Source organism: Tardiphaga sp. 862_B3_N4_1 (assembly GCF_051811085.1).
GTDB classification, from domain to species: Bacteria; Pseudomonadota; Alphaproteobacteria; order Rhizobiales; family Xanthobacteraceae; genus Tardiphaga; species Tardiphaga robiniae.
The window spans coordinates 2,421,694-2,535,017 of the sequence record NZ_JBPWQB010000002.1 but is presented as its reverse complement, the minus strand read 5'-3'; the positions used below and the strand labels follow the sequence as shown (position 1 = coordinate 2,535,017).

At 62.4% G+C, this 113,324-nt stretch carries 109 protein-coding genes and 1 pseudogene (2 of these 110 only partly in view); 47 read left to right on the top strand and 63 right to left on the bottom strand.

Annotated elements, in window-relative coordinates:
* Positions 1–410: the 3' portion of a helix-turn-helix transcriptional regulator gene (locus AB8B02_RS29265; RefSeq protein ID WP_439065869.1), read on the top strand. The gene continues 631 nt to the left of window position 1, outside the view; only the last 410 of its 1,041 coding nucleotides appear in the window; its start codon lies off the left edge, out of view; it ends in the stop codon at positions 408–410.
* A 4-nt stretch (positions 411–414) separates the two neighbouring features.
* On the opposite strand, the gene AB8B02_RS29260 is transcribed toward AB8B02_RS29265, so the two are convergent.
* Genes AB8B02_RS29260 through AB8B02_RS29245 form a run of 4 tightly spaced genes read right to left on the bottom strand, consistent with a single transcriptional unit; the run spans position 415 to position 4,056 of the window.
* The gene (locus tag AB8B02_RS29260) at positions 415–1,311 is read right to left on the bottom strand and encodes an efflux RND transporter periplasmic adaptor subunit (protein ID WP_439065868.1); all 897 of its coding nucleotides are present in this window, start codon (positions 1,309–1,311) and stop codon (positions 415–417) included.
* Positions 1,308–1,517: a DUF1656 domain-containing protein gene (locus AB8B02_RS29255; RefSeq protein ID WP_068733131.1), complete on the bottom strand. Its 210-nt coding sequence runs from the start codon at positions 1,515–1,517 to the stop codon at positions 1,308–1,310. The genes AB8B02_RS29260 and AB8B02_RS29255 overlap by 4 nt, the downstream gene beginning before the upstream one ends.
* On the bottom strand, positions 1,514–3,580 hold the full coding sequence (locus AB8B02_RS29250; RefSeq protein WP_120288376.1) for an FUSC family protein: 2,067 nt from the start codon (positions 3,578–3,580) through the stop codon (positions 1,514–1,516). The genes AB8B02_RS29255 and AB8B02_RS29250 overlap by 4 nt, the downstream gene beginning before the upstream one ends.
* Entirely contained in the window at positions 3,577–4,056 is a 480-nt protein-coding gene (locus AB8B02_RS29245; protein WP_120288375.1) for a MarR family transcriptional regulator, read from the bottom strand. The genes AB8B02_RS29250 and AB8B02_RS29245 overlap by 4 nt, the downstream gene beginning before the upstream one ends.
* A gap of 307 nt (positions 4,057–4,363) precedes the next feature.
* Between AB8B02_RS29245 and AB8B02_RS29240 the strand changes: the two genes are divergently transcribed.
* Both AB8B02_RS29240 and AB8B02_RS29235 read left to right on the top strand, forming a co-directional pair.
* Positions 4,364–5,119: a hypothetical protein gene (locus AB8B02_RS29240; protein ID WP_089262507.1), complete on the top strand. Its 756-nt coding sequence runs from the start codon at positions 4,364–4,366 to the stop codon at positions 5,117–5,119.
* Between the two features lie 48 nt (positions 5,120–5,167).
* Entirely contained in the window at positions 5,168–5,836 is a 669-nt protein-coding gene (locus tag AB8B02_RS29235) for a hypothetical protein (protein ID WP_120288374.1), read from the top strand.
* A 7-nt stretch (positions 5,837–5,843) separates the two neighbouring features.
* Here AB8B02_RS29235 and AB8B02_RS29230 read toward each other — a convergent pair whose 3' ends face one another.
* From AB8B02_RS29230 to petA, 10 genes are all read right to left on the bottom strand, one after another.
* Positions 5,844–6,389, bottom strand: a complete 546-nt coding sequence (locus tag AB8B02_RS29230) for an adenine phosphoribosyltransferase (protein WP_068733118.1) — start codon at positions 6,387–6,389, stop codon at positions 5,844–5,846.
* 28 nt (positions 6,390–6,417) lie between these two features.
* Entirely contained in the window at positions 6,418–8,580 is a 2,163-nt protein-coding gene (locus AB8B02_RS29225) for an anthranilate synthase component I (RefSeq protein ID WP_439065867.1), read from the bottom strand.
* Positions 8,581–8,787: 207 nt separating this feature from the next.
* On the bottom strand, positions 8,788–9,267 hold the full coding sequence (locus AB8B02_RS29220) for a GNAT family N-acetyltransferase (protein ID WP_120288372.1): 480 nt from the start codon (positions 9,265–9,267) through the stop codon (positions 8,788–8,790).
* Between the two features lie 69 nt (positions 9,268–9,336).
* Positions 9,337–9,807: a GNAT family N-acetyltransferase gene (locus AB8B02_RS29215; protein ID WP_120288371.1), complete on the bottom strand. Its 471-nt coding sequence runs from the start codon at positions 9,805–9,807 to the stop codon at positions 9,337–9,339.
* 14 nt (positions 9,808–9,821) lie between these two features.
* On the bottom strand, positions 9,822–10,496 hold the full coding sequence (locus tag AB8B02_RS29210) for a dienelactone hydrolase family protein (RefSeq protein WP_093759598.1): 675 nt from the start codon (positions 10,494–10,496) through the stop codon (positions 9,822–9,824).
* Between the two features lie 49 nt (positions 10,497–10,545).
* A complete protein-coding gene (locus AB8B02_RS29205) occupies positions 10,546–11,823 on the bottom strand; it encodes an NAD(P)-binding domain-containing protein (RefSeq protein ID WP_120288370.1) in 1,278 nt (425 codons plus the stop codon).
* Positions 11,820–12,788 (bottom strand): SDR family oxidoreductase, encoded by a 969-nt coding sequence (locus tag AB8B02_RS29200; protein WP_120288369.1) that lies wholly within the window; start codon positions 12,786–12,788, stop codon positions 11,820–11,822. The genes AB8B02_RS29205 and AB8B02_RS29200 overlap by 4 nt, the downstream gene beginning before the upstream one ends.
* Entirely contained in the window at positions 12,785–13,714 is a 930-nt protein-coding gene (locus AB8B02_RS29195) for a bile acid:sodium symporter family protein (RefSeq protein ID WP_120288368.1), read from the bottom strand. The genes AB8B02_RS29200 and AB8B02_RS29195 overlap by 4 nt, the downstream gene beginning before the upstream one ends.
* 169 nt (positions 13,715–13,883) lie before the next feature.
* Positions 13,884–15,953, bottom strand: coding sequence for a cytochrome c1 (locus AB8B02_RS29190; protein WP_089262525.1), 2,070 nt, complete (start codon positions 15,951–15,953; stop codon positions 13,884–13,886).
* A 59-nt stretch (positions 15,954–16,012) separates the two neighbouring features.
* Complete coding sequence (gene petA / locus AB8B02_RS29185; RefSeq protein WP_068733107.1) at positions 16,013–16,540, bottom strand: ubiquinol-cytochrome c reductase iron-sulfur subunit; 528 nt, start codon at positions 16,538–16,540, stop codon at positions 16,013–16,015.
* 261 nt (positions 16,541–16,801) lie between these two features.
* On the opposite strand from petA, the gene AB8B02_RS29180 reads away from it, so the two are divergent.
* The 5 genes from AB8B02_RS29180 (at position 16,802) to AB8B02_RS29160 (ending at position 22,273) form a co-directional block, all read left to right on the top strand.
* The gene (locus tag AB8B02_RS29180; protein ID WP_210210675.1) at positions 16,802–16,990 is read left to right on the top strand and encodes a hypothetical protein; all 189 of its coding nucleotides are present in this window, start codon (positions 16,802–16,804) and stop codon (positions 16,988–16,990) included.
* 197 nt (positions 16,991–17,187) lie between these two features.
* Complete coding sequence (locus tag AB8B02_RS29175) at positions 17,188–19,386, top strand: TonB-dependent siderophore receptor (RefSeq protein WP_439065866.1); 2,199 nt, start codon at positions 17,188–17,190, stop codon at positions 19,384–19,386.
* 106 nt (positions 19,387–19,492) lie between these two features.
* Positions 19,493–20,782, top strand: coding sequence for a PepSY-associated TM helix domain-containing protein (locus tag AB8B02_RS29170; RefSeq protein WP_120288366.1), 1,290 nt, complete (start codon positions 19,493–19,495; stop codon positions 20,780–20,782).
* Positions 20,783–20,868: 86 nt separating this feature from the next.
* Entirely contained in the window at positions 20,869–21,318 is a 450-nt protein-coding gene (locus AB8B02_RS29165) for a tRNA (cytidine(34)-2'-O)-methyltransferase (protein ID WP_120288365.1), read from the top strand.
* Between the two features lie 169 nt (positions 21,319–21,487).
* On the top strand, positions 21,488–22,273 hold the full coding sequence (locus tag AB8B02_RS29160; RefSeq protein WP_147421600.1) for a hypothetical protein: 786 nt from the start codon (positions 21,488–21,490) through the stop codon (positions 22,271–22,273).
* A gap of 24 nt (positions 22,274–22,297) precedes the next feature.
* Here the strand turns inward: AB8B02_RS29160 and AB8B02_RS29155 are convergent, their stop codons facing one another.
* Positions 22,298–22,840, bottom strand: coding sequence for a hypothetical protein (locus AB8B02_RS29155; RefSeq protein ID WP_120288363.1), 543 nt, complete (start codon positions 22,838–22,840; stop codon positions 22,298–22,300).
* Positions 22,841–23,032: 192 nt separating this feature from the next.
* Here AB8B02_RS29155 and queE point away from each other — a divergent pair, with 192 nt between their 5' ends.
* The gene (gene queE, locus AB8B02_RS29150) at positions 23,033–23,665 is read left to right on the top strand and encodes a 7-carboxy-7-deazaguanine synthase (protein WP_120288362.1); all 633 of its coding nucleotides are present in this window, start codon (positions 23,033–23,035) and stop codon (positions 23,663–23,665) included.
* A 31-nt stretch (positions 23,666–23,696) separates the two neighbouring features.
* A complete protein-coding gene (locus AB8B02_RS29145; protein WP_120288361.1) occupies positions 23,697–24,056 on the top strand; it encodes a 6-carboxytetrahydropterin synthase in 360 nt (119 codons plus the stop codon).
* A gap of 86 nt (positions 24,057–24,142) precedes the next feature.
* Here AB8B02_RS29145 and AB8B02_RS29140 read toward each other — a convergent pair whose 3' ends face one another.
* Together AB8B02_RS29140 and AB8B02_RS29135 are read right to left on the bottom strand one after the other, a co-directional pair.
* Entirely contained in the window at positions 24,143–24,592 is a 450-nt protein-coding gene (locus AB8B02_RS29140; RefSeq protein WP_093759607.1) for a PaaI family thioesterase, read from the bottom strand.
* Positions 24,593–24,690: 98 nt separating this feature from the next.
* On the bottom strand, positions 24,691–25,170 hold the full coding sequence (locus AB8B02_RS29135; RefSeq protein WP_120288360.1) for a MarR family winged helix-turn-helix transcriptional regulator: 480 nt from the start codon (positions 25,168–25,170) through the stop codon (positions 24,691–24,693).
* A gap of 29 nt (positions 25,171–25,199) precedes the next feature.
* On the opposite strand from AB8B02_RS29135, the gene AB8B02_RS29130 reads away from it, so the two are divergent.
* The 3 genes from AB8B02_RS29130 (at position 25,200) to AB8B02_RS29120 (ending at position 26,736) form a co-directional block, all read left to right on the top strand.
* Positions 25,200–25,574, top strand: a complete 375-nt coding sequence (locus AB8B02_RS29130) for a nuclear transport factor 2 family protein (RefSeq protein WP_439065865.1) — start codon at positions 25,200–25,202, stop codon at positions 25,572–25,574.
* 105 nt (positions 25,575–25,679) lie between these two features.
* Positions 25,680–26,402, top strand: coding sequence for an aspartate/glutamate racemase family protein (locus AB8B02_RS29125; RefSeq protein ID WP_120289098.1), 723 nt, complete (start codon positions 25,680–25,682; stop codon positions 26,400–26,402).
* 82 nt (positions 26,403–26,484) lie between these two features.
* Entirely contained in the window at positions 26,485–26,736 is a 252-nt protein-coding gene (locus tag AB8B02_RS29120) for a YodC family protein (protein WP_120288359.1), read from the top strand.
* A 47-nt stretch (positions 26,737–26,783) separates the two neighbouring features.
* Here AB8B02_RS29120 and AB8B02_RS29115 read toward each other — a convergent pair whose 3' ends face one another.
* Genes AB8B02_RS29115 through AB8B02_RS29095 form a run of 5 tightly spaced genes read right to left on the bottom strand, consistent with a single transcriptional unit; the run spans position 26,784 to position 30,484 of the window.
* Entirely contained in the window at positions 26,784–27,647 is an 864-nt protein-coding gene (locus AB8B02_RS29115) for a serine hydrolase domain-containing protein (protein ID WP_120288358.1), read from the bottom strand.
* Positions 27,648–27,661: 14 nt separating this feature from the next.
* Positions 27,662–28,915 carry a CCA tRNA nucleotidyltransferase gene (locus tag AB8B02_RS29110; protein ID WP_439065864.1) on the bottom strand — a complete coding sequence of 418 codons (1,254 nt, stop codon included), beginning with the start codon at positions 28,913–28,915 and terminating at the stop codon, positions 27,662–27,664.
* Positions 28,912–29,175, bottom strand: coding sequence for a DUF6111 family protein (locus AB8B02_RS29105; RefSeq protein WP_120288356.1), 264 nt, complete (start codon positions 29,173–29,175; stop codon positions 28,912–28,914). Before AB8B02_RS29105 ends, AB8B02_RS29110 begins: the two co-directional genes overlap by 4 nt.
* Positions 29,172–29,837, bottom strand: a complete 666-nt coding sequence (locus tag AB8B02_RS29100; RefSeq protein ID WP_120288355.1) for a CoA pyrophosphatase — start codon at positions 29,835–29,837, stop codon at positions 29,172–29,174. Before AB8B02_RS29100 ends, AB8B02_RS29105 begins: the two co-directional genes overlap by 4 nt.
* A 35-nt stretch (positions 29,838–29,872) precedes the next feature.
* On the bottom strand, positions 29,873–30,484 hold the full coding sequence (locus AB8B02_RS29095; protein WP_120288354.1) for a DUF1285 domain-containing protein: 612 nt from the start codon (positions 30,482–30,484) through the stop codon (positions 29,873–29,875).
* A 261-nt stretch (positions 30,485–30,745) separates the two neighbouring features.
* Between AB8B02_RS29095 and AB8B02_RS29090 the strand changes: the two genes are divergently transcribed.
* Genes AB8B02_RS29090 through AB8B02_RS29075 form a run of 4 tightly spaced genes read left to right on the top strand, consistent with a single transcriptional unit; the run spans position 30,746 to position 37,577 of the window.
* Complete coding sequence (locus AB8B02_RS29090; RefSeq protein ID WP_089262552.1) at positions 30,746–31,750, top strand: AAA family ATPase; 1,005 nt, start codon at positions 30,746–30,748, stop codon at positions 31,748–31,750.
* Positions 31,750–32,691, top strand: a complete 942-nt coding sequence (locus tag AB8B02_RS29085) for a DUF58 domain-containing protein (protein ID WP_439065863.1) — start codon at positions 31,750–31,752, stop codon at positions 32,689–32,691. Before AB8B02_RS29090 ends, AB8B02_RS29085 begins: the two co-directional genes overlap by 1 nt.
* Complete coding sequence (locus AB8B02_RS29080) at positions 32,691–35,504, top strand: DUF4159 domain-containing protein (RefSeq protein WP_120289097.1); 2,814 nt, start codon at positions 32,691–32,693, stop codon at positions 35,502–35,504. Before AB8B02_RS29085 ends, AB8B02_RS29080 begins: the two co-directional genes overlap by 1 nt.
* A gap of 9 nt (positions 35,505–35,513) precedes the next feature.
* The gene (locus AB8B02_RS29075; RefSeq protein WP_120288352.1) at positions 35,514–37,577 is read left to right on the top strand and encodes a hypothetical protein; all 2,064 of its coding nucleotides are present in this window, start codon (positions 35,514–35,516) and stop codon (positions 37,575–37,577) included.
* A 21-nt stretch (positions 37,578–37,598) separates the two neighbouring features.
* On the opposite strand, the gene AB8B02_RS29070 is transcribed toward AB8B02_RS29075, so the two are convergent.
* Positions 37,599–38,585 (bottom strand): tripartite tricarboxylate transporter substrate binding protein, encoded by a 987-nt coding sequence (locus tag AB8B02_RS29070; RefSeq protein ID WP_120288351.1) that lies wholly within the window; start codon positions 38,583–38,585, stop codon positions 37,599–37,601.
* The gene (locus tag AB8B02_RS29065; protein ID WP_120288350.1) at positions 38,582–40,300 is read right to left on the bottom strand and encodes an FAD-dependent oxidoreductase; all 1,719 of its coding nucleotides are present in this window, start codon (positions 40,298–40,300) and stop codon (positions 38,582–38,584) included. Before AB8B02_RS29065 ends, AB8B02_RS29070 begins: the two co-directional genes overlap by 4 nt.
* A gap of 101 nt (positions 40,301–40,401) precedes the next feature.
* Here AB8B02_RS29065 and AB8B02_RS29060 point away from each other — a divergent pair, with 101 nt between their 5' ends.
* The 3 genes from AB8B02_RS29060 (at position 40,402) to AB8B02_RS29050 (ending at position 44,390) form a co-directional block, all read left to right on the top strand.
* Positions 40,402–41,328 carry a LysR family transcriptional regulator gene (locus AB8B02_RS29060; protein WP_120288349.1) on the top strand — a complete coding sequence of 309 codons (927 nt, stop codon included), beginning with the start codon at positions 40,402–40,404 and terminating at the stop codon, positions 41,326–41,328.
* Positions 41,329–41,532: 204 nt separating this feature from the next.
* Complete coding sequence (locus AB8B02_RS29055) at positions 41,533–41,910, top strand: DUF2946 domain-containing protein (protein WP_120288348.1); 378 nt, start codon at positions 41,533–41,535, stop codon at positions 41,908–41,910.
* A 125-nt stretch (positions 41,911–42,035) separates the two neighbouring features.
* Positions 42,036–44,390 carry a TonB-dependent receptor domain-containing protein gene (locus AB8B02_RS29050; protein WP_120288347.1) on the top strand — a complete coding sequence of 785 codons (2,355 nt, stop codon included), beginning with the start codon at positions 42,036–42,038 and terminating at the stop codon, positions 44,388–44,390.
* A gap of 144 nt (positions 44,391–44,534) precedes the next feature.
* Here AB8B02_RS29050 and AB8B02_RS29045 read toward each other — a convergent pair whose 3' ends face one another.
* Positions 44,535–45,047 (bottom strand): GNAT family N-acetyltransferase, encoded by a 513-nt coding sequence (locus AB8B02_RS29045; RefSeq protein WP_093759621.1) that lies wholly within the window; start codon positions 45,045–45,047, stop codon positions 44,535–44,537.
* Between the two features lie 57 nt (positions 45,048–45,104).
* Positions 45,105–45,593 (bottom strand): NUDIX domain-containing protein, encoded by a 489-nt coding sequence (locus AB8B02_RS29040; RefSeq protein WP_093760065.1) that lies wholly within the window; start codon positions 45,591–45,593, stop codon positions 45,105–45,107.
* 138 nt (positions 45,594–45,731) lie between these two features.
* On the opposite strand from AB8B02_RS29040, the gene AB8B02_RS29035 reads away from it, so the two are divergent.
* A complete protein-coding gene (locus tag AB8B02_RS29035) occupies positions 45,732–46,616 on the top strand; it encodes a metallophosphoesterase family protein (RefSeq protein ID WP_120288346.1) in 885 nt (294 codons plus the stop codon).
* A gap of 5 nt (positions 46,617–46,621) precedes the next feature.
* Here the strand turns inward: AB8B02_RS29035 and AB8B02_RS29030 are convergent, their stop codons facing one another.
* Positions 46,622–47,170 carry a hypothetical protein gene (locus AB8B02_RS29030; RefSeq protein ID WP_120288345.1) on the bottom strand — a complete coding sequence of 183 codons (549 nt, stop codon included), beginning with the start codon at positions 47,168–47,170 and terminating at the stop codon, positions 46,622–46,624.
* Positions 47,171–47,418: 248 nt separating this feature from the next.
* A complete protein-coding gene (locus AB8B02_RS29025) occupies positions 47,419–47,628 on the bottom strand; it encodes a DUF4170 domain-containing protein (protein ID WP_068733054.1) in 210 nt (69 codons plus the stop codon).
* Between the two features lie 211 nt (positions 47,629–47,839).
* Here AB8B02_RS29025 and AB8B02_RS29020 point away from each other — a divergent pair, with 211 nt between their 5' ends.
* From AB8B02_RS29020 to AB8B02_RS29000, 5 genes are all read left to right on the top strand, one after another.
* Positions 47,840–49,285 (top strand): XRE family transcriptional regulator, encoded by a 1,446-nt coding sequence (locus AB8B02_RS29020; RefSeq protein WP_120288344.1) that lies wholly within the window; start codon positions 47,840–47,842, stop codon positions 49,283–49,285.
* Positions 49,286–49,326: 41 nt separating this feature from the next.
* A complete protein-coding gene (locus tag AB8B02_RS29015; RefSeq protein WP_120288343.1) occupies positions 49,327–49,839 on the top strand; it encodes a GNAT family N-acetyltransferase in 513 nt (170 codons plus the stop codon).
* 116 nt (positions 49,840–49,955) lie between these two features.
* Entirely contained in the window at positions 49,956–51,185 is a 1,230-nt protein-coding gene (locus tag AB8B02_RS29010) for a lytic murein transglycosylase (protein ID WP_439065862.1), read from the top strand.
* Positions 51,186–51,352: 167 nt separating this feature from the next.
* Positions 51,353–51,856, top strand: a complete 504-nt coding sequence (locus AB8B02_RS29005) for a DUF1993 domain-containing protein (protein WP_120288342.1) — start codon at positions 51,353–51,355, stop codon at positions 51,854–51,856.
* Between the two features lie 180 nt (positions 51,857–52,036).
* Positions 52,037–53,137 carry an alkene reductase gene (locus AB8B02_RS29000; protein WP_439065861.1) on the top strand — a complete coding sequence of 367 codons (1,101 nt, stop codon included), beginning with the start codon at positions 52,037–52,039 and terminating at the stop codon, positions 53,135–53,137.
* A gap of 113 nt (positions 53,138–53,250) precedes the next feature.
* On the opposite strand, the gene AB8B02_RS28995 is transcribed toward AB8B02_RS29000, so the two are convergent.
* From AB8B02_RS28995 to AB8B02_RS28900, 20 genes are all read right to left on the bottom strand, one after another.
* A complete protein-coding gene (locus AB8B02_RS28995; RefSeq protein WP_439065860.1) occupies positions 53,251–55,041 on the bottom strand; it encodes an ABC transporter substrate-binding protein in 1,791 nt (596 codons plus the stop codon).
* A gap of 61 nt (positions 55,042–55,102) precedes the next feature.
* Positions 55,103–55,432: a DUF2160 domain-containing protein gene (locus AB8B02_RS28990; protein ID WP_439065859.1), complete on the bottom strand. Its 330-nt coding sequence runs from the start codon at positions 55,430–55,432 to the stop codon at positions 55,103–55,105.
* 9 nt (positions 55,433–55,441) lie between these two features.
* The gene (locus AB8B02_RS28985) at positions 55,442–56,248 is read right to left on the bottom strand and encodes a carbohydrate ABC transporter permease (protein ID WP_120288339.1); all 807 of its coding nucleotides are present in this window, start codon (positions 56,246–56,248) and stop codon (positions 55,442–55,444) included.
* The gene (locus tag AB8B02_RS28980) at positions 56,248–57,150 is read right to left on the bottom strand and encodes a carbohydrate ABC transporter permease (RefSeq protein ID WP_068733714.1); all 903 of its coding nucleotides are present in this window, start codon (positions 57,148–57,150) and stop codon (positions 56,248–56,250) included. The genes AB8B02_RS28985 and AB8B02_RS28980 overlap by 1 nt, the downstream gene beginning before the upstream one ends.
* Positions 57,150–58,235, bottom strand: a complete 1,086-nt coding sequence (locus tag AB8B02_RS28975; RefSeq protein ID WP_439065858.1) for an ABC transporter ATP-binding protein — start codon at positions 58,233–58,235, stop codon at positions 57,150–57,152. The genes AB8B02_RS28980 and AB8B02_RS28975 overlap by 1 nt, the downstream gene beginning before the upstream one ends.
* Before the next feature lies 1 nt (position 58,236).
* Positions 58,237–59,325 carry an ABC transporter ATP-binding protein gene (locus AB8B02_RS28970; protein ID WP_120288337.1) on the bottom strand — a complete coding sequence of 363 codons (1,089 nt, stop codon included), beginning with the start codon at positions 59,323–59,325 and terminating at the stop codon, positions 58,237–58,239.
* Positions 59,322–60,866: a glycerol-3-phosphate dehydrogenase gene (gene glpD, locus AB8B02_RS28965; RefSeq protein WP_439065857.1), complete on the bottom strand. Its 1,545-nt coding sequence runs from the start codon at positions 60,864–60,866 to the stop codon at positions 59,322–59,324. The genes AB8B02_RS28970 and glpD overlap by 4 nt, the downstream gene beginning before the upstream one ends.
* A gap of 139 nt (positions 60,867–61,005) precedes the next feature.
* Complete coding sequence (locus tag AB8B02_RS28960; RefSeq protein ID WP_231078170.1) at positions 61,006–61,824, bottom strand: DeoR/GlpR family DNA-binding transcription regulator; 819 nt, start codon at positions 61,822–61,824, stop codon at positions 61,006–61,008.
* Positions 61,825–61,939: 115 nt separating this feature from the next.
* The gene (locus AB8B02_RS28955; protein WP_093759633.1) at positions 61,940–62,134 is read right to left on the bottom strand and encodes a hypothetical protein; all 195 of its coding nucleotides are present in this window, start codon (positions 62,132–62,134) and stop codon (positions 61,940–61,942) included.
* A gap of 86 nt (positions 62,135–62,220) precedes the next feature.
* On the bottom strand, positions 62,221–62,652 hold the full coding sequence (locus AB8B02_RS28950) for an acyl-CoA thioesterase (RefSeq protein WP_120288335.1): 432 nt from the start codon (positions 62,650–62,652) through the stop codon (positions 62,221–62,223).
* A gap of 27 nt (positions 62,653–62,679) precedes the next feature.
* Positions 62,680–64,776 carry a 3-hydroxyacyl-CoA dehydrogenase NAD-binding domain-containing protein gene (locus tag AB8B02_RS28945; RefSeq protein ID WP_439065856.1) on the bottom strand — a complete coding sequence of 699 codons (2,097 nt, stop codon included), beginning with the start codon at positions 64,774–64,776 and terminating at the stop codon, positions 62,680–62,682.
* Positions 64,777–64,783: 7 nt separating this feature from the next.
* Positions 64,784–66,067 carry an acetyl-CoA C-acetyltransferase gene (locus AB8B02_RS28940; protein WP_120289093.1) on the bottom strand — a complete coding sequence of 428 codons (1,284 nt, stop codon included), beginning with the start codon at positions 66,065–66,067 and terminating at the stop codon, positions 64,784–64,786.
* Between the two features lie 13 nt (positions 66,068–66,080).
* On the bottom strand, positions 66,081–68,357 hold the full coding sequence (locus AB8B02_RS28935; protein ID WP_439065855.1) for an acyl-CoA dehydrogenase: 2,277 nt from the start codon (positions 68,355–68,357) through the stop codon (positions 66,081–66,083).
* Positions 68,358–68,593: 236 nt separating this feature from the next.
* Complete coding sequence (locus AB8B02_RS28930) at positions 68,594–69,217, bottom strand: flavin reductase family protein (protein ID WP_439062100.1); 624 nt, start codon at positions 69,215–69,217, stop codon at positions 68,594–68,596.
* Between the two features lie 36 nt (positions 69,218–69,253).
* On the bottom strand, positions 69,254–69,853 hold the full coding sequence (locus AB8B02_RS28925; RefSeq protein WP_093759638.1) for a TetR/AcrR family transcriptional regulator: 600 nt from the start codon (positions 69,851–69,853) through the stop codon (positions 69,254–69,256).
* A 19-nt stretch (positions 69,854–69,872) separates the two neighbouring features.
* A complete protein-coding gene (locus tag AB8B02_RS28920) occupies positions 69,873–73,013 on the bottom strand; it encodes an efflux RND transporter permease subunit (protein WP_439065854.1) in 3,141 nt (1,046 codons plus the stop codon).
* Positions 73,014–73,040: 27 nt separating this feature from the next.
* Positions 73,041–74,147: an efflux RND transporter periplasmic adaptor subunit gene (locus tag AB8B02_RS28915; protein WP_093759640.1), complete on the bottom strand. Its 1,107-nt coding sequence runs from the start codon at positions 74,145–74,147 to the stop codon at positions 73,041–73,043.
* A 112-nt stretch (positions 74,148–74,259) separates the two neighbouring features.
* On the bottom strand, positions 74,260–75,606 hold the full coding sequence (locus tag AB8B02_RS28910) for an MFS transporter (RefSeq protein WP_089262608.1): 1,347 nt from the start codon (positions 75,604–75,606) through the stop codon (positions 74,260–74,262).
* A 115-nt stretch (positions 75,607–75,721) separates the two neighbouring features.
* Complete coding sequence (locus AB8B02_RS28905) at positions 75,722–76,303, bottom strand: TetR family transcriptional regulator C-terminal domain-containing protein (RefSeq protein ID WP_439065853.1); 582 nt, start codon at positions 76,301–76,303, stop codon at positions 75,722–75,724.
* Positions 76,304–76,398: 95 nt separating this feature from the next.
* Positions 76,399–77,652, bottom strand: coding sequence for an Hsp70 family protein (locus tag AB8B02_RS28900; protein WP_439065852.1), 1,254 nt, complete (start codon positions 77,650–77,652; stop codon positions 76,399–76,401).
* 239 nt (positions 77,653–77,891) lie between these two features.
* On the opposite strand from AB8B02_RS28900, the gene AB8B02_RS28895 reads away from it, so the two are divergent.
* Positions 77,892–80,234, top strand: coding sequence for a Tex family protein (locus AB8B02_RS28895; RefSeq protein ID WP_439065851.1), 2,343 nt, complete (start codon positions 77,892–77,894; stop codon positions 80,232–80,234).
* A 221-nt stretch (positions 80,235–80,455) separates the two neighbouring features.
* On the opposite strand, the gene AB8B02_RS28890 is transcribed toward AB8B02_RS28895, so the two are convergent.
* Together AB8B02_RS28890 and AB8B02_RS28885 are read right to left on the bottom strand one after the other, a co-directional pair.
* Complete coding sequence (locus AB8B02_RS28890; RefSeq protein ID WP_439065850.1) at positions 80,456–81,631, bottom strand: amidase; 1,176 nt, start codon at positions 81,629–81,631, stop codon at positions 80,456–80,458.
* A gap of 32 nt (positions 81,632–81,663) precedes the next feature.
* Positions 81,664–82,899 (bottom strand): amidohydrolase family protein, encoded by a 1,236-nt coding sequence (locus AB8B02_RS28885; protein WP_439065849.1) that lies wholly within the window; start codon positions 82,897–82,899, stop codon positions 81,664–81,666.
* A 268-nt stretch (positions 82,900–83,167) separates the two neighbouring features.
* Here AB8B02_RS28885 and AB8B02_RS28880 point away from each other — a divergent pair, with 268 nt between their 5' ends.
* The 6 genes from AB8B02_RS28880 to AB8B02_RS28855 all read left to right on the top strand — a co-directional run bounded on the left by AB8B02_RS28880 (position 83,168) and on the right by AB8B02_RS28855 (position 88,156).
* Complete coding sequence (locus AB8B02_RS28880; RefSeq protein ID WP_120288325.1) at positions 83,168–83,599, top strand: nuclear transport factor 2 family protein; 432 nt, start codon at positions 83,168–83,170, stop codon at positions 83,597–83,599.
* A gap of 109 nt (positions 83,600–83,708) precedes the next feature.
* Positions 83,709–84,869 (top strand): ABC transporter substrate-binding protein, encoded by a 1,161-nt coding sequence (locus AB8B02_RS28875; protein ID WP_439065848.1) that lies wholly within the window; start codon positions 83,709–83,711, stop codon positions 84,867–84,869.
* Positions 84,870–84,875: 6 nt separating this feature from the next.
* On the top strand, positions 84,876–85,742 hold the full coding sequence (locus tag AB8B02_RS28870; RefSeq protein ID WP_439065847.1) for a branched-chain amino acid ABC transporter permease: 867 nt from the start codon (positions 84,876–84,878) through the stop codon (positions 85,740–85,742).
* Positions 85,739–86,677 (top strand): branched-chain amino acid ABC transporter permease, encoded by a 939-nt coding sequence (locus AB8B02_RS28865; protein WP_439065846.1) that lies wholly within the window; start codon positions 85,739–85,741, stop codon positions 86,675–86,677. The genes AB8B02_RS28870 and AB8B02_RS28865 overlap by 4 nt, the downstream gene beginning before the upstream one ends.
* Positions 86,674–87,453 carry an ABC transporter ATP-binding protein gene (locus AB8B02_RS28860; protein ID WP_439065845.1) on the top strand — a complete coding sequence of 260 codons (780 nt, stop codon included), beginning with the start codon at positions 86,674–86,676 and terminating at the stop codon, positions 87,451–87,453. The genes AB8B02_RS28865 and AB8B02_RS28860 overlap by 4 nt, the downstream gene beginning before the upstream one ends.
* Positions 87,446–88,156, top strand: a complete 711-nt coding sequence (locus AB8B02_RS28855; protein WP_439065844.1) for an ABC transporter ATP-binding protein — start codon at positions 87,446–87,448, stop codon at positions 88,154–88,156. The genes AB8B02_RS28860 and AB8B02_RS28855 overlap by 8 nt, the downstream gene beginning before the upstream one ends.
* Before the next feature lie 52 nt (positions 88,157–88,208).
* Here AB8B02_RS28855 and AB8B02_RS28850 read toward each other — a convergent pair whose 3' ends face one another.
* The 5 genes from AB8B02_RS28850 to AB8B02_RS28830 form a co-directional block, all read right to left on the bottom strand.
* Positions 88,209–89,171 carry a Bug family tripartite tricarboxylate transporter substrate binding protein gene (locus AB8B02_RS28850; RefSeq protein WP_439065843.1) on the bottom strand — a complete coding sequence of 321 codons (963 nt, stop codon included), beginning with the start codon at positions 89,169–89,171 and terminating at the stop codon, positions 88,209–88,211.
* A gap of 178 nt (positions 89,172–89,349) precedes the next feature.
* Entirely contained in the window at positions 89,350–90,315 is a 966-nt protein-coding gene (locus AB8B02_RS28845) for a Bug family tripartite tricarboxylate transporter substrate binding protein (protein WP_439065842.1), read from the bottom strand.
* 78 nt (positions 90,316–90,393) lie between these two features.
* Positions 90,394–91,743 (bottom strand): hemolysin family protein, encoded by a 1,350-nt coding sequence (locus AB8B02_RS28840; protein WP_231078190.1) that lies wholly within the window; start codon positions 91,741–91,743, stop codon positions 90,394–90,396.
* Positions 91,744–91,798: 55 nt separating this feature from the next.
* Positions 91,799–92,941: a 3-dehydroquinate synthase gene (gene aroB / locus AB8B02_RS28835; protein WP_439065841.1), complete on the bottom strand. Its 1,143-nt coding sequence runs from the start codon at positions 92,939–92,941 to the stop codon at positions 91,799–91,801.
* The gene (locus AB8B02_RS28830) at positions 92,938–93,579 is read right to left on the bottom strand and encodes a shikimate kinase (protein ID WP_439065961.1); all 642 of its coding nucleotides are present in this window, start codon (positions 93,577–93,579) and stop codon (positions 92,938–92,940) included. The genes aroB and AB8B02_RS28830 overlap by 4 nt, the downstream gene beginning before the upstream one ends.
* 176 nt (positions 93,580–93,755) lie before the next feature.
* Here AB8B02_RS28830 and AB8B02_RS28825 point away from each other — a divergent pair, with 176 nt between their 5' ends.
* Complete coding sequence (locus AB8B02_RS28825; protein ID WP_089262632.1) at positions 93,756–93,902, top strand: histidine kinase; 147 nt, start codon at positions 93,756–93,758, stop codon at positions 93,900–93,902.
* Here the strand turns inward: AB8B02_RS28825 and AB8B02_RS28820 are convergent.
* Entirely contained in the window at positions 93,892–94,470 is a 579-nt protein-coding gene (locus AB8B02_RS28820; RefSeq protein ID WP_439065840.1) for a TetR/AcrR family transcriptional regulator, read from the bottom strand. The two genes, AB8B02_RS28825 and AB8B02_RS28820, sit on opposite strands and share 11 nt — an antisense overlap.
* Before the next feature lie 100 nt (positions 94,471–94,570).
* Here AB8B02_RS28820 and AB8B02_RS28815 point away from each other — a divergent pair, with 100 nt between their 5' ends.
* The 3 genes from AB8B02_RS28815 (at position 94,571) to xerD (ending at position 97,091) form a co-directional block, all read left to right on the top strand.
* Positions 94,571–95,611: an SDR family oxidoreductase gene (locus tag AB8B02_RS28815; RefSeq protein WP_439065839.1), complete on the top strand. Its 1,041-nt coding sequence runs from the start codon at positions 94,571–94,573 to the stop codon at positions 95,609–95,611.
* A gap of 32 nt (positions 95,612–95,643) precedes the next feature.
* Positions 95,644–96,054, top strand: coding sequence for a nuclear transport factor 2 family protein (locus tag AB8B02_RS28810; protein WP_439065838.1), 411 nt, complete (start codon positions 95,644–95,646; stop codon positions 96,052–96,054).
* Positions 96,055–96,137: 83 nt separating this feature from the next.
* The gene (gene xerD / locus AB8B02_RS28805; protein ID WP_439065837.1) at positions 96,138–97,091 is read left to right on the top strand and encodes a site-specific tyrosine recombinase XerD; all 954 of its coding nucleotides are present in this window, start codon (positions 96,138–96,140) and stop codon (positions 97,089–97,091) included.
* A 3-nt stretch (positions 97,092–97,094) separates the two neighbouring features.
* On the opposite strand, the gene AB8B02_RS28800 is transcribed toward xerD, so the two are convergent.
* Positions 97,095–97,877: a class I SAM-dependent methyltransferase gene (locus AB8B02_RS28800; protein WP_439065836.1), complete on the bottom strand. Its 783-nt coding sequence runs from the start codon at positions 97,875–97,877 to the stop codon at positions 97,095–97,097.
* A gap of 222 nt (positions 97,878–98,099) precedes the next feature.
* Here AB8B02_RS28800 and AB8B02_RS28795 point away from each other — a divergent pair, with 222 nt between their 5' ends.
* From AB8B02_RS28795 to AB8B02_RS28785, 3 genes are all read left to right on the top strand, one after another.
* Entirely contained in the window at positions 98,100–98,405 is a 306-nt protein-coding gene (locus AB8B02_RS28795; RefSeq protein WP_439065835.1) for an MliC family protein, read from the top strand.
* Positions 98,406–98,489: 84 nt separating this feature from the next.
* Positions 98,490–99,257: a hydroxyacylglutathione hydrolase gene (gloB, locus tag AB8B02_RS28790; RefSeq protein ID WP_439065834.1), complete on the top strand. Its 768-nt coding sequence runs from the start codon at positions 98,490–98,492 to the stop codon at positions 99,255–99,257.
* On the top strand, positions 99,257–99,691 hold the full coding sequence (locus AB8B02_RS28785) for a cupin domain-containing protein (protein ID WP_439065833.1): 435 nt from the start codon (positions 99,257–99,259) through the stop codon (positions 99,689–99,691). The genes gloB and AB8B02_RS28785 overlap by 1 nt, the downstream gene beginning before the upstream one ends.
* Here AB8B02_RS28785 and AB8B02_RS28780 read toward each other — a convergent pair.
* The 3 genes and pseudogenes from AB8B02_RS28780 to AB8B02_RS28770 form a co-directional block, all read right to left on the bottom strand.
* Positions 99,688–99,921, bottom strand: a pseudogene (locus AB8B02_RS28780) (EamA family transporter); the annotation flags it as partial. The gene AB8B02_RS28785 and the pseudogene AB8B02_RS28780 overlap by 4 nt on opposite strands.
* Before the next feature lie 69 nt (positions 99,922–99,990).
* Positions 99,991–100,716: an acetoacetyl-CoA reductase gene (gene phbB / locus AB8B02_RS28775; RefSeq protein ID WP_175368635.1), complete on the bottom strand. Its 726-nt coding sequence runs from the start codon at positions 100,714–100,716 to the stop codon at positions 99,991–99,993.
* Positions 100,717–100,899: 183 nt separating this feature from the next.
* On the bottom strand, positions 100,900–102,078 hold the full coding sequence (locus tag AB8B02_RS28770; RefSeq protein WP_089262650.1) for an acetyl-CoA C-acetyltransferase: 1,179 nt from the start codon (positions 102,076–102,078) through the stop codon (positions 100,900–100,902).
* Positions 102,079–102,385: 307 nt separating this feature from the next.
* Here AB8B02_RS28770 and phaR point away from each other — a divergent pair, with 307 nt between their 5' ends.
* Positions 102,386–102,985: a polyhydroxyalkanoate synthesis repressor PhaR gene (phaR, locus tag AB8B02_RS28765; RefSeq protein ID WP_089262652.1), complete on the top strand. Its 600-nt coding sequence runs from the start codon at positions 102,386–102,388 to the stop codon at positions 102,983–102,985.
* An 88-nt stretch (positions 102,986–103,073) separates the two neighbouring features.
* Positions 103,074–103,595 carry a methylated-DNA--[protein]-cysteine S-methyltransferase gene (locus AB8B02_RS28760; protein WP_309947817.1) on the top strand — a complete coding sequence of 174 codons (522 nt, stop codon included), beginning with the start codon at positions 103,074–103,076 and terminating at the stop codon, positions 103,593–103,595.
* A gap of 206 nt (positions 103,596–103,801) precedes the next feature.
* Here AB8B02_RS28760 and AB8B02_RS28755 read toward each other — a convergent pair whose 3' ends face one another.
* Both AB8B02_RS28755 and AB8B02_RS28750 read right to left on the bottom strand, forming a co-directional pair.
* Complete coding sequence (locus AB8B02_RS28755; protein ID WP_439065832.1) at positions 103,802–104,884, bottom strand: hypothetical protein; 1,083 nt, start codon at positions 104,882–104,884, stop codon at positions 103,802–103,804.
* 120 nt (positions 104,885–105,004) lie between these two features.
* Entirely contained in the window at positions 105,005–107,800 is a 2,796-nt protein-coding gene (locus tag AB8B02_RS28750; protein ID WP_184513274.1) for a [protein-PII] uridylyltransferase, read from the bottom strand.
* Positions 107,801–108,071: 271 nt separating this feature from the next.
* Between AB8B02_RS28750 and AB8B02_RS28745 the strand changes: the two genes are divergently transcribed.
* From AB8B02_RS28745 to AB8B02_RS28725, 5 genes are all read left to right on the top strand, one after another.
* Entirely contained in the window at positions 108,072–109,043 is a 972-nt protein-coding gene (locus AB8B02_RS28745; protein WP_439065831.1) for an aliphatic sulfonate ABC transporter substrate-binding protein, read from the top strand.
* A 96-nt stretch (positions 109,044–109,139) separates the two neighbouring features.
* Positions 109,140–109,988 (top strand): ABC transporter permease, encoded by an 849-nt coding sequence (locus tag AB8B02_RS28740; protein ID WP_439065830.1) that lies wholly within the window; start codon positions 109,140–109,142, stop codon positions 109,986–109,988.
* Positions 109,988–110,767: an ABC transporter ATP-binding protein gene (locus tag AB8B02_RS28735; RefSeq protein ID WP_309947824.1), complete on the top strand. Its 780-nt coding sequence runs from the start codon at positions 109,988–109,990 to the stop codon at positions 110,765–110,767. Before AB8B02_RS28740 ends, AB8B02_RS28735 begins: the two co-directional genes overlap by 1 nt.
* A 57-nt stretch (positions 110,768–110,824) precedes the next feature.
* Positions 110,825–111,334 carry an OsmC family protein gene (locus AB8B02_RS28730; RefSeq protein WP_089262662.1) on the top strand — a complete coding sequence of 170 codons (510 nt, stop codon included), beginning with the start codon at positions 110,825–110,827 and terminating at the stop codon, positions 111,332–111,334.
* 62 nt (positions 111,335–111,396) lie between these two features.
* Entirely contained in the window at positions 111,397–112,194 is a 798-nt protein-coding gene (locus tag AB8B02_RS28725) for a hypothetical protein (protein WP_439065829.1), read from the top strand.
* A gap of 101 nt (positions 112,195–112,295) precedes the next feature.
* Here the strand turns inward: AB8B02_RS28725 and mutS are convergent, their stop codons facing one another.
* A protein-coding gene (mutS, locus tag AB8B02_RS28720; protein ID WP_439065960.1) for a DNA mismatch repair protein MutS crosses the window boundary here: on the bottom strand, positions 112,296–113,324 show its end. The gene runs 1,695 nt beyond the window's last position; only the last 1,029 of its 2,724 coding nucleotides appear in the window; its start codon lies off the right edge, out of view — the gene reads right to left on this strand; it ends in the stop codon at positions 112,296–112,298.

Here is a 113,324-nt window from a genome sequence, read left to right as displayed (position 1 = left end):
AAGCCGATGCGCCGGCGCGGCGTGGCGCATGGCGCCAGGATCGGCCGACTATCAGCCTGCTGTCGCTCAAGGCCGATATCGAGGCCAGCCTCAGCCAGCCGACGCTGTCACTGGAGCGGCTCGCGACCACCCATGGCGTCACCGCGCGTTATTTCCAGAAATTGTTCGAGACCGAAGGCCGGACGTTTTCGGACTACCTGCTGGAGCGCCGTCTGGAACGCGCCTTCCACATGCTGCGCGACGGCAACCGCGGAGATCGCGCCGTCAGCACCATCGCTTTCGAGGTCGGCTTCGGCGACCTCTCGTATTTCAACCGCACCTTCAAAAAGCGCTTCGGCGCCACGCCCCGCGAGATCCGTGCGCGATTTGAGACGATGCTGCTGGATACGATGCCGGATACGGACGCCTGAAGCGTCAGTTCACCTTCGCAATCGTCGTCCCGTTGCCCGGCAAAATCTCCACCGTCGCCGTGCGGCCCGCGACCAGCGTCGCACCTGCCGGAACAGCGTCGAGCGCGATGCGCACCGGCACGCGCTGGGCGAGACGGACCCAACTGAAGGTCGGGGTCACATTGGCGAGCAGGTTGCTACCCTCTGCGCGGTCGCGGTCCTCGATGCCGGCGGCAACGCTCTCCACATGGCCGGTGAGCTTGGCGGCATCACCCATCAAGTGAATGTGGACAGGATCGCCGACGTGGATCCGCGACAGCTTGGTCTCCTCGAAATAGCCGTCCACATGCAGGCTCGACGTATCAACCAATGCCATCACACCCTTGCCGGCGGTGACATAGGTCCCCGGGCGCAGGTCCATGTTGGAGATCACGCCCGAGACCGGCGCGTGAACCTCGCTGCGATCGAGATTGAGCTGCGCCACGGCCCGATCGGCAATGGCCTGATCCAGCGACGCCTTGGCCAGCAGCTGCGTTGCAAGCACCTGCTCCTGCTTCTGCTGCGAGACAGCAGCCGTTGTCAGCTCCTTGTACCGCTTGAGATCGAGTTCGGCCTGCTCCAGGCTGGCCCTGCGGCCGGCGACGACGGCCTCCGACTGCTGCAGCGCCAGCGCGAAACGTGCGCGGTCGATCCGCATGATGACATCGCCGCGGGCCACCTTCTGATTGTCCTTCACCAGAATCTCGGTAACGAAACCGGACACATCCGGCGCCACTGTCACCACGTCAGCACGGACGCGGCCGTCGCGGGTCCACGGCGCATCCATATAATAGACCCAGAGATAGCGCCCGACGGCGAGCGCGGCGACGACGGCCAGTGCGGTGACAGCGAAACGACGAACGAAACTCACAGCGTTTTTCATGACAGCAATCCGGAGGATAAATAGACCACGCCGCCCAGCAGGCAGACATACAGAGCGAGATCGAACAGCGCGCGATGCCAGACATAGCGATAGAGGCCAGAGCGCTCGATCAGCGGGCGCAGCAGCGCGCCGATGGCGTAAGTGATGACCAGCCACAGCATCAGCGATGGCAACAGCACACCGAACAGATCGATTTCATATCTCATGCCGCCACACTCCCGGCATGAAGGCCCGGTTCGGGCAAATAGGCAGGTGCCGTCGGGAACAGACCGCGACGAATGCCAACGAGCCCGATCAGCGCATCCTCGCGCCCTGCCCCGCGTTCGCCCATGGCTTCCGACAGCGCGTGATCGACTTTCGCCAGCAGTGGTTCCGGCATCGCACCGCCTTTGTAGTTGCGGAAGCTCGCGGCCAGTTCGTCTAGCATCGTGTCCATCGCATTGAGCGTCGGTGAAGACAGATGATGACGCGCCCGGCGCAGATCGACGATATTCAGCCCGACGCGCAATTCGCGCAGGTTGTCGACAGCACGCAGCGGCGAATCCTTCAGCGCCGTCAGCCGTGGCGCCAGAAGGCCGATGCGGTTCAGCATCAGCCCGGCAAAGGCCGCGCGGTCGCGGTTGCCGCGCTGTTCGGCAGCCTGCGCGATGGCGATCCAGCCGCGCCGCATCAGCCGCTTCACACTCCATTCGGAGCCGACTGAGCGGATCAACTGGATCGAGATGACCGACAGTTCAGTACCGACGAAGAAAGCCACGCTGGAATTGGCGAAACTTGCGAAGTCGGCATTGTAAGTCGTCTGCAACGCCATCAGCGTCGCGGTATTCGCCGCCAGCAGCATGCCGATGAAGAAGGTGGCGGGGCGTGCGATGAGATAGCCAAACAGCAGGAACGGCGGCGCCAGCACGGCGACCAGCACTTCGACATCGGTGATAGCCGGCAGGATCGCGAACAGATAGAGCGCGATGATCACCATCGCGGCCAGCGTCCATTTGGCAAAGCCGCGCAACCCCACCGCGGGATCATCCATGCTGGCGAAGAACGAGCAGCCGACAGCCGCCATGGTCGGTGCTGTCGCGCCATCGGTCCAGCCGGTGGCGATCCAGAACGCGCCGCAGACGAGGATGGTCACGAATACGCCTGCTGCGGACCATAGCGCCATGCCGTGATCGACATGCCGCACCGGGGCCACACCGGCTTCAGCCTGAAAGGCGAGTTTCGCGCCCGGCGGACGGCCGCCCTCGGCAATCGCCTGATTGAGGACCCGGCAATCCGCCGAAATATCGACAAGCTCGCGCATCCGCATCAGCAGACTGGCGATCATGATCTCGGTCCACGACGACGACGCGCTCAGCTTCGGCTGCTGCGCGGCGATCATGCTGCGCAGCCGCTCGGCGGGTTCGCGGTCGGTATCGTTGTCGGCGATCCAGGCGGAGACGTCGTCGATCAGCGCCATCAATTGCGGTGAGGTCGTCCGCGCGTCTTCGCCCAGCGCGTCGATACGATCGCCTATGGACGACAGCAATGGCAGAAATGTCAGCATGCGCGTGCGCAGGGCGCGCATCCAGCGTGAGGTCTCGCGTCCGCCGAGCCGATCATAGGCCAGATGATCGGCGAGCGTATCGATATCGACGGCATCGGCGGCGAGCTTGAGGCGCAGATCGCGCGTGGCCGGATCGGCGCTGCGGCCGGCCAGCACGTCTTGGGTCAGCTTGCGCGCACCGGCGAGCCAGCTATCGACCCGCGCTGCAACCGCGGGGCCGACGCTGCGCGGCAGCAGGATCGTGGATACCAGCGTCGCGCAGAGAATGCCGACGATGATCTCCTCGCTGCGCGCCACGGCGGTATCGAAGATCGCTGCGGGTTCGTTGACCGAGGGAAAGCTGATCAGCGCGCAGGTGTAGCCCGCCAGCATGAACATGTAGCCGCGGGGGGTCCGGTCCAGCAGCGACACATAGAGACAGAGACCGACCCACAGCGCGATGGCGAGGCTGAGCAGTTCCGGCGAATTGACGAGATTCGGGACCAGTACCACGCTGGCCGAAGCCCCGACCAGTGTGCCGATGACGCGAAACAGCGCTTTCGAACGCGTAGCGCCGGCCAGCGGCTGCGAGGCGATATAGACCGTGGCCAGCGCCCAGTAGGGCCGCGGCAGATCCATCGCAAAGCCGATCAGCAAAGCCATCATGCCGGCGATGAAGGTTTTGACGGAGAAGATGATGTCGGCGTGGCGGACGAGAAACGGCGGTTGGGCAGCAGCGGAGGTCATGGCAGCGCCTCCGCCTCCTCGGCGGCCTCATACAGGCGATTGGCCGATTGCTCGATCCGCCCGAGCACATCGAAAGCGACCGCGAGTTCATCGGGCGCGATGCCCTTCATCAGATCACTGCGCAGCCGCCGCATCACGCGCCTGATCTCTTCGGCCTTGGCTTCGCCCAGTGGCGTCAGATGCAGCACCTTGGCGCGGCGATCGGTCGGGTCCTCGCGGCGCTCGACGAGCCCTTCGGCGGCCAGCAGATCGATCAGCCGGACCACCGACGGGCCCTCAAGCCCCATTTCATCGGCGAGCACGCCCTGACGCACATTCTCCCGTCCGGGCCGCGACAGGATCAGCAGCGGATGGGCCGTGGCTTCGGACAGGCCATGCGCCGACAGGGTCTGGTCAGCCTTGCGGCGCCAGACCCGTGCCAGTCGCGCAACCAGCAGGCCCAGTTCGGCCTGGATATGCGCTTGGGAGTGGGGCATGGAAATTAGATAGGACCCTATCGATTAGGCTGCAATCTATTTTGTGCGTCGCATCAATCACGGTGTGGTGAGCGCCGCCGGGGACCCCGGCACCTGCAAGCCCGGTCGGGTAGCCGTAATGCGGGAAACAACGCCGGCAGCCAAATATTGAGAATTTCCCAATGATTTCCGTGGGCCATATCTTTCAGCGATTGAAATCCCCCTTGTTTCTGCCATGTTCGCGCCCAAAGCAGGCATCGGGTAGTGTTCTCCGGCGCGCGAATCTCCATCGCGCGGATGCTCCAGTTGAAAGCGGCAAAGGAATTCCATGGCGAAGCCAGCAGTGATTGTCGTCGGCGCGGACAAGGGTGGGGTCGGCAAGACCACGGTTTCGCGGACGGTTCTGGACTATTTCAGCGCCAACAACGTCCCGACGCGCGCTTTCGACACCGAAGCGCCGCGCGGCACGCTGAAGCGGTTCCATTCGGACATCACCGAAATCGTCGACATGACGACCACGTCCGACCAGATGAAGATCTTCGATACGCTCAACAGCGCATCCCCCTCAGTGACCGTGATCGACGTCCGCGCAGGCCTGCTGTCGCGGGCGCTGGCCGATCTGCGTGACATCGGCTTCCTCGATGCCGCCAAGTCCGGCCAGATTACCTTTGCCGTTTTCCATATACTCGGCCCGTCGATCGCCTCCCTGGACGAGATCGCCGAGACCGCCGGCTTCATGGACGGCGCCAAGTATTTCCTGGTGAAGAACTTCATCAACAACACCAGCTTCTTCGAATGGGACCAGGCGACCTACAACTCCTATTTCCACCGCATCAAGGGCGCCACCGAGATCACCATCCCGAAGCTGAACGAAATGGCCTATGAGCAGGTCGAAGTCTCCAGCGTGCCGTTCCTGAAATTCGTCGCCAACAAGGGACCGCATGACGAGACCGCGAATTATTCGTTCGTGCTGCGCGGCTATGTCCGGCACTGGCTGGCCAATGTCTGGAGCGAATTCGACCGCATCAAGCTGACCGACATCGTCCACGACAAGCCCGGCGCCCGCAGCCCCGGCGAGAAGTAAGTCCATTTAACGATTGGAGCGGCGTCGGATTCGCCTGATATTGCGCCGATGCGACGCACGCCCATTTATATCATCTGCTCGACGCGACCGATGGTCGGCAAGACCCTCGTCGCGCGCTTGTTGTGCGAATTCCTGAAGCTGCAGCGCGGCGACGTCACCGCCTTCGATGTCAGCCTGAAAGAACCGTCGCTGCTGGATTTCCTGCCGAAGCTGACCGAGACCGCCGATATCGGCGACACATTTGGCAAGATGTCGCTGATGGACCGGCTCATCATCAACGACGACGTCGCCAAGGTGATCGACCTCGGCTATTTCGCCTTCGACGAATTCTTCAAAATGACCGGCGAGATCGGTTTCGCCAAGGAAGCCGCACGCCGCGGCGTGGCGCCCATCGTGTTCTTCATGGGCGACAGCGACCGCGCCTCATTGCGCGGCTATGAGATGCTGCAGCAGCAATTCACCCGCAATTCGCTCTATGTGATCGACAACGAACACGTGCTGCGCGGCGAAATCCCGGTGGCGCTGGCGCAGGGCCGCATGCTGCGCATCGCGGCACTGCCGGTGTTCCTCAAGACCTATATCGACCGGCTGAATTTCTCCTTCACCGGCTATTTGCGCTCGGAGCAGGATTCATCCACCGAGCTGCATCAGTGGATCAGGAAGAATTATTTCAGCTTTCGGGAGATCGAGCTGGGGCTGCTGCTACAGGGGTCGTGACGGGCAATCAATGCCCGTCGAACGTCATCAACGTCCGCACCGGCACATTCATCGCCCGCAGCTTGGCCGCGCCGCCGAGATCCGGCAGGTCGATGATGAAACAGGCGGCCATCACCTCAGCACCGATCTGGCGCATCAATTTGACCGCACCTTCAGCCGTGCCGCCGGTGGCGATCAGATCATCCACCAGGATCACGCGCTCACCGGGCTTGATGGCGTCGGCATGCACTTCCATCTCGTCGATGCCGTATTCGAGAGAGTAAGCGATGCGCACGGTGGTGTGCGGGAGCTTGCCCTTCTTGCGGATTGGCACGAAACCGGCCGACAACTGATGCGCCACCGCGCCGCCGATGATGAAGCCGCGCGCTTCCATGCCGGCGACCTTGTCGATCTTCAGCCCCGCCCAGGGCTGCACCAGCTCATCCACCGCGCGGCGGAACGAGCGTGCATCACCCAGCAGTGTGGTGATGTCGCGAAACAGGATACCCGGCTTCGGATAATCCACAATGGTGCGGACGGAGGCTTTGAGATCGTGCGCGAGTTCGGGTGTCATCAGGGTCTTTCGATTCTTCAGATGGAGATCAGTTGGGGCGCTGCCCCAACCGAAATGCGTTTTCGACGATACGTAAGCCGACCTCGCCGTTAAGCGACATCAGCGATTCCGGATGAAACTGCACGCCGCCGACCGGCAGCGTCTTGTGTTCGATGGCCATGGCGACACCGTCCTCGGTCGAGGCCGTCACGGTGAGCACATCGGGCATGCTGTCCTGCTCGACAAACAGCGAGTGATAGCGGCCGATGACGATTTCATTGGGCAGACCGTTCATCAACTTTCCGCCGCGCACCTGCACGCGCGACGGCCGTCCATGCGCCGGCTGCGCGAGCTGGCCCAGCACGCCGCCGAAATATTCGCCGATTGCCTGCACGCCCAGGCAGACGCCGAACACCGGCAGTTTCTTGTCCAGCGCGGTATCGAGTGTCTTGCCTATGCCGAAATCGGCGGGACGTCCCGGCCCCGGCGACAGCACGAGGAGATCGAAACTCTCGCGGTTCAGGACTGTCTGTGCATGGACATGACGAACCACGCTGACGGTGGCGCCGACCTGACGGAAATAATCCGCCAGCATATGCACGAAACTGTCATCGTGATCGATCAGCAGCACCTTCTTGCCCGAACCGGTTGCATCCGGCGCGAAGGCCGACAGGCGCTTCGGCGGATCGCCACGCAGCGCTTGGAACAGGGCTGCGGCCTTGGTCTGGCATTCCTTCTCTTCGGCGACGGGATCTGAATCGAACAGCAGCGTCGCGCCGACGCGCACTTCGGCGAGGCCATCCTTCATGCGGATGGTACGGATGGTAATGCCGGTATTGATGCCGCCATCGAATGACACGGCACCAATCGCGCCGGCATACCAACGCCGCGACGAGCGCTCGTTATCCTCGACGAACTGCATCGCCCACAGTTTCGGCGCACCGGTCACCGTCACCGCCCAGGCATGGGTCAGGAACGCATCGAGCGCGTCAAAGCCCGGCCGCAGCATGCCTTCCACATGATCGACAGTATGGAACAGTTTTGAGTAGGTCTCGATCTGCCGACGCGCCAGCACCTTGATCGTGCCGGGCACGCAGACACGCGCCTTGTCGTTACGATCGACGTCGGTGCACATGTTGAGTTCGAACTCGTCTTTCTCCGAATTCAGCAACTGCCGGATCTGTTCGGCATCGCCGATGGCATCGACGCCACGCGCGATGGTGCCGGAGATCGGACAGGTCTCGACGCGGCGACCGTCGGAGCGCACGAACATCTCGGGCGAGGCAGCGACGAGAAATTCGCCGTCGCCGAGATTCATCAGTGCGCCGTAAGGCGACGGATTGATCACGCAGAGGCGCTGGAAAACCTCGGCCGGCGAGCGTTCGCAAGGTTCAGCAAATAATTGCCCGGGCACCGCCTCGAACAGGTCGCCGCGCGCGAAAGCGGCGCGGGCGTTCTCGACCGTCTTCTGATATTCGCCGGGGGCGTGATCGGCAAAGCCCTGGCGCGGCGCCTTGTTGTAGCCGCTGTCGGGCGTATCACGCGGCAGGCCTTCGGTCGTGCGATCCTTCCAGGTGAAATCATAGGACATCACCACGCCGCGGCCGGTGGCGCGGTCATAGGCCAGCAGCGTGTCGGGCAGATACAGCACGATGTCGCGCTGGTCGGCCTCGCGCGTGCGCTTCTGCTTCAGGTCTTCCATCTGGAACACGAGGTCATAGGCGAAGGCGCCATAGAGCCCGAGCATGGAATCGTCTGAGGAGAACAATTGCGCGACCATGTCGCGCACCAACGACATCACGCTGGCGCGGCGGGTGCGCTGGTCTTCCTCGACCGGCGCCTCGCCGCGGATGATGTGGCCCTTGAGCTTCGACATCGTCCGCCCGTCGAGCGCGATACAGGGATCCTGCAGCGTATCGGCGAGGAAGGCGATCAATACCTGGCCACGCTTGTTCAGCGCCGTCAGCGTGAAATCCGTCCCGGTGGTTTCCAGCAGCAACGGCGGATCGGAAAAACCGAGATCGAAGCTCTCATAGCGGCCGGGCACCGTGGTGCCCGACGACAACACCACACCGCGGCGCTGGTCGAGCCGGACGATCAGATCGTCCAGCGCGGTGCCGCCGGTGAAATAATCGACATGGCGCGCCACGGTGAGACCCGCTCGGGTCTTGTAGGCGCTGTCAGCGGGGAGCGAAAACACAGTCCTGTTCATGGTGTCCTCTTAGGAAACATGCCGGAGGGGGCGCCACACAGAACAAACAAGCAAAGGCCGTCGCACTGCGATGGCGGCCTTCGACGATTGAAAATAAGCAAATCGCACCGACCACCTCTTCAGGAGGTGCGCCACCAACGACGGCTGTTGCGGACAGGGGTGCTCATGGCCGGCAAATCACCATGGCCGGCCCGGAACGTCAAGGGACTAAACGGCCCCCGGCCGCTCCCGGACGAATACCGTCAGTTTGAGCGCCCCGACGCCGTCCTCGATCGGGGTCCAGCCGATGCTCTCGTACCAGGCCCGACGGGGCGGGGCAGCGCAGAGATAGACCCGGGCATGCCCCCGAGAGAAGGCCTCCAGGCAGGCCCGCTCGATCAGCGCCGGGGCGATGCCCTGTTTGCGGGCATCGGGCTCGGTCCAGACCGCCGCGACCCAGGGCGTATATTGCGGGCGCTCGTCGAGATCGGACACCAGCAGCGACGCCGTTCCGAGAAAGTCTGGCCCACGATGGGCCACCAGCGCGATCGGCAGGTCGGTCCCCTGCATGTTCTCGCGCAGTCGCTCGACGATATAGGCCTCGGGCACGCCATGGCGTTTCCACCACGCCTGCCAGATACGATCGGCGACGGTATCGAAGAAGTCGGGCTGCTGGCGCAAATCGGAAATGGTGAAGTCGGATGTCATCGGCCTCGACCTACAAGGTCAGGCCTGTCGCATCAAGCTGCCACGCGGCTATGCGTCACGTGTGTGGGATTAACCAGTGAGCCGCTTCAGCATCGGAAAGGATGACGTCGTGCCGAATTTTCCCTGCGGCACTCCGCAGTCTTCATAGCCGGCAGACCGATACAGGCGATGGGCTGTCTCGGTGCTGATCAGATGGCAGACATCGTTGCCATGGTCCCGTGCGGTCGCCTCAAGCTGTGCCAGCATCGCCTTGCTGACGCCCCGGAACCGGGCATCCGGCGAGATGTAGTTGCACGTAATCTCGCCATCGTGTCTGACGATGCCGACGGCGAGCACTGTTTCTTCCTCGACCGCGACGAGAACGAAATTGTCCGGATGGGCGATCCAGCCCTCCACTATTTTAGGAGTCTTGTTGGCGAGCCAACGTCTCAGGATCGCCGGATCGTCATGATGATCGGCGCCGCAGAGCTCGGCGATGGAGCGGCGCAAGACATCGCATATCTCGGCCGCTTCATCGGGGCGCGCTCTGCGGATCAGCATCCGATCATAGGACCTCAGCCCAGGTGCTTCTTGAAGAACGCGGTCGCGCGGCCCCAGGCGAGTTCGGCGGCTTCACGGTCATGTACGCTGACGCGCTGCTCGTTGACGAAAGCGTGGTCGGCGTCATAGCGGAAGAACTCGGCCGACTTGCCGGCAGCCTTCAGGCCGTTCTCGAACGCATCAACCACCGCAGGCGTGCACCAGTCGTCGCGATTGGCGAAGTGGCCCTGCAGCGGCACCTGCACATCGGCGGGCTTGGCGGCCTGCTCCGGCGGAATGCCATAGAACGCCACGGCGGCCTTGAGTTCGGGAATCTTGCACGAACCGATGATGGTCACCGCTCCGCCGAGGCAGAAACCGGTGAGACCGACTTTGGCACCGTTGCGCGACAGGTACTGCGCCGCGCCGCGCACGGTCTGCGTGGTGGCGTCCATGAAATCGAGCGAGTTCATCTCTTTGCCGGCCGCATCCGTGTCGTGATAGGGCACGACCACGCCGTTATAGAGATCAGGCGCCAGCGCATCGAAGCCGGCCAGCGCGAGACGATCGGCCAGGCCCTTGATCTGCTCTTGAAGACCCCACCATTCCTGGATGACGACGACGCCCGGCGCGTTGCCGGCCTGGGCATTGGCGAGATAGCCCTTGGCTTCCTTGCCGTCGGGGCGCTTGAAGCTGATCGATGTTCCCATGATGTCCTCCGCTGGAATGGTTCGGGGCAACTTATAGACCCCTCACGTGTCAACTCAACCGGGCCAGCGCGCGCTGCAGGTCTCGCTTGTAGGTCAGAAAATCGACAAACAGTCCGTGTTCGCCGCCGTCCCGCCGTGGCGGTTGCGCGAACCATTGCGTGATCTCCTGCCGCAGCGCTGCTGCCGCATCCGGCCGCGCGGCCTTGGCCGCGAGATAGGCTGCGATCACGCGGGCCTGCAATGCACGCCCTTCCCAACCCACGCCCGCGCCTTCCAGCAGCCCGGCCACATACAAGCCGTTATCCTCCGACGGAAACATGTTCATGAACAGCCTTGGCGCACCGATCGCGTCCTGCCAATCGAGTGCACGGAGATCGCCGAGGAACGGAAACGTGATCCGGTAGCCGGTCGCAAGCAACACCAGATCGACCTCGTCGCAGCGGCCATCGGCGAACACGACCGACTTGCCGTTGAATTCGCGGACCGGCTTGCGCAAGCCGACATCGCCCTGGCCGAGATGCTGCAGCACCAGTGAATTGACGATCGGCGTGCGGTCATAGAGGCGGTGCTGTGGCTTCGGCAGACCGAAGCGCTCCGGCGCGCCGACGATGAAGCGCAGGATCGGCTCGTGCAGCCTTGAGCGCAGGTTCTTCGGAATGATGAAGCGCTTCGGCTTGTGATTGCCTTCGTCCGCCGGCTTGCCGGCGAGAAACTTTGGCACGAAATGATTGCCGCTGCGCACGCTCCACAACACTTTATCCGCGCGATGGACCGCATCGACGACAATGTCGCAGCCGGTATTGCCCATGCCCACCACCAGCACGCGCTGGCCGGCGAAGATGTCCGCGGTTTTGTAATCCTTGGCATGCATCAGTGGGCCATCAAAGGTGCCTGACGTTTTGGGGATCAGGGGATCGCTGAGATGGCCATTGGCGATGATGACGCCGGCATAGTCTGCCGACGTGCCGTCGCTGAAAGCAGCGTGCCATCCACTTTCCTGCCGCGTCAGGCTGCGCAGGCCGGTGTTGAAGCGGATCAGCGGATAGAGATCGAAATGCCGGGCATAGCTCTGCAGATAATCCAGCACCTGACGATGGCCGGGATAGGCCGGCCAGTCCTCCGGCATCGGGAAATCCGCAAAGGCCGTGGTGCGCTTCGACGAGATCAGATGCGTCGAGGCATAGACCGCACTCGGCGCCGCGCCATACAGCCACTGCCCGCCAATATCGGCATTCTGCTCGACGGCTTCCACAGCATGGCCAGCGGCCTTCAGGCTCTGGATTGCGGCAAGACCTGCGGGACCGGCGCCGATGACGAGGAAAGTCATGACATCAGCTCCGGGCGTTCGTCGCGATAGCGTTCGAACACGGCGCGCGCATCAAGCTTGGGCGAATAACCGAATTCGGATTTGAGCCGGGTGTTGTCGAGCACCGGACGATACTGAATGAATTTGACATTCTGCGGCGTCAGTTTGGTCAGCCCGAGCGCATGGAGCAACCACAGCGCGCCCTTCATCACCGCGGGCGGAATTGGAATGAACGGCTTGCCATTTAGCTGCGCAATCTCGCGCAGGCTGAGCGTACCATCGCCGGCGAGATTATAGATGCCGCCGTTGCCAGTGTGCACGGCCTGCGCCAGTGCCGCCACCACATCGGAATCGGCGATCAGCGAGAACGGCGTTGCGGCGCCACTGAGGCCGGTGACAACAGGGCGCTCGAACAACGCAGTGATCTGGTTGTTCGTGGTCGGCCCCAGCACCGTGCAGGGGCGAAACACGGTCTGCCGCAATCGTGGATGATCGCTACGCCAGCGCGCCAGCATCTCCTCGACCTCACGCTTGTTGCGTGCATAAGGGAAATCCTCGTTACCGCGCAGCGGATCGGTCTCGCGCAACGGGACGGGATTGTCGGCGTGATAGCCATAGGCCGCGCCGCTCGAGGTGACGATGAGGTGGCCGACACCAGCCGCGAGACAGGCTTCCAGCACATTGCGCGTGCCCAGCACATCGATCTCATAGTCGCGCCGGTCGTCGCCTCCGACGGCAACGACCGAGGCGAGATGCACAACGGTGCGTGGCTTCACGCGGGCGATGACATCCTTCAAGGCGGGATCTCGGATGTCGCCATGCTCGTAGGCAATGCCGTCGAGACGCTGTTGCGGCGGCACCTCGCGCAGATCGAGCGCTGTCACCGGCCCGTCGCCACCGGCCGCGAGTGCGCGCAGCAAAGCGCTGCCGATGAAGCCTGCCGCGCCGGTGATCAGCACGCCGCTATTCGCCATCGCGTCGCTCATGCAGCACCTTCAATGCGTGCCGGATGCGGATCGCGCCGTTTCCACCAGGCCGCCAGCGCCCAGCCGGAGACGAGGTGCCAGACTCCCCAGCCAGCGGCGACCAGCGCAGCCCCGCCAAGGCCGTCGAATTGCGTGAGGATCAGCGCCAGCCCCAGGCCGGAATTATGCATGCTGACTTCAATGGTGAGCGCGCGGGTGTCGTAGTCGCTCAGCCGCAGGACTCTTGCGACGCTCCAACCAAGCGCGACGGCGATCGCGTTATGCAGCACGACGAAGGGCAGCACCGCCGTCGAGAATACCGCGATGTAGCGCCAGTTGGTGATCGTCGCGGCCAGAATAAATCCGATCAGGAACACGAAAGAGAGGATCTGCAGCGGCCGGCGCAGACGGTCGGCCAGCCCCGGCAGATGACGCACCGTGAGCAGACCGGCAACCATCGGCACGCCGAGCAGCAGCACGGTCGATCCGATAAACGAGACGGGATCGACGCTCACCTGGCGCAGCAGCGCCGCGGTTTGCGGATTGAGCCCGGCCCAGAACAGGATGTTCAGCGGCGTCGTGACGGACGCGAGCAAGCTGGAGATGCCAGTCATCGACACCGACAGCGCGGTGTTGCCGCGCGCCATATGGGTGATGAGATTGGAGATGTTCCCGCCAGGACAGGCCGCCACCACCATCATGCCAAGCGCGATGGAGGGCTGCGGCTTTAACACCATGGTGATCGCCCATGTGACCGCCGGCAGGAGGATCAGTTGCGCGGCGAGCCCCGCGAGCGGCGCCGCCGGACGTCGGAACACATCGACGAAATCGGCGACGCGAAGATCGAGCGCGACGCCATACATGATCAGCGCCAGCACGATGCCGAGCGCCATCTGACCACCCGGACTGATGTTCAACAGAATATCGTCGATCGCCGCGCCCGCCATCCATCCCCCCGATGAGCGTGGATATCCGTGACGCTCACCGAGCCCGCGTCTCCCGCCTTTGCGCAAAGCTTAATCAACGGTTCCCCGAGAATCCATGGTCCGGGCGCGCACAGGCTGAAAACGAAAAAGGGCCCCATCAGGGGCCCTTTTGAAAGAATGTTTGCGACGCTCAGTGAGCGTTCGCCCAGACCTTCTTCTTCGTGAAATACATCAGGAACGCGAAGATGATCAGGAACACCATCACCTGCAAGCCAATACGCTTGCGGGCCTCAAGATGCGGCTCCGCGGTCCACATCAGGAAGGTCGAAACGTCCTTGGCGTAGTTCTCGACCTTCTGCGGGGTGCCGTCGTCATAGGTCACCTGATCGTCGGAGATCGGCTTCGGCATCTTGATGGCGTGGCCGGGGAAGTACTTGTTGTAATACGCGCCCGGCGGCAGCGCGAAATCCTTCGGCGCCGGATCGACATAGCCCTGCAGCAGCGCGTCGATGTAGTTCGGGCCCTTCTCCTGGAACTGGGTGAAGAAGTCGAACACGAATTGCGGGAAGCCGCGGTCGTAGTTGCGGGCCTTGGCCATCAGCGACAGATCCGGCGGATAGGCACCGCCATTGGCTGCGCGCGCCGCGTTCTCGTTCGGGAACGGCTTGGGGAATGGATCCGCGAGACGACCGGGACGTTCGAACATATCGCCGGCGTCGTTCGGACCGTCCTGCACCTTGATCTCGGATGCCACTGCCAGCGCCTGAGCCGCAGAGAAGCCCGGGCCGCCCACGTCCGCGAGGTTGCGGAAGTGGATCAGGCTCATCGAGTGACAGGTCGAACAGACTTCCTTGTAGACCTTGTAGCCGCGCTGCAGGGCACCGCGGTCAAACTTGCCGAACGGGCCGGCAAACGACCAGCTCAGAGACGGCGGCGTCGGGCCGCCATGCTCGTCGGCAGCCTTGGCGCTCTGCGTGCCGCCGGCCATCAGACCACCGGCGAGAACCAGCGCGACGATCGCGGAGGCTGCCTTCTTGCCGTATTTGGCCAGCACATCGTCAGCGATCGAGTTCGGCACTGCGCGAGGCGTTTCGATACGGCTGAGGATCGGCAGCACGATCAGGAAGTAGGCGAAGTAGCAGAAGGTCAGGACACGGCCGGCGATGATGTAGATGCCTTCCGCGGGCTTGCCGCCGAGCCAGCCGAGCAGGACCGCCACCACGACGAACATCCAGAAGAACTGCTTGGCCAGCGGACGATACTTCGACGACTTGGTCTTGGCGGTATCGAGCCACGGCAGGAAGGCCAGCACGATGATCGCCGAGAACATCGCGATGACGCCGCCGAGCTTGCTCGGGATCGAACGCAGGATGGCGTAGAACGGCAGGTAGTACCATTCCGGCACGATGTGCGCGGGCGTCACACCGGGATTGGCCGGGATGTAGTTATCGGGATCGCCGAGATAGTTCGGGATGTAGAACACGAACCAAGCGTAGAAGATCATGAAGCAGACCATGCCGAAACCATCCTTGATGGTCGCGTAGGGCGTGAACGGCACGGTATCCTTCTCGGTCTTCGGCTCGACGCCGGCCGGATTGTTCTGACCGGCGACATGCAGCGCCCAGACGTGCAGCACGACGACGCCGGCGATCACGAAGGGCAGCAGGTAATGCAGCGAGAAGAAGCGGTTCAGCGTCGGATTGCCGACCGAATAGCCGCCCCACAGCAGGGTCACGATGCTCTCGCCCACATAGGGAATCGCCGAGAACAGGTTGGTGATGACGGTGGCGCCCCAGAAGCTCATCTGGCCCCACGGCAGCACGTAGCCCATGAAACCAGTCGCCATCATCAGAAGGTAGATGATCACGCCGAGGATCCAGAGGATTTCGCGAGGTGCCTTGTACGACCCGTAATACAGGCCACGCAGCATATGGATGTAGACGGCGATGAAGAACATCGATGCGCCGTTGGAGTGCAGATAACGCAACAGCCAGCCGTAATTCACATCGCGGACAATGCTCTCGACCGAATTGAACGCCATGTCCACATGCGGCGTGTAGTGCATCGCCAGGATCACGCCGGTGACGATCTGCACGCCGAGCATGAAGGACAGGATGCCGCCGAACGTCCACCAGTAATTCAGGTTACGCGGTGTCGGATAGGCAACGAAGGAGGAATGGACGAGGCCGATAATTGGCAGACGCTTTTCAATCCACTGCAAAGCGGGATTGGTCGGCTGGTAGGTCGATGGTCCGCTCATGATGCGATCCTGAGAAGAGAAAAACACTATCGGCGCGAGATCGGATGGGATCCGACAGCTCAGCCGATCTTGATCTTGGTGTCAGAGACGAAGGCGTAAGGCGGGATCGGCAGGTTGAGCGGCGCCGGACCCTGACGGATGCGGCCCGAAGTGTCGTAGACCGAACCGTGGCAGGGGCAGAAAAAGCCGTCGTAAGCGCCTTCGTGAGCAATCGGGATGCAGCCCAGATGGGTGCAGATGCCGATGACGACCAACCACTGGTCGTGGCCTTCCTTGACGCGAGCCTGATCGGTCTGCGGATCGGGCAGGCTCGACACCGGAACGGCGCGCGCCTCTTCGACCTGCTTCTTGGTCCGGTTCATGATGTAGATCGGCTTGCCGCGCCAGAACACCTTGATGTCCTGCCCCTCGGCGATGGGGGCCAGATCGACCTCGATCGGCGCACCCGCCGCGATGGTCGAAGCATCTGGATTCATTTGAGAAATCAGCGGCCAGACGGCGGCTGCGGCGCCCACTGCAGCCACTGCCCCAGTGGCCACGAACAAGAAATCACGGCGCGTGTGTTCCGCCGAAGACGTTGTCGTCACGATCCCAACCCTTTCTTATCTGCAGCCGGCTTAGACACTCCCGGTCACGTCTTTGCGTTGACCTGAAGCAAAAAACCGACGCCCGCGATTCTCCCCACGGCGGCAGAGGCCTACTAGTCCTTGCCTAACAGGCAGAACACGCAGTCCAGAATCGTTCTATTGGCACCCTTGGTGCGGCAGTGCAAGCCTACGATCGGCGAAGCAAGATGCGATGCACCACAGAATCAACGCCTTTCCGCGCGGCGGATAATTCGGCACGTCGTGACTATCGGAAACGGCCATCAGGCTTTTGGCGGGACAAGGGATCGCGATTCGCAGTCGATCGCGCTCCGCCGATTTTCCGGACACCTCTCGCGCGCCATGATTCGCGCGACGGTCAGGCAAAAACAGCAACAATTCATGATCGTGAATAATTCTGCGTCGTTTCAGCAACAAATCGCGCTCAAGTAGCGCGTTTGAAGACGTTCTAAATCCCTAATTCTGTTCTCATTCTTCGCCTGCGCTAAAGCGAAAGCATCCAAATTTTACCGGTAGAGCCGGCCTAACTGGGGCATCGCAGCGTCATGACAACATCCCACTTCATCGAATCGGCAACTCGGCTGCATACGCTTCGGGCTCTATGTCTTTGCGCCGTCAGCGGTCTCGCTTTGTCGATTCCGACAGGTGCTGCCGACGCTCAGTCTGCCCTGCCGCCAGTGACGGTGGATGCGCCGCAGCAGCGTACGCGTCCGGCGACGGCCAGGCCGACCCAGCGCGCATCGACCAGCCGCGCCGCCCGCACCAATCGCACGGCCCGTGCGCCGCAGGCGGCACCGGTGGCACCAGCCAATCCCAACGCCGGTGAGCGCGCCGGCGGCCCCGTGATCGGCTTCGTCGCCAATCGCAGCGGCTCCGCCACCAAGACCGACACCCCGATCATGGAAACTCCGCAATCGATCTCGGTGATCACCTCCGACCAGATCAAGACCCAGGACGCACAGACCCTCACTCAGGCGCTGCGCTACACCGCGGGCGCCAATGGCGACGTCAATGGCGGTTCCGATACCCGCAATGGCGGCATTCAGATCCGCGGCTTCGACATGACGCAGCAGGGGCTGTACCTTGATGGCCTGCGGCTGCCCAGCACGCCCTATATCCATTTCGACAGCCTCGATCCCTTCGGCGCGTCTCGTCTCGAAGTGCTGAAAGGGCCGTCTTCGGTGATGTATGGTGGCAGCGGGCCGGGCGGCATTCTCAACTATGTCAGCAAGCTTCCGACCGCCCGGCAGTTCGGCGAAATCTCGGTGTCAGGCGGCAGTTTCGACCGCTATCAGGGCGAGTTCGATTTTGGCGGTCCCGCCAACAAGGAAGGCACGGTGCTCTATCGCCTGACCGGCCTGGTCCGTGACGGCGGCACGCAGGTCGATGACGCCAGGGACAGCCGCGTCTTCATCGCGCCGGCCGTCACCTTCAAGCCGAACGAAGACACCACACTCACAGTACTGGCGAATTATCAGAAGGAGAAGAACGGCTGGGGTCTGCAGTTCCTGCCGGCATCCGGCACGATCTATCCGAATGCGGGCCGTATCATCCCTATCAACCGCAACACCGGCGAACCCGGCTTCAACAGATACGACAACGAGATCGCTTCGGTTGGCTACCTGTTCGCGCATAACATCAACGATAACCTGACCTTCCGGCAGAACCTGCGCTACTCGTGGATGCACAACGAATCCGACAGCATCAATGCCGGCGGTTACCTCGACGAAGCCGCCGGGCTGCTCTACCGCTACGGCGGATCATCGGCATCGACGATCAACTCCATCGCCGTCGACAACCAGCTGGAGGGCCACTTCACCACCGGCATCCTGAGCCACACCACGCTGTTCGGCATCGACTATCGAAACACGACATCGACCGACGTCAACACGAGCTACAGCGCCGATCCCCTCAACGTCTTCAACCCCGTCTACACCAACACCTGGACCAAGGGCGCGCTCTACGAAGACTATCGTGTGAAGCAATCGCAGGTTGGCATCTATGCCCAGGACCAGATCAGGCTCGGCCGGCTCTCGGTCCAGCTCGGCGGCCGGCAGGATTTCGCCAAGACGACCTACGACAACTACATGGACGGTTCATCGACCTCCACCGACGCCTCGGCCTTCACCGGTCGTGCGGGCGTGATCTACAATTTCGACAGCGGCGTGGCGCCCTATTACAGCTACTCGGAGTCGTTCCTGCCGGTGCTGAACATCGCCAATGGCAGCCTGCTGGCGCCGGAAACAGCGCATCAGCATGAGGTCGGCATCAAGTATCAGCCGGTCGGCGTCAATGCGATGATCACGCTTGCCGCCTTCGACCTGACCCGGCAAAATGTCGTTCGCTTTCTGCCTGTTGCACCGTTCACGGCGATCCAGACCGGCGAGGTCAATTCTCGCGGCATCGAAGTGGAGGCCACCGCCACCCTCGCCGCCGGCTTCAATGTCCGCGCCGCCTATTCCTACATCGACATCGAAGTCACCAAGGATCCGGTGAATGTTGGCAAGGCTCTGACCACCGTGCCGATGAATCGCTTGGGCATCTGGAGCGACTACACGATGCAAGGCGGCCTGTTCGAGGGCGTCCAGATCGGCGGCGGCATTCGCTACATCGGCGATAGCTGGGCCGACGATGCCAACACAAGCAAGGTGCCGGGAGCCACCGTGGTCGACGCGCTACTGGCCTATAATCAGAAGAACTACCGGCTCGCGCTCAACGTCACCAACATTGCGGACACCCGCTATGTTTCATCCTGCTACAGCCCCGTTTATGGTTGCTTCTACGGTGACTCGCGCAAAGTCGTCGCCAAGCTGACCTATCGCTGGTGAACATTAGAATCACCCTAAAGCGCGACAATACGCCACCGCCGGTCTCTCGACCGGCAGTGGCGACACTTGGTAGTAAACGCGACCACAACAACACGGGCGGAACGCCATGAGATCGATCTTCGGGCGCCTGCATCGCTGGGCTGGACTCCTCACCGCCGCCTTCCTGTTCTTCTCGGGCGTCACCGGCGCGGTTATCTCGTGGGATCACGAGCTTGACGATCTTCTCAACAGCAAGCTGAAGGACGTCACCACCGCGGGGCCCGCTAAACCATCGATCGAACTCGCGGGCCTGATCGAGCAGCGCGATCCGCGCGCGCGCGTGATCCACATGTACATGACGCCGGAAAAGAATGAGTCGCTCTCGTTCTTTGTTCTGCCGCGGATCGATCCCACGACAAGCAAGCGTTACACGCTTGATTACAATCAGATCTTCCTCGATCCCAACACCGGCGAAGAACTCGGCCGCCGCTATTGGGGCGCCGTCTGGCCCGTGACCCGCGAGAACTTCGTCTCGTTCCTCTACAAGCTGCACTACACGATGCATATCCCGGAATTCTGGGGCAGCGACCGCTGGGGCATGCGCATCCTCGGCGTCATCGCCATCATCTGGACCATCGATTGCTTCATCGGATTCTATCTGACACTGCCATCGCGCAAACGCGTCAAGGCGGGAGCCGCTCCCGCCGTCGCGCGCGAACTCGGCAAGGGGTTCTGGGCGCGCTGGAAGCCGGCCTGGATGATCAAGACCTCGGGCAGCGCCTACCGGATCAATTTCGACATCCACCGCGCCTTCAGCCTGTGGACCTGGGCCCTGCTGTTCATCATCGCGTTCACGGCGTTCTCGTTGAACCTGTATTTCGAAGTCTTTTCGCCGCTGATGAAGAAGTTCTCGGACTACACGCCGACGCCTTACGAGCAGCGGGAGTATCGTCACCTCGATAACCCGATCGAACCCAAGATGACCTGGGCCCAGATCCTCGAGCGCGCCACCGCCGACGGCAAGGCACGCGGCTGGACCACACCGATCGGCTCGCTGTTCTACGGCCCGGCACATGGTGTGTATCAGGTGTTCTTCTTCGAGCCGGGCGACGATCACGGCGCCGCCGGCGTCGGCCCGCCGTCGCTGTTTTACGACAGCGAGGACGGCCGTCCGCTCGGCGCCAAGCTGCCCTGGGTCGGCACCGCCGCCGACATCTTCGTGCAGATGCAGTTCCCGATGCATTCGGGACGAATCCTGGGTCTGCCCGGCCGCATCCTGATTTCGGCGATGGGCCTGGTCGTGGCGGCGCTCTCAGTCACCGGCGTGGTGATCTGGTGGCGCAAGCGCCGCGCGCGCGTGAAGGTACGCGCGACAACGGAAGCACGTTCGAATACGCGACTCGCGCCGGCGGAGTAGAGCCGCCGGCCTTGTCCGACTGCATGTCAGGCGCTATCGCCTGACATGGGTCGCGTCGATCAAGATGCGGCCGGAGAAAGTCCGCCGTGCGCATCGCCCTCTACCAGCCTGACATTCCGCAGAACACCGGCACCATCCTGCGGCTCTGTGCCTGTCTCGATGTCGAAGCTCATATTATCGAACCGGCGGGCTTTCCGACCTCCGACCGCCATTTCCGCCGCGCCGGCATGGACTATCTCGATCAGGTGTCGATCGTCCGGCACGATTCATGGCGGCATTTCGAGGACTGGCGGCGCGAGGCCGGCCATCGTCTCGCGCTGTTCACCACCAAGGGCGCCACGCCCTATCTCGAGCATCGCTATTCTGACGATGAGATTCTGCTGTTCGGCCGCGAGAGTGCCGGTGTGCCGGACGACGTCGCAGCGGCCGCCGATACACGGCTGGTGATTCCGATGCGCCAGGATCTGCGCTCGATCAATCTGGCGATGACGGTGGCCATGGCGCTCGGTGAAGCGCTCAGGCAGACGCGCGGCTAGAGCGCGATCCCGAGAAGCGGACGCCGGTTTTCGGACAGCATCGCGTTCATACAAAAAGAGGACTCTGAGGCACGTTCTTCGACAAACGTCATGATTTGTTAACGACGCGCGCAGCGACGTCTTTAAGACGGACGGGATACTGATACCGGTCATTATCGGGAGACCCTTGATGACTCGCACCCGTCCGTCAGTTCTCAACATGCTCGTATGGGCCTACTGGGATTTGTATCATGCCCTACGAACGGCTTGGCTTCCTGCACTGATCGCGACTGCGATCGTATCCATCGGCACTGTGGCGGCGCTGATTGGACCGTTGTTCCTGACACGAGATCCAATCGCACAAGCGCTTGCCCGACAAACGATAACGACCGGATTATGTTTCCTGCTGACGCCGTTCTTGCTGGCAATCCACCGACTTGTCGTGCTCGGCGAATTGACCCATCAATACGATTTCACACCGTCCGAACCGCGTTTCCAGTCATATTTCGGCTGGCTCGCTTTGGCTGTTTTCATCATGGGCGTGCCATCACTTCTGGAAGCCCTCACGACGCCAAGAGGTCCTGTTTATTATAGCGCTGGTCAATCATTCCCCGGCTCCAGTCGCTCGGTGGTCGTGACCATTATCCATCTCGCCGGCTTGGTCGCCGTCCAGTATTGCCTCGCACTTCTACCGGCGGTGGCTGTCGATGCCCCGGGAGCCACTTGGCAAAATGCAGTAAGCGACACACGCCGTCACATCTGGTTCGTGCTCATGGCAACGATCCTGCCGCTTATTCCAATCGGCTTGCTTGCTCTTGCGGTCGCATCGCTGGTGGGCTCGAGAAACCATGTGGGTATGGTTGTGAGTACGCTGTGGTTCGGCGCAATACTGGTTGTTGCGTTGACGCTCGTGGCCGTAGTCGCCTCGCGTCTCTACCAGCTCATAGGCGACCGACTGAACGTGCCGTTACGCTGAGAGTTGATGCCCGAGATCGGCTGACTACCGCCCGCTCGGCACACGCGTGGCGATGTAGTCCTTGCCCTTCGCCGTAAACGTCTCGCGAATGATGAAGCCGTCCGCCGGCGACATCGGGCCGATCGGCACTGGCCCCGTGGGCATGATCAGCGTGGCATTGCCGCCGACGAAGATCAGCAGGTGGCGACGTTCCGCCAGCAGCTTCTCCGACCAGGCGATCAGGCCGGAATGGATCGGCTCCTTCTGCCAGGCGAAAGGCGAGCCGGGATCGACCTGCCCATAGATGAAGCCGGTGGTCGGATAGACCGAAAACACGATCTTCGAATTTTCCGGCTTCCAGGATTCCGGCATCTCGTTGTCCTGGATCCAGACGCAATCGAAGGCGCGGCATTGCTGTGGCCGGCTGTCGTAGATCTTACAACCCTGCGCGATTGCGCAGTGCTTGCACCACTTGCCCGCCGGCTTGGCGAGGTCGTCGATGCGATAGACCTTGCAGCACATGGTGCAGGTCCCGCACGTACGTGTGGCGGCGGCAGAACTGCCGGATGTGACGAGCGACGGCTGCATGGTATCCAGGTGCGACAATTTGACGTGATGTCATCGACCTTTGGCGGCCCGCGCCGGACATCGCAATTGACATGTCGGTGATCGGCCGGGACATCCACCGGCCAGCCGTGCTAAGAGCCGCGGCTTACCCCATATGGAACCGAGATGTGGCCCGAGCCGGTTCGGGCATGCCGGTTTTAGAGAGCTAAGACAGTGAGTTATGCGGTCAAAGAAATCTTCCTGACACTGCAGGGCGAAGGCGCCCATGCCGGCCGCGCGTCCGTCTTCTGCCGGTTTTCGGGCTGCAATCTCTGGACCGGCCGGGAACAGGACCGCGCCGGGGCGACCTGCCAGTTCTGCGACACCGACTTCGTCGGTATGGACGGCACGCTGGGCGGCCGCTACCCGGACGCCGAGAAGCTCGCCGACATCATCGCCGCACAATGGGTGGGACCATCCGGCAACCGCTATGTGGTGCTGACTGGCGGCGAACCGCTGCTACAGGTGGATGCCGAACTGATCGACGCGCTGCATGCGCGCGGCTTCGAGATCGGCGTCGAGACCAACGGCACGGTCGCGCCGCCCGCAGGCATCGACTGGGTCTGCGTCAGCCCCAAGGCCGGTGCGGAACTGGTGGTGCACAGCGGACACGAATTGAAGCTGGTCTATCCGCAACCACAGGCGATGCCGGAGAAATTCGAAGGCCTCACCTTCGAGCGTTTCTCATTGCAGCCGATGGACGGGCCGGACGCCATCAGCAATACCGCTGACGCGGTGGATTACTGCCTGCGCCACCCGCAATGGCGGCTGAGCGTGCAGACACACAAGACACTTGGGATCCGCTAAGGACCCGGACTTCTAAGGACGACGACTTCCTATGTGGGAACTGACCAAATCGTTTCGCTTCGAGGCGGCGCATGCGCTGTCTCACACCACGCTCGGTGAAGTGAGCCAGGAAATCCATGGCCACTCCTTCCGCGCCGAAGTCACCATTCGCGGCGTGCCGGATCCCGTGACCGGCATGGTGATGGATCTCGGCTTGCTCGACCGCAGCCTCGACGAGCTGCGCAAGACGCTCGACCACAAGTTTCTCAACAAGATCGAAGCGATCGGCATTCCGACGCTGGAAAATCTCTCGCGCTTCATCTGGGACCGCGTCGCCGACAAGGCTCCGGTGGTCCGCGTCGGCGTGTTTCGCGACAGCTGCAATGAGAGCTGCGTGTATTTCGGGCCGTAGGGCTAGGGTCTTTATTGGAGCATGATCTCTCGACAAACGAATTCGTTTGTCGGCGAAAACCGGAATCCAGCTTTCGGGATCATGCTCTAGTCTTTCCCTGTGATCATGCAGGTCGCGGTCGCATGCGCGCAAAGCCTGCCATCCTTGTCGGTCAGCGTCCCCTCCGTCGCAGCCATCCTGCGCCCCATGTGAATGATACGGCCCTCGGCGCGGATCGGCCCTGACGCGGCCGTCATGGCACGGATATAGGTGACCTTGAGATCGAGCGTCGCGTAACCGGTTCCTGCTGGCAGCGAGGTCTGCACCGCCAGCGCGATGGCGCCATCTAACATCGTGGCTGCGTAACCGCCATGCACCGTTCCGAGCGGATTGTAGTGATCCTCGTTCGGCGAGCCGACCAGCACAACCTTGCCCTGCTCTGCGGACTCGCCCTTGATGCCGAGTGTGCGGCCGATGCCGCGCGCAAATCCGCCTGCGGCGAAGGCCTGCTGCACAAGCTTCAGGCCGCTGCTCGCGTCACCAATCTCAGTTGTCATGTTTGCCTCCGCCGTCCCGTGAACATCCTTGTTATGGGACCGGGATGGCAGAGCTTGCCTTTCAAGTCAATATTGTTGACCTTAAGACTTGAACTTGGCTAGTCGCGCGCCGCCTCCGCCATCACCGCCGACCATGCGGCCTGGCTGCCCGCCCCCGCCTTCTTGAAGGCGCGCGCCATGATCTTACGCTCATGACCGGATGCGATGCGCTCGACCGCGCGGCCGGCGGGCGTCAGTTCAAGAATCTTGAAACGATGCCGCGTCGGATCGCGCTTGACGGCCACATAGCCCTCATCGAGCAATTGCTTCATCGGGCGATGCAGCGCCTGTTTCGAAATCTGCAGGATCGCCAGTAGATCCGACATCGTGATGCCCTCGCCGCGCAGCACGGCATAGAGAATGCGATGGTGAACCCGAGACAGGCCGACCGTCGCCAGATACTCGTCAGCCGCACGCGTCATCCCGCGCCATCCGAAATACATCAGCGCCAGTGCATCATCGAGTGGATCGAGCTTCTTCAGGTCAATAACATTGACTTGATTGCGGGCGGTGTTAGGCTTCACAGAAGATGGGCTCATCGAAGGCTCACGACAGGGAGACAGGATGCATGTTGACGCGGCAGGACGCGATGGCATTCGCGCAGCAATGGGCTGCAAACTGGAACCGGCTTGCGATCGATACGATCGTTGATCATTTTGCTCCCGAAGGTGAGATACGCAGCCCGCTGGCAACGAAACTGGCGGGATCATCCACCATAAAGGGACGCGACGCCATTCGCACCTACTGGCACGCCGCCTATGGCGGGCTATCCGAGCCACATCTCACCTTGGAGAGCGCCGCCTGGGACGGCGCGTTACAGCGCCTGACGGTCTGGTGGAGCGCGCCGCTGCCCAGTGGACCGACCCGGGCGTGCGAGATGATGGATTTCGATGCCGATCACCAGATCGTCCGCAGCGAAGCCTATTATGGCGCCGGCAGCTAGGACGGCGGCGGGCGGCACGTCTCATGCGCCCGCATGCGTTTCGATGATCGCCGTGCATTTCCCGCACTGGCGCCTATAGTGGACGGACTCATCGAAAGCCTCCCTGTGCGCATTCTGTTGATCAATCCCAACACCACCGAGAGCGTCACCACGCTCGTAAAACGGCATGTCGAGGCCGTAGCCGGCGATGCCGCGACCTTTGTGCCGGCGACCGGCCGGTTCGGCGCCCGCTATATTTCGACGCGCGCCTCGGCGGCCATCGCAGGCCATGCGGCGCTCGACGCCTATGCTTCTCATGGCGCCGGCTGCGATGCGGTCTACCTCGCCTGCTTCGGCGACCCCGGCCTGCTGGCGCTGCGCGAAATTGCAGACGTTCCCGTGGTCGGCATGGCCGAAGCTTCCTGCATCGAGGCCTCCAGACGCGGGCGTTTCGCCATCGTCACCGGCGGCGCGCTGTGGGGGCCGATGCTCCGGGAATTCGTCGGGAGCATCGGCTTGGCCGACAAGCTCGCCAAGGTGCGCACCATCGCACCGACCGGCGGCGATATCGCGCGGAATCCCGATGCAGCACTGGCCGCGCTCGCCAGCGCTTGCACGGCCTGTGCCACGGACGACGGGGCCGAGGTCGTGATCCTTGGCGGCGCAGCACTCGCCGGCCTTGCGTCTCGCATCCAAGCTGACGTGCCGGTACCCGTCTTGTGTTCCGTCGAAACCGGCACGCGTGCCGTGATCGCCGCAGCAGCGAAAGGTCTCGACAGCAGCCCGCCGCCTGCGCTGGAGAGCGTCGGCCTCGGCGCGGAACTCGCAAAACTGCTTCAGCAAAAATAGCTGACAGAAACATCCCCGTGTTCGGCCTGTCATGACGCGGAGCTAGACTCAGTGCGCGCCAAACACATTTCGGGAGCCGACCATGGAATTGAAATCAGGCGATGTCGTCATGCTGAAGTCGGGCGGTTGCCCGCTGACCGTGGCCGACGTTGACGGCGACAACATCGAATGCATCTGGCTGGGCGAGGAAGGCGATCTGTTCCGCGAGACCCTTCCGCGTGCCGTGCTCGAACTCGCCCTCGTCATCCCGCATGACGACGAAGACGAGAGCGAAGAGGACGAGACTGAAGAACACGACGACGAAGAAGAAGAGCACAAGAGCAAGGTGGCCTGATCAGGCCGTCCGCCGCCGGGCGCAAATGTCCGGCGGCGGCTTGTTGCTCATCTTTGCAGACCGAGTTTGAACGCGTCCGCCTCGATATTGCCTGCAGCACCGTCGGTCGCGAAGACCGCAACGGTTGCTTGCGCATGTTCGGGACAATGATAGACGGCGATGCCACTGCCCGGACCTCCGCCGGTATGCCCGACGACGCGTAAATTACTGGTTGTCGTTCCAGCCATAACGCCAAGGCCGTAAGCCGCGTGTTGCCACGGACGTCCTGTACCGGGATCACCCACTGCGATTCCGTGGCACATCTCGTCGCGCAGCCCCACAGGCAGCAAGTCCGTCGTCATCAAGCGGTGCAACAGCATTGCGGCATCGCGCAATGTCCCGACCGCCAGCCCGTGATAGACCCAGCGCGGATCGTAAGACTGCGCATTGCCCATCCGGACATCGGCGAGATCGCTGCGTTGATTGGCGATGCGCGGCCCGACCACACCGAAGGGTTCGAGCAACCGGTGTCGTATCAAGGCATCGAGCCCCAGCCCGCTCACGCGTTCGAGATGTTCCCGGACCAGCAAATAGCCGACATTCGAATAGGCGAAATGGCCCGGCTCAATTCCGGCATGCAGAGCAGAAACTGAGTGCAGCAGCTGGTCCACCGGCCAGGCGTCTTCACCGGCAGCGACAGCCGCATGGTAGGCCGTAACAGAACCGTAGTCGGCCAGACCGGCGCGATGCTGCAACAACTGGCGGAGCGCAAAGGACTCGCCCGGCAACGCATCATCCAGAGCCAACTGTCCATCACGCACCATGGTCAGTGCCGCGGCGGCAATCAGCGTCTTGGTGAAACTCCACCACGGCACAACGACGTCGGCATCATCGCTGATATCGGCAGAACCGGGGCGAATGACGTGCTTCATGGTACCATCGAGACTTAGAGCTGATGGTCGTGCTTGAATCGCGCAATCGTCTGGTCGGCGATAACGGTCAACACATCGACCTCCATCGGAAAGTCCAGCGCCAGCCAGGCATCTTCCGCCAGCGCCAGCACATGGCCGAGCGCCGGGCCCTTGGCGATGCCGCGCGCCATGAAGTCGGCGGCCCTGAGCGGAAACACCGGCGGTGTCCATCGTTCCGGCAAGGTTAGGAGCGTTTTCCACGCCTCTACATCGGCATCGCGGCCGGCGCGGGCCCAGGCGAGCATCATGCGGTTGCGATAACGGGTTTCGCCCAAGCGATAGAGCCGCCGCCGGGCATGGGATTCATCCATGCCCTTCAGCCGCCACCAGCGATGGCCCATGGAATCCAAGGCCTTTGTTTCGTCATTGGACAGCCGCAGCTTTTGCGCAAGCCGCCGCGCATCCTCGGTGACGGCCACGCCGAGCGCGCCAAGCCGCAGAACCGCATCGGGTTTTTGCCCCAGAGCCTGCTCGATGGTGATCATTGCGGCGAACGGTCCCATGTAGGTGACGCCGCCCGCGATCCGCAGCATTAGGCCGGCATCGACCATCGCATCCACCGCCGCGAAGGCCCCATCGGCCACCAGCAGCTTGAGCAACTCCATCCTGATACGCTCGGCCGATATTCCCGCCAGTCCATCGCGGCCGCGAATGCTGGCGAGATAACCTTCGCGATCCGGTACCCCGGCGCCATAGGCGGCATGAATGCGGAAGAACCTGAGAATGCGCAGATAGTCTTCGGCGATGCGCCTATCGGGATCGCCGATGAAGCGCACCCGCCGGGCATCGAGATCGGAGAGGCCGCCGACATAATCGTGCACTACGCCGTCGATGGATGCGGAAAGACCGTTCATCGTGAAATCACGTCGTTCGGCATCGCGCTTCCAGTCGCGCCCGAATGCCACCTTGGCCTTGCGGCCAAAGGTCTCGACGTCTTCGCGCAATGTCGTGATCTCGAACGGTGCGCCATCGACCACCAGCGTCACCGTACCGTGCTCAATGCCCGTCGGTACGCTCTTGATATGGGCCGCCTTGGCGCGGCGGATCACTTCATCGGGCATGGCCGTCGTGGCGATATCGATTTCGCCCACTGGCAATTTCATCAGAGCGTTGCGCACAGCGCCGCCGACCGCGCGGGCTTCCTCGCCATTGCCATTGAGCAGCGCCAGCACCTGCCCGGACGGTCCTGACGTGAGCCACGGCGCGTCGGGCAGTTTGCGCACGCTCATCTTTCGACCCCGGGAACCAGCCTGCCGTTTTCGATATGCGCCGGGACATAGGTCGATCCCGGCGGCGCGCCGGAAAACTGCGCCAGCAGCACGAGGCTGACAATCACCAGCACGGCGGCAGCGATGGCGAGCCTGATCATCACCGGCATCGGCCATGACGATTTCAGTGTCACGCCATTCTTGGTCGCGATGAGGAAAATGGCATAAAGCGCGAACGGGATGAGGAAAATGCCGACTTCGGTCAGAACCGGACGGATCATGTGAGCACGATCCGTTCATACAGCACGCGCAGGATGCCTGCGGTAGCGCCCCAAATATAACGTTCGGCGAACGGCATCGCGTAATAGGACCGCTCCATGCCGCGGAATTCCTTGCTGTGCAACTGATGATTGGCGGGGTCCATCAGAAACGCCAGCGGCACCTCGAATGCGCTTTCGACTTCGTTCTCGTTGATCGTGAGACTGAAGCCCGGCTTCACCCGCGCCAGCGTCGGCAGGATGCGAAAGCCGAAGCCGGTTGCATAGAGATCGAGATAACCGATCGGCTCGACGAAGGAGCGATCGAGACCGATTTCCTCCTCGGCCTCGCGCAACGCGGCGTCCAGCGGCGAGACATCGGTCGGATCGATCTTGCCACCGGGAAACGAGATCTGTCCGGCATGATCGTTGAGATGCGCGGAGCGCTGGGTAAGCAGCACAGTTGGTTGTTCGTGTTCGACGATGCCGATCAGGACCGCGGCCGGGCGGATCGGCCGCTCCTGCGCCACGATCTGGATCATGCGGTCATTGCCGGCATCGCCGGTGACGGGAACGATGCTGGCGTCGGTGAGCCCCTCGGGCACATCAAAATTCAGGCGTGCCTTCGCCCGCTTGAAAAACTCAACTGAACCGATATCCGCGGCATCCGCGTCGGTCTTCAGCATCGGCTCATTCGCCCGGCTCACTTCAATCGGCTCACTTATGTAGCTTCCCTGACCTGCTCCGCATCGGCCATGGCGAAAAACGCGCCCGCGGAGGCGATGCCGAACATCGCAGTACCATCGACCATCCGCTCCTCGCCCATGTCAACCAGATCGTAATAGACCGCCCGCGTCACCTTGGCCCACAGGTCACTGCGGACATGCAGGTAGGGCGTCAGCCCGCCGTCTTCAGCCATCTCGAATCGCAGCCGGTGTATGCTGTCACACTCCACCCAATCGTCCACATTAGTGCGAAACTTCAACACCGTGCCGCGCGTGTCCTGCTCCTTGAGCATCTCGACGGCGAGAAATGGGGCATCGTCCACGGTGATGCCGACCTTCTCCACGGGGGTCACGAGAAAGTGCTTGCCGCCCTCACGCTTCAGGATCGTTGAGAACAACCGCACCAATGCGGGCCGGCCGATCGGCGTTCCCAAATAGAACCACGTACCATCGCCAGCGATTCGCATGTCGAGATCGCCGCAGAATGGCGGATTCCACAGATGCACCGGCGGCAGGCCCTTGCCGGCTTTACCGTTGGCCGCCGCATCCCTCGCCGCAGTGGTCAGGCCATCCAGCCCCTGATTTGCGATCTGCCCTTGCTTCGCCATTGTTTGCCCTGACTTTACCACTGCCATTTGGCACGTTTGGTGCAAGTCTTGAACCTCAAGTCTTGAAACGTGCGGTGTCACATTCAAACTCGCCACAACGTGATGCAGTTCATAGCCGCATCCCGATATTGTGGGGATAGTTTAATTCAACAAATACATGGCCTTCGCTTAAGTTTAGCATCAGGTCCATGGAATACTAAGATGGCGTGACGACAAATGCGGCGGCGTATTTCAGGCGCCGTTCACCCGAAGGAGCAATGGATGGCTGGCGCTGACAGTGTCGAGAAACTCGAAGACGTGATTGTCCGCTCCGCGGAACAGGTGGCTGGCCAGATGCGCGCCGCCAAGGAAGCGATCTCCACTGTCATCTTCGGCCAGGAACGCGTCGTCGAAAACACGCTGGTGACCATCCTGTCCGGCGGCCATGCGCTGCTGATCGGTGTTCCGGGCCTCGCCAAAACCAAGCTGGTGGAAACGCTGGGCGTCACGCTCGGCCTCGATGCCAAGCGCATCCAGTTCACCCCCGACCTGATGCCTTCAGACATTCTCGGCGCCGAAGTGCTGGACGAGAGCGTCGCCGGCAAGCGCTCGTTCCGCTTCATCTCGGGACCTGTCTTCGCACAGCTTCTGATGGCCGACGAAATCAACCGCGCCTCGCCGCGCACGCAATCCGCATTGCTGCAGGCGATGCAGGAACAGCACATCACCGTCGCCGGCGCCCGGCACGATCTGCCGAAGCCGTTCCATGTGCTGGCCACGCAGAATCCGCTGGAACAGGAAGGCACCTATCCGCTGCCGGAAGCGCAGCTCGATCGCTTCCTGATGGAGATCGACGTCGATTATCCGGATCGCGACGCTGAACGCCGCATCCTGTTCGAAACCACCGGCGCCGAAGAAACCATCGCCAAGGCTGCCGTGACCGCTGAAACGCTGATTACCGCGCAGCGCCTAATCCGCCGTCTGCCGGTCGGCGACAGCGTGGTCGAAGCGATTCTTACATTGGTGCGCTCGGCACGTCCGGGACCGGACGCAGGCGATGCCAGCAAGCTGATCGCCTGGGGCCCAGGTCCTCGCGCATCACAGTCGCTGATGCTGGCAGTGCGTGCCCGTGCATTGCTCGATGGCCGTCTCGCGCCGTCGATCGACGACGTGCTCTATCTCGCCGAACCGATCCTGAAGCATCGTATGGCGCTGACCTTCTCGGCGCGTGCCGAAGGCCGCACAGTCCCCGACGTCATCCGTCAGCTCAAGACGCGGATCGGTTAATGGCCGCAGCGCCGGATCACGCCACGCAGGAGATCATCGCAGTCCGCCGCGCCGATGGTGAAAGCCGTTCGCTTGCTGCGTCATTGCCGCGTCTGGTGCTGGAGGCCCGGCGCATTGCTGCGACCGTCATCCATGGCCTGCATGGCCGGCGCCGCGCGGGCCATGGCGAAAGTTTCTGGCAATATCGTCGCTTCGTCTCCGGCGAACCGTCGCAGAATGTCGACTGGCGCCGTTCGGCGCGCGACGATCATTTGTATGTCCGCGAGCAGGAATGGGAAGCCGCGCACACCGTTTGGCTGTGGCCCGACCGGTCGCTGTCGATGACCTTTACCTCCAAGGGCGCGCGCGACAGCAAGCTCGAACGCGCGCTGATCGTCACCTTCGCACTGGCTGAATTGCTGGTGGCCGGCGGTGAACGCGTCGGCGTGCCCGGCCTGATGAATCCGACTTCCAGCCGCAGCGTCATCGACAAGATGGCGCAGGCGATGCTGCACGACACGACGAACCGCGCCAGCCTGCCACCTTCGTTTGTGCCCTCAGCACTGGCCGAGATCGTGGTGCTCGGCGACTTCTGGTCGCCGATGCCGGAGATCAAGGAGATGCTGGCCGGTCTGTCGTCATCCGGCGCGCATGGCGCACTGGTGCAGGTCGTAGATCCCGCCGAAGAGAGTTTCCCCTATTCCGGCCGCGTCGAATTCGTCGAGCCCGAAAGCGGCAACGTGATCACCGCAGGCCGTGCACAGACCTGGGCCGAGGATTACGTCGCCCGCGTCGCCGCGCATCGCGAGGAAATCCGCGCCGAGACCGCCAAGCTCGGCTGGCTGTTCTCGACACACACCACCAGCCGCTCGGCGGCTGAGCTGCTGCTGTTCCTGCATGGCGGCATGATGGTCAGCAAATCTGCCGGCGGCGGCATGGTCAAGGCAGGACGTTTAGCATGATCCCTGGCTTTCCGCTCGCCTTCGCCCAACCGCTGCTGCTGCTCGGCCTGATCAGCCTTCCGGTGCTATGGTGGCTGCTGCGCGTGATGCCACCGCGTCCGCAGCGCATCGCGTTTCCGCCGACACGTCTGCTGTTCGATATCACGCCGAAGGAAGAAACCCCGTCGCGCTCGCCCTGGTGGCTGACGCTGCTGCGCCTGCTGGCTGCGGCGCTCATTATCTTCGCTGCCGCCGGTCCGATCTGGAATCCGCAGACCGGCACGGCCGGCAGCAATGCGCCGCTGACGATTTTGCTGGACGATGGCTGGAGCGCCGCGGCGAGCTGGGACGCTCGCGTCAAGGCGGCGGATGAGCTGATTGCCAATGCCGACAGCAATCGCCGCGGCGTGGCCCTTGTTCCGCTGTCGGAACCGAACCGCGACATCACAATGCTACCCGGCGGCACCGCCCGCGTCGCGCTGCGCCAGCTCTCGCCGAAGCCCTATGCCATCGACCGCGTCGATACGCTGCCGGCGCTGGAGCGCTTCCTGAAGGCCACCGGCGACAGCGAAATCGTCTGGCTCTCCGACGGAGTCGACACCGGCCGTGGCGTTGACTTCACGCAAGGCCTTGCGAAGACCATCGGCGACCGCACACTGACCATCTATGACGGCGGAGCCACGCCGGCCCATGCGCTGGTCGCAGCGGAAAATGCCGCGGCGAAGATGACCGTGAAGGTGCTGCGCGCCAATAGCGGCGGCCCTGACGGCGGCGTGGTGCGCGGTCTCGACCAGAAGGGATCGCCGGTCGGCGAGGCCAAGTTCCTGTTCACGCCGAACGACCGCGAGACCGAAGCGTCGTTCGACCTACCTGTCGAATTGCGCAACGACATCGCACGGCTTGAAATCACCGGCGAACGCTCCGCCGGCGCCGTGCAACTGCTGGACAAGCGCTGGCGCCGTCGCGCCATCGGCATCGTCTCGGGCGCCACCAACGATACCGCGCAGCCGCTGCTAGCCTCGACCTTCTATCTCACCCGCGCATTGGCGCCGTTCGCTGACGTCCGCCTCGGCGATCGCGGCGCGCCGCAGCAGGCGATCACGCAGTTCCTCGACCAGAAGCTCCCAATGATCGTGCTGGCCGATGTCGGCACCCTGTCGCCGGAAATCCGCGAGCGTCTGAATGCCTGGATCGATGCGGGCGGCGTGCTGGTACGTTTCGCCGGCCCACGCCTCGCGCAAGGCGACGACGATCTCGTCCCGGTGAAACTGCGCCGCGGCGACCGCAGCCTCGGCGGCAGCCTGACCTGGGAGAAGCCGCAACATCTGGCGTCCTTCGCCGCCGATGGTCCCTTCGCCGGTCTGCCTGTCCCGAAAGACATCACCGTGAACCGCCAGGTGCTCGCCGAGCCGAACGCTGCGCTGGCCTCGAAAAGCTGGGCCTCGCTGGTCGACGGCACGCCGCTGGTCACCGGCGAACGCCGCGGCAAGGGTCTTGTGACGCTATTCCATGTCAGCGCCGATATGCGCTGGTCCGATCTGCCATTGTCTGGCACCTTCGTCGAAATGCTGCGCAGGGTCGTCGATATCTCCGGTTATACGTCCACGCCCGGTGCAGGTGTCGCCGGCGAGACCGGCGCGGAAACGGTCGCGCCGCTGCGCACGCTCGATGGATTCGGTGCCTTCACCCCGCCGCCATCGACAGCCAAGCCGCTCGCCGCTGACTATCGCGACCGCGCCACGCTCGATCACCCGCCGGGCTTCTATGGCCCTGCCGATGGCCCGCTCGCGGTGAATGCACTGGCATCGGCCGATCGCATTGAGCCTATCGATTTCTCAGGCCTGAAGGCCAACCGCGCCAGCTACACCAATGCCGAACCGCGCGACCTTCGCGGCATCCTGCTCTCCACGGCGCTGGCGCTGTTTTTGGTGGACGCGATCATCGTCGCGCTGCTCGGCGGTGCCATCGCCGCGATGTTCCGCCGCCGTGCTGTGTCTACCGCACTCGCAGTTGCTCTCGCGCTGACGAGTGTGATCGGCGCGCCGACGCCGTCACGCGCCGATCCGGCCAGCGACGATTTCGCCGTCAAAGCCGTATCGCAGACACGTCTCGCTTACGTCGTCACTGGGAATGCCGATGTCGACTCCATCGTGAAGTCGGGCATGACCGGACTGACGCTGTTTCTCGCGCAGCGTACCGCGCTGGAAGCAGGTGAGCCGGTCGGCGTCGATCCTTCTCGCGATGAACTGTCATTCTTCCCGCTGATCTACTGGCCGATCATTCCCGGCGCGGCTAAGCCGCCGCAGGAAGCCATCAACCGCATCGACGCTTACATGAAGCAAGGTGGCACGGTGCTGTTCGACACCCGCGACGCCGTCGAAGCCCCGCCCGGACCGAACGGCGAGTCGCAGACGCCCGGCATGCTGACGCTACGCAATATCCTGTCCTCGCTCGATGTGCCCGAGCTCGAGCCGGTGCCGCGCGAACATGTGCTGACCAAGACCTTCTATCTTCTGCGCGACTTCCCCGGCCGCTTCAATTCCGGACCGACCTGGGTCGAAACGCTGCCGCGCGATGATGGCGATGACGCTGCCTCGCGTCCGGCTCGCGGCGGCGACGGCGTATCGCCGATCATCATCACCTCGAACGATCTTGCCGGCGCCTGGGCGATGCGCCCCGATGGCCAGCCGATGCTGCCACTGACGCCCGGCGAACCGCGGCAGCGCGAATTTGCGTTCCGCGCCGGTGTCAACATCGTGATGTACACGCTGACCGGCAACTACAAGGCCGATCAGGTGCACGCGCCGGCGCTCATCGAACGTCTCGGACAATAGGAGCGCGACATGCAATACGGCATCGCGTTTACGCCCCTCGTCCCGACCATCGTACTGTGGATCGGCCTCGCCGCCATCGTGGCGATATCAGCATTGCTATTGCTCGGCCGTGCACGCGGTGCTGCAGTGCGTGTGGCCGCATTGGCGCTGATCCTGCTGGCGCTGGCCAATCCCTCCTTCACGCGCGAGGAGCGCGAGCCGCTGTCCTCGGTCGCCGCCGTCGTCATCGACAAGAGCCCGAGCCAGAATTTCGGCGAGCGCACCAAGGAAACCGAGGAAGCACAGAAGCAGCTGGTCGACCGGCTGAAGCAGGTCAAGGGCCTCGAAGTCCGTGTCGTCGAAGCCGGACAGGCCGATGGCGAGACCGACGGCACCAAATTGTTCGGCGCGTTGTCCTCTGCTCTCTCCGATGTACCGACAGATCGTGTCGCCGGCGCCTTCCTGATCACCGATGGCCGCGTTCACGATATTCCGGCCAATGTCGCCGGCCTCGGCTTCAATGCGCCGGTCCATGCGCTGATCACCGGCCGCAAGGACGAACGCGATCGCCGCATCGCCATCACCGCTGCTCCCAGATTTGGCATCGTCGGCCAGTCGCAGCGCGTCACGTTCCGGCTCGACGATCAGGGCGTCACCGGCGAACGCGCCCGCGTCGCCATTCGCCGCGACGGCGATACGCTGAGCGAGCGCACGGTGCTGTCGGGCCAGACCGTGTCGGTCGATATCGACATCAAACATGCTGGCCCGAATATCGTCGAGATCGAAGCCTCGCCGCTCGATAACGAACTCACTCTGGTCAACAACCGCGCCGTGGTCGCCATCGATGGCGTGCGCGACAAACTCCGCGTGCTGCTGGTGTCGGGCGAGCCGCACTCCGGCGAACGCACCTGGCGCAACCTGCTGAAGTCCGATGCGTCGATCGATCTCGTCCACTTCACGATTTTGCGCCCGCCGGAGAAGCAAGACGGCACGCCGATCAACGAGCTGTCGCTGATTGCGTTTCCGACCCGCGAACTGTTCCAGCAGAAGATTCACGAATTCCAGCTGATCATCTTCGATCGCTATGCCCGCCAGGGCGTGCTGCCGATCGCCTATTTCGACAATATCGCGCGCTATGTCCGCGCCGGCGGTGCCGTGCTGGTGTCGGCTGGTCCCGACTATGCATCGAACACGTCGATCTGGCGCACACCGCTGGATTCGGTGCTGCCTGCCGAACCTGTCGGTGTCAGCGAGAAACCGTTCTATGCGCATCTCAGCGATATCGGCAAACGTCACCCGGTGACGCGCGGTCTCGAAGGCTCCAATTCCGAGCCGCCAAAATGGAGCCGTTTCTTCCGCACCGTCGAGACCCGCAACACCACCACGCCGCCTGTGATGACTGGCGCCGACGGCCAGCCGCTGCTGCTACTGTCGCGTTCTGGCGAGGGCCGCGTCGCGCTGCTGCTGTCGGATCACATCTGGCTATGGGCGCGCGGCTATGAAGGCGGCGGCCCGCATCTCGATCTGCTTCGTCGCACGTCGCACTGGCTGATGAAGCAGCCGGATCTCGACGAGGAAGCACTCAAGCTGCAGAGTCAGGGCAAGGACCTCGTCGTGGTCAGGCAGACCATGGGCGACGCCGTGCAGCCCGTGACGGTGACCTCACCATCAGGCAAGACCCGCGAACTGACGCTGTCAGCCGGCGAGCCCGGTCTGTGGCGCGCGACCACGCCGGCCGATGAACTCGGTCTGTGGCAGGCCACCGACGGCACGCTGAAGGCGCTGATCAATGTCGGCCCGATCAACCCGAAGGAATTCTCCGAGGTCACCTCGACCACCGAGATGCTGAAGCCGCTGGCGCAGGCCAGTGGTGGCGACGCCCGACGGATCAATGAAGGCTCGGGCATCGAGCTGCCGCGCATCGTGCCGGTGCGCTCCTCGACCGTATTCCGCGGCGACGGCTGGATGGGCGTGCATATGCGCGATGCCAGCGTGGTCCGCGGCGTTGGCGTGCTGCCGATGTTTGCCGGCCTGATCGGGCTGCTGCTGCTGCTCGGCGCGTTTGCCGCGACGTGGCTCCGGGAGAGCCGATAGTACGAACCAATGGCGGCCGGGTCATTGCGCCGCGAGGTTCATCTCCCGCGTGAGACGCCCCCATTTGGCGCTTTCTGAGCGGATATAGGCCGCGAAGGCTTCCGGCGTCATTGGTGCCGGCTGTGCACCGATCGTCCGCAGCTTCTCGATCACGTCCGGGTCTCCCAGAGCCTTGACGAAGGCGGCATTCAAGCGCGTCACGATGTCACCAGGTGTCGCGGCGGGAGCCACGAGGCCGAACCAGCCCGTCGATTCAAACCCGGCAACACCTTGCTCATCGAGTGTGGGCACTTCGGGAAGGAACGGCACGCGCTTGGCACTGGTGACGCCAAGTGGTTTCAGTCGTCCGGCACGGATCAATTCCAGCGAACTGGGGATGTCCAACACCGCAAGCGGGATATGCCCGGCAAGGACATCGGTCACCGCAGGCCCTGTGCCCCGATAGGGAACGAGCGTCAGTTTGATATTCGTTGTTTGGAGAAACAGCGCAGCCGTCATGTGCATCACGGTGCCGTTGCCGCCATATCCCACCGATAGTTGCCCGGGCTTTGCAACAGCAGTCGCAAGCGCCTCTTTGAGCGTGGCAAATGGGGCGTCAGGCGCTGCGACCAGCACAAACGGGATATCGGCGAGCAGCGTAATCGGCGCCAGATCCTTGATCGGATCGAAAGACGTCGCCGGGCTGATATGAGGGTTGATGGTCAATGCGCCTGCCGGCGCCACGCCTAAGGTGTAGCCGTCAGGCTTCGCCTGCGCCACCGCCTGCATACCGATATTGCCGCCCGCGCCGCCGCGATTTTCGATGATGAAGCCCTGCTTCAGGTCTGCAGCGATCACCGGCTCAAGCGCACGAATGAAGATGTCGGCGCTGCCGCCTGGCGGAAAGGTGACGACAATCTTGATGAGTTGGTCAGGATAGGCGGCCCACACGGGCGTCGTCGTACCGACCACGATCGAACTGGCGGCGCCTGCAAGCAACATCCTGCGGGTCGGAGCGAATACAGTCATGCGATTGCTCCCGAAACAGTATGCGAGGCTGAGTTTTGGTGCGCGGCTGCGCTCCGATGCGTAGACGCGGTTCTGCCCGTGATGAGATCAATCAACGCGTCGGGGTCCGGCGGAGGGAGGCGACCACGCCAGGCAATATGCTGATCCGGCCGCACCAGCAGCAATGCTTCAGCGGGTTGCCCTGCATCGACCTCCGCTATCGACAGATCGATCAGCGTCAGAGGAACTCCGTTGCGGCGCGCGGCCTCTCTCAACGCAGTCACATCGCAAGCCGGATCGTAGCGCAAAAGCGTATAGCCGGGCCCCATCGCGTCAAAGATCGAACGGCCATCGCTCAGCCAGACATGCGGCATCCTGGCGCCCGGCACCGTCGAGGGTTCAAAATCGCCCATCGTATAGGCCGGCGGCGCCTCGCCATCATAGGCGATGACCGGTGACTGATCATAGAAGTAACCGAAATTGAGCCCCGCGCAGCAGTATTGCTTCACGTTGAGATCATATGCGGCACGGCCGACCGCGGCACGCGCCGCCGCACCCGCTTCGCTGTCTTCCTCGATCACCGCAGGTACTGCGCCGCGCTGGCTGATGCTGGCAAGCGCATGCTCCATCGCGAACCGTGACACCTGATCGGTGATCGGCTGACGTTCGGCCGCATAGGCATCGAGCAGACCGGCATCCGCCCAGCCGTTGAGATGCGCTGCGAGCATCCAGCACAGCGAAACTGCATCAGCGATGCCGGCGTTCATTCCGTAGCCGGCGTAAGGCATCCACAGATGCGCAGCATCCCCGCAGATGAAGGCGCGGCGGTCGCGGAAGCGATCGGCGACAAGACGGCGCCCGACCCAGTCTTCCTTGCTGACGACCTCGTAATTGAAATCAGGCCCGACGCCCAAAATTGTACGGATGGACCAGTCGCGATCGACCGAGTCGAATTCCGGCTCGTCCGGCTTGAGGTGATTGTGGATCAGCCACCGGTCATGCCCGTCGATGGCAACGACAGTGCCGGTACGGCGCGGGTTGAGCGCCAGCACCATCCAGGCTGGTGTGTGGGGCTGCATCAGGGTCTTCAGATCCGGCGCATCAATGAGGGTCGATTGAACCCGCTGGATCACAGGCGTTCCGACAAATGACGCGCCGATCAGCTTGCGTGTCAATGAGCGGCCGCCGTCACATCCAATGAGAAAACGGGCACGGATGGTGAAGGATCGGTCCTCATCGAGCCCACGGGCCTTGACCAAGACGCCCGATATGTCCTGATCGAAATGCACCATCTCGGTGCGGGACAAAATCGTGATCCTGGGATTGGCGGCCGCGTTCGCAAACAGAACAGGCTCCAGATAGATCTGGTTGATGCGGTGCGGCGGTTCGGGTGTCGGCCACCACGTGTCAGGTCCATCCGTTGCGGTGTAGCGCGTGGTGCGCGACGGGATGACGATCCGGCTGAGTTCGATGCCCGTTGCGGTGGTGCGATACGAACAATCGTTGGGAAAGTCGGGCGGCAGACCAGCGTCGCGGATTTGGGTCACGATGCCAAGCCGGCGAAAAACCTCCATCGATCGGGCCGAAACGTGATTGCATTTGACATTGGGCGGCTCGCCGGCATGCCGCGTCTCGAGCACGATCACGCCTATCCCTCTGGATGCAAGGTCCAGAGCAGCGGTAAGGCCCACGGGCCCGGCGCCGACAATAACGACGGATGTCTCATAGTCTTGCATGGCAGGTTCCCTCGACCGCGTCTGCGCGCGTTACGTTGAAGCTAGCCGCAACTCTTGATAAGAGAAGTCGCTTTTCCGGTATTAATTGATAAGATTACCTGATGAATATCACCCTTCGCCAACTGGAAGCACTCGTCGCGGTCAGCCGCACAGGCTCGATGACGCGCGCAGCTCAAGAACTTCACATCACCCAGGCGGCGGTCAGCCTGCTGCTCCGCCAGCTTGAATTGCAGTTAGGCCTGCCAATGTTCGACCGCACAACACGGTCGTGTGTACCGACCGCAGCCGGACGCGACGCAGTCCGAGCCGCAGAGCGTATGTTGGGCGACGCGCTCAGCCTCACGCGTCAGATGCGCAGCCTGTCGGAAGCACGGAGCGGCACAGTCGTCTTCGTCGCATCGGCCGGTGCAGCCTCCGCGCTCATGCCGGCCGTGCTCGCGACATTCCGCACCGCTTATCCCGACGTTGATGTCATCATGCGCGATGTCGCATCCGATCAGCTCGTAAGCGCGCTGCTCGCGTCGGACGCCGAATTCGCCATCGGCAGCGTGGATGGCCCGGTGCCCGAGGTGACGTTGACGCCTCTGGTGAGAGGGCGTCTCAGCGCCATCGGCTGGCCGGGTTGCCCGATCGCAGCGATGCAAACGCTATCGTGGGATGAACTCGCGACACTGCCGACCATCGCGATGCGCCGCGACACGCTGATCCGAGCACAGATCGACCGACGGCTGGGGCGCGATGGCAAGGTGCTCATCCCGACCCACGAAGTGTCGCTCATCAACACGGCGCTTTCGATGACGGCGAAGGGCATCGGCTATGCGATCTTGCCCTCCTATATGATGCCGACCGAGCAGTACCCAGGTCTGATCGCTTTCCAGCTCGTGCGCCCGGCGATCACCCGGCAGTTGTCCTGGGTGCAACAGACCGGCCGCAGCCTATCGCCCGCGGCGCTGCAATTTCAGAAGACGACGGCGCGTGTGCTCGCCAGCGCGCACACGGCGGCCATCGCAAGGCGCGGGACGGCGTAACGCACAATTTGGGTGTCTTTCGTCGCCACTCTGGTTGCCCCATCGATGCGTCGCCGCGAGCGTTGCCGTAATCCCACAGCCTGCCCGGTTTCTATGTCCGGCGATGACTGGCCGTTGACACCCGGCCGCCTGGCGCGCGATGTTACATTATAACATCGGTACTGGCAGACCTCTCCGCCAGCCGATGCGGGGCGGCCTGTCGGCATGAAGTGGTTTCGCACGAATATCAGACATGGGGCAAAGCTGGCGCTGTTCGCGCTGGCGGTGCAGCTCGTTCTGTCATTCGGACACGTCCATGGCGGGACCGTTCACGCAGCCCCTCTCGACACTGCCTTGGCACTCTCGGCCAGCGACGTTACGCAAACACCGGCTGCTCCGGACACTGACCACCATCACCGCGCCGCGGATCCCTGCGCCATTTGCGCCGTCATGGCGATGGCCGGCACGGCGCTGTTCGCTGTGCCGCCGGTGCTGCTGTTGCCGCAGGCTGCCGTCCTGCTGCAGCGGATCACCGAAGCTGAATTCGACCATCTCGACGCCATCAGCGGCGCGTCGCAGCCGCGCGGCCCTCCTGTTTCCTGACACGACCTTTGACGATCGCTGCCGCGAATTCCTCGCGAACGGCGTAACCGAAGTCAGATTCGCATCACCGCGAGTCCCGGCTCAAGCGCACAAACCGCGCCGCCGGTGAAGTCAGGACAAAAACTATGTCGATTCAATTCAAGCGCGCCCTCCTGCTCGGCACATCTGCCGTGGTGGGACTGAGCTGCCTCCCGCAATCCGTGCTGGCGCAGACGCAGCTTCCCGCCGTGGAAGTCACCGCGCCAAGCCCGATCGTGCGCCGCAAGCCGGTGCCGTCACGCACCGCGCATACTCATGTCACGCGCCCCGCGCCGAACCGCAATGCCGCGCCGGTGCCCGTCGAGGCAGAGCCGGCCGTGCAGGCGCAGCAGGGCGAACTCCCGATCGTTACCGATCAGTTCGCCACCGTCACCGTGGTGCCGAATGACGAGATCCGCCGTTCCGGTGCCTCGACGCTCGGCGACCTGCTCGCCAACAAGCCTGGCATAACCGGCTCCGGCTACGCACCGGGCGCATCAAGCCGGCCGATCATCAGGGGTCTCGACGTCAATCGTGTCGGCATCGTCGAAAACGGCATTGGCAGCAACGGCGCATCCGACCTCGGCGAAGATCATTTCGTGCCGGTGGATCCGTTTGCCGCCAATCAGATCGAGGTGATCCGCGGCCCGGCGACGCTGCGTTATGGCTCGCAATCGATCGGCGGCGTGGTCAGCGCGTCCAACAATCGCATTCCCGATGCGCTGCCGAACTGCGCCGTGGCGGCGCCGTTCCAGAGCTACGGCATGCCGGTGAAGGCGCCGGCCGCCGGTCTCGCGGCGCCGGGCTGCATGAATGCCGAAGTCCGCACCTCGTTCAGTTCGGTGGATCGCGGTGTTGATGGCGGCATCCTGCTCGATGCCGGCGGCGGCAATGTCGCGGTTCATGCCGATGTCTATGGACGCAAGGCCGGCGACTACAATGTGCCGAGCTATCCCTATGCCGATCCCGGCCTTGCCTTCAATGGACGTCAGCCGAACTCGGCTAACCAGTCGGCCGGCGCATCGGTCGGCGGCTCCTACTTCTTCACCGGCGGCTATATCGGCGCGGCGATCACCCAGAACAACACGACCTATCGCATTCCGGGCGTTGAAGGCGCGCAGGTCGGCACCCGTATCGCCGGCCAGCAGACCAAGTTCACGGCCAAGGGCGAATATCGCCCGGACGCCGCGGCGGTCGAAGCGATCCGCTTCTGGGTCGGCGCGACCAACTACAAGCACAACGAGATCGGCCTTGCCGACGCCAGCGACCTCTTGTCCGATGGCGTGCGCCAGACCTTCACCAACAAGGAGCAGGAAGGCCGGCTCGAAGTGCAGATGATGCCCTTCAACGCACGTTTCGCCACGATCACGTCGGCCTTCGGCCTGCAGGTCAATCATCAGGAGCTGACGGCACCGAGCCCCGATGACATCGGCAGCCCGCTCAATGGTCTGTGGGATCCGAATAAGAACACAAGGATTGCCGGCTACAGCTTCAACGAGTTCAAATTCACCGAAACCACGAAGGCGCAGATCGCCGGCCGCATCGAGCATGTCGAACTGTCAGGCACGACGCCATCGTCGATCCCGAACGAGTTCGATCTCAATGCCGATCCTGGCGCGATCGGTCCGGCGGTCGGGCGTAACCTCACCTTCACGCCGAAGAGCGGCAGCATCGGCCTGATCCAGGACCTGCCCTGGTATGGGCTCTCCGCCAGCATCACCGCGCAATATACCGAGCGCGCACCGAAGCCCGCCGAACTGTTCTCGCGCGGCGGACATGATGCGACCGAGACCTTCGACATCGGCAATCCCAATCTCGGCATCGAGACGGCGAAGTCGGTCGAACTCGGCCTGCGCCGCGCCGCCGGTCCGTTCCGCTTCGAGCTCACCGGTTACTACACGCAATATAGCGGCTTCATCTATCGCCGCCTGACCGGCAACACCTGCGGAGACGGAGTCTGCCAGGCGGGGCTTGGCCTCGAACTGAACCAGGCGATCTATTCGCAGCGTGACGCCACCTTCCGCGGCGGCGAATTCCAGAGCCAGCTCGATGTTGCGCAGATCTATGGCGGCACATGGGGTATCGAGACCCAGGCCGACATCGTGCGCGCGACCTTCAGCGACGGCACCAATGTGCCGCGCATTCCGCCGGTGCGTGCCGGCGGCGGCCTGTTCTGGCGCGATGCCAACTGGTTCGCGCGCGTGAACTTGCTGCACGCTTTCGCGCAGAACGACATCGCTGAGATCGCGGAGACGCCGACATCGGGCTACAACCTGCTGAAAGCGGAAGTGAGCTACAAGACGCTGCTCGATCCGCGCATCTACGGCGCCAAGGAAATGACCCTCGGCGTGGTCGGCAACAATCTGTTGAACGAGACCATCCGCAACGCGGTGTCCTATAACAAGGACAATGTGCTGCAGCCCGGGCTGAACGTGCGGGCATTTGCTAGTGTGAAGTTCTGATTGGTACTCGTCGTTCCGGGGCGTGCATTCAGCGCGGCTGAATGCGCGAACCCGGAACCTCATGCGGTTCTATCACTTCGAGATTCCGGGTTCGCTCGCAGCTAACGCTGCGCGCGCCCCGGAATGACGGCTTGGATCAAAAAATTACTTCGCCGCGTCCCAATCCGGCCGAACGGCGCCGGCGAGACCCGTAGCGGCGCCCTCCACCAGCTCGAGCACAAGCAACCGGTTTTGATCGACCGGACCCGGCATGGTCACATTGCCCTTAGGGATCGCCTTGAAGCCGACCCGGCGGTAATAGGGCTCGTCGCCGACCAGCACGATGAGCTTGTGCCCCTTCTTGCGCGCATCGGCGATGGCGCGGTCCAGCAGCTTGCGGCCGACGCCGCGGCTGCGGAATGGCGGCTCGACGGTCAGCGGCCCGAGCAGCAGTGCCGGCGTATCACCCACACAGATCGGCAATTGCCGGACCGAGCCGACCAGCAGCGTGCCGATCCGTGCCGTGAAAGACAGGTCGAGCAGATGACCGACATGTTCACGCAGCCGGTAGGCTGATAGCACGTAACGGCCCGGGCCGAAGGTGCGGGCATGCAGCCGTTCGATGATCTGGGCGTCGTTGGCGGTTTCCGCCAGGATGGTCAGAGAAAGGTCATTCATGTCGGGAGGCGGGATAGCATTTGGCGGGCGCGCGGTCCATTGCCCGGGCGGACGGGATCAGACCCGCCAGGTAGCACTGATCGGCTTGCCGTCGAAGATCTCGGCCAGCCGCAGCCGGGTGCCCTCGGTGGTGTCGTGAGGCAGGGCATCGAGGGCGAAGAAACCGGTTTCGGCGATTTCGCGATTGGGCTCGGGCAACCAGTCCTGCCGGAACTGCCTGACCACATAGACCGCCACATGATCGCGGATCGAGACGTGACTGTTGAGAAAGACACCATGCAGAACCGGCTCTCCCGTGAGTTCGATGCGCCCCTCTTCCCGCAGCTCCATGTCTAGCGCCTCGCGAAAGGTCTGGCCGACTTCGACGCCGCCGCCGGGTAGATACCAGCCGGTGACATAAGTATGCCGGACTAGAAACACGCGATTGTCAGCGTCCAGCACCACGGCGCGGACGCCCAAGGTCATGCCGCGGGCGAAGCGGAAATACAGATGCACGAATTTGCGCAGGGTCGGCTCCAGCCGCTGCCGCAACGTCGGTGAGGTCATCGCGGCAAATTCCTGGCTGGCGACACGGTGGGTGCTTGCGTCATATGCCCCACCTTGCCAAAACATGCAGGGATTTCACAGGCATGAGGGCGCATTGAGCCGGCTTGTTCACATACGCGCAGGGGCAGATCGCTTCTCATGACCGCTTTCACCCTCGCCCATCTGTCCGATCCGCATGTTCCGCCGATGCCAGAGCCGCACTGGCGCGAGCTCCTGGGGCAGCGCGTGCTCGGCTATCTGAACTGGCGGCGTAACCGGCATCTGATCCACCGCCGCGATATGCTGGATGTCATCGTCAGCGACATGCAGGCGCAGCAGCCGGACCATATTGCCGTCACTGGCGATCTCGTGAATCTCGCCCTGGATGCCGAATTCCCGCGCGCGCGCCGCTGGATCGAAAGCGTCGGCACACCGGACAAGGTCTCGCTGGTACCCGGCAATCACGACGGCTATGTGCGCGGAGCACCCGAACGTTTCGCCGAGACTTTCGGCGACTATATGCGCAGTGACGGCACCCCCGATACGCGCTTTCCATTTCTGCGTATCCGCAGCCCGCTGGCTCTGATCGGCGTGTCGTCGAGTGTGCCAACCGCGCCGTTCATGGCGACGGGCTCGCTCGGCGACGCACAGCTTAGGGCGCTCAACATTATGCTTGGCGGCCTCGCCGACGCTCATCTGTTTCGCGTATTGCTGATTCATCATCCACTACGCTCAAAGCAGAAAATGAAGCGACTGACGGATTCCGAAGCGCTGCAAGCTGTGCTCAAGCGCCACGGCGTCGAACTGATCCTGCACGGCCACGACCACATTCATTCGACCATGTGGTTCGACGGCCCACAGCGGCGCATTCCCGCAATCGGCGTGCCATCGGCATCATCGGTTGCACACGGCCACAAGCCGGCAGCGGCCTACAATCTGTTCGCCATCGAACGCGACGGCGAACGCTGGCGCTGCGAGCAGACGGTGCGAGGGTTCGGGGGCAGCAATATGGTGCACGAGCTGACGCGGACGATGCTGGTGTAGCGTGACTAATGTCCGCGCACGGACACGAACAACGCGAGCGCAAATAGTCCCACGACGCCGACAATCACACCGAACACGAACGGCCAGAATCTGCTGCGCGGCTTCTTCACCGCCGTCGCTACCTCCGGCGCCGGCATTGTCACCAGCGCGTGCTCGCGCTCAATCATGCGGCGCGCGATATAGTCGGTGACCGCCTTTACGATGGTCGGAATGTCATGCGCCTCGCCCAGCACCACGCGGCCATGGCGGGTGTCCTGCACGAAGCGATACATGCGCTTGTCACGCCCCATGGCGACATGGGCGACCATGTCGATCCACAGCCGCGGCGTGTCGCCCTGGCTAATGCCCCGGTCGAACATCTCGATGCCAACAGGAATCTCGGCGAACAGCGGATCGAGCGCTTCATTGAGGATCTCCAGCCGCGCCACTTCGGCATCGCGCAACTCGACGACGACACCGGTGCGATCGGCCGCCTCGATGCGAGCCTGACGCAACGCGTCGCGCAGTCGCTGCGGCCTGACTTCCTCGACAGGCTTCGTCCCGTTACTCGCCACGCTGGACCCCTTTCTGGCTGCCTGAGCGCGCCATCCACCGGGCAGTAACCTATCAGTAACCACGAGTGCCGGAAAGGCCGTTTGTTTCCAGAGGCTTGGCCGCTAAACGCATCAACGGCCCCACCCGGTTTCCCGGATGAGGCCGCTGATATCCTTGGACGTCTTCTTATGGGCAAATCAGCGACAGGCTTGAGGCGAGCGGCGGCACTGGCGCCGCTCGGGTCTCAGCCTCAGGCGAACCGTCGGTCCTAAGCGACCTGGCGGCTCGGCTCTTCGACGATGGAGAAGCGGACGCCGGCGCGGTGGCGATTCTCTTCCGACACGGTCTTCCAGGCTTCTTCGGCCTGCTTGCGCGTCTTGAACGGGCCCTGCACCTGGGCCGAGCCTTCAACCAGCTTGTGGAAGTTCATCGAACCGAACTCGCCGCCGATGACCCAGAAATTGCTACCGTGTGACATGTCGTGCTCCTGTTCATTCCTTAAATCGACATTCGTGACATGCGATGCATTCACCGTGTGAACAGATAACGCCATGTCAGGCAAAACCACCAGATGCCTTGTGTTTGAATGGTGATGTGATGTAACATCACGACTTGTAATAAATGTCATTTTGTCGATTTTGTCACAATCAACGACCGAGTGGCGACTCGGGAACCAGGAATTGGCGCGGATGGCGGGCGAGTCTGGCAAGAAGCTGTTCGTGGGGCCGCGCTTCAGGCGGATCCGGCAGCAACAGGGCCTGTCCCAGACCCAGATGGCAGAGGGCCTCGGCATTTCGCCGAGCTACATCAATCTGATTGAGCGCAACCAGCGGCCGGTCACCGCGCAGTTGCTGCTGCGCCTCGCCGAGACCTATGACCTCGATCTCCGCGATCTCGCGACGGCGGATGAAGATCGCTTCTTCGCGGAGCTGAACGAGATCTTTTCCGATCCGCTGTTTCGCCAGATCGATTTGCCGAAACAGGAATTGCGCGACCTTGCCGAACTCTGTCCCGGCGTCACGCATGCGCTGCAGCGGCTCTACGCGGCCTATACCGAAGCGCGGCGCGGCGAGACCATGGTGGCGGCGCAGATGGCCGATCGGCACGAAGGCGCGCCATTCGAAGCCAATCCGATCGAGCGCGTGCGTGATTTGATCGAAGCCAACCGCAACTACTTCCCCGAACTCGAAGCGGCCGCCGAAAGCCTGCGCGACGAGATCAACGTGCCGTCGCAGGATCTGTTTGCGGCGCTGAGCACGCGACTGCGCGACAAATATTCGATCGTCACTCGCATCATGCCGGTGGATGTGATGCGCGAGACGCTCAGACGTTTCGACCGACATCGCCGGCAGCTGCTGATCTCGGAAATGGTCGATGCGCCCGGCCGCGCCTTTCAGGTCGCATTCCAAATCGGCCTCGTCGAGTGCTCATCGCATTTCGAGACCATCATCGGCCGCGCCGGGCCGCTCGACGACACCACACGGCGGCTCTATCGCATCACGCTGGCCAACTATTTCGCAGCCGCCGCGCTGATGCCCTATGCGGCGTTCCATGCCGCCGCGGAAGCGCTGAGCTACGACGTGCAGGTGCTCGGCCAGCGCTTCAATGTCGGCTTCGAGCAGATCTGCCATCGCCTGACAACGCTGCAGCGCCCGAACGCGCGCGGCGTGCCCTTTTTCATGCTGCGCGTCGACAATGCCGGCAACGTCTCGAAGCGGTTTTCATCCGGCACCTTCCCGTTTTCGAAATTCGGCGGCACCTGCCCGCTGTGGAACGTGCATTCGACCTTCGACACGCCGGACCGCCTGCTGAGCCAGGTGATAGAACTCCCCGACGGCAGCCGCTATTTCTCCATCGCACAGACGCTACGCCGGCCCGCAGCGCCGCATCCGCAGCCGCAACCGCGCTTCGCCATCGGCCTCGGCTGCGAGATCCGCCATGCCGGCAAGCTAGCCTATTCAGCAGGCCTCGATCTGGAGAAGACTGAAGGCACGCCGATCGGCGTCAATTGCCGCCTCTGCGAGCGCGAGAATTGCAGCCAGCGCGCCGAGCCGCCGATCACGCGCAGTCTGATCCTGGACGAGAATACGCGGCGGGTATCGTCATTTGCTTTCAGCAATGCGCGGGAACTATAATTGCAAGGTCTTCCCGATCGCCCCTAACTTTGAGGCCATTGATGACGTTGCTGGTCCGGGAAATGCTGCCGTCCGAAGCTCACGTCGTCAGCACTTATTTCCACAATGCCACGCCGGAATTCCTGGAAACGATGGGCGTCGATCCAACCAGGATGCCGCCGGCGCTGATCTGGCAAGAGCGTATCGGCCAACAATATGCACTCCCGCCGGAACGCCGCGCCGCCGTTGTCGCGCTGTGGCTAATGGATAATCAGCCCATCGGGTTTTCCAGTTGTGACAAGATTGTCTACGGCGAAAGCGCCACCATGCATCTTCACGTGCTGCACCCGGATAAACGGCAGAGCGGTATCGGCACTCAATGCGTCCGCCAGAGCGCCGCACTTTATTTCGATATGCTGAAGCTGAAATCGCTGTTCTGCGAGCCGAATGCCTTCAACATCGGGCCGAATCGAACCTTGCAAAAAGCCGGCTTCAAGTATGTGAAGACCCATATGACCGTACCCGGACCGTTGAATTTTCATCAGGCCGTGACACGGTGGGTCCTCGAGCGCTGATGCTTGTATGACATGTCATGGCCGGGCTTGACCCGGCCATCCATCTTGAATGTTAGTGTGGAAGAAAGATGGATGCCTGGATCAAGTCCGGGTACGACAGCGGAGAGGTCTGGTTCATGCTGCGAATGTCTGTGCGATTCACAATTCTCGTTGCAGCATCTGCCCTTATCTCCTTCACCTCCCCCGCCTCCGCGCAGCGCGCAGCGTCCTGTCATGGCGGCCAGAGCTTCGACCAATTCCTTGCCGGGCTGAAACAGCAGGCTGTCGCTAGCGGGGTATCGCAGCGCGCGATGGCGGAAGCGGCGCCCTATCTCGTCTACGATCAGGGCATCGTCAATCGCGACCGCGGGCAGCGGGTGTTCGGGCAGTTGTTCACGCAATTTGCCGGACGCATGGCGGCGGATTACCGGATGCAGAACGGGCAGCTCAAGATCAAGGCGAACGCCGCAGCCTTTGCGCGCGCCGAGAAGGAATATGGCGTGCCGCCGGCCGTCATCGCGGCGTTCTGGGCACTGGAGAGCGACTTCGGGGTGCAGATGGGCAATCTGCAGACGCTACGCTCGCTGGTGTCGCTGGCCTATGACTGCCGGCGCTCGAAGATGTTTCAGGACGAGACCATCGCCGCGCTGAAGATCATCGATCGCGGTGACCTGTCGCCGGCCGAGATGATCGGCTCATGGGCCGGCGAACTCGGCCAGACGCAGTTCCTGCCGACGCACTACTTCAACTATGCCGTCGACTACGACGGCGATGGCCATCGTAATTTGCTGCGCAGCCCCGCCGACGTGATCGGCTCGACGGCGCATTACATTTCCACGGGCCTTAAATGGCGGCGCGGCGAACCATGGCTGCAGGAGGTGCGCGTCACCGAGAACGTACCTTGGGATCAGGCCGATCTCACTATTCAACTGCCGCGCGCCAAATGGGCGTCATTCGGCGTCAGCTATCCCGATGGACGGCCGCTGCCGAATGACAGTATGCCGGCCTCGCTGCTGCTGCCGATGGGCCGGCACGGTCCCGCTTTCCTCGCTTACGCGAATTTCGCCGCCTATACCGAATGGAATAATTCGCTGATCTATTCGACCACCGCGGCCTATCTCGCCACCCGCATCAATGGCGCCTCCAAGATGCGGCAGCCCTCCGCCCCTGTCGCGCAGCTGTCACATCCCGAACTTCGCGAGCTGCAGCAACTGCTGGCGAAGCGCGGCTTCAATGTCGGCAAGATCGACGGCATCCTCGGCCAGCAGAGCCGCACGGCGGTCAAGGCCATGCAGGTCAAGTTCGGCCTGCCCGCGGACTCCTGGCCGACGGCTGAATTGCTCACAGCATTGAAATCCGGGGGATAAAGCGAAGCGAAGAATCGGTATCCCCTTATCGGGATAAGCCTCGAAATTTCTTCTCTTTTGTGAGGCCGGGCGGTTGAAATCAGCCAACCGCGCCCCAACTCCATGCAACAGCATCTTTCTCGACCTGCCGCGCTGTGCCTCGAAACGCATCACAAAAGAGCATCCTCATGCCGTTCTATGATTCCGTCGTGCCTGCCTATCTGCAGATGCTGGGCAGTCTGTCCGCTGGGCTGGAAAAGGCCGAAACCTATGCTGCCGCAAAGAAGATCGAGCCCGCCGTCCTGCTCGGCACGCGACTTTTCCCGGACATGCTGCCGCTGAGCCGGCAGGTCCAGCTCTCCTGCGATTTCGCCACCAAGGGCAGCGCGCGCCTGTCCGGCAGCGAAGTGCCGGCGGTGCCGGATACCGAAACGACCTTCGATGAATTGCAGCAGCGAATCGGCAGGACCGTCGATTACCTGAAGAACTACAAGCCCGCCCAATTCGACGGCGGCGAGACCCGGGAGATCACCTTCCCCACCGGCCCCGGCAAGACCACCACCATGTCCGGCCAGCAATTCCTCACCAGCTTCTCGCTACCGAGCTTCTATTTCCACATCACCACTGCCCACGGCATCCTGCGGATGTGCGGCATCGATGTCGGCAAGCGCGACTTCCTCGGCGCGCAGTAAGCCGCGCCATCACCGCAGGATATTCGGCTGCTGGCCGACCGATAGAGAGATCATGATCATTCAATCCGTCATCGCCACGATCGTTTTATCCTGAACCAACGACATGCAGCGCAGCGGTATTGCCAATGCGCTGCATGATGCCCAATTCGATTTCACCTTTCATCGACTGGATCATTCATCATGAGCACGTCCAAACTCTTCGAACCCTACAAGCTTGGTGCAAACACGCTGACCAATCGCACGGTGATGGCGCCGCTGACGCGCAATCGCGCATTGCCGGGCAACGTGCCGAACCCGCTGGCGATCGAATATTATAGCCAGCGTGCCAGCGCCGGCCTTTTGGTAACCGAAGGCACACCCGTCTCGCAGCAGGGCCAGGGCTATCAGGACGTCCCGGGCATCTACACCAAGGAGCAGATCGCTGGCTGGAAGAAGGTGACCGAGGCCGTGCATGCCAAAGGCGGTCACATCTATATGCAGATCTGGCACGTCGGCCGCATCTCGCATGTCAGCCTGCAGCCGAATGGCGGAGCGCCGGTGGCCCCTTCGGCGATCCGCGCCAACACCAAGACCTTCGTCAACAACACCTTCACCGACGTCTCGGAGCCCCGCGCGCTGGAGCTGGGTGAAATTCAAGGCGTCATTGATAGTTTCGCACGCGGCGCTGCCAATGCGGTCGAGGCCGGTTTCGACGGCGTAGAGATCCATGGCGCCAACGGTTATCTGCTTGAGCAATTCGCGCGTGACAGCACCAACAAGCGCACCGACGCCTATGGCGGTTCGCTCGAGAACCGCGCCAAACTGATGCTGGAAGTGGCCGCGGCAGTTGCCAAGGAAATCGGCGGCGACAGAACCGGTATCCGCATCTCGCCGGTGACGCCGGCCAACGATGCCGCCGCCGACAAGCAGGCCCAAAAGCTGTTCGACTACATCACCGACGGGCTCAGCGCCGAGAAGCTCGTCTATCTGCATGTCGTCGAAGGCGCGACCGGCGGTCCGCGCGACGTCGCACCGTTCGACTATGCCAGCCTGCGCAAGCGCTTCAAGGGTACATATATCGCCAATAACGGCTTCGATCTCGCGCTGGCCAACAAGGTGCTCGCGGCCGATGCCGCCGACCTGATCGCCTTCGGCAAGCCGTTCATCTCGAATCCGGATCTGGTCGAGCGCCTGAAGATCGGCGCACCACTCAACGATGCCGACAAGGCGACGTTCTATGGCGGCGGCGCGAAGGGCTACACGGATTACCCGGTGCTGGGCGCGAAGCAGGCAGCGGAGTAAGTACGCCGTCATTCCGGGGCGCACACGCATCTTTGCGGGCGCGAACCCGGAATGACAGCAAGAGAAAAGGCCGGGATCGCTCCCGGCCTTTTTTGTTGTTCAGAAAGTTCGCCTTAGTTCGACGCGCGCTTCTGCGGCGGGGTCGCAGGCCACGACTTGATCAGGGTGTCGTAGTCCACCGTCTCGCCCTTCGGCTTCTCGTTCGCCAGCTTGCGCTGGGGCGCGATGTTGCCGTCCTTGGCGGACTTCGCATACCAGAACTCGGCCGTTTCCTTCTTGTTCAGCTTCGGTCCGCATTCGCCCTGAACCTTGGATCGTTCAAGACGTTCGAGCACCGAATCCTGAGCTGCGGCCAGTGAGTCCATCGCCTGCTGCGGGGTCTTCGCACCGGACGACGCATCGCCGATGTTCTGCCACCACAACTGCGCCAGCTTCGGATAATCCGGGATGTTGTTGCCGGTCGGCGACCACTGCACGCGGGCCGGCGAGCGATAGAACTCGACCAGACCGCCGAGCTTCGGCGCACGTTCGGTGAACGACTTGTCCCAGATATCGCTCTCACGGATGAAGGTGAGACCGACATGGCTCTTCTTCAGCGACACCGTCTTCGAGGTGATGAACTGCAGATAGAGCCAGGCCGCCTTGCGGCGATCGGCCGGGGTCGACTTGAGCAGCGTGCCCGAACCGACGTCCTGATAGCCGAGCTTCATGCCTTCCTTCCAGTACGAGCCATGCGGCGACGGGGCCATGCGCCACTTCGGCGTACCGTCGGCATTCATGACCGCAAGACCCGGCTTCACCATGTCGGCGGTGAAGGCGGTGTACCAGAACATCTGCTGGGCGATATTGCCCTGCGCCGGCACCGGCCCCGACTCCGAGAAGGTCATGCCTTGCGCCTGCGGCGGGGCATACTTCTTCATCCAGTCGAGGTATTTCGCGATCGAGTAGACCGCTGCCGGACCGTTGGTATCGCCGCCGCGCTCGACGGAGGAGCCCACCGGACGGCAGCCTTCCATGCGGATGCCCCATTCATCGACGGGCAGACCGTTCGGAAGACCCCTGTCGCCGTTGCCGGCCATCGACAGCCAGGCGTCGGTGAAACGCCAGCCGAGCGACGGATCCTTCTTGCCGTAGTCCATGTGGCCATAGACCTTGACGCCGTTGATCTCCTTGATGTCGTTGGTGAAGAACTCGGCAATATCTTCATAGGCCGACCAGTTCACGGGCACGCCGAGATCGTAGCCATACTTGGCCTTGAACTTGGCCTTGTAGTCGGGATTGGTGAACCAGTCGTACCGGAACCAGTAAAGGTTGGCGAACTGCTGGTCGGGCAGTTGATACATCTTCTTGTCCGGCGCGGTGGTGAAGGACGTTCCAATGAAGTCCTTGACGTCGAGCGTCGGGCTGGTGACGTCCTTGCCTTCTGCGGTCATGTAGTCCGACAGCGCGATGGTCTGGCCGTAGCGGAAATGCGTGCCGATCAGGTCGGAGTCGTTGATCCAGCCGTCATAGACGTTCTTGCCGGACTGCATCTGGGTTTGCAGCTTCTCGACCACGTCGCCTTCCTGGATCAGGTCGTGCTTCAGCTTGATGCCGGTGATTTCGGAGAACGCCTTGGCCAGCGTGCGCGATTCGTATTCGTGCGTGGTGATGGTTTCGGAGACGATATTGATCTCCAAGCCTTTGAACGGCTGCGCGGCCTTCTCGTACCACTGCAGTTCTTTCAGCTGCTCTGCCTTCGACAGCGTCGATGGCTGGAATTCGCTGTCGATCCACTTCTGAATGGTGGCGTCGTCGGCCTTGGCCGGTGCGGCGAGCAACGCAGTCGCCGTGATCAACGCAGCAGCGCTGGTCATCATGATATGGCGCGTCGGGCGACGTGCCTGTGTCGTCAGGTGCCTCATAGCTTCCTCCCTCACTTCTGTTTCAGGCCCGGGTTCATCCCGGGACTGCAGTCCATGCCGGTCAGACGGTGCGAAAAATTGCCACCGCCGAGACCAGCGAAATCAATGTCGCGAACCACAGATTCGAGATTTCAACTCCCTCCTCGCCGATCGGCAGCGTCGCGATCGGGTCGGAACCGACGAAGCCGATCCACAACAGGTGGATGACGGCCGCCGCGATCAGCGACAGGAACAGCCGGTCGCCGCGCGTGGTGGGAATGCGCAGGATGCCGATGCGTTCGGCTTCGGGATAAGCGACTGCGAGCCAAGTCATGGTGCCCAGCGTGAGTGCCAGCAGGCCGAAGAAGATCGCCGTCGGCGACGTCCAGGCCATCCATGCGATGTTTTCCATGACGACCTCCTAGACCCGGCCAAGCGCGAAACCGCGCGCGATGTAATTGCGGACGAACCAGATGACGAGCGCGCCGGGGATGATGGTCAGCACACCGGCGGCGGCGAGCAGGCCCCAATCCATGCCGGAGGCGGATACAGTGCGCGTCATGACCGCCGAGATCGGCTTGGCATTCACCGAGGTCAGCGTGCGCGCAAGCAGCAATTCGACCCAGGAGAACATGAAGCAGAAGAAGGCAGCGACGCCGATGCCCGACGCGATCAGCGGCACGAGAATCTTTACGAAGAACTTCGGAAACGAGTAGCCATCAAGAAACGCCGTCTCGTCGATCTCGCGCGGCACGCCGGACACGAATCCTTCGAGAATCCACACCGCCAGCGGAACGTTGAACAGGCAATGCGCGAGCGCCACGGCCCACGGCGTATCGAACAGGCCGATCGCCGAATAGAGATTGAAGAATGGCAGTGCAAACACCGCAGGCGGCGCCATCCGGTTCGACAGCAGCCAGAAGAACAGGTGCTTGTCGCCGAGGAAACGATAGCGCGAGAACGCGTAAGCTGCCGGCAGCGCGAAAGAGATCGACAGGATGGTGTTAATGATGACGTATTTCAGCGAATTGATGTAACCGGAATACCAGCTCTCATCGGTGAAGATCCGCGTGTAATTCTCCAGCGTCGGCTGGTGCGGCCACAGCGTCATGGTCGAGACGATCTCGCCATTGGTCTTGAAGCTCATATTCACGAGCCAGTAGATCGGCAGCAGCAAGAACACCAAAAACAGTAACAGGATAATGCGACGCCCAGGGATCGTATGCATCAGACCGCTCCCTCGCGCTTGGTGTGATCGACGCCGGCATTGGTCATCACGGTGTAGAATATCCAGCACACGATCAGCACGATGATGTTGTAGACCAGCGACAGCGCCGCAGCCTTGCCGAGATCGAACTGGCCGAGCGCGATCTTGACAAGCTCAATGGAGACGAAGGTGGTCGAATTGCCGGGGCCGCCGCCGGTGACCACGAAGGGCTCGGTATAGATCATGAAACTATCCATGAAACGCAACAGCACGCCGATCAGCAACACACGGTTGAGCTTCGGCAACTGGATCGCGCGAAACACCGCCCAGCGCGACGCGCCGTCGATCTGTGCCGCCTGATAATAAGCATCGGGGATCGATTTCAGGCCTGCGTAACACAGCAGCGCGACGAGGCTGGTCCAGTGCCAGACATCCATCACGATGACGGTGGCCCAGGCATCAAACTCGTTCGACACGTAATTATAGTCGATACCCATGTGGTTGAGCGTGTAGCCGAGCAGGCCAATGTCGGGCCGCCCGAAGATCTGCCAGATGGTGCCGACCACGTTCCATGGAATCAAAAGCGGCAGCGCGAGGATCACGAGGCAGGCTGCGACGCGCCAGCCGTCACGCGGCATCGACAACGCGACCAGAATGCCGAGTGGCACTTCGATGGCGAGGATGATCGCGGAGAAAGCCAGATTGCGCAGCAGGGACGCGTAGAAGCGCCCGCCGAGATCGCTGGACGGATCAAGCAGCTCCTTGAACCAGCCGACGCCGTTCCAGAAGAATTGGTTGTTGCCGAAGGTGTCCTGCACCGAATAGTTCACGACCGTCATCAGCGGCAGCACCGCGGAGAACGCCACGATGAGAAACACCGGCAGGACGAGGAACCAGGCTTTTTGATTGACGGTTTTGTCCATCATGCAACCCCTTCGACAAGGCGGCTGTCGGCGTAAACGTGCACCCGGCTGGGATCGAACACCAGCCCGACATCGCTCCCCGCAACAGAAAATCCCTGAGGGACGCGCGCGGCGAACTTGACGCCGCCGATGCGGACGCGCGCGAAACTGATGCGACCAAGATCGTCGACCCGCTCGACCTGCGCCAACAGCAAGCCCGGTGCGGGCGTCGCAACATGGACGAATTCGGGGCGAACGCCGATTTCGATTGTCGCGCCCGCTGGCAACTTGTCGTAGCTGCGCTGCAGCGCGATCACGTGCCCGCCGATACGCGCCTCGCGGCCGCTGACTTCGGCCGGCACGATATTCATGCCGGGCGAGCCGATGAAATAGCCGACGAATGTATGTGCGGGCTTGTCGAACAATTCCTGCGGCGTGCCGGACTGTACGACACGGCCGTCATGCATCACCACCACCGTATCGGCAAAGGTCAACGCTTCGGTTTGGTCGTGAGTTACATAGATCATCGTCAGATCCAGCGCGCGGTGCAGCGCCTTCAGCTTCGACCGCAATTCCCATTTCAGGGCGGGATCGATCACCGTCAGTGGTTCGTCGAACAGCACGGCGGCGACATCGGAGCGCACCAGACCGCGGCCGAGCGAGATCTTCTGCTTGGCATCGGGCGTTAGCCGCGTCGCCTTGCGACCCAGATAGGGCGTGAGATCGAGGAGTTCGCCGATCTCGGCGACACGTGCATCGATCTGCGCCTTCGGCACGCCGCGATTCTTCAGCGGAAAAGCGAGATTCTCGCCGACCGTCATGGTGTCGTAGATGACCGGAAACTGGAACACCTGCGCGATGTTGCGTTTCTGCGTCGACAGCGGCGTGATATCCTTGCCGTCGAACAGGATCTGCCCGCGCGTCGGCGTCACGATGCCGGAGATCAAATTGAGCAGCGTGGTCTTGCCGCAACCGGATGGGCCGAGCAGCGCATAGGCGCCGCCTTGCCGCCAGGTCATGGAGATCGGCTTCAGCGCGAATGATTCCGGGTCGGCATCATTGCCGCTGTAGGACTGCGCGAGATCGACGAGATCGATGCGGGCCATGTTACGCTCCCTGCGTGCTGTTGGGAGCGGCAACCAGACGGTCGCGGCCATCGAAGACGAACAGATTGGCGGGATCGAGCACGGCGTCGAGCATGTGGCCGGGCAGGAATTCATGCACGCCCTGCAGCACCGCAACCCAGTTCGATGCGTCGCGTTTCAGATGGACGAAGCTTTCCGACCCGGTGATTTCGGTCACGGTCACTTCCGCCGGAAACGCATGCCGTCCGGCGAGACCACTGGCGACTTCGAGCTGATGCGCGCGGAAGCCAACGCGATAGCTGCCGTCGGCGAGGTTTGCGTAGAGCCCGCTGGCGGGCGCTGTCGCGCCACCGGCATAGTGCACATTTCCGTTCTTCTTCTCGATCACCACCAGGTTAAGTGGCGGATCGGAGAACACTTCGGCGGCCTTGAGAGTCTCGGGATGGCGATAGACTTTGGAAGTCTGGCCGACCTGCAAAACCTGGCCTTCCCACAAACACACGGTGCTGCCGCCCAACAAAAGCGCTTCGGAGGGCTCCGTCGTCGCATAGACGAAAATCGCACCGGAGGCCTCGAAAATCTTCGGCAGTTCGGTGCGCAATTCCTCGCGCAGCTTGTAGTCGAGATTGGCGAGCGGCTCGTCGAGCAGCACGAGATCGGCACCCTTGACCAGCGCGCGGGCAATCGCCGTGCGCTGCTGCTGGCCCCCGGAGAGCTGCAGCGGCGTGCGCTTCAGATAGGGCTCAAGCTTGAGCAAGGCCGCAGCTTCGTGCACGCGGGTTTCGATCTCGGCTTTCGGCTTGCCCTGCACGCGCAGCGGCGAGGCGATATTCTCATAGACCGACAGCGAGGGGTAATTGATGAACTGCTGATAGACCATTGCCACCGAACGCTTGCGGATATCGACGCCGGTGACGTCCTTGCTATCGACCAACACGCGGCCTTGCGTTGGCTTGTCGAGCCCGGCCAGCAGCCGCATGATCGAGGTCTTGCCGGCCAGCGTTGGCCCGAGCAGCACGTTCAGCGTGCCCCTTTCCAGCGTCAGCGAGACGTCACGGATCGTCGTGACTCCATCAACCATCTGCGAGACGTGATCCAGTGCGACGCTCATGATCGCGCTCCCGCTTCACGCATCGGATTGGCGGGCTGCGCGCGATTAGCCTGCAGCCATTGATCGAGAGCCGCGATCTCTTCCTTCGACAGGCGCAGACCGAGTTTGGAACGGCGCCACACGATATCCTCGGCACTGACGGCCCATTCATGCGCCATGAGATAGCGCACTTCGCGCTCGGTCAGCGTTGCCCCAAAGGCCTGACCGAGATCGGCCGGCGACTTCGCGGTGCCCAGCATCTTCGCGGCGCGCGTGCCATAGGCATGCGCCAGCCGGTTGGCATGGGCCGGCGTCAGGAACGGATAGTCGCGCAACAATTCGGCGATCAGCGCATCGACCGCAGAGACATCGAAATCACCGCCAGGCAGCGTGGCATGGGCCGTCCAGCCTTCCTTGGCCTTGGTGCCCTTCAGATACGGCGCAAGCTTCTGCAAGGCTTCTTCGGCGAGACGACGATAGGTCGTGATCTTGCCACCATAAATCGACAGCAGCGGCAGGCCGCCGGGCAGATCGAGCTCGAACACATAGTCGCGCGTCGCCGCCTTGGCCTCGTTGGCGCCGTCGTCATAGAGCGGGCGCACGCCGGAATAGGTCCACACCACGTCTTCGGCCAGCACGGGCCTGGCGAGATATTCGCTGACCGACTTGCAGAGATAATTGATCTCGTCGGCAGAGATTCTCACATCGGCGGGATCGCCGTCATAATCGATATCGGTGGTACCGATCAGGGTGAAATCGTCCTGATAGGGAATCGCAAATACGATACGACCATCGGCATTCTGGAAGATGTAGGCGCGGTCGTGGCTGTAAAGTTTCGGCACCACGATATGCGAGCCCTGCACGAGGCGGACTTTCGCCTTCGCATTGACGCCGGCACCGACCGCCAGAACATTCTCGACCCACGGACCACCGGCATTGACCAGCGTGCGCGCACTGATGGTCGAGCGGTCGCCCGTCGCCGTATCCTGCACCGTGACCTGCCACATCCCGTCAGCCTGCCTGATCTCGGTTGCGCGCGTGCGCGTGCGGATCTCAGCGCCCCGATCGGCGGCATCACGCGCGGTGAGCACGACAAGGCGCGCATCATCTACCGAGCAGTCGGAATATTCAAAGCCACGCTTGAACCGGCCGGGCGCCAGCGGCTTGCCGGTCTCGTCGCGGGTGAGATCGAGTGTGCGCGTCGGGGGCAGAAGTTTACGGCCGCCGATATGGTCGTAGAGGAACAAGCCCAAGCGCAGCAGCCAGGCGGGCCGCAGACCGGCGTGATGCGGCAGCACGAAACGCAAGGGGCGGATGATATGCGGCGCGATCTGCCAGAGAACTTCGCGTTCCAGCAACGCGTGGCGCACCAGTTTGAAATCGTAATATTCGAGGTAGCGCAACCCGCCATGGATCAGCTTGGTCGACCAGGACGAGGTGCCGCTGGCCAGATCGTTCATCTCGCAAAGGAACACGGAATTGCCGCGGCCGACGGCGTCGCGGGCGATGCCGCAGCCGTTCACACCACCACCAATGATTGCGAGGTCGTAGATCTGACCCACCCCGTCTCCCCTCCTGCGCCACTTGTCTGGCGCCTTCCTTCGGACGCGCCATCTTCGCTTTCAGCGATTTGGCTTTCGTTTTCGATTAAACCACAACCTAAAACGAAAGCAACTGGCGTTTTCGGGGTCTGAACAGGCTCTAAAGCGGGGTCGGCTCGGGTTCCAGGTCGTCCGCATCGTCGGCGGAGCCCGGCAGGGCGGCGATCACTTGAACGCCCCGGCTCCGGCAGATCTCCTGCAAGGAGGGCGGCAGCGGGACGTCGGTCACGAAGGTCTGTATCTGGCTGATATGGGCGATGCGCACGGCCGCCGAGCGCCGCAGCTTGGTCGAATCGCAGACCAGCATGACACTGCGGGCATTGGCGATGATCGCCTGCGCCGCCTGCACCTCGCGATAGTCGAAGTCGAGCAGCGCGCCCTCCTCGTCGATCGCGGAGGCACCGATGATGGCGTAATCGACCTTGAATTGGCCGATCAGCTTGATCGCCGTGGAGCCGATCACCGCACCATCCGAGCGACGCACGGTACCGCCGGCGACAATTACCTCGATATGCGGGTGACGATAGAGCATCATCGCCACATTGAGATTGTTGGTGATGACCAGCAGGTTTTCGTGATTGGTCAGGGCGCTCGCGACTTCTTCCGTGGTGGTCCCGATATTGATGAACAGCGACGAGCCATTGGGAATCTGCGCCGCGGCAGCAACACCAATCGCCTTCTTTTCCTCGGCGGCCACGAATCGCCGCGCTTCATAAGCGAGGTTTTCCACGCCCGACGCGACGATGGCGCCGCCGTGGATACGCGTCAGCAGGCGCTGGTCGCAGAGATCGTTGAGATCCTTGCGGATGGTCTGTGCGGACACCTCGAAGCGGCGCACCAGATCATCGACCATCACGCGGCCAAAGGCGCGCGCGTGATTCAGGATTTCGGATTGGCGATGGGTCAGGCCAGCAGTCACAAGGGCACCTCGGAACGAACGGTTCCATGGTGCGGGTGTTAGCGGCAATGGTCAACGCATCACCGGCGCAGGCGCCATGCGCGTCGCCGCTGCGATGTCGTAAGAGAGTCGCCCTCTAGGGCGTCACAGCTGCTTGGATACCCTGCGCGAATTGAAAGGCAGCGCGTTCAGCTTCGCGCGCATTGCGAAACAGTTGGCCTTCCATCGGGTTGAAACGGTGAGACGCGGCGAAGAACCTGTACCCACCGGGATCGCGAACCACGATGCCGGCAGCCTGCGATGAGACTTCGATGATGTAAGTGTCTGACATGGCGGCCCCCTACGCGATAGGCGATGCATATTCCGGGCCACTAACTGCAGAGGAGGTATTTCGTTCCCGCCGGTGTTTAGAATTGCTCAGGTCGAGATCGTCGCATCCGGTCGTTTGATCACCTGCGGGCGCCCCACCTCGTCAATGGACACAAAGGTGAAATTGCCGTCGGTCACCAGGATCGGGGCGTTTTCATTGCGGCGAAGCACCCAGGCCTCGATATGCACGGTAAGTGACGTGCGGCCCATCCGCACCAGTTCCGCATGCACGGACACGACATCACCGACATGAACGGCCTTGCGGAAGGTCATTGCCTCGATGGCGACGGTGACCGTGCGCGTCTTCGCCACCTTGGCGGCAAAGATGCCGCCGCCAAGATCCATCTGGCTGAGCAGCCAGCCGCCAAAGATATCGCCATTGGCATTGGTATCCGCCGGCATCGCCACCGTGCGGATGGTGAGATCGCCGGTCGGTTCCGCATCCAGCCCCGTCACTGGCTGCGTCGTTGATTCAGTCATGAGCAAAGCCTGCCGCAAATTGAGTCATCATTTAAAGGTTTCCCAGCCGGCATCCGGCGCAAAGCGATCGCCGAACCGGGCCGCCAGCGTGCGCAGCGTGGCGGTGATATTCTCGGTTCCACGCGTCCGCGCATAGTTCAGCGGGCCGCCGCGGAACGGCGCATAGCCGGTGCCGAAGATCATTGCGCCATCGACCACATCGGGGTTGTCAACGATGCCTTCGCGCAGACAGGCGACGCAGACATTGGACATCGGCAGCACTAGGCGATCGATCATCTCCTGCGTCGGACGGGCCGTTGCGACCGCGCTGGAGCTCTTCTCGGCCTTGCCGTCGCGCCACGTATAGAAGCCCTTGCCGGTCTTCTTGCCGAGCTCGCCCTTGTTGACCTTCTCGCGCAGCCAGGCCGGCGTCGGCGGCAGCAGGTCGCCAAACTTGGAGCGCAGCATGTCGCCTACGGCAAGGCAGATGTCGAGCCCGACCTGATCGGCCAGCTCGATCGGTCCCATCGGCATGCCGAACTGTTCGGCGGCGGCGTCGATGGTTTCCTTGTCGACTTTCTCCTCCATCAGCATCATCGCCTCGAGCATGTAGGGCGTGAGCGCGCGATTGACGAGGAAACCCGGCGAACTCTTCACCGGCAGCGGTAGGCGATCAATTGCGCCGACGAAAGCCGTGGCCTTCTTCAGCATATCCTGATCCACACCGTCATGGCTGACGACTTCGACCAGTTGCAGGCGGGACACCGGGTTGAAGAAGTGCAGGCCGAGCAGCCGCTCCGGCCGCGCCAGTGTGCTGCGCAGATCCTGCAGGGGAATGCTCGATGTATTGGTGGCGAGGATCGCATCCGGCTTCATGCGCGGCTCAATGCCGGCATAGACCTTCTGCTTCAGTTCGAGCTTCTCCGACACCGCCTCGATGATGAGGTCGGCATTGCGTACGCCCTCGCCGTCCATATCGGGGATCAGGCGATCCAGCGTATCACGCTGATCGGTGCGCTTGCGGATGATCTTGCTGTAGAGATCGGCGGCGCGCTTGATGGCGCCCGCGATAGGTTCAGGTTTCATGTCGGCGAGCGTGACACGGATGTCCTGATGCGCGCACCACGCCGCGATGTCGCCGCCCATGGCGCCGGCGCCGATGACATGGACATGCTTGATCGTGTTGCCGTCACCGGCGAGCTTCTTCATCTGCTCGCGCAAAAAGAAAACGCGGATCAGGTTCTGCGCCGTCGCCGTCACCATCAGCCGGGCGAAGGACGCCTTCTCGGCATTGAGCATCGCCGCACGGTCACCGCCATGCTTCTCCCACAGCTCGATCAACGCATAGGGCGCGGGATAATGTTCGCGCGGCGCAGCCTTCGAGGCTTCGGCGACCATGCGCGAGGCGAGAATGCCACGCACCGGCGAGAAGTTCATGATCGGGATCAGCGCACTCGGCTTGGCGCGCTTGAGCTTGCCGAACACCGCATCGCGCACGGCGTTACGGACATGGCGTTCCTCAGTCACCGCATCGACAAGGCCGATCGCTTTCGCCTTGCGTGCGTCGATGGTCTTGCCGGTCAGCATCAGCGGCATCGCCTGCATCGGGTTGACCAGATGCGTGAAGCGCGCTGTGCCGCCCAAACCTGGATGCAGGCCGAGCATGACTTCCGGAAAACCGAAGCGCGCACCATCGATGGCGATGCGCATCTGGCAAGCCAATGCCACTTCGAGGCCTCCGCCCAGGCAGAAACCGTGAATGACGGCCACCGTCGGGATCTTCAGCGCCTCGAAGCGATCGATCACCGCGTGAGCGCGGCTGATCTGCGTTTCCACTTCCAATGGGTCGCTGGCGCCGCGAAATTCATTGACGTCGGCGCCGGCAATGAAGCCGGACGTTTTGGCCGAACGAACCACGATGCCAGTCGGGCGCTGAGCTTCCAGCGCGTTCAGTACCTGATCGAATTCTTCCAGCACCACAGCTGACAGCGTATTGGCGCTCGCATCGGCGCGGTCAAACAACAGCCACGCGATGCCATCGGCATCGCGCGTCAGCTTGAAGTGGCGATAAGCGCCAGATGTGTCGGGAGCCGGCCCGAGTTCGAGCACGCGATCCCCAAGAACGTCCATGATCTTGCTGTCCATGACGCCCTCACACCGTCTCGATCAACATCGCGCCACCGAGGCCGCCGCCGATACATTCGGTAGCGATACCCCGCTTGGTGCCAAGCCGCTTCATCGCATTGACGAGATGCAGCACAATACGGTTGCCAGACGTGCCAACGGGATGGCCGAGGCTGATCGCACCACCATCGACATTGAGCCTGGCACGATCGATCTCGCCGGCGGCGCCATCGAGGCCGAGCACCTCGCGGCAAAATTTCTCGTCCTTCCACGCGGCGAGACAGCCGAGCACCTGCGTGGCGAAGGCTTCGTTGAGCTCCCAGGTCTCGATGTCCTGAATCGTCATGCTGTTGCGCTTCAACAGATCGTTCGACGACAACACCGGACCGAGCCCCATGATCGACGGATCGAGCGCAGACCACTGGCTGTCGACGATCACCGCCTTCGGCGTAAGACCATGTTTCACCACCGCTTCTTCGGACGCAAGGACCGTCCATGACGCACCATCGGTGATCTGCGAGGAATTGCCCGCGGTGACCTGCCCCCACGGACGTTCGAATACCGGCTTCAGTGTCGCGAGCTTGTCGACCGACGAATCCGCGCGGACGCCGTCATCGTGGTCGTAGAAATTGCCCTTACGGTCGAAGGCGGTCTCAACCTCGCCTTTCAGCCAGCCCTGTTCCTGCGCATGCGCAAGGCGCTTGTGGCTTTCGACGGCATAGGCATCGGCCTGCGCACGCGTGATGCCGAACAGATGCCCGACCTTCTCGGCGGTCTGGCCCATATTGAGGTCGGTGATCGGATCGGTGAGACCGCGCTCAAGGCCGATGATCGGCTTGAAATAAGCCGGCCGGGCCTTGGCGATCGCCGCCACCTTGCCGAGCACACCCTTGGCCATGGCAAGCCCGGCGAACCAGCGCACGCCGTTCTGCGGCCAGACCAGCGGCGCATGGCTGAGCGCTTCGGCGCCGCCAGCGAGGATCAGATCGGCATTGCCTTCGCGGATGTAGCGATAGCCGGTGTCGATCGACTGCATGCCGGAGCCACAATTGATCTGCACGGTGAAGGCCACCATCGCCTCGCCCATACCGAGCCGAAGTGCTGCGACGCGCGCCGGGTTCATCTCATCCGCGATGACATTGACGCAGCCGAGGATCACCTGATCGAAGGCATCGGGCGCAAATGGCTGCCGTGCCAGCAGCGGGCGGCCGCATTGAACGGCAAGATCGACAGGGGTGAACGGGCCGGGGCCGCTGCGCGCCTTCAGGAACGGCGTGCGGCTGCCGTCGACGATATAGACTGGTCTTGTCATGAAAGTCTTGCCATCAGCTTGCTGCCCGCTGCTCACCAAGTTCCTGGAAGAACTGGTGCACGTTATCGGACTTCTTATAGCCGGGCGACAGCTCTTCCGGCGCGAAGTGATCGACCTCGATCACCAGCTTGACGGCTTCCTGCGCAGCGGCGAGCTTTTCGCCCTCGGCCTGAGTGATGACGCCCTGCGTCACTGCATCCTTCCAGTTCTTGAGCTTCGCCGTCCGAATGCGCTTGGCAATATCGTCACTCGATGTCACCAGTTTGAACGCCTTCTCAAGCCGCGCGAGACCGCGGTCATCATCCACATGCGACAGATCCGGCGTCAGGCGATCGCGCGTCGCCGACGGCTCCAGGATCATCTGCGCGCAGCGATGCACCACGCGGTCCGAAGGCCCGAGCACCGATGCACCATATGGCTGCACGATGAATTTGAGGATGCCGGCGACAAAGCGGTTCGGCAGGTTGGCCAGAATCTCCGCAAAGCGGTTCTCGATGGTCTTGAAGCCGGACGCCATACACCATTCAAGCGCCGGCAGGTCGTCCTGCTGGCGGCCTTCGTCCTCCCAGCGCTTCAGCGCAGCCGAGAGCAGATAAAGCTCGGAGAGAATATCGCCGAACCGCGCCGACAGCATTTCCTTGCGCTTCAACGCTCCGCCCAGCGTCAGCAACGCCATGTCGGCGCACAATGCGAAGGCCGAGGAATAACGCGAGAGCTGGCGATAGAAATGTGTGGCATCGCCGGCATCCGGCGCAGGCGCGAATACGCCACCGGTCCAGCAGCGGCCCCAGGCGCGGAACAGCGTGGTGACGCTATGGCCGATATGTTTCCAGAACGCAGTGTCGAAGGCCTCTAAGCCCTTCGCCTTGTCGGGATCGCCGAGCGCATTCATTTCCTGCAGCAGATAAGGATGCGCGCGGATGGCGCCCTGCCCGAACACGATGAGATTGCGCGTCAGGATGTTGGCACCTTCCACCGTGATGCCGACCGGCACCGCGCGATAGAGATTGCCCATATAATTCTGCGGTCCGTCGATCACAGCCTTGCCGCCATGGATGTCCATGGCATCATCGATGGCCAGGCGCATACGCTCGGTGGCATGCAGCTTCATGATGCCGGAGATAACCGCGGGATGATGGCCTTGATTGAGCGCCGCCGAGGTCAGGCGCCGTGCGGCATCGAGCAGATAGGCCGTGCCGGCGATGCGGGCGAGCGGCTCCTCGATGCCTTCGAACTTGCTGATCGAAATGTTGAACTGTTCGCGGATGCGGGCATAGGCACCAGTGGTGCGCGCGGCATAGGCGGCACCGGCCGCAGACAGGGACGGCAATGAGATGCCACGGCCGGCGGCGAGCGCCGACATCAGCATCTTCCAACCCTGACCAAGCCGCTCCTGACCGCCGATGATGTAGTCGAGCGGGATGAAAACGTCGCGGCCCCAGTTCGGGCCGTTCTGGAACACCTGCATCGACGGTAGATGGCGCTGGCCGATCTCGACGCCCGGAAGATCATGCGGGATCAGCGCAACCGTGATGCCAAGCTCATCCTGAGAGCCCACGAGGTGATCGGGGTCATAGGCCTTGAAGGCGAGACCGATCAGCGTCGCGACCGGGCCGAGCGTGATGTAGCGCTTGTGCCAGTTGAGGCGCAGGCCCAGAACCTCCTGGCCTTCGAACGTGCCCTTGCAGATGATGCCGCTGTCGGTCATCGAGGCCGCGTCCGAGCCCGCTTCCGGGCTGGTGAGGCCGAAACAGGGAATGTCGCGTCCATCGGCAAGGCGCGGCAGCCAGCGCTGGCGCTGCGCGTCGGTGCCGAACTTCATCAGCAGTTCGCCGGGGCCGAGCGAGTTGGGCACCATCACGGTGACGGCGGCGACCACCGACCGCGACGAAATTTTGCGCACCACTTCCGAATGCGCATAAGGCGAGAAGCCGAGACCTCCGAATTCCTTCGGAATGATCATGCCGAAGAACTTTTCGCGCTTGATGAACTCCCAGACGTCCGGCGGCAGATCGCGCAATTCCCAATTGATCTTCCAGTCGTCGATCATCTCGCAGAGACGATCGACAGGTCCGGTCATGAAGGCCTGTTCTTCGTCGGTCAGTGTGGCCGGCTTGACGGCGAGCAGCTTGGCCCAGTCCGGATTGCCGGTGAACAGATCCACATCCCACCAGACGTCGCCGGCTTCCAGCGCCTCGCGCTCGGTATCCGACATTTTCGGTAGCACGCCCTTGGCCCAGCCAAAGATCGGCTTGGTGAGATAATCACGGCGCAAGCTGGACGAGCTCATGGAGGCTTCCTCTCAATCGAGACGACCAGCAGTCCGGGCGGACCACGGGCGCCAAAAGGCAGACGCTCTTAGCGGGACGGTGTCGGTGTCACCTTAGCTTTCGCATTGAAATTCAAGCGAAATTTGACAGCATCGAGCCATCATTAACGACAGGATACCGCAACGGTTCCCGAAAGGCGATTTCCCGCCGCGTGACCAGTGGTCGCGCGACCGAAATGCCGGAAGAATAGCCGGCCTCAGTCCGGCCGGTTCATCTCGAACATGGCGTCCTGCTTGATGTGGAAATAGTCGCCGCGGCGGCCGGCGCGCAGGATCGGGCCAGCCAATGCAGTCTGATAGACGCCGTCCACAATCAGGGTCTTGTCGATATGCACGGCGACGACCTCACCCATGGTGAGGAAGGCGTTGGCCGAGGCACCGTTCGCGCCCTTGAGTTCGATGATCTGGGTCACCTTGCATTCGAAAGCGACCCGGCTCTCGCCGACACGAGGTACGTTCACCAGCTTGCTCGGCACCGGCGTCAGGCCGGCGATCTCGAATTCATCGACTTCCGGGCCGACATGCGCCGCCGTGGCATTCATCTGCTTGGCCAGATCCATGGTGGCCAAATTCCAGACGAATTCCTTCGTCGCCTGCATGTTGCGGGCGGAGTCCTTGATCCCGATGCTGGAAAAGCCGATCAGCGGCGGCGTGTAGTTGAAGGCGTTGAAGAAGCTGTATGGCGCCAGATTAACGTGGCCATTGGCATCCCGGGAGGAGACCCACCCGATCGGACGCGGACCGATGATGGCATTGAAGGGATCGTGCTTGAGGCCGTGGCCGTTGACGGGCTCGTAAGAATGCAGATCGAATGCGGTCACGCGGAAGATCCCCTGAATTGACGTCAGAGAGATCGTCTAGCCCCGCGGGGCCAACCCGGCAAGAACGAAGTCGATCATCTGGTCCAGGGTCGGGCCAGGTTTCGTCGCACATTGCGCGATCATCTGCGGGTGAAAGAAGCGCATCATGGCGGTGCAGGCGCACATGGCTGCCAATTCGACGTCCGGAGCCTGAAACTCACCCTTGGCAGCACCGTCCGCGATGACACCGCCGATGGTAACGGTGATGCGCTCCATATGAGCAGTGCAGACATCCCAACTCTCTTCCATGGCGATGGCGACCATCTCATGCAGCTTGGCATCGCCGACATAGCGTTCGGCATTCATCTCATGGATCGACGTCAGCAGTTCGCGGAGCCGCGCGGCGGCCGGCTGCGGATTTTCAGCAATCGCTCCAGCGGCCTCTTCAACTTCCCCCATCAACCGCTGCGCCACAGCCGCGATGATCGACTTCTTCGAATCGAAGAAACGATAGACGTTCGCCGGTGACATCCGCAGCACCTTCGCGATGTCGGCGACGGTGGTCTTCTGGTAGCCGATTTCACGAAACAGCTTTTCCGCGACCACAACGATGCGGCCCCGCATATCGGCTTCGACGTGTTCAGAAATCAGAGTCATCTCGGATAACAGTCTTTAGCTATTCGGCAGCAAGCGGAAAGGCCTGTTGCTTGTCGTGATGGTGCGGTGCGTGATGATCCACATCCTCACCCGATCCGCGTTCATCCAGGCTCTTGCGAAACCATAGGGCATAGAGGCCCGGGAGATACAACAACGTCAAGAACGTCGCCACAAACAATCCACCCATGATGGTGACCGCCATCGGGCCCCAGAAGGCCGAGCGCGACAGCGGGATCATCGCCAAAATGGCGGCCAACGCCGTCAGGATGACCGGACGCGCACGGCGCACGGTCGCCTCGACGATGGCTTCGCGGCGGGTCAGGCCGTGCCGCACGTCGGTTTCGATCTGATCCACCAGAATAACGGCGTTGCGCATGATCATACCCGCCAGCGCGATCAGGCCGAGCAATGCCACGAAGCCGAACGGCTTGTTGGCAACGTTCAGCGCCAAAGAGGCGCCGACGATGCCGAGCGGCGCCGTCAGGAACACCAGGATCAGGCGCGAGAAGCTCTGCAACTGCACCATCAGCAGCGTCAGCATGATGATCATCATCAGCGGAAACAGTACGGCAATCGAGGCATTGCCCTTGCTGGATTCCTCCACTGCGCCGCCGATCTCGATGCGATAGGCCGGCTGCAGGCTGTCGCGAATCTGCTGCAACTGCGGCCAAATCTGGTTGGTGACGTCCGGCGGCTGCACGCCGTCGACGACGTCGCCGCGCACGGTGATCGCCATGTCGCGGTTACGGCGCCAGAGGATCGGCTCCTCATGGGCGTATTCGATCTTCGCCACCTGCGACAGCGGCACCGGAACGCCGTTGCGCGAGATGATGGTGAGATCGCCCACACGGCCGAGATCGAGGCGTTCCGACGGCACGGCCCGGGCAACGACACCCACTTTCTCGATACCGTCACGCACGTTCGTGACCGACGCGCCGGAGATCAGCATCGCCAGGGATTGTGACAACTCCTGCGGCGTCAGGCCGAGGGCGCGGGCGCGATCCTGGTCGACCACCAGCCTGAGGGAAGGCGTCTGTTCGTTCCAGTCGAGCTGCGGATCGACCATATTCTTGTTGGCGCGCATTACTTCGCGCACCCTGTAGGCTATATCCCGCACGGTCGCGGTATCCGGCCCGATGACGCGGAACTGGACGGGGAAACCGACCGGCGGACCGAAATTGAAGCGATCGACGCGCACGCGTGCTTCCGGCAGCTGGCCATCGGCGACGGCCTTCTCGATCTTGGACTTGATGCGCTCGCGTGCCTCGACATCCTTGGACACGATCACGATCTCGGCGAAGGCCTCGTTCGGGAGCTGCGGATTGAGGCCGAGCCAGAAGCGCGGCGAGCCGCGGCCGACATAGGCCGTATAGGTGGAGATGTCCTTGTCGTCCTTGAGCAGCTTCTCGGCGTCCTTGACCGCCTTTTCGGTAACGCCAAAGGCCGTGCCTTCCGGCAGGCGCAGCTGCAGGAACAGTTCGGGGCGCTCAGACAGCGGGAAGAACTGCTGCTGGACATGGCCGAAACCAACGATGGCGGCGATGAAGATACCGACCGTGGCAGCCACCACCTTGATGCGGTGCGTGACGCACCACTGCACGACACTGCGCAGACCGCGATAGATGCGCGTCTCATAGACCGCATGCGGATCGTGATGGGCCTTGCCGTGGGCAGCAAAGTTCGGCAGCAGCTTCACGCCGATATAGGGCGTGAAGATCACCGCGACGAACCATGAAGCGATCAGCGCAATCGCGACCACCCAGAAGATGCCACCGGCATATTCGCCGACCGCGGAATTGGCGAAGCCGATCGGCAGGAAGCCGACGGCCGTGATGAGCGTGCCCGTGAGCATCGGAAACGCCGTCGATTCCCAGGCGAAGGACGCCGCGCGCACGCGGTCCCAGCCCTGCTCCATTTTCACCACCATCATCTCGACCGCGATGATCGCGTCGTCGACCAGGAGGCCGAGCGCGATGATCAGCGCGCCGAGCGTGATGCGATGCAGGTCCATGCCCATCGCATTCATGACCATGAAGACGATACCGAGCACCAGCGGCACCGACAGCGCTACCACGATGCCGGTGCGCCAGCCGAGCGCAAGGAAGCTGACGAACAGCACGATCGCCAGGGCCTCGATGAATGAGTGCGTAAATTCGCCAACGGCGTGTTCGACCACCAGCGGCTGATCGGCGATCTGCTCGACATTGACGCCCTGCGGGACGGCGACCATGAACTCGTTCTTGGCCTTTTCGACGTCCTTGCCGAGTTCAAGAATGTTGGCGCCGTTCGCCGTCACCACGCCGATGCCGAGTGCGTATTGGCCCTTCTGCCGGACCTTGAAATCCGGCGGATCGACGAAGCCATGGCTGACCGTCGCGATATCGCCGAGGCGGAACGTGCGCCCGTTACTCTCGACCGGCGTCTCCGCGACGGTTTTGGCGCCATCAAGTGCACCGGTGACGCGCAGCGGCACGCGCTGCGACGAGGTTTCCACCGTGCCCGCCGGCTGGATCGCGTTCTGCTTGGCCAGCGAGTCGAACAGCGTCTGCGGCGTGATGCCGAGCGTCGCCAGCTTGGCGTGGGAAAATTCGACGAAAATGCGCTCATCCTGCGTACCGTAGAGATTGACCTTGGTGACGCCTTTCACCTTCAACAGGCGCTGGCGCAGGCCTTCGGCGACCACCTTCAACTGTTTGAAGTCGGCGCCGTCGCCGGTCATCATGTAGAGAATGGAATCGACGTCGCTGAACTCGTCATTGACCGTCGGCCCGATCAGATTGGCGGGCAGGCTGCCCTGCACGTCGGCGAGCTTCTTGCGCAACAGATAGAACAGGAACGGTACTTCCTTGGCGGGCGCGTTATCCCTGAACGTGACCTGCAGCGCCGTGAAGTTCGGCTTCGAATAGGTCTGCACCTTTTCGAAGTAAGGCAGTTCCTGCATCTTCTTCTCGATGGGATCTGCAACCTGCTCCTGCATTTCCTTGGCGGTCGCCCCCGGCCAGATCGCCGTGACGTTAACGACCTTCACCGTGAAAGATGGATCTTCGGCACGGCCGAGCTTCTCGTAAGAGAAGAAGCCGCCGACACCGAGCGCGATGATCAGAAACAAAATCAGTGCCGGATGAGCGACGGCCCAGGCGGAGAGGTTGAAGCGATGCATCGGCTTCGTCCTTTGAATGCGAGCGTCTTAAAACGACAATGCGGAGACGACGTGAACCTTCAGCGCCGGGTCGAGCTTCTGCACGCCCAGCGTCACGATCTTGGCACCTTCATCGACGCCACCTGAGATGATGACGTCGTTGCTCTCATAGGACTTCACCTTGACCGGCTGCAGCGCGACGTCGCCCGATGCGCTCACGACGTAGAGCGAAGGGTTGTTGCCCTGACTGAACAGCGCCGAGAGCGGCACGCGCGCAACGCGTTCGGTGGCGGGATCGGACAGCGTCAGCGTCGCCGTCATGCCGAGCGACACCTTGTCGTCGGCCTCGGGCAGCGAGAACTTGGCGAGATAAGTGCGCGTCGCGGTGTCGGCATTGGGCGCAAGTTCACGCAGCTTGGCGGCATATTGCTTGCCGGGCTCGGACCACAGCGTCACGCTGGCTTTGCCTTCCTTGGCGCGGCCAACCAGCGTTTCCGGAATGGAAACCACCGCCTCCTTCTCGCCGAAACGCGCGACACGGATCGCGGCCTGCCCGGCGGCGACGACCTGACCGGCATCGATCAGCGTCGCGGTGACAACGCCGCGGGTGTCGGCGATCAGCGTCGCATAAGAGAGGCTGTTCTTGGTGAGTTCGACCGAGCGCTCGGCGCGATTGAGACGTGCACGGGCTTCGTCGCCTGTGGCTTTGGCCTGATCGAGCTGTGCCTGGGTAGACCAGCCCTTGGCGCGCAGTTCGGTGGCGCGGCCCTCGGCTGCGGTGGCATTGGCCAGCACGCCCGTGGATGCGTTGAGTTCGGCGACCGCCTGCTCGGCCTGCAGCTTCAGATCGACCTCGTCGAGGGTCGCCAGTGGCTGGCCGATCTCGACGTTCTGGCCGACCTCCACGAGGCGCTTGGCGACCTTGCCGGTGACCCGGAAGCCCATATCGGTCTCGATCCGCGGGCGGATGGTGCCGACGAAACTGCGCTGCGGCGATTCCGGCTCGTAATGCACGGTCGCGACCAGCACGGGGCGGGTCGGCTTGGCTTCCGCCTCGGTCTTCTTGCCGCAGCCGGCCAGAGCAAGGGCCGGGATCAGCAGGAGCGCAGCGGCGAATGGCTTGCGGAAAGCGCTGACTTTGGTGTGGCCGAGCATCACGAGCGTCCTTCGAATGAATGTTCGAAGGGAACTTAGGCGTGATCACTGACGAATGTCAATATTCGTCAGTGATCACGATTTCGCCAGATTGCCGCACCGCATCACGGCCTTATTTCACCCGTGCCGGTTTGCCGGTAGCTGCGAACTCCGTTGCTGTCCCGTGATTGCCGACCAGCACAAGGATTCCGGCCACCAGCGGCATGGCCGCCAGGACCAGAAGCCCGGTCGAGGTGCTGCCGGTCAATTCCTTGACCCAGCCGATCAGATAGGGACCGCCGAAGCCCGCGAGATTGCCGATCGAATTGATCAACGCGATGGCGCCGGCCGCCGCCGTGCCGCTCAGCCACGCCGTCGGCAGCGTCCAGAACAGTGCGAAGGTGCAGAACACGCCGATCGCAGCGACCGTCAGCGCGACCATGGTCAGGGTCGGATTGGTGGAGATGCCGGACAGCGCGAGCGCCACGGCGGTCAGCAGCAGCGGCAGGCCGACATGCCAGACGCGCTCGCGGGTCTTGTCGGAATGCTGAGCCCACAGCACCATGGCAATGGAGCCGAACAGATAGGGGATCGCGGTGACGAAACCGGTCTGCAGGTTGGTGAAGCCGAACGCCTTCACGATCTGCGGCAGCCAGAACTGCATGCCATAGAGCGCGCCGACGAAGCCGAAATAGATCACGCTCAGCATCAGCACCTTCGGCGATGACAGCGCCTGCCCTAGCGTCATGCCATGGGCGCTCTCCTTGGCGAGACGCTCGCCTTCCAGCTTGTCGGACAGCCACATCTTCTGGTCGGGCGTCAGCCATTCGGCCTTTTCAGGCTTGTCGGTGAGATAGAACCAGGTGACGACGCCAAGAATGACCGAAGGAATCCCTTCGATGATGAACAGCCACTGCCAGCCTTTCAGGCCCATGACGCCGTCGAGCCCCAGCAGCATGCCGGAGATCGGCGCGCCAATCACCGTGGATACGGGCACCGCGATCGCGAAGGCGGCGAGGAAACGCGCGCGATATTCGGCCGGAAACCAGTAAGTGAGATAGAGGATAATGCCGGGGAAGAAGCCGGCCTCAGCGACACCGAGCAGAAAGCGCAGCGTGTAGAAGCTCCACGGGCCACTGACGATCGCCATCAGTGCGGAGATGATGCCCCAGCTCACCATAATGCGCGCGATCCAGCGGCTGGCGCCGAATTTCTCCAGCGCGATATTGCTGGGAACTTCAAAAATGAAGTAGCCGATGAAGAAGATGCCGGCGCCCCACGCAAAAACGGTGGGCGAGAAATTCAGCTCGGCATTCATGGTGAGCGCGGCGAAGCCAAGATTGACGCGGTCGAGATAGGCCAGGAAATAAGCCAGCACCAGAAACGGGATCAGCCGCCAGGAAATGGCGCGGATGGTCGAGGTTTCGATGTCGGATTTCGCGCTGCGCGTGGCGCGCGCGCCGACGGCGGTCTGGCTCATGGTTCACTCCCGGTCGCTTGTTGTCGGCGACGGCCTCTGCGGGCCGCGCTGTCATGTCGCACGGTTTAGCGAAAGACCCGGGGAGCGGCAATGTCTGTGCAGAGCAGCAATCAGCTCAGCGCAGCACCTGCGTGAACAGCACCTGCGCGAAGCGCTCAATCGGTGCCGGGCTGCGTTCAGCTTTCGACAGCAGGTTGGCACCCTGCAGCGAGGAGACGATGAAACCCGCAACCTCCGCGCATTTGAAGTCGGCCGGCAGCTCGCCGTATTTCACCGCGGAGGTCAGGCATTCGGCAATACTCTGCTGAACATCGGCGAAGATCGTCAGCAGCCGGTCGCGAATGAGGTCGCTGTGGTCGCTGGCTTCTGCCGTGAAGTTGCCGAACAGGCAACCGTTGCACATCTGGTCTTCGCTCAGCCGGGCCACGTTGGCATCGATATAGGCGCGCAACCGCGCCAGCGGCGACAGACCTTCATTGCGCAGCGTCTGCGCCATCAGCTCGCGGCCCTTCGCGAAATAGAGATCGATGATCTCGAGGCCGAATTCTTCCTTGGAGGTAAAGTGGTTGGTGAAGGTGCCCTGCGGCACGCCGGCGGCATGCACGATGTCGCGAACGCTGGCGCCCGCATAGCCGCGCGCATGCACGACCGCGAGGCCTGCGGTGAGAATCCTGTCGCGATTCGAGAGCTTCGCCATGGACTTAATATGGCTGTGCCGGGCGCCGGATCAAGCGACCGCCGCGCATAACCACAAGGCGTTCAGCCCCCTTTTTACTGCCCTGGCCTTTGGGTCTAGCCGTGCCCGTAGCGGCGGGCCGCCTCGACAGTCAAACCCTTGCCGACGGCCCCGAACGTGTCGCCATCGATAGCGCGGGCGGCCGGCAGCGCCGCCGTGATCGCCTTGCGGACATGGGCGAGCTGCACCGAACCGCCGGTCAGGAACACCGCATCGATCGCTTCGGGCTTCAATCCGGCCTGGTTCAGGCAGATCTTGATCCGCGCGGTGATCCGATCGGCGAGCAACTGGGTGTGGCTGACGAGTTCCTTGCGGGCGACGCCAGCGGCCAAACCCGGCTCGATCCAGTCCAGCGCGATGCTCGATTTCGGCTTGTTGGACAGGCCAATCTTGGCGCCCTCGACTTCCATGGCCAGTGTGTGGCCGCGCTGCTCGTCCAGTACGCGCACCAAGCGATCCAGCAGCTCCGGCTGCTGTGCCTCATAGCGCACCTGTTTCACCTCATTCATGACCTTGGAATCGTACATCCGGTTGATGCTCGACCAGGTCGCCAGATCGTGGAAATAGCCTGACGGCACATCGAGCCCCGCGCGCTTCATCGCCGAGCGATAGCCGAGCAGCGGCATGATCACGCCGAGGCTGAGATGTCTGTCGAAATCGGTACCGCCGATGCGCACGCCGTCATTGGCGAGAATGTCGTCCTTGCGATCGGCATGACGGTGCCGCTCGGGCGAAAGGCGCACGATGGAGAAATCCGACGTGCCGCCGCCGATATCGGCGATCAGCGCGATCTCCTCCGAATTGATCTGGCGCTCGTAATCCAGCGCCGCGGCAATCGGCTCGAACTGGAACGTGACGTCCTCGAAGCCGACGTCTTTCGCTATAGCGCGCAGCGTAGCTTCGGCCTTGGCATCGCCCGCCGGATTGTCGTCGACGAAATGGACGGGACGGCCATGGACGACTTGGCGGAGTTCAAGCCCTGTGGCCTGTTCCGCACGCCGCTTCACCGCACCGAGATAATAGGCGATGACATTGCGGAAGCTGACGCGTTCGCGGCCGACGCGCGTCGTCTCGTCGATCAGCGACGTGCCAAGCACGGATTTAAGGCTGCGCATCAGGCGGCCAGGCGCCCCCTCGACATAGGCTTCGATCGCTTTGCGGCCGATGAAGGCGCCGGTATCGGCCTTGTAAAAGATCGCACTCGGAATTGTGACATGATAGTCTTCGAGCGCCGCCAGCACCGGAACATCATTGATGACCGTGCCTAGCGTCGTGTTCGACGTCCCAAAATCCAGACCACAAACCGACATTGCCGCTCCCGAAAGGAACGTCCGTCTACACAGTTCGCAGGCCGCGATCTAGCATTATATTTTTGCACAGCCGCACTGTCATGAAGCGCATCGAACACTGCAATTTTCGAAGCAAAACAACGCGATCCACAGAACAATCGACTGCATCCGCCGGGGTTGATGAATCGTGCGGCATCGGTCCATAAGCGTTTTGCGACGGCGGTATGACCCGCCACGGAATTTCGAAGGAATCTCTACGCGTGGCAAACATCAATCAGAAGATCGCAGACGAACTTGGCGTGCGCGAACAGCAGGTCGCGGCGACGGTAGAACTGCTCAACGGCGGCGCGACGGTGCCCTTCGTTGCACGCTACCGCAAGGAGATCACCGGCGGTCTCGATGACGCGCAACTGCGCACGCTGGAAGAGCGCCTGACCTATCTGCGCGAACTCGAAGAACGCCGCCTCGTGATTCTGGAATCAGTGCGCGAACAGGGCAAGCTCGACGCTGCGCTCGAAACCGCCATCATGACCGCCGACACCAAGGGCCGTCTCGAAGACATCTATCTGCCGTTCAAGCCGAAGCGACGCACCAAGGCCGAGATCGCCAAGGAAGCCGGCCTCGAGCCGCTGTCTGAGCTGCTGCTCACCGAGCCGCAGAACGATCCAAAGAAAGTTGCAGAAGCTTTCGTCAATGCCGAGAAGAACGTCGCCGATGTCGCCGCTGCGCTCGACGGCGCGCGCGCCATTCTTGTCGAGCGCTTCGCCGAAGACGCCGATCTGATCGGCGCGCTGCGCGAGCAGATGTGGTCGAATGGACTGATGGCCTCGACCGTGCGCACCGGCAAGAAGACCGAAGGCGAGAAGTTCAAGGACTATTTCGACTTCAGCGAGCCGCTGCACAAGCTGCCATCACACCGTATCCTGGCGTTGTTCCGCGGCGAGAAAGAAGAGATCCTCGACCTCGCGATGCAGCCTGAGCCGGTGCCGGCGACGCCCGCCCCGACCACCACACCGAGCTCCTATGAGCTGAAGATCATGAATCGCTTCGGCGTTTCCGATCAAGGCCGCCCCGGTGACAAGTGGCTGACCGAAACCACGCGCTGGGCCTGGCGCACCAAGATCCAGGTCCATCTCAACATCGACCTGCGCATGCGGCTGTGGACTGCGGCCGAAGAAGAAGGCGTCCGCGTGTTCGCCTCCAATTTGCGCGATCTCCTGCTCGCAGCGCCTGCCGGCGCGCGCGTCACCATGGGTCTCGATCCCGGTTTCCGTTCGGGTGTGAAGACCGCGATTATCGACGCCACCGGTAAAGTCGTCGCAACGACCACGATTTATCCGCATGAGCCGCAGCGCCAGTGGGATGCGTCGCTCGCCATGCTCGGCAAGCTCGCCGTCCAGCACAAGGTCGATCTGATCGCCATAGGCAACGGGACGGCCTCGCGCGAGACCGACAAGCTGGCGATGGAGCTGGTGAAGCTGCTGCCGGATTTGAAGATGTCGAAGATCGTGGTGTCGGAAGCCGGCGCCTCGGTCTATTCGGCCTCGGCCTTCGCTTCTGAAGAACTGCCCGAGCTCGACGTCACGCTGCGCGGCGCGGTGTCGATCGCGCGCCGCCTGCAGGATCCGCTGGCCGAACTGGTGAAGATCGATCCAAAAGCGATCGGCGTCGGCCAGTATCAGCACGACCTCGGCGAGAGCAAACTGGCGCGGTCGCTCGATGCCGTCGTGGAAGACTGCGTGAACGGCGTCGGTGTCGACGTGAACACGGCATCGGCGCCGCTGCTGGCACGCGTGTCCGGCATCGGCACCGGTCTGGCGCAGAGCATCGTGCAGCACCGCGACGCCAACGGCCCGTTCAAGTCACGCAAGGCGCTGAAGGAAGTGCCGCGGCTTGGCCCGAAGGCGTTCGAACAATGCGCCGGCTTCCTGCGCATCAATGATGGCGAGGATCCGCTCGACAAGTCCGGCGTGCATCCGGAAGCCTATCCGCTGGTGCGCAAGATTCTCGAAGCCACCAAGAGCGACATCAAGGCGCTGATCGGCAATGCCGAGATCCTGCGCAAGGTGCAACCCAAGAGCTTCGTCGATGACACCTTCGGTCTGCCGACGGTCACCGACATTCTGAAAGAACTCGAAAAGCCCGGCCGCGACCCCCGCCCCGCCTTCAAGGCTGCGGTGTTCATGGAAGGTGTCGAGAAGCTCAGCGACCTCAAGCCCGGCATGGTGCTCGAAGGCACCGTGACCAACGTCGCTGCTTTCGGCGCCTTCGTCGATATCGGCGTGCATCAGGATGGTCTCGTGCACATCTCGGCGATGTCCAAGACCTTCATCAAGGATCCGCGCGAGGTCGTGAAGTCAGGCGACATCGTCAAGGTGAAGGTGCTGGAAGTCGAAGTCGCCCGCAAGCGCATCGCTCTGACGCTGCGCATGGACGACCCCGTCGGCGCCAAGGCCGACCGCCCGCAAGCCGATCGCGGCCCGCGCTTCAACGAGCGCCAGATGACGTCGCGTGCTCCGGCGAAGCAGGAGAGCAGTGGCGGTGGTGCATTTGCGGAAGCGCTCCGCCGCGCCGCCGAGAAGGGCGCGGGCAAAGCGAAGTAGTCTTACTTAACCTCTCCCCGCATTGCGGGGAGAGGTCGACCGGCAAAGCGCAGCGTAGCCGGTCGGGTGAGGGGCATGGCAGCGCCTCTCCTCAATGATTGATCTCTCAGATCGGATTGTGCGACCCGCAACGTCATTCGATTTATTTTAGTGAGTGCTCAGCCCCTCACCCCACCCCTCTCCCCGCGTAGAGCGGGGAGAGGGAGCACACGGCCGGTGCGTTACTTCCCCAACTCCACGGCCAGCGCCAGAATATCCTCATCGCAGTCCCGCGCGCCCATGATCGACAACCCGATCGGGCAATCGTCGAGCCTGGCGACAGGCAGTGAGACCTGCGGCGTGCCGGCATGGCCGGACACACAGAGCAGTTCGATCGCGCGGGCACGAAATACGTCGAGCGTCACATCCGGTGTGTTGCGCAGCGGCGCAATCCCCGGCGCGGTCGGCAGCAGCAACACCGTATCGGTCGGCAGCAGCGACAGCACGCGTTCAATGATGACTTTTCGCATGGCCCGCGCAGCGGCGATCTCGGCGGGATCGAGAACCGCCGCAGCAGCGAAACGCTCCTTCACGCCGGGGCCGAGCTTCGGCTGGGTCGCCTTGATCCATTCGCCCTGCGCGGCCCAGGCTTCTTCCGACTGAACTACACGGAAGGTGTTGCGCCAAGCGTTGAGTTCACCGCTCGCGACATCCACCTCCTCGCTCGCGCCAACCAGCGCCTTGATGCGATCGACCGACGGCTGCAGCAGGTTGCGAACCTTCTCATCGACAGCGCCAAACAGGTCGCTTGCGATCAGAACCTTCTTCACCCGGCGCGGGGCACGCGCCTTGTCGAGCAACACCTTGCCGACCTCGACCATCAATTCGGGCGAGCGCGCGAACCAGCCGACAGTGTCGTAACTCGGCGCCAGCGGCACCGCGCCATCGAGCGGAATGCGACCATGCGTGGTGCGAATGCCGTAGACACCGCAATAGCTGGCGGGCAAACGCACCGAACCACCGGTGTCGGAGCCGATGGCGAAATCGACGAGCGCGCCAGCGGTCGCAGCGGCCGACCCGCTCGACGAGCCGCCGGGAATGCGGCCGGGCGCAGCCGGATTGATCGGCGTGCCGTAATGCGCGTTCTCGCCATTCAGGCTCCAGGCCAGTTCATCCGTGTGCGTCTTGCCGACCAACTTCGCTCCGGCATTCAACAAACGATCCACGATCGGCGTGGATTTGGTTGGCACCGGATGTGTCGCCAGCCATTCCGGGCTGCCGGCGCCGGTCGGCACATTGGCGAGATCGAAGAAATCCTTCAGCGCAAAGGTGAGACCCGCGAGAGGCCCCTCTGTCGTGGTCTGCACTTCGATGTGGCCATGATCCACAAAGGCGTTGAGCGTGTCATTGATCGGCATCGAAGTCTCCGTACGACAAAAGGACGCCCGCTTCAGTGGGGCTTGAGCAGACTCGCAGCCGGCCTGATGAAGGTCCTGATGCCGTTCTTGAAACCGAACAGCGGCTGCGCGATCTCGCATACCGCCTCTGCCTTGGTCTCGCAATCGAGCACCACGAGATCGGCGGGATTGCCGACGGCAATGCCGTAGTGCTTCAGGTTGAGCAGCGTCGCCGGTGCGGACGTCACGAGGTCGAGACATCCGGCAAGGTCGTCCATGGCGCCGACCTGCATCACATTGGCATAGAGATTGATCATGCGGATCAGCGAGACATCGCCGAACGGCGTGAACGGATTCAGCACGTTGTTGGTGGAGATATTGGCGTTCACGCCAAGCGCACGGAGCTTGTGCGCCGAGGTGACGCCGCGCGGCACATTGTGATCGTGGTCGCGGCCAGTGAGGAACAGGTCGGTCGCCGGCAACACCGTGACCGCGACGCCGGCATCGGCGAGCCGTTTCGCCGCCGCCTCGAAATCCGCTGGCGGCATCGCCGACAGCTTTGTGGCATGACCGATGGCGACACGGCCGCCCCAGCCTGTGGCCTCCGTCATGCGGCAGACCTCTTCGTAGTCCGACCGCGTTGGATCGAGATCGAAATCGAGGTGGAAATCGATATCGACGCCGAACTCCCGCGCAATGCCGAAGATCCTGGCGATCTGGCCGTTCGAGTCCTTGTCGATGTAAGGCACGCCGCCGAGAAGATCAGCGCCCTCTCGCATCGCCTGCAGCAGGACGTCCTCGCAGCCGGGATCGTCGAGCAATCCTTCCTGCGGAAACACGCAGAGCTGCAGATCGATCGCCCAGGCGTAGTCCTGCTTCAGCTTCTTCAGCGCGCGAAAGCTGGTCAGGCCGATGCGCGGATCGACCTCCACATGCGTGCGCATGCGGTTGGTGCCGTGCTTGATCGCTTTCTCCAGCGTCTGCGATGCGCGCGCGTAGACGTCCTCTTCGGTGAAGTCGCGTTTGGCCCGGGAGACTTCGCTGATCACCTCCACGAGCGTACCATTCGCGCAATTGCAGCGGCCGAGGAGACAGGATTTGTCGAGATGGATATGCGTCTCCACGAAGCCCGGCACGAGCAGCCGGCCGCCGACATCCTGATCCGGCGCCACGCCGCGCGGCAGGCCGATCTCGATGGCCTCGAACCGCCCGCCGCGAATGCCGATATCCACCGGGCCATCGGGCCGGTCGGCAATGCGCGCGTTGCGCAGGATGAGATCGAAGGTCATGGGAGGACTCCTGAAGAGGCCACGCCACCGATCGGGACGTAGCGAAAGCATATGCGCGGGCAAGCAAGGCATGTGCCAAGGCGCATGCGATTTAACCTCTGACTAACTATCTGAAAATAAGACAATATCTTCAAATCTTGCTTCAAGGAACGCCCAATAATGAGGCGCGCCACACAAGAATTGTATACGATCTGATGCATCTACCGAATACAATTCTGGCATCGGTTTTGCTATGATGGCGCCAGCATCTGCCCGCAGGAGAAACCCGATGTCGCAATCCCCCACCGCGCTTGCGCCCGTCACCGATGAAACCGCCCAGGCTGCCGACCTCGTCGAGCGGTTTCTCGTGGCCTCCATGGTGCCGGACCCGGAAACCGCCGGCACCTTCATGTCGGCCGACGTCGCGATCACCTTCACCGGCGGCCGCAAGTTCAAGCATCCGCGCGATGCCACCGCGTTCAACGCCATGCGCTACAAATGGGTGAAGAAAAAGATGGAGCGCACCGACGTGTCGCCGGGGAATGGCGAGACCATCGTCTACAACACCGGCACTCTGTACGGCGAATGGCATGACGGCACGCCGTTCGAAGGCAATCGCTATGTCGATCGCTTCGTCGTGCGGGACGGCAAGATCGTGAGGATGGATGTCTGGAACGACAGCGCCGAACGCATTCTCATACGCATGGATATCGAAGCGTAGCGTAAACACGGCGGCTTGATCGCCGCCGGCATTCAGCACCTCGAAATGTCGACGATCTGGCACTCAGCTTGCATACAGAATGCAAGCTGAGTGTAACCAGGGAACGTCGATGTTGCAGGGATTCTCCAAGACCATGATGACAGGCGCGGCGCTGCTGTGTCTGATCGGTGTCACCAACACTGCCAAGGCCGATGCAGCGGCCTGTCCAGCGACGATTCCGTTCGGCCTTACCACGCCGCTGACTGGCAATCTCGCGCTGCTCGGCACCCAAGCCCGCAACGGCGCTGAATTCGCTGTCGACGAGATCAACGCCGCCGGCGGCATTTCCGGCAAGAAGATCGCACTCACCACCGAGGACACCGGCGCCTCGTCGACCGACGCTCTGAATGCGATGAATCGCATCATCGAGAGCAAGCCGCTGGTCATCATGTCGTCGATGATCTCGCCGCATGTGTTTGCACAGACCGAGAGCGTCAACAAATCCGAGACCCCGTTCATCGTCGGCGCCACCAACGCGAAAGTCACCGCGCAGGGCTCGAAGTGGCTGTTCCGCACCCACGCCCATGACGGCCAGCTCGCCGAACTGATCCCCGAATATCTCGTGAAGTCGCTGAAGAAGACCAAGCCCGGCATTCTCGTCGTTGCCGACGATTACGGCCTCGGCGCGTCGAAGGGCATTCAGGCGGCACTCGCCAAACTCAATGTCATGCCGGTCGCGACAGCCTCTTATGCCCCGTCCGACAAGGACATGAGCGCGCAGCTTCTGGAGATCAAGGACAAGGGCGCCGACAGCCTGATCCTGTTCGGTCGTCCCTCCGACATCACGCTGGTGCTGAAGCAGATGGGCGATCTCGGCATCAAGCTGACCACTATCGGCAATACCAGCATTGTCGCGCAGACCACGCTGAACAATCTCTCCGCGGCCGAAGCCGACGGCAATTATGCGATCGGCGGCATGATCCCGCAGACCTCGACCGATCCGAAGATTCTGGATTGGGCAAAGCGCGTGCAGGACAAATACAAGGTGCCGGCCGATAACTTTACCGTCTCCTATTACGACTCGATCTACATGCTGAAGTCGATCATCGAGAACGTCGGCTGCGACAAGCCGGCGATCCGCGACGCCATGGCTGCCACCAAGGACTTCAAGGGCATGCTGATCGCCTACCAGGCCGATGCCAATGGCGATCTCACCCATACGCTCGGCATCTACCGCAACAAAGGCAAGACCCCGGAATTCACCGGACCGATCAAAGAGAGCGGGTTCTAAAACTTTATGGGCCAGCTCGTCGTCAACGGCCTGGCGCTCGGGAGCATCTATGCTCTCGTGGCGCTCGGTCTGCTGCTAATCTTCAACACCGTCCAGATCGTCAATTTCGCGCAGGGACAGTTGTTGATGCTCGGTGCCTTTATCGGCATTTCGGGCGCGGTGACGCATGAGCTGCCGATGGCGCTGGCCTGGGCCTCCACCATGCTGGCGATGGCGCTGATCGGCATCGTCTTCATGGTGCTGGTCTATTTCCCCTTGCGCGGGCGGCCACCATTCCTCGTGATCCTCACTACCATCGCGATGGGCATCGTGTTGGAGAACATCGCGCTGATCGTCTGGGGGCCACTGCCGGTCTCGCTGCCCTCGCCGGCCCGCGGCCCACCGCTGCGTTTTGCCGGCGTCGTCATTTCGATGCACCAGCTCTTCATCTTCTGTACGCTGGCCGTGATCCTGCTGCTGCAATATCTGATGCTCACCAGAACGCGCTTCGGCATCCTGATGCAGGCGACTGCGCAAGATCTGCACACCGCGCGGCTGGTCGGGATTTCCGTCAACCGCATCATCGCGGTGGCCTTTGCCTTCGGTGCGATCCTGTCGGGCATCGCTGGCCTGCTGGTTGCGCCGATCTTTCTTGCCGAACCGACCATGGGTGGCAGCTTAGGTCTCAAGGGTTTCGTCGTCAGCGTGATCGGCGGCTTCGGCAATCTGCCGGGCGCGGTGATCGGCGGGTTGTTTCTCGGCCTCACCGAAACCTTCGGCGCGCGCTACATCTCCTCGAATTTCCGCGATGCCTATGCCTTCATCGTGATGATCGCCGTGCTCGTGGCCTGGCCGCGCGGACTGTTCGGCGAGAAGAGCAGCGAGAAGGTATGACAGTGAAACACTGGTTTCCGCTCCCGCTTGGCGTTGTGGTGGCGCTGCTGATCCCGGCAGCGACCCATGACAACTATGTCATTCAGCTCCTCAACATCGCCATTCTCAACGCCATCGTCGTGCTCGGCTTGAACTTCGCCACCGGCTGGGTCGGCCAGATCAATTTCGGCCAGGCCGCATTCTACGGCCTCGGCGCCTACACTACAGGCATCGCCGCCAAAGCCGGATTGCCCTGGATCACGACGCCATTCCTGTCGGTGGTCATCGTGATGGCGGCGAGTCTCGTGCTTGGCCTGCCGACGTTGCGGCTGCGCACCTATTATCTCGCAATGACCACGATCGGCTTCGGCGAGATCGTCCGGTTGATCATCGTACATTGGGAGCCGGTGACGGGCGGCACCTCCGGCCTCCGCGCGATCCCGGGTATCAGCGTGTTCGGCATCGGCCCGCAGGGGCAGATCCAGCATTACTATTTGCTGATCGCCGTGCTGGCGATTGCGGTTCTCGTGGCCGCTCGGATCAGGCAGTCGTCCCTCGGCCGCGCCATGATCGCCACCAAGGATTCCGAGATCGCCGCCGAACAGAGCGGCGTCGACACCACGCGTACCAAGCTGATCGCCTTCATGATCGGTGCGGTCTATGCCGGCCTCGCGGGTTGCCTCTACGCCTCCTCGATCCGCTTCATCAGCCCGGACAGTTTCTCCGGCACCCAGGCCATCCTGCTGATGACCATGCTGATCGTCGGCGGCATGGGCTCGATCCCCGGCTGCATCATCGGCGCCGTCGGCCTGACCATTCTGCCGGAGGCGTTGCGGTTTCTCGGGCAATGGTACCTCGTGCTCTACGGCCTCGGCGTCATCGCCGTGATCGTGCTGGCGCCCGGCGGTCTTGCTTCGCTGGCTGCGCGACTGCCGCGCTGGGTAGGTGCGCGATGACGGATCAAACGATCATCACTGCGCGTGGCGTGACGCGGCGCTTCGGCGGCCTCGTCGCGCTCGATGGTGTCGATCTCGATGTGCCCAGGGGCATCGTGCAGGCGATCATCGGCCCCAACGGCTCCGGCAAGACCACGCTGCTGAATGCGCTGTCCGGCGCGTCGCACGCAGATGCCGGCTCAATCCGCATCGACGGCAAGGAGATATTCCGCCTCAGGCCAAACCGCATCGCCCGGCTTGGCCTGGCGCGCACGTTCCAGAACATCCGGGTGTTCTCCAATCTCACCGTGCTGGAAAATGTGAAAGTCGCTGCAGCCTGCAACACGCCCATGTCGATGCTCAACATCATGCTGTCGAACGGCACGCAGCGACAACGCGAGGCTGAGATCGAGAGCACCTCGCGCGAAGCGCTGGAGATCGTCAGTCTCGCCGCACGCGCGGACGATCGCCCGACCCAGTTGCCCTATGCGCAGCAACGCCTGCTGGAAATCGCACGCGCACTGGCATCGAAACCGAAGGTGTTGCTGCTGGATGAGCCCGCCGCCGGCATGAACATGACCGAGAGCATGACCCTGCTCGACACCATCGCGAAACTGAAGGGCAAGGGCATCACCATATTGCTGGTCGAACACAATGTACGACTGGTGATGGGGATCAGCGACCGCGTGGCCGTATTGGATTTTGGGAAGAAGATCGCTGAAGGCGCGCCAAGCGCGGTTCAGCAAAACCCATTGGTGATCGAGGCCTATCTCGGCAGGCGGCATCGCCATGCTTAAGATCGAGAACCTCCATGTCTCCTACGGCCACATCGAAGTACTGAAGGGCATCTCGTTCAGCGTCGAAATGGGCGAGATCGTCGCGCTGATTGGCGGCAACGGCGCCGGCAAAACGACAACCCTGAGCACCATCTCCGGCCTGCTGCGACCAACGTTCGGCTCGATTTCGTGGAAGAGCGAGGCCATCCACGGCACCGCTGTGGAAACCATCGTCGGCGCCGGCATCGCGCATTGCCCCGAAGGCCGCCGGATATTTCCGGGCCTCACCGTGCGCGAGAACCTGATCACGGGAACGGCGTCCCGCGCCTACAAGAAGGCCGAGGTCGAAGACGATCTGGCGCTGGTGTTCGAACTGTTTCCACGACTGAAGGAGCGCATCAAGCAAGGCGGGTGGTCGCTCTCCGGCGGCGAACAGCAGATGCTGGCGATCGGCCGCGCGCTGATGTCACGGCCGAGCCTTCTGATGCTGGATGAACCATCGCTGGGGCTCGCGCCCATCGTGATCGAGCAGGTGTTCGACAAGATCGTCGAGCTGAATAAACGCACTGGACTGGGCGTGTTGCTCGTCGAGCAGAATTCGGCGATGGCACTGGAAGTGGCTGCACGCGCTTTCGTACTGGAGACCGGATCGATCACGCTGTCGGGCCCGGCCTCGGTGCTGGCCGACGATCCGCGCATTCGCGAAGCGTATTTGGGCGGCTAGCACTTTTTCCTGCCTCTCCCCGCGCACAGCCGGGAGAGACAGCGCGCAGCGCTTACTGCTTCACATCTTTGAGCAGTGCGATATTGGCGGCGACTTCCTTTGCCACCAGCTCATCCATCGCTTTCGGCTCCATCGTGATCGTCTCCACACCGATCTTCTTCAGAGCCGCCTGCATCTCAGGTTTGGCGAGTACCTTGACGCCGGCGTCGTGCATCTTGGCGACGATCTCGGACGACGTCTTGGAGGGTACGAATACGCCGATCCAGCTCTCGCTGACGCCGTCCTTCAGACCGACTTCCGTCATCGACGGCACGTCGGGCAGTTCATTGCTGCGCTTGTCGGTGGAGACGACCAATGCACGCACTTGCCCCTCGCGGATCAGCGGCAAAGCGGTCGCCGCCGGGCAGAAGTAGAAATCGATACGGCCACCAAGAATATCGGCGATCACTTCTGGACCGCCGCGATACGGCACGTGGGTCGCTTCGAATTTGGCAGCGAGGCGAAATTTCTCGGCACTGATATGCACGGCGCTGCCGACGCCCACCGAACCGAAATTGATCTGCGATCCCTTGGCTTTCGCATCCTTGAGGAAATCGTCCACGGTCTTCCAGGGCCGCTCCTTCGGAATGATCATGATTTGCGGGCTGGAGCCGATCATGATGACCGACGACAGGTCTTTCGACGTGTCATAGGGCAGGTTCGGAAAGATTGCCGGCGTAATCGCCAGCGCCGAAGAATGCGCCAGGATGCTGTAGCCGTCCGGCTCCGCCTTGGCCACCGCATTGGTGCCGATCGAGCCGCCACCACCGACCCGGTTCTCGACCACGATCGTCTGACCGAGTTCGGGGCCGAGGCGCTCAAAGAATATCCGCGGCACCACGTCGGTGGCGCTGCCGGGGCCGAACGGGATGGTGGCCTTGATCAAACGGCTCGGCCAGTTGTTTTCGGCCTGCGCCGCGACAGACGACAGCAGCACACCGGCGAAAACACACGACCACCGCACAAACTTACTCATTACTTGCTCCAATAATACCATTCGATGGGAATGGCCGCCCAATGATCGGGCCAATCGGCGACAGCGAAGCAAGTTTCGGACCGTTTGAAGCCTAAAACAACGCCCAAACGCGCGGTGATCCAGCCCAGACAAAGGACAATGCCGGCCTCACCCGTGCTGGCGAGGCCGGCCAGTCCGCCTACTTGGCCGCGACCTCGCTTTTGAGCAGCACCTTGTTGTCGGCGATTTCCTTGACCAGCAGCGCATCCATCTCGGATGACTTCATCGGCATCGGCTCGACACCAATCTTCTTCAGCGAAGCCTGCATGTCAGCCGTGTTCAGCACCTTGGTGCCAGTCACATAGAGCTTCTCGACGATCTCCGGCGGCGTTTTCGATGGCACAAACACGCCGAACCAGATTGAGCTGTCCGCATCCTTGAGCCCGGCGTCGATCGGCGTCGGCACATCCGGCAGATCACGCACACGGGTCGGCGTCGACACCACCAGCGCGCGGACCTGACCTTCGCGGATCAGCGGCAGCGCCGTGGCCAGCGGGCAGAAGTAGAAATCGATGCGACCGCCGATGATATCGGCGATCACCTCCGAGCCGCCGCGATACGGGATATGCGTGGCCTCGAAACCGCCGGCGGCGCGGAATTTTTCCGAACTGATATGCACGGCGCTGCCAACGCCAACGGAGCCGTAATTGATCACAGTGCCCCTGGTCTTCGCGGAAGCCAGGAAATCCTGAATCGTTTTCCATGGCCGTTCGTTGGGCACGATCATCACATTGGCCGCATAGCCAATCATCAGCACCGAGGACAGCTCCCTGGTGGTGTCGTAGTTGAGGTTGGGGAAGATCGCGGGCGCAATGGAGATGGCGTTGGTCTGCGACAGCAAGGTGTAGCCATCCGGATCGCTCTTCGCGACCGCGCCCGTGCCCACCGAGCCGCCCGCACCCACGCGATTTTCAATCACGATCGGTTGCCCGAGCTCCGTGCTCAGTTTTTCGAAGAAAAGGCGCGGGACCACGTCACCCGCACTGCCGGCACCGAACGGATTGACCGCCTTGATCGGCTTCGTCGGCCAGTTGGTGTCGGCCAGCGCAGCGCCGGACATCAATACAGCGGCCAATACGCACGACAATCGCCAGGACTTGTTCATCGCTCGCTCCAGTTGCGCCATTCAATGGAATGGCAGCTCATGGAAGAAGGCAAAAGCAAGAACCGGACCGGCGATGGCCTAGAACGAGGTCCCGGCCCGCGGCTTTTTCTCCGGCACTTCCGGCTCGGTCGGCACCGGCCCGATACGCAGCGCGGTGATGCGGTTGCGCTCACGGCGCAGCACGCGGAAGCGGAAGTTGTAGAAGGTGAAGCTTTGCCCGCGCTCGGGGATGGAGCGCGCCTCGTGAATGACGAGACCGGCTACCGTGGTCGCTTCATCATCCGGCAAATGCCAGTCCATGGCGCGGTTGAGGTCGCGGATCGGCACCGAACCATCGACCACCACCGAACCATCGGCCTGCGCGCGCACGCCGGCGACGACCACGTCATGCTCGTCAGCGATGTCGCCAACGATTTCTTCCAGCACGTCTTCCAGCGTCACCATGCCTTCGACTTCGCCATATTCGTCGACGACGAGCGCGAAGTGGGTCTTGCGACGGCGGAAGGCTTTCAACTGATCCGACAGCGGGCGCATCTCCGGGACGAACCACGGCGGCAGCGCGATCGAAGCTACGTCGATCTTTGCGGTATCGCCATCGACGGCGCGGATCGCGCGCAGCAGGTCCTTGGCGTGGAGCACGCCGATGATGTTTTCCGGCTTCTCACGCCAGAGGGGAATGCGGGTGTATTCGGTGGCCAGCACTTCGCGCACCAGCTCTTCGGACGGCAGGTCCGCATTCAGCGTCACCATCGCCGTGCGATGGACCATGACATCGGACACCGCGAGATCGCCGAAGCGAAACACGTTCTGGATATACTCAGCCTCGCCCGACGCGATGCCGCCATGTTCGGCAGACTCTCCGACAAGGCCCTCAATCTCAACGCCGGTGAGAATTTCATGCGGCGAGGCCTCCTGCACACCGAGCAGTGCCAGCGTGCCGCGTGACGCCGCGTTGAGCAGCCAGTTCAGCGGATAGAACAGGATGTAGGACGCATAAAGCGGATAGGCGATCCATTGCGACACCGGCTCCGGCTGCCGAATCGCCAGCGTCTTCGGCACCTGTTCGCCGATCACGATATGCAGCGAGGAGAAGACGAGGAAGCCGGTAATGAAGGACGTAAAGTGAAGCGCGGATTCCGACAGCCCGAGCGGATCGAGCACCGGTTTCAGCAGTGCCGCCACCGTGGGCTCGCCGACCCAGCCAAGGCCGAGAGAAGCCATGGTGATGCCGAGCTGGCAGCAGGCCAGATAGGCTTCGATATTGCCCATCATGTTCTGCAGCAGGCGCGCGCCGAAGCGGTTCTGCTCGACCATGCTCTTGACGCGGAAGCCTCGGCTTTTGACCAGCGCGAACTCCGCCGCCACGTAAAACGCGTTGGCGGCGAGCAGGAAGATCGCGATCAGCAGATTGACGGTAATCGAATTCATGAAAGTCCTGCGACGGCGCCGGCTTTGGTAACTCCCAAACCGGACACGGTCAGTTCTATCCCGTCAGCTTCTGATGCAGAAAGGCGCGAACCGTCGCGGGATCAACATCGTTTGCAATGACGGCCCGGCCGACGGCTTCCAGCAAAATAAAGGTGAGCTTGCCGCGTTTCACCTTCTTGTCCTGCGCCATCAGCGCCATCAGCGTATCCGCGTCCGCGAGGCCTTCCTGCGCGAAGCCGGCAATGTCCTGCAGCTTCGTGGGGAGACCCACATCGGCGAGATGATGCTGCACGCGGGTCGCATCGCTCTCCGCGATCATTCCAAGCTGCGCCGATAGTTGCGCAGCCAGCACCATGCCGACCGACACGCCCTCGCCATGGAACAACCGGTCCGAGAAGCCGGTCACCGCTTCCAGCGCATGCCCGAAGGTATGACCGAGATTGAGCAGTGCGCGTTCGCCATTCTCACGTTCGTCGCGCGACACGACGCCTGCCTTGGCACGGCACGAGGTAGCGATCGCATGTTCACGAGCGCTACCGCCGCGCATGATGTCGGCATGGTTGGCTTCGAGCCACGTGAAAAACGCAACATCGCCAAGCACGCCATATTTGGCGACTTCCGCATAGCCGGCGCGGAACTGCCGGGGCGACAGCGTATCGAGGACCGCCGTGTCGGCCACCACGAGTACCGGCTGGTGGAAGGCACCGAGCAGGTTCTTGCCCTGCGGCGAATTGATCCCGGTCTTGCCGCCGACGGATGAGTCGACCTGCGCCAGCAGCGAGGTCGGCACCTGCACGAACTCGACACCACGGCGGATGATCGCTGCGGCAAAGCCGGCGAGATCGCCAACCACTCCGCCACCGAGCGCGATGACGAGATCGTTGCGCTCGATTTTCGCCGCGATCAGCGCTTCGGAAACTTTCTCCAGGCCCGCATAGCTCTTCGACCCCTCGCCTTCCTCAACAACGATATGCGAGGTCGGAATGCCGGCTTCCGCCAGCGAGGCTTCCGTTGCAGCCAGCCAATGCTTGGCAACGGTCCCATCGGTCACGATCGCTGTGCGCACGCCCGGCCGCAGTCTGGCGATCCGCGCACCAAGCGACGGCAGTACATTGCGGCCGATGACAATGTCATAGGCGCGCTCAGCCAACGCGACGTCCACGACGATCGGATCGGAATGTTTCAGCGGGGCGGTCATAGTTGAGAACTCAAGGGATCGCCTGTCGGTTCGGAGATGGCGGAAGCTGCGTGCGGGCGGAACAGATGCTCATGCAGCGCGATGATGCCTTCCTCGACGATCTTCTCATGCGGCACGTCGCGCGAGTCGATCGTGATGTCGGTCTGCTCGTAGAACGGATGGCGCGCCTCGATCAGTCGCGCGATGGTGGCGGCGGGATCGGCGGTCTTCAGCAGCGGACGGTTTTCCCGACGCCGGACCCGGCGCAGAATCACGTCGGCGTCAGCTTTCAGCCACAGCGAGATCGCCTTGTCGCGGATGCGCTGCCGGGTGTCCTCGCGCAGGAACGCACCGCCGCCGGTCGCCAGCAGGATCGGTCCACTGTCCAACAGCCGGGCAATCACCCGCGCCTCACCGTCGCGGAAATGCGGTTCACCGTGGACTTCAAAAATGTCCGGGATCGACATCCCGGCCGCCGCCTCGATCTCGTTGTCGGCATCGACGAAAGGCAGCCGCAGCCGCGTCGCCATGCGCCGGCCGATGGTCGATTTGCCCGCCCCCATCATGCCCACCAGCACGACCGAGCGCTTTCCCAGCGCCGCGACGATGGCGGCCTCCTGGGATGCGCTGGCAATGGCCGGCAAGATGGTCTCGGACATCAAAAAACACCTGCAAAATCAGTGAGCGACAAGGGATCGCAGAGGTTTGCCGCATTCCGGTCACCTATACTACCCCCAGCGCCAGCGTTGCCAGCACCTCTTGCAGTCTGTATCCGGACAGGGTGACCGCCCCCGGCGGAACGAATCGTCCCATTTCGCCGCCGAGTTCCCTGATCATGCCCAGCCTGTTCCGCTTTTTGACGGTCGTCGCGGTGATCGTCGGCGTGGTCTATGGCGTGATTTTCGCGCTGGCCAATTTCGTCAACCCGAAGCCGCGCGACATGACGGTCACCATCCAGCCGGACAAGTTTCTCAAGAAATAGCTGCGCGTAGCAAGCGCATGAAGAGCTGCATGTCCTCCGCGAATTTCGGACCGGCTCCCTCCGCGTGCTTGATGCCATCGATCGCGGCGACAATGACTCCCGCGACGTCGGCGGGTCTGGCTTGCAATGAGCCGAGATTAATCATGCCCGCGGTCTCGGCATCGCTCAGCGCCTGCGCCAGCAGAGCAACCAGTCGGGCCCGCGCGGCGAGCGTGATGTCTTTGGCCAGAGCCATGTTGACGTCGAACAGTTCAATGGCGTCGGCGCTGCCGGCGAAAGGGGCGATCAATTCGCGCTGAAACACAGCCATCGCCGTCTCCATGCGACCGAACACGTCGCCAGCGCCTGAGAGTGCCGCCTCGACATCGCGCATGGTCCGCGCATGGGCACGCGTCGAGCCCGCCCGAAACAGATCTTCCTTGCTGTTGAAGCTCAGATAGAGCGACGCCCGCGAAATTCCCGCGGCGCGCGCGATATCGGCCATGGACGACTTGCGGAAACCGTGGCGGACGAACACCGGGAGTGCGGCATCCAGAATGTGATCGGTTTTGGCATCTCGTTCGCTCATTCAGACAGATTGACTGTTCGTGTCCAAAGCGTCAAAAGACAATTAGACAATAATAGTCCAATTGTCCAATTCACGCATTCCACATGGGACAGGAGCCAACATGCATTCGGAATCGGTCGGCAATCGAGAGACCATTGTTCTTGTCACGGGCATCGGCGGTTTTCTGGGCGGGCACATCGCCCGGCAGTTGCTGGCCAAGGGCTACGCCGTCCGCGGTAGCGTTCGTCGCATGAGCGGCTGCGACCGGATCGCGAAGCAGATCTGTGCGACGCCAACCGACTCGCACTCGCTCAGTTTCGTCGAAGCCGACCTCTGCTCCGACATCGGATGGGATGCCGCCGTCACAGGCTGCAACTATGTGATCCACACGGCATCGCCGTTTCCGGCAGGCCTTCCGAAGGATGAAAATGAACTGATCCAACCCGCGCGGGACGGCGCGTTACGGGTACTACGTGCCGCGCACCGCGCAGGCGTGACGCGGGTGGTGCTGACGTCCTCGATCGCGGCCACCAATCACGGTAGCGGCAAGGCACCGTATACCGAAGACAACTGGACCGATCCGACGGGCAAGCGGGCAACGCCATACTATAAATCCAAGACGCTGGCCGAACGGGCGGCATGGACCTTTGCTGCGGAAACCGGACTGGATCTCGCCGTCATCAATCCCGGCATCATTTTCGGGCCTCTGTTGGGTCCGGATTACGGCACGTCGATCGGGCTGGTTCAGCAGATGATGAGCGGCAAGCTCAAACGTGTGCCGCGTTTCGGCATCGCGGTGGTCGATGTCCGCGATGTGGCTGATGCACATATCAGGGCGATGACCCATCCGGATGCGTCAGGTCAGCGCTTCATCGCGGCGGGGCAGTTTCTATGGATGCGCGACATGGCGGCCGTACTGGCGCAGTCATTTCCGAATTATGCGCCGGCTCTGCCCTCGGGCGAGGTGCCAAACTGGATGATCAAAGCAATGGCGCCGTTCAGCGCACGGTCGCGCATGATCGTCCACGAACTCGACGTCGATCTGAGTATCAGTGCCGCGAAGGCGCAGCGAATGCTGGATTGGCAACCAAGGTCCGCCGACGAGGCCATTCGCGCCAGTGCACAAAGCCTGATCGACCACGGCCTGCTCGCGGCCTCCTGAATTCCCACAATGCACAACAACGGAACCAACCTATGACCTCATCCATCGTCGCCCCGAAAGAGCACCCGGACGCTGAAGATATCCGCAGCATCGAACGCGCGCGGCTTCGTGCGCTTGTGAGCGCCGACATGGCAGCGGCCGAGCCGCTGCACGCCGCAGACTTCCAGCTGATCACGCCGATCGGCGCGGCACTGTCAAAAGCCGAATATCTTGGCGCCGTTGCTGGCGGCCACATCAAGTATCTGACATGGACGCCCGGTGACATCGCCGTGCGGCTGTATGGCACGAGTGCCGTGATCCGATATCGCGCCCGCATTGAGGTGGTTTTCGGGGGCCACAAGGTCCCACCAGGCGACTATTGGCACACCGATGTTTATGAAATGCGTGACCGGCAGTGGATGGTGATCTGGTCGCAGGCCACATCGATCACACAGTTTGCCTGATCTTTGTGGATCTGCATTCGCTCCGGGTTGCTGCAGCCAGTGAAAACCGCTGCTGCAGCCCGGATCATGGGTTATGATGGCACATGACCACTTCCTCAGACGCCAAGCTCTCCAATCTGTTCCTCGACATGCTCGCCGCCGAACAAGGTGCTGGCGTCAATACACTGGACGCCTATCGCCGCGACCTCGAAGATTTCTCCGAATTTGCTGCCGGGGCGAAATCCAGCTTTGCCGGTGCCGACACCCAGTTGCTGCGCGACTATCTCGAAGACCTCGACGAGCGCGGCTTCAAATCGACCACCGTGGCGCGGCGGCTGTCCGCCATACGGCATCTGTTTCGCTTTCTGCTCAGCGAAAAAATCCGCACCGACGACCCGGCCGCCATCCTGTCCGGCCCGAAGCGCGGCCGCAGCCTGCCCAAGGTACTGTCGATCGCAGACGTCGACCGCATGCTGGTGCAGGCGCGGGCGCAGGCACAGAATACCGAAGCCTCAGCGCAACAGCGGCTGCGCGATGCCAGGCTCTATTGTCTGCTCGAAGTGCTCTACGCCACCGGGCTTCGCGTCTCCGAGCTGGTCTCGCTACCGCTCACCGCGGCGCGCCGCGATGCCCGCATGATCGTGGTGCGCGGCAAGGGCAACAAGGAGCGGCTGGTACCCCTCAATGAAACCGCCAAACAGGCGATGGCCGAATATCTCGCCGCGATGGCCGAGTTGCAGAAGTCTCAACCAAAAAAGAGTGCCGCCTCGAAGTGGCTGTTTCCGTCTTTTGGCGAGAGCGGCCATCTCACCCGACAGCATTTCGCGCGCGACCTGAAAGAACTCGCCGCTGCATCCGGCATTGCGCCGCGGCTGGTGTCGCCGCACGTGCTGCGCCACGCCTTTGCCAGTCATCTGCTGCATAACGGCGCGGATCTCCGCATCGTGCAGACCCTGCTGGGGCACACCGATATTTCGACCACGCAGATCTACACCCATGTGGTGGAAGAGCGGCTCAAGAGCCTCGTCCGCGACCTGCATCCGCTCGCGGAAAAATAGCTCTCAGCGCGAGTGCGGCTCGGCCTCGCCAAGATGATCCGCCTCATCGTCGCGCCGCATCCCGGAGGTCGGCACCAGCACCGGCTGCAGTGCCGGAATCAGCCGAGAGCGCTCACGCTTGGCGGGGATCGCGCGATAGACCTGTTTGGTGGCCTCGACGATATGCACGCCGGCAAACGGCATCGACAGCGCCGCGCCGATTCGCTCCCAGGCCATTGCCGAGCGCAGGAACCAGCCCATGCCAACGGGCGGCATGAACAGCGCCTCGCTCCACGCCGTCGGCGTAAACCAGGTCTGTCGTAGCAACTGCGTGATTTGCGAGCGCGAATAGGGTCGACCGTGACCGAACGGCGTCGAGTCGGTACGGGTCCAAACGCCCCGGCGATTCGGAATCACCGCCATCAACCGACCGGACGGCGCGAGCACGCGCCAGACCTCGCGGAGCAAACCTTCGGGATCGTCGGACATTTCCAGGGCGTGCACCAGGATGATGCGATCGACGGCGGCATCCGGCAGCGGCAGCGAGAATTCGTCGACCAGTGTGGCCAGCGCGGGCTTTGCCGTCGGCCATTTCAGCACCCCCTGCGCCGCCGGCATGAAGGCGATGCACCGTTCGGAATTCTCCCGGAAAAGGCCGAGATACGGTGTGGGGTACCCCAGACCGAGCACACGCTGGCCTTCGGCATCCGGCCAATGCGCCTGAATGCCGCGATTGATCAGCCGCCGCGCCACGATGCCGAGGCGGCGCGAATAGAAATCCCGGAGATCGATCACATCGATGGTCATGGTGGCTTTCTAACACGTTGCGGCGGCCCACGATCCCCCGAATCGCGCATTGCCAGGGCAGCGTTAACGCCACATATCCAGACCATCGCGGGCGGTGAGTTGCACCGATTGACAAGGCCGGCCCGGCTGCGGCCTAGTCGGAGAAACAGGTGCCGCGACGTCGTTGCAGGAGAGACAAAAATGCTGTCACGCCGAGGTCAAACAATCACAAGGGCGGCGGCGATGGCCGCAGGTTTGGCCGTGGCAGCACTAGCGCCAATCTCCGCCGAGGCCAATCCGGCGACGGTCGATTACATCTGCACCCCTGCGCTGCCGGGCGGCAACAAGATCTCCGTCGATTACAATTCCGGTGGCAAGTCGATCACCCTGTTCTATCCCAATGGCGAAACGCTCCGCATGCCGATCCAGCGATCCGGCTCGGGCTTCCGCTACGGCGAAGGCAATGTCGGGATTGCCGGCAAGGGCCAGACCACCATCACGCTGCAGATTGCCGGCCAGCCCGCGCGCCAATGTGTGACACCGCGCTGACCGTCATGCATCGCCCATATTCATCCCCATCAATTTGCCGCACGTATGTGCGAGCGCATCACGACGTGATCCAACGGAGTTACCATGGCTGCTGAAATTCGCGTCTTCCCCTGCCTGTCCGACAATTTCGGCTACCTGATCCACGATCCGCAGAGCCTGAAGACTGCCGCCATCGATGCGCCGGAGGCCGGTCCGATCATGAAGGTGCTGCAGCGCGAGGGCTGGAAGCTCACCGATATTCTGGTGACGCATCACCATGCGGACCATGTGGGCGGTATCGCCGAGCTGAAGAAGACCTACGGCTGCAAGGTCACAGCGCCGCACGATCAGGGCACGGCAATTCCTGAAGTCGACCTCCGCGTCGCCGAAGGCGATACCGTGCAGGTCGGCGCGCTCACCGCGCGGGTGTTCGAGACTCCCGGTCATACGCTCGACCATATCTGCTACGTGTTCGACAGCGAGCTGGCGCTGTTCTCGGCCGACACGCTGTTTTCGGGCGGCTGCGGGCGGGTGTTCGAAGGCACCTATCCGATGATGTGGCAATCGTTGAAGAAGCTGCGCACACTGCCCGACGACTACCGGGTCTATTGCGGCCACGAATACACCGCGGCCAACGTCAAGTTCTGCCTCGGCATCGACGCCAACAACGAAGCGCTGAAGAATCGCGCCGACGAAGTGGCGCAGCTGCGCGCCGTCGGCAAGCCGACCATCCCGGTGCTGCTCGGGCTTGAGAAGAAGACCAACGTGTTTCTGCGCGCCGACGATCCGGCCATCGCCGCCGCGGTCCGCCTCAAGGGATTCAGCGAGGACGACGTTTTCGGCGAACTCCGTGAACGCAAGAACAAGTCCTGATGACAGGCAAGACGCCAACTGCAGCCGAGATCATCGCAACGCTCGGCCTGCAGCCGCATCCCGAAGGCGGCCACTACCGCGAGACGTTTCGCGACAGTCGCGTAGATGCCGGCGGGCGGGCGGCATCTACGGCGATCTACTTCCTGCTGGCATCAGGCGAATGCTCGCACTGGCATCGCATCGATACCGTCGAGATCTGGCACTATCATGCTGGCGCTCCGCTCACGCTGGAAATCGCCAACGACACTGGCCAGCGGACGATCACGCTCGGGCCGGACGTCGCCGCTGGACAAGAGCCGCAAGGCATTGTCCCACCGCATGCCTGGCAGGCCGCCTCCACCACTGGCGACTGGACGCTGGTCGGCTGCACCGTGGCACCGGGTTTCGATTTCGCGACGTTTGAGTTGGCCCCGAAGGGCTGGAAGCCCGACTAGCCCGGCTTCCAGATCATATCCTTGGCTGCGATCAATGCTGCCGCGGAAGCAATATTCGCGCTCGCCTGCGCGAAGCCGGCCAGAATCAGGAGCGTCGTTGATAGCAGCGGCGTCGCATAGGAGGTGGCACCGAGCACGATGATCGCCGCCCATACCAGCGGACTCGATGGCCATACGGCGTCCTCCGTAAAGCGATGTACGGCGACGGCCAGAAATGCGGCGGTGGCGCATGTCGCACATCCTTCGAGACGCCCGCAAGGGCGGGCTCCTAGGATGAGGTCAGCGGAAACCGCGTCCGCTCAGGCGTGATATTGCCCGCCGTTGATGGTCATCGTCGACCCAGTCACGAAGCCGGACTCTTCGGCCGCCAGGAACACGACGGCGCGCGCGATTTCCTCGGGCTCGCCGAGGCGATTGACCGGGATCTGCGGCAGGATGTTCTTCTCGAGCACGTCCTTCGGCACCGCCTGCACCATTTCGGTGTTGATGTAGCCGGGGCAGATCACATTCACCGTGATACCAAGCTTGGCATTCTCCAGCGCCAGCGCCTTGGTGAAGCCGATGTCGCCAGCTTTGGCCGCGGAATAGTTGACCTGACCGAACTGCCCCTTCTGCCCGTTGATCGATGAAATGTTGATGACACGTCCGAACTTGCGCGAGCGCATGCCTTCGATCACCTGACGCGTGACATTGAACAGCGAGCCGAGATTGGTGTTGACCACCTTGTTCCACTGATCGGGCGTCATTTTGTGGAACGCGCCGTCCATCGTGATGCCGGCATTGTTGACCAGCACATCGACCGGTCCGAGTTCGGCCTCGACCTTCTTCACACCCTCGGCGCTGGCCTCGAAGGAACTGACGTCCCATTTGAAAACGGGAATGCCGGTCTCGCTTTTGAATTTCTCGGCGGCGGCATCGTTGCCGGCATAGCTTGCCGCGACGCTGTATCCCGCAATTTTCAAAGCCTTGCTGATCGCAGCGCCAATCCCTCGTGTTCCACCGGTCACCAATGCTACGCGCGCCATGATCGATCCCTCCACCAATCTCTTTTGTAGTTATAGCTTCGAATTAATCTCGCGATACGCTGAACATCAAGCAGAATTGGACCATCAAGCGAAAATGCCCGACGCAAAGCGCCGGGCATTTTGTTGTAGCAGTGTGTGCAGTGCACGCGCGAGCCGATGTTTTCGGCACGCGACGCGCAAGGATTAGTCGCGTGCGATGCACATCGCGATGCCCATGCCGCCGCCGATGCACAGCGTGGCAAGGCCTTTCTTCGCGTCGCGCTTTTCCATCTCGTGCAACAGCGTGACGAGAACACGCGCACCGGATGCACCCACCGGATGACCGATCGCGATCGCGCCACCGTTGACGTTAACCTTCGACGTATCCCAGCCGAGATCCTTGTTCACGGCGCAAGCCTGCGCAGCAAAAGCTTCATTGGCTTCGATCAGGTCGAGATCGTTAATGGTCCAGCCGGCCTTCTTCAGCGCGGCGCGCGACGCCGGGATCGGGCCAGTGCCCATGATCTTCGGATCAACGCCGGCCTGGCCCCACGACACGATGCGGGCAAGCGGCTTGAGGCCTTCCTTGGCGGCCTGCTTGGCGGTCATCAGCACCACGGCAGCAGCGCCGTCATTGATGCCGGATGCCGAGCCCGCAGTGACGGTACCGTCCTTCTCGAAGGCCGGGCGCAGCTTGGCCATGGCTTCGATAGTGGCGCCGTGGCGCGGATATTCGTCATCGCTGACGATGACGTCGCCCTTGCGGCCCTTGATTGTGACCGGAACGATCTCGTCCTTGAACTTGCCGGCCTTCTGCGCAGCTTCCGCTTTCTGCTGCGATGCAACAGCGAACTCGTCCTGCTGCTGGCGCGTGATCTGGTACTGCTTAGCCACGTTCTCGGCGGTGTTACCCATGTGATAGCCGTTGAAGGCATCCCACAGACCGTCCTTGATCATGGTGTCGACGAATTCCACCGGACCCATCTTCACGCCGCCGCGCAGATATTGCGCATGCGGGGCCATGCTCATGGATTCCTGACCGCCGGCAACGACGATTTCCGAATCACCATTGAGCAGCGCCTGATAGCCCAGCGCGACCGTGCGCAGGCCGGAACCGCACAGCATGTTGACGCCCCAAGCCGAGGTTTCCACCGGCAGGCCGGCAGCAATCGAGGCCTGACGCGCGGGGTTCTGGCCCTGCGCAGCAGTGAGGATCTGTCCCATGATGACTTCGGAGACACGGGCCGGATCGATCTTGCCGCGCTCAAGCGCCGCCTTGATGGCAATGGCGCCGAGATCATGCGCCGGCATGGTCGCGAAAGCGCCGTTGAAGCTGCCGACGGGTGTGCGGGCAGCGCTGACGATGACGACATCGTCTGACATGGACATCTCCTGTGTTGAGGTTTTTTCGACGGTCAGAGCCAGGATGGCGGGGGCCGCGTTGCAAACTATCCTGTTAACTGAGGGTTGGACTGTCAATTGGTCAGAAGCCAAATTACGGCCGCAACGCACGCAAAATGGCACGGATGTCGCTTTGCATAGCACAAGACTGCTGCCATTTTAACCGTGACGCACAAAACGGTAGCCGAGCCCCTTTGAAAGTGCTTACTTTATTGCATTGCGTTGTTCGACAACCTTATGGCGCGCTGCCGTAAGGTTCCCTGTCCTCGGTCCGTATGTGTGAGCCCCCATGGCGAAATCAGATCAACCCACGACAATCAAAAAATATGCGAACCGCCGGCTTTATAATACCGGAACAAGCACTTACGTGACGCTTGAAGATCTCGCTGCGATGGTAAAGGACGGCGAGGATTTTCTCGTCTATGACGCCAAGACCGGCGACGATATTACTCGCTCGGTGCTGGCCCAGATCATCTTCGAACAGGAAAACAAGGCTGGCCAGAATCTCCTGCCAACCACTTTCCTGCGCCAGTTGATCCGCTTCTATGGCGACAGCATGCAGATGGTGGTGCCGAAGTATCTCGAGCAGTCCATCGACAGCCTGACGCGCGAGCAGGAGAAATTCCGCAAGCAGATGACGAACACGTTCAGCATGACGCCGTTCGCGCCACTTGAGGAAACCGTTCGTCGCAACATGGAATTGTTTCAGCAGACCTTCGCGATGTTCAAGCCGTTCGTGCCGCCGCGCGGCGGCGCTGCGTCGCCGGAGCCGGAAAAGGCGCCGGAGCCGACCGCTGAGCCTGCCGACACTATGGATGACCTGCGTCGCCAGATGAAGGAAATGCAGGAACGCCTCGAGCGCATGTCGCACGAGCCGAAGCCGGAATAATTCGCGGCTCACTTATCGGAAATCGGAATGACGCCGGCCGTAGCTACACCTACGGTCGGCGTTTTCATTTGATGAGCGCAACATCGCCATGGCGAAGCAACCCACCCCACTCACTCTCGACCGGCTCGACACCCCGATCGGCATCGCGCTGCTGGTGACGAACCACGGTGGCGCACTCTGCGCACTCGACTGGATCGATTACGAAGAGCGCTTGCTGACTTTGCTGCGTCGTTACTATGGGACGGTCGAACTGACCGAGAACTCGGCACCATCCGAGATCCGCAGTGCACTCTCACGCTATTTCGACGGCGACCTCGACCAGCTCGATGGCATCACCTGCCACATCCCCGGCACGCCGTTTCAGAACCGTATCTGGACGGCACTGCGAAAAATCCCTGCAGGCAGCACACTCAGCTACGGCACGCTGGCAGCGCAACTCGGCGTGCCCAATGCGATGCGCGCCGTCGGCCATGCCAATGGTGCAAATCCCCTGAGTGTGGTCGTGCCCTGCCATCGGCTGATCGGCGCCAACGGATCACTCACCGGCTATGGCGGCGGCATCGCCCGCAAACGCTGGCTGCTGGAACATGAGGGTGTCGTGGTGAAGTAGATTCTCTCAGCCGTCATTGCGAGCTAAGCGAAGCAATCCAGTCTTTCTTCGCCTGCGCCCTTCTGGATTGCCGCGTCGCTTCGCTTCTCGCAATGACGTGGAGAGGTCAAAGCGGCAAATGCACTTACGCCGCTGGCTTCTCCGCCGCATCGCCATTCGCCAGCAAATGGATCAGCGCGCGCTCGATCGCCGCTCATGGCGATAGTTTAGGGCGCTATTTTCAGATCAACCACTTCAGCCGACGCAACAGACGCGTCGTCGATTTCGGCGACGGACAGCATCTCCACTTCGTCTCGACCATAGCGTCTGATGGTCACCCGATCGCCATTGGTAAAGCTGACATAGATATTATCGCCAATCACTACGGGGCGTGAGAAGCCCCGTCCAGGTGCAGTAATCAAGCGTTCGGCGCCGGTTTTGAGGTCCGCGACCACCAAATCGTAGCGATAGGCACCAATGTCGGTCCTCGTCCTCAGGAATGCCACCAGCGAAGCATCGGCCGAAGCGCTTGGACGGGTAGCGATGCCGGATGCTTCGAAGGATGGCGATAGCGTCGTGGAAGGCATGCTGAGGAAGCCTTTCATCGCATCGAAGGGGAGTTGAAAAATACTGCTCTGGCGGTTCGAACTGGGATCCTGTTTTGGAATGATCGGCTTTTGCGACGGCGAGCCCAGCGCAGAAAAATACAGCGATGCACCACCCAGACTAAGGGAATGCAGCTCGTACAACTGAAAGTCAGTCAGTTGGCGCGCGCCGACTGCTGGATCGAACATCCAGATATCGTTGCGGTTCAGTCTTAAGCGGCCATCGTAGGCTTTAAAGTACGGACTCGAAACGTAGAGAAATCGACCGTTGGAAATTTCAAATGCAGAGTGAATCGAACCGCTGCTCTTGACGATGCTGCGGCAGGAAAACGTATCCGTCGCACATGACACCAATTCGTAGCCCTGCTGTTCGCCGAATGGAACACGGGAGAATAATAACCGTGCCCCGTCCGGCGACAGATAGGCCGATGACAAATGCGCGCGTTCGCTGCGAAGTCTAATTTTCCGTCCGCTTTGAAAATCAATCAGAAGCAGCTGCAAATTGTCGTCCGCACCGCTTTTCACGAGTAACGCAGCATTCTTGACAGATGCGGCGAGGTAAAAGCCCCTGTCCCTGCGACCGAGATCATCCGAGCTGCTGTTCGAACTCGCCCAACGCTGGAGACTGAATACGGCAACGCCGCCAACAAAGAGTATGCCGACAACTGCCGGCCACCAGAACAATTTGCGGAGTGGTTTGGGCAACACCAACCTCGAGCTTCAGTTTGCTTTTTGCAGCGCGGAACACGTCGTAGCAAAGAATTGCTGACAGATTGTCGGCTGTTTACTTCAAACTGTATCGATCACCCTCCCACCGCGTGCCCTCTACGCCGCCGGCTTCTCCGCGATATCGCCGTTTGCCAGCAGATGGATCAACGCGCGCTTGATCGCAGCCTGACGCGTCGGGGCATTGATCTGCGCTCCAAGCAAATCGGTGACGTAGAACACGTCTCGCGCGCGCTCGCCGAAGGTCGCGACATGCGCCGAAGCGATGTTGAGGTTGAGCTTCGAGATCGCCGTGGTCAGTTGATACAACAGACCCGGCCTGTCGAGGCCGGAGACCTCGATCACGGTGTAGCGATCTGACCACTGGTTGTTGACGATAACTTCCGGCTCCACCGTGAAGGCCCTGATCTTGCCCTTGGTCGAGGCGCGCTTGGCCACGGTTTCCGGCAGCCGCACCTTGCCTTCGAGCACGTCCTCGATCATGTCGCCGATTCGTGTTGCACGGCGGCCTTCGTCGTCATCGCGATCGTATTCCCGGGAGATCGCGATGGTGTCCAGCGCGCGGCCATCGGTCGTGGTGTAAATCTGCGCGTCGACGATGTTGGCGCCGGCTGCGGCGCATGCGCCGGCGATGATCGACAGCAACCAGGGATGGTCGACGGCCAGAATCGTGAGCTCGGTGACGCCGCGGGCTTCATCGAACCCGACATTGATCGCGAGCTTGTGCCCGGCCTCTTCCGATGCCCGCAGGAAGCGCGCGTGGCGAATTTTGCGGTCGAGCTCGACCTTGAGCCAGTAGGCCGGATAGTGCCGCAGAATATAGGCGTTGAGATCCTGCTCGGGCCACTCGGTGAAGGCACGGCGGAATTCGGCCTGCGCCGATGCGATGCGCTGTGCGCGATTGACCTCGGAGAAACCACCGGTCAGCACCGGCTCGGTTTCGTAATACAGCGTCCGGATCAGCTGCGCCTTCCAGCCATTCCAGACGCCGGGACCGACGCCGCGGATATCGGCGGTGGTGAGAATCGTCAGCAGCTTCATCTGCTCGACCGACTGCACGACCGCCGCAAAATTCTCGATGGTCTTGCTATCCGACAGGTCGCGCGACTGCGCCACCGTAGACATGGTGAGATGTTCCTCGATCAGCCATGCGACGAGGTCCGTGTCCGCAGCGTTGAATCCGAGCCGCGGGCATAGCCGCCGCGCCACCTTGGCGCCGGCGATGGAATGATCCTCTGGACGCCCCTTGGCGATGTCATGCAGCAACACCGTGATATAGATCACCGCCCGATGTTCCGGGCGGATCTTGCGCATCAGATCGCTGGCGACAACGAACTCGTCGTTCCCGCCCCGCTCGATCTCCTGAAGGATGCCGACACACCGCAGCAGATGCTCATCCACCGTATAGTGATGATACATGTTGAACTGCATCATCGACACGATGCGGCCGAAGGCACGAATGAAATGACCGAGTACGCCGGTCTCGTTCATCCGCCGCAGCACGATCTCGGCGTTATCCGAGGTCAGTATCTCCATAAACAGCGCGTTGGCTTCGGCGTTCTCGCGGATCTCCGGCGTGATCAGCCGGAGCGAGCGCGTCGCGGTCCGCATCGCATCGGGATGGAAGGCCAGATTGTGCTTCTGCGCCAGTCGGAAGAATCGGATCAGATTGATCGGGTCTTCCTTGAACACGTCAGGCGCAGCAAGATTGATGCGGTTGTTGTCGATGATAAACGCATCGCTGTCCGGCAGCCGGCGGCGATGCATCTCGGGCCGCAGCTTGGCCATCATGCGCGTCAGCGCCGGCGCCGGCTTGGCCTGCTGGTCTTCGAGCTTGGCGCACAGGATCGCGGTGAGATCGCCGACTTCCTTGGCAATCAGGAAGTAGTGCTTCATGAAGCGCTCGACGTCCTGCATGCCGGGATGCGAGGTATAGCCGAGGCGGACCGCAATCTCGCGCTGCAGGTCGAACGACAGCCGCTCTTCCGGCCGTTTGGTCAGGAAGTGGATATTGCAGCGGACCGACCACAGGAAGTCTTCGCAACGCTTGAAGGTGCGGTATTCCTGCGGATCGAACACGCCGCGCGCGACCAGCTCCTTGCTATCGCGCACCCGATAGACGTATTTCGCGATCCAGAACACGGTGTGCAAATCGCGCAGACCGCCCTTGCCGTCCTTGACGTTGGGCTCGACCAGATAGCGCGACTGGCCGCCACGGCGATGGCGCTCCTCGCGTTCGGCGAGCTTGGCAGTGACGAATTCCGCGGCGGTGCCCTGCACCACTTCGGCATCGAAGCGCGTGACCAGTTCGTCGTAGAGAGCCTGATCGCCGGTGAGGAAGCGCGTTTCCAGGATCGCGGTGCGGATCGTCATGTCGCCGCGCGCCTGGCGGATCGATTCATCCACCGAACGCGTAGCGTGGCCGACCTTCAGGCCCATGTCCCACAGGCAATAGAGAATGACTTCGGCGACCTGTTCGCCCCAGGCGGTCTGCTTGTAGGGCAGGATGAACAGCAGATCGATGTCGGATTCCGGCGCCATCAGCCCGCGGCCATAGCCGCCGGTGGAGACCACCGCCATGCGCTCGGCACCGGACGGGATTGGCGAATGATACAGATGCTTCGTCGCCGCGGCGAACAGCATGCGGATGATCTCATCCTGCACGTGGCAGAGCTGCTCGGCACAGCGTCGGCCGTGGCGGTCCTTCAACAGGACGGCCTCGGCCGCTTCACTGGCCTTGAGCAGTTCGGCCTTCAGCAGCTTGGCGACGGCGGCGCGAAACAAATCGTTCTTGCCGCGATGCTGCGCTGCAAGCGCATCGATCTCGGCGGTAATCCGCGTCGTGTCGAAGTCGGTTTCGGTTGTCGGTCTGTCTTGTGTAGCAACGCTGTCCATGAACAACCCGGATATCGGACGGCGCAAGCGCTGTCACGGTGATTGTAGCCCCACAGCTAGTCCATGCTGCCTTTTGCGCAATCCGGGCAACAACGTTCTCGCGGCGGTGTCCTTGGCGCATCATATCTTCTCGTTGACGGAACGCCATAACTAATTGAAATTAAAGCACGTTTTCGCACAGAGAGCGACCCCGGCGTGGTGCCATGACGCCCGCAGGATGCAAGTCGCCTTCGAACCTCACGTTTCGACAGTCCACCAGGGAGAGACCAGAATGTTCACGATGTCACGGCGCGCTGTCGCCGGTCTGATTGCTGCGGCTGCACTGCTGCCCGGAGCTACCTTCGCCGAACCGCTCAAGGAAATCCGGCTCGACTGGGCGACCTACAATCCGGTCTCGATCATCCTCAAGCAGAACGGCCTGCTGGAGAAGGAGTTCGCCAAGGACGGCGTGAAGATCACTTGGGTACAGTCGGCCGGCTCCAACAAGGCACTCGAATTCCTCAATGCGGGGTCCATCGATTTCGGCTCGACCGCGGGCTCCGCCGCGCTGGTCGCCAAGATCAACGGCAACCCGATCAAGTCGGTCTACGTCTATTCGCGTCCGGAATGGACGGCACTGGTGACCGGCAAGGACTCCAAGATCGCCTCCGTCGCCGATCTCAAGGGCAAGCGGGTCGCGGTGACCCGCGGCACCGATCCCCACATTTTCCTGGTCCGCGCTTTGCTCGGCGCCGGCCTCACCGACAAGGACATCACGCCAGTTCTGCTGCAGCATGCCGACGGCAAGGCCGCGCTGATCCGCGGCGACGTCGATGCATGGGCCGGACTCGATCCGATGATGGCGCAGGCCGAGGTCGAGGACGGCGCCAAACTGTTCTTCCGCAAGCCGGACGCCAACACCTGGGGCATCCTCAATGTGCGCGAGCAATTCCTGAAGGACTATCCGGATGCCGCGCGCCGCGTCCTCGCCGTCTATGAAGACGCCCGGAAATATTCGCTGGAGAACTATCCCGAGCTGAAGAAGGCGTTCATCGGCGTCACCAAGCTGCCCGACGCGGTCGTCGACAAGCAGCTCAAGGAACGCACCGAGCTGATCCACAGCCGCATTGGCGCGCCCCAGCGCGAGTCGATCCTCGCCGCAGGTCTCGCATTGCAGCAGGCCGGCGTGATCGACGCCAAGGTCGATGTAAAGGCAACGGTGGATGCACTGATCGACGATCAGGTGCCGCTGCCAAAGAGCTGACGCTTTCGCATCTGCGAAGCCACCCTTCACCCTCCCCGCAAAGGGAGGGTGAAGCTTTTGAGTATCTTGCAAACCAAATCGAGACGCGCTTCAGCTATGGCCATGACGCTCGACACGACCGCACCCGACGTAGCGGAGACGCGTGAAAAATCCGCATCCAACAGGCGCTGGCAGCGTTTCGCGCGGCCAGCGCTCGGCGTTGTGCTCCCACTCACACTGGCGCTGGCATGGGAGCTGGCCGTCTGGTCCGGCTGGTCGAACGGCCGGCTGGTGCCGCCGCCGTCGCGCGTCTTCGCCACCATCATGGAGCTCGCCCGAAGCGGCGAACTCTGGCGCCATATCACCACGACGCTGTCGCGCGTTGCCGCCGGCTTCGGCCTCGGCGTTGTCGCCGGCACGCTGCTCGGCGCTATCTCCGGCTATTGGGGAATCGCGCGGCGACTGCTCGATCCCACCGTGCAGGCGCTGCGCGCCATCCCCTCTATCGCCTGGGTGCCGCTGTTCATCCTGTGGCTCGGCATTTTTGAGACGTCGAAGGTCGCGCTGATCGCCGTCGGCGTGTTCTTTCCGGTCTATCTCGGCGTGATGGGCGCGATCCTCTCGGTCGATCGCAAGATCGTCGAGGTCGGTCGTACCTTCCGCCTCTCTGGCCCCGCCATGATCCGCCGCATCCTGCTGCCTGCGGTGCTGCCGGCCTATGTTGTTGCACTTCGCGTTGGCCTCGGGCTCGGCTGGATGTTCGTGGTTGCCGCCGAATTCATGGGCGCCTCCGAAGGGCTCGGCTATCTCCTGATCGACGGCCAGCAGCTCGGCAAGCCCGCGCAGATCCTCGCCGCCATCACCATTTTCGCATTGCTCGGCAAGACCACCGACTGGCTGATCGAATTGATCACCACGCCACTGCTGCGCTGGCAGGATGCGTTCCGTCCGGGCGGAGAGACCTGATGCTCGCGCTCGACAAGGTCGGCAAGACCTATCCCAACGGCGTCCATGCGCTGGAGCGCTTCACCGCGCAAATCCCGCAGGGCGAAATCGTCGCCATCATCGGTGGCTCCGGCTGCGGAAAATCGACACTGCTGCGCGCCGTTGCGGGGCTCGATCGCGCCTCGACCGGCAGCATCCGCATCGACAATATCGATATCAGCGCGCCGCATGAGAAAATCGGCATCATCTTCCAGGAACCGCGGTTGCTGCCGTGGCTGACCGTCGCCGACAACATCGGCTTCGGACTGTCCGAGCTTCCTGTCGCCGCACGCCGCGAGAAAGTCGCACAGGCCCTGGCGCGCGTCGGCCTGTCGGACAAAGCAAAGGCATGGCCGCGCGAACTATCCGGCGGGCAGGCGCAACGCGTGGCCATCGCCCGTGCATTGGTGCCGCAGCCGGAGGTGCTGTTGCTGGATGAGCCGTTCTCCGCGCTCGACGCCTTCACGCGCCGCGATCTGCAGGATCATCTGCTTGATCTGTGGGCCGACACGCGGCCGACGCTGGTCCTTGTCACCCATGATGTCGACGAAGCCGTTGTGCTGGCGGACCGCGTGCTGGTGATGCGTCCGAGGCCCGGTCGGCTGTTCGCCGAGATCGATGTCGGCCTCGCCCGTCCGCGCGACCGTGCCTCGCCGCTGTTCGAAGCCGTGAAGCGCCGCGTGCTCACCGCGCTGGATCGATCTCTCGATCGCAACGTGCCCGATAACGCGCCTGCCGAGGCGGTCGGCGCGTGGTGGTGACAACAGCGCCGCGAGCTAATAAAAGCTGCAACTAACAAGATCTCAGGGAGAGATATCATGGACGCCGCCGCGCTTCGCGCCACCCAGGCCCCCATCAAAGAGCTCTACAAGACCGATCCCAAGGCAGCCTTCATCACGCTGAAGGCCAAGGGCTCAATCGACAATGACGGCATCGCCTGCAAGGTCGAGACCGGCCGGCAGATCGCAGCCGCCGGCCTGCACCCGGCCACGGGCGGCTCCGGCCTCGAACTCTGTTCGGGCGACATGCTGCTGGAAGCACTGGTGGCTTGCGCCGGCGTGACGCTGAAGTCGGTGGCCACCGCCGTCGAAATTCCGCTGAAGTCCGGCAATGTGACAGCGGAGGGCGATCTCGATTTCCGCGGCACGCTCGGCGTCGACAAGGAAGCCCCGGTCGGCTTTGCCGAAATCCGCCTGCGCTTCGATGTCGACACCGACGCGCCGCAGGACAAGCTCGATCTGCTGCTGAAGCTGACCGAGCGTTATTGCGTGGTCTACCAGACCATCAAGCATGGCCCGAAGGTTTCGGTGTCCCTCAACAGGGTGTAAGCAGGCCGGACGACTCCCACCAAGGAAAGAGGAGGCCAAGCACCTCCTCTCGTCAGGCTGCCATGTCTCCCGAACTTGCCTTCCTCCTGACGCTCACTTTGCGCATGGCGATCACCGCCGCCTTCGTGATCACGGCCTCCATCATCACCGAACGATCCGGCCCGGTGATCGGCGCGTTGGTAGCGACGCTGCCGATCTCGGCGGGACCGTCCTACGTCTTTCTCGCGCTCGATCATGACGCCGCCTTCATCACGCAAGGTGCATTGGCCAGCCTGCCGATCAATGGCGCGACGATGCTTCTCGGATTGACTTACGTGCTGCTGGCGCAACGCCACAACGTGATCGTCAGCCTCGGCGCCGCTGTGCTGGTGTGGTTCGCCCTCGCCCTGCTGGTGCGGCAGTTCGAATGGACTTTGCTTGGCGGCATCGCGGCCAATGTCGTGGCCTTCGGCATCTGCCTGCCGCTGATGGCGCGGTTTCGCCATGCGAAGATGCCGCTCATCACCCGGCGCTGGTACGACATCCCGCTGCGTGCCGCTCTCGTCGCAACGTTGGTTGCCACCGTGGTGACGCTGTCCTCGACCATCGGCCCGACCGGCAGCGGCATTCTCGCACTTTATCCCGTGGTCTTCACCAGCCTGATGCTGATCCTGCATCCGCGGATCGGTGGCCCGCCCACCGCCGCCGTGATCGCCAATGGCGGCTGGGGCCTGATGGGTTTCGGCATCGCGGTGGCCGTGATGCATGTCACCGCTACCCGCTTCGGCTCGGTGGTCGCCCTGAGCCTCGCGCTCGCCACCTGTGTCGTGTGGAATCTCGGCCTGTGGGCGTGGGGCCGCAGGCGGGTGCGCTACGTGTAAAACCCCGTCATGGCCGGGCTCGTCCCGGCCATCCACGTCTTTGGCGCAGAGAAACAAGGCGTGGATGCCCGGCACAAGGCCGGGCATGACGATAGAGAATGTTACTTCGGCAGTTTCGCCTTCAGCGCATAGAGCGCATCCAGCGCCTCCCTTGGCGACATCTCGTCGGGATGCAGCGCCTTCACGGCGTCCATCAGCAATTCCGCCTCCGACGGAGGAGCCGCCTCGACCGGTGCACGCGCTGTGATCGCGAACAGCGGCAGGTCATCCATCAGCGCCTTGGCGCTCTGGCCGCGATCCTGCGCTTCAAGCTTGGCCAGCACCGACTTCGCGCGCGCGATCACCGCCGGCGGCAGGCCCGCGAGCTTGGCCACCTGAATGCCATAGGAGCGATCCGCCGAGCCCGGCAGCACCTCGTGCAGAAACACCACGTCGCCGTGCCATTCCTTGACCCGCACCGTGGCATTGAATAGCCGCGGCAGTTTAGCGGAGAGCGCCGTGAGCTCGTGGTAGTGCGTCGCGAACAGTGCGCGGCAGCGATTGCTCTCATGCAGATGCTCGATCGCGGCCCAGGCGATCGATAGACCGTCGAAGGTCGCCGTGCCTCGGCCGATTTCGTCGAGAATTACCAGCGCGCGTTCGGTGGCCTGATTGAGGATGACGGCGGTCTCGACCATCTCGACCATGAAGGTCGAACGACCGCGCGCGAGATCATCCGCAGCGCCGACGCGCGAAAAGAGCCTGTCGACAATGCCGATGCGGGCGCGCGAGGCCGGCACGAAACTGCCTATTTGCGCGAGCAGCGCGATCAATGCGTTCTGGCGCAGGAAGGTCGACTTACCGGCCATGTTCGGACCAGTGATCAGCCAGATCTGGCCGGACTTCTGCCCCGGCCCCGGTGAGAGGTCGCTGGCATTGGCGATGAACGGCTGGCCGTCGCGGCGCAGCGCCTGTTCGACCACCGGATGCCGGCCGCCCTCGATGGCGAATAACAGCGAGTTGTCGACTTCGGGGCGGACGTAGTTGTCATCGACCGCAAGCTTTGCCAGCGCCGTCGCCACATCCAACAGTGCGAAGGCATGGGCGGCAGCGCGCAGATCTTCCGACGCCTCGGCGACCATCGCCGACAG

Excerpts from the sequence above, each read along its gene's own strand:
- AB8B02_RS29260 (WP_439065868.1), bottom strand. The coding sequence starts at position 1,311 with ATGAAAAACGCTGTGAGTTTCGTTCGTCGTTTCGCTGTCACCGCACTG.
- AB8B02_RS29255 (WP_068733131.1), bottom strand. The coding sequence starts at position 1,517 with ATGAGATATGAAATCGATCTGTTCGGTGTGCTGTTGCCATCGCTGATG.
- AB8B02_RS29250 (WP_120288376.1), bottom strand. The coding sequence starts at position 3,580 with ATGACCTCCGCTGCTGCCCAACCGCCGTTTCTCGTCCGCCACGCCGAC.
- AB8B02_RS29245 (WP_120288375.1), bottom strand. The coding sequence starts at position 4,056 with ATGCCCCACTCCCAAGCGCATATCCAGGCCGAACTGGGCCTGCTGGTT.
- AB8B02_RS29240 (WP_089262507.1), top strand. The coding sequence starts at position 4,364 with ATGGCGAAGCCAGCAGTGATTGTCGTCGGCGCGGACAAGGGTGGGGTC.
- AB8B02_RS29235 (WP_120288374.1), top strand. The coding sequence starts at position 5,168 with ATGCGACGCACGCCCATTTATATCATCTGCTCGACGCGACCGATGGTC.
- AB8B02_RS29230 (WP_068733118.1), bottom strand. The coding sequence starts at position 6,389 with ATGACACCCGAACTCGCGCACGATCTCAAAGCCTCCGTCCGCACCATT.
- AB8B02_RS29225 (WP_439065867.1), bottom strand. The coding sequence starts at position 8,580 with ATGAACAGGACTGTGTTTTCGCTCCCCGCTGACAGCGCCTACAAGACC.
- AB8B02_RS29220 (WP_120288372.1), bottom strand. The coding sequence starts at position 9,267 with ATGACATCCGACTTCACCATTTCCGATTTGCGCCAGCAGCCCGACTTC.
- AB8B02_RS29215 (WP_120288371.1), bottom strand. The coding sequence starts at position 9,807 with ATGCTGATCCGCAGAGCGCGCCCCGATGAAGCGGCCGAGATATGCGAT.
- AB8B02_RS29210 (WP_093759598.1), bottom strand. The coding sequence starts at position 10,496 with ATGGGAACATCGATCAGCTTCAAGCGCCCCGACGGCAAGGAAGCCAAG.
- AB8B02_RS29205 (WP_120288370.1), bottom strand. The coding sequence starts at position 11,823 with ATGACTTTCCTCGTCATCGGCGCCGGTCCCGCAGGTCTTGCCGCAATC.
- AB8B02_RS29200 (WP_120288369.1), bottom strand. The coding sequence starts at position 12,788 with ATGAGCGACGCGATGGCGAATAGCGGCGTGCTGATCACCGGCGCGGCA.
- AB8B02_RS29195 (WP_120288368.1), bottom strand. The coding sequence starts at position 13,714 with ATGGCGGGCGCGGCGATCGACGATATTCTGTTGAACATCAGTCCGGGT.
- AB8B02_RS29190 (WP_089262525.1), bottom strand. The coding sequence starts at position 15,953 with ATGAGCGGACCATCGACCTACCAGCCGACCAATCCCGCTTTGCAGTGG.
- AB8B02_RS29170 (WP_120288366.1), top strand. The coding sequence starts at position 19,493 with ATGAGATCGATCTTCGGGCGCCTGCATCGCTGGGCTGGACTCCTCACC.
- AB8B02_RS29160 (WP_147421600.1), top strand. The coding sequence starts at position 21,488 with ATGACTCGCACCCGTCCGTCAGTTCTCAACATGCTCGTATGGGCCTAC.
- AB8B02_RS29155 (WP_120288363.1), bottom strand. The coding sequence starts at position 22,840 with ATGCAGCCGTCGCTCGTCACATCCGGCAGTTCTGCCGCCGCCACACGT.
- AB8B02_RS29145 (WP_120288361.1), top strand. The coding sequence starts at position 23,697 with ATGTGGGAACTGACCAAATCGTTTCGCTTCGAGGCGGCGCATGCGCTG.
- AB8B02_RS29140 (WP_093759607.1), bottom strand. The coding sequence starts at position 24,592 with ATGACAACTGAGATTGGTGACGCGAGCAGCGGCCTGAAGCTTGTGCAG.
- AB8B02_RS29135 (WP_120288360.1), bottom strand. The coding sequence starts at position 25,170 with ATGAGCCCATCTTCTGTGAAGCCTAACACCGCCCGCAATCAAGTCAAT.
- AB8B02_RS29130 (WP_439065865.1), top strand. The coding sequence starts at position 25,200 with ATGTTGACGCGGCAGGACGCGATGGCATTCGCGCAGCAATGGGCTGCA.
- AB8B02_RS29120 (WP_120288359.1), top strand. The coding sequence starts at position 26,485 with ATGGAATTGAAATCAGGCGATGTCGTCATGCTGAAGTCGGGCGGTTGC.
- AB8B02_RS29115 (WP_120288358.1), bottom strand. The coding sequence starts at position 27,647 with ATGAAGCACGTCATTCGCCCCGGTTCTGCCGATATCAGCGATGATGCC.
- AB8B02_RS29110 (WP_439065864.1), bottom strand. The coding sequence starts at position 28,915 with ATGAGCGTGCGCAAACTGCCCGACGCGCCGTGGCTCACGTCAGGACCG.
- AB8B02_RS29105 (WP_120288356.1), bottom strand. The coding sequence starts at position 29,175 with ATGATCCGTCCGGTTCTGACCGAAGTCGGCATTTTCCTCATCCCGTTC.
- AB8B02_RS29100 (WP_120288355.1), bottom strand. The coding sequence starts at position 29,837 with ATGCTGAAGACCGACGCGGATGCCGCGGATATCGGTTCAGTTGAGTTT.
- AB8B02_RS29095 (WP_120288354.1), bottom strand. The coding sequence starts at position 30,484 with ATGGCGAAGCAAGGGCAGATCGCAAATCAGGGGCTGGATGGCCTGACC.
- AB8B02_RS29090 (WP_089262552.1), top strand. The coding sequence starts at position 30,746 with ATGGCTGGCGCTGACAGTGTCGAGAAACTCGAAGACGTGATTGTCCGC.
- AB8B02_RS29085 (WP_439065863.1), top strand. The coding sequence starts at position 31,750 with ATGGCCGCAGCGCCGGATCACGCCACGCAGGAGATCATCGCAGTCCGC.
- AB8B02_RS29075 (WP_120288352.1), top strand. The coding sequence starts at position 35,514 with ATGCAATACGGCATCGCGTTTACGCCCCTCGTCCCGACCATCGTACTG.
- AB8B02_RS29070 (WP_120288351.1), bottom strand. The coding sequence starts at position 38,585 with ATGACTGTATTCGCTCCGACCCGCAGGATGTTGCTTGCAGGCGCCGCC.
- AB8B02_RS29065 (WP_120288350.1), bottom strand. The coding sequence starts at position 40,300 with ATGCAAGACTATGAGACATCCGTCGTTATTGTCGGCGCCGGGCCCGTG.
- AB8B02_RS29060 (WP_120288349.1), top strand. The coding sequence starts at position 40,402 with ATGAATATCACCCTTCGCCAACTGGAAGCACTCGTCGCGGTCAGCCGC.
- AB8B02_RS29055 (WP_120288348.1), top strand. The coding sequence starts at position 41,533 with ATGAAGTGGTTTCGCACGAATATCAGACATGGGGCAAAGCTGGCGCTG.
- AB8B02_RS29050 (WP_120288347.1), top strand. The coding sequence starts at position 42,036 with ATGTCGATTCAATTCAAGCGCGCCCTCCTGCTCGGCACATCTGCCGTG.
- AB8B02_RS29045 (WP_093759621.1), bottom strand. The coding sequence starts at position 45,047 with ATGAATGACCTTTCTCTGACCATCCTGGCGGAAACCGCCAACGACGCC.
- AB8B02_RS29040 (WP_093760065.1), bottom strand. The coding sequence starts at position 45,593 with ATGACCTCACCGACGTTGCGGCAGCGGCTGGAGCCGACCCTGCGCAAA.
- AB8B02_RS29035 (WP_120288346.1), top strand. The coding sequence starts at position 45,732 with ATGACCGCTTTCACCCTCGCCCATCTGTCCGATCCGCATGTTCCGCCG.
- AB8B02_RS29025 (WP_068733054.1), bottom strand. The coding sequence starts at position 47,628 with ATGTCACACGGTAGCAATTTCTGGGTCATCGGCGGCGAGTTCGGTTCG.
- AB8B02_RS29020 (WP_120288344.1), top strand. The coding sequence starts at position 47,840 with ATGGCGGGCGAGTCTGGCAAGAAGCTGTTCGTGGGGCCGCGCTTCAGG.
- AB8B02_RS29015 (WP_120288343.1), top strand. The coding sequence starts at position 49,327 with ATGACGTTGCTGGTCCGGGAAATGCTGCCGTCCGAAGCTCACGTCGTC.
- AB8B02_RS29010 (WP_439065862.1), top strand. The coding sequence starts at position 49,956 with ATGCTGCGAATGTCTGTGCGATTCACAATTCTCGTTGCAGCATCTGCC.
- AB8B02_RS29005 (WP_120288342.1), top strand. The coding sequence starts at position 51,353 with ATGCCGTTCTATGATTCCGTCGTGCCTGCCTATCTGCAGATGCTGGGC.
- AB8B02_RS29000 (WP_439065861.1), top strand. The coding sequence starts at position 52,037 with ATGAGCACGTCCAAACTCTTCGAACCCTACAAGCTTGGTGCAAACACG.
- AB8B02_RS28995 (WP_439065860.1), bottom strand. The coding sequence starts at position 55,041 with ATGAGGCACCTGACGACACAGGCACGTCGCCCGACGCGCCATATCATG.
- AB8B02_RS28990 (WP_439065859.1), bottom strand. The coding sequence starts at position 55,432 with ATGGAAAACATCGCATGGATGGCCTGGACGTCGCCGACGGCGATCTTC.
- AB8B02_RS28985 (WP_120288339.1), bottom strand. The coding sequence starts at position 56,248 with ATGCATACGATCCCTGGGCGTCGCATTATCCTGTTACTGTTTTTGGTG.
- AB8B02_RS28980 (WP_068733714.1), bottom strand. The coding sequence starts at position 57,150 with ATGGACAAAACCGTCAATCAAAAAGCCTGGTTCCTCGTCCTGCCGGTG.
- AB8B02_RS28975 (WP_439065858.1), bottom strand. The coding sequence starts at position 58,235 with ATGGCCCGCATCGATCTCGTCGATCTCGCGCAGTCCTACAGCGGCAAT.
- AB8B02_RS28970 (WP_120288337.1), bottom strand. The coding sequence starts at position 59,325 with ATGAGCGTCGCACTGGATCACGTCTCGCAGATGGTTGATGGAGTCACG.
- AB8B02_RS28955 (WP_093759633.1), bottom strand. The coding sequence starts at position 62,134 with ATGTCAGACACTTACATCATCGAAGTCTCATCGCAGGCTGCCGGCATC.
- AB8B02_RS28950 (WP_120288335.1), bottom strand. The coding sequence starts at position 62,652 with ATGACTGAATCAACGACGCAGCCAGTGACGGGGCTGGATGCGGAACCG.
- AB8B02_RS28945 (WP_439065856.1), bottom strand. The coding sequence starts at position 64,776 with ATGGACAGCAAGATCATGGACGTTCTTGGGGATCGCGTGCTCGAACTC.
- AB8B02_RS28940 (WP_120289093.1), bottom strand. The coding sequence starts at position 66,067 with ATGACAAGACCAGTCTATATCGTCGACGGCAGCCGCACGCCGTTCCTG.
- AB8B02_RS28935 (WP_439065855.1), bottom strand. The coding sequence starts at position 68,357 with ATGAGCTCGTCCAGCTTGCGCCGTGATTATCTCACCAAGCCGATCTTT.
- AB8B02_RS28925 (WP_093759638.1), bottom strand. The coding sequence starts at position 69,853 with ATGACTCTGATTTCTGAACACGTCGAAGCCGATATGCGGGGCCGCATC.
- AB8B02_RS28920 (WP_439065854.1), bottom strand. The coding sequence starts at position 73,013 with ATGCATCGCTTCAACCTCTCCGCCTGGGCCGTCGCTCATCCGGCACTG.
- AB8B02_RS28915 (WP_093759640.1), bottom strand. The coding sequence starts at position 74,147 with ATGCTCGGCCACACCAAAGTCAGCGCTTTCCGCAAGCCATTCGCCGCT.
- AB8B02_RS28910 (WP_089262608.1), bottom strand. The coding sequence starts at position 75,606 with ATGAGCCAGACCGCCGTCGGCGCGCGCGCCACGCGCAGCGCGAAATCC.
- AB8B02_RS28905 (WP_439065853.1), bottom strand. The coding sequence starts at position 76,303 with ATGGCGAAGCTCTCGAATCGCGACAGGATTCTCACCGCAGGCCTCGCG.
- AB8B02_RS28900 (WP_439065852.1), bottom strand. The coding sequence starts at position 77,652 with ATGTCGGTTTGTGGTCTGGATTTTGGGACGTCGAACACGACGCTAGGC.
- AB8B02_RS28890 (WP_439065850.1), bottom strand. The coding sequence starts at position 81,631 with ATGCCGATCAATGACACGCTCAACGCCTTTGTGGATCATGGCCACATC.
- AB8B02_RS28885 (WP_439065849.1), bottom strand. The coding sequence starts at position 82,899 with ATGACCTTCGATCTCATCCTGCGCAACGCGCGCATTGCCGACCGGCCC.
- AB8B02_RS28880 (WP_120288325.1), top strand. The coding sequence starts at position 83,168 with ATGTCGCAATCCCCCACCGCGCTTGCGCCCGTCACCGATGAAACCGCC.
- AB8B02_RS28875 (WP_439065848.1), top strand. The coding sequence starts at position 83,709 with ATGTTGCAGGGATTCTCCAAGACCATGATGACAGGCGCGGCGCTGCTG.
- AB8B02_RS28870 (WP_439065847.1), top strand. The coding sequence starts at position 84,876 with ATGGGCCAGCTCGTCGTCAACGGCCTGGCGCTCGGGAGCATCTATGCT.
- AB8B02_RS28865 (WP_439065846.1), top strand. The coding sequence starts at position 85,739 with ATGACAGTGAAACACTGGTTTCCGCTCCCGCTTGGCGTTGTGGTGGCG.
- AB8B02_RS28860 (WP_439065845.1), top strand. The coding sequence starts at position 86,674 with ATGACGGATCAAACGATCATCACTGCGCGTGGCGTGACGCGGCGCTTC.
- AB8B02_RS28855 (WP_439065844.1), top strand. The coding sequence starts at position 87,446 with ATGCTTAAGATCGAGAACCTCCATGTCTCCTACGGCCACATCGAAGTA.
- AB8B02_RS28850 (WP_439065843.1), bottom strand. The coding sequence starts at position 89,171 with ATGAGTAAGTTTGTGCGGTGGTCGTGTGTTTTCGCCGGTGTGCTGCTG.
- AB8B02_RS28845 (WP_439065842.1), bottom strand. The coding sequence starts at position 90,315 with ATGAACAAGTCCTGGCGATTGTCGTGCGTATTGGCCGCTGTATTGATG.
- AB8B02_RS28840 (WP_231078190.1), bottom strand. The coding sequence starts at position 91,743 with ATGAATTCGATTACCGTCAATCTGCTGATCGCGATCTTCCTGCTCGCC.
- aroB (WP_439065841.1), bottom strand. The coding sequence starts at position 92,941 with ATGACCGCCCCGCTGAAACATTCCGATCCGATCGTCGTGGACGTCGCG.
- AB8B02_RS28830 (WP_439065961.1), bottom strand. The coding sequence starts at position 93,579 with ATGTCCGAGACCATCTTGCCGGCCATTGCCAGCGCATCCCAGGAGGCC.
- AB8B02_RS28825 (WP_089262632.1), top strand. The coding sequence starts at position 93,756 with ATGCCCAGCCTGTTCCGCTTTTTGACGGTCGTCGCGGTGATCGTCGGC.
- AB8B02_RS28820 (WP_439065840.1), bottom strand. The coding sequence starts at position 94,470 with ATGAGCGAACGAGATGCCAAAACCGATCACATTCTGGATGCCGCACTC.
- AB8B02_RS28815 (WP_439065839.1), top strand. The coding sequence starts at position 94,571 with ATGCATTCGGAATCGGTCGGCAATCGAGAGACCATTGTTCTTGTCACG.
- AB8B02_RS28810 (WP_439065838.1), top strand. The coding sequence starts at position 95,644 with ATGACCTCATCCATCGTCGCCCCGAAAGAGCACCCGGACGCTGAAGAT.
- xerD (WP_439065837.1), top strand. The coding sequence starts at position 96,138 with ATGACCACTTCCTCAGACGCCAAGCTCTCCAATCTGTTCCTCGACATG.
- AB8B02_RS28800 (WP_439065836.1), bottom strand. The coding sequence starts at position 97,877 with ATGACCATCGATGTGATCGATCTCCGGGATTTCTATTCGCGCCGCCTC.
- AB8B02_RS28795 (WP_439065835.1), top strand. The coding sequence starts at position 98,100 with ATGGCCGCAGGTTTGGCCGTGGCAGCACTAGCGCCAATCTCCGCCGAG.
- gloB (WP_439065834.1), top strand. The coding sequence starts at position 98,490 with ATGGCTGCTGAAATTCGCGTCTTCCCCTGCCTGTCCGACAATTTCGGC.
- AB8B02_RS28785 (WP_439065833.1), top strand. The coding sequence starts at position 99,257 with ATGACAGGCAAGACGCCAACTGCAGCCGAGATCATCGCAACGCTCGGC.
- phbB (WP_175368635.1), bottom strand. The coding sequence starts at position 100,716 with ATGGCGCGCGTAGCATTGGTGACCGGTGGAACACGAGGGATTGGCGCT.
- AB8B02_RS28770 (WP_089262650.1), bottom strand. The coding sequence starts at position 102,078 with ATGTCAGACGATGTCGTCATCGTCAGCGCTGCCCGCACACCCGTCGGC.
- phaR (WP_089262652.1), top strand. The coding sequence starts at position 102,386 with ATGGCGAAATCAGATCAACCCACGACAATCAAAAAATATGCGAACCGC.
- AB8B02_RS28760 (WP_309947817.1), top strand. The coding sequence starts at position 103,074 with ATGGCGAAGCAACCCACCCCACTCACTCTCGACCGGCTCGACACCCCG.
- AB8B02_RS28750 (WP_184513274.1), bottom strand. The coding sequence starts at position 107,800 with ATGGACAGCGTTGCTACACAAGACAGACCGACAACCGAAACCGACTTC.
- AB8B02_RS28745 (WP_439065831.1), top strand. The coding sequence starts at position 108,072 with ATGTTCACGATGTCACGGCGCGCTGTCGCCGGTCTGATTGCTGCGGCT.
- AB8B02_RS28740 (WP_439065830.1), top strand. The coding sequence starts at position 109,140 with ATGGCCATGACGCTCGACACGACCGCACCCGACGTAGCGGAGACGCGT.
- AB8B02_RS28735 (WP_309947824.1), top strand. The coding sequence starts at position 109,988 with ATGCTCGCGCTCGACAAGGTCGGCAAGACCTATCCCAACGGCGTCCAT.
- AB8B02_RS28730 (WP_089262662.1), top strand. The coding sequence starts at position 110,825 with ATGGACGCCGCCGCGCTTCGCGCCACCCAGGCCCCCATCAAAGAGCTC.
- AB8B02_RS28725 (WP_439065829.1), top strand. The coding sequence starts at position 111,397 with ATGTCTCCCGAACTTGCCTTCCTCCTGACGCTCACTTTGCGCATGGCG.